General features: G+C 73.0%; 73 protein-coding genes and 1 tRNA gene. 49 read left to right on the top strand and 25 right to left on the bottom strand.

Annotated features, from left to right (window positions below; genetic code table 11):
• Positions 1–519 precede the first annotated feature (519 nt).
• The 12 genes from rpsP to dprA all read left to right on the top strand — a co-directional run bounded on the left by rpsP (position 520) and on the right by dprA (position 9,749).
• Complete coding sequence (rpsP, locus tag Sru01_RS27535) at positions 520–984, top strand: 30S ribosomal protein S16 (protein WP_203991434.1); 465 nt, start codon at positions 520–522, stop codon at positions 982–984.
• A 1-nt stretch (position 985) separates the two neighbouring features.
• A complete protein-coding gene (locus tag Sru01_RS27530; protein ID WP_203991432.1) occupies positions 986–1,228 on the top strand; it encodes an RNA-binding protein in 243 nt (80 codons plus the stop codon).
• 118 nt (positions 1,229–1,346) lie between these two features.
• Positions 1,347–1,862, top strand: coding sequence for a ribosome maturation factor RimM (gene rimM / locus Sru01_RS27525; protein ID WP_203991429.1), 516 nt, complete (start codon positions 1,347–1,349; stop codon positions 1,860–1,862).
• Positions 1,863–1,893: 31 nt separating this feature from the next.
• Positions 1,894–2,679, top strand: a complete 786-nt coding sequence (trmD, locus tag Sru01_RS27520) for a tRNA (guanosine(37)-N1)-methyltransferase TrmD (RefSeq protein ID WP_203991448.1) — start codon at positions 1,894–1,896, stop codon at positions 2,677–2,679.
• 163 nt (positions 2,680–2,842) lie between these two features.
• Entirely contained in the window at positions 2,843–3,208 is a 366-nt protein-coding gene (gene rplS / locus Sru01_RS27515; protein WP_203991427.1) for a 50S ribosomal protein L19, read from the top strand.
• A 293-nt stretch (positions 3,209–3,501) separates the two neighbouring features.
• Entirely contained in the window at positions 3,502–4,320 is an 819-nt protein-coding gene (lepB, locus tag Sru01_RS27510) for a signal peptidase I (RefSeq protein ID WP_203991424.1), read from the top strand.
• A gap of 182 nt (positions 4,321–4,502) precedes the next feature.
• The gene (gene lepB / locus Sru01_RS27505) at positions 4,503–5,285 is read left to right on the top strand and encodes a signal peptidase I (protein ID WP_203991421.1); all 783 of its coding nucleotides are present in this window, start codon (positions 4,503–4,505) and stop codon (positions 5,283–5,285) included.
• A 180-nt stretch (positions 5,286–5,465) separates the two neighbouring features.
• Complete coding sequence (locus tag Sru01_RS27500; protein WP_203991418.1) at positions 5,466–6,161, top strand: ribonuclease HII; 696 nt, start codon at positions 5,466–5,468, stop codon at positions 6,159–6,161.
• 39 nt (positions 6,162–6,200) lie between these two features.
• Positions 6,201–6,524 (top strand): DUF2469 domain-containing protein, encoded by a 324-nt coding sequence (locus Sru01_RS27495; protein ID WP_067184127.1) that lies wholly within the window; start codon positions 6,201–6,203, stop codon positions 6,522–6,524.
• 136 nt (positions 6,525–6,660) lie between these two features.
• A complete protein-coding gene (locus Sru01_RS27490; protein WP_203991416.1) occupies positions 6,661–7,014 on the top strand; it encodes a YraN family protein in 354 nt (117 codons plus the stop codon).
• Entirely contained in the window at positions 7,015–8,556 is a 1,542-nt protein-coding gene (locus Sru01_RS27485; RefSeq protein WP_203991414.1) for a YifB family Mg chelatase-like AAA ATPase, read from the top strand. It begins immediately after the preceding gene.
• Entirely contained in the window at positions 8,553–9,749 is a 1,197-nt protein-coding gene (dprA, locus tag Sru01_RS27480) for a DNA-processing protein DprA (protein WP_239137780.1), read from the top strand. The genes Sru01_RS27485 and dprA overlap by 4 nt, the downstream gene beginning before the upstream one ends.
• A gap of 49 nt (positions 9,750–9,798) precedes the next feature.
• Here the strand turns inward: dprA and Sru01_RS27475 are convergent, their stop codons facing one another.
• Entirely contained in the window at positions 9,799–10,428 is a 630-nt protein-coding gene (locus Sru01_RS27475) for a murein hydrolase activator EnvC family protein (protein ID WP_203991413.1), read from the bottom strand.
• Positions 10,429–10,600: 172 nt separating this feature from the next.
• Between Sru01_RS27475 and Sru01_RS27470 the strand changes: the two genes are divergently transcribed.
• Positions 10,601–12,013 (top strand): CoA transferase, encoded by a 1,413-nt coding sequence (locus Sru01_RS27470; RefSeq protein WP_203991411.1) that lies wholly within the window; start codon positions 10,601–10,603, stop codon positions 12,011–12,013.
• 183 nt (positions 12,014–12,196) lie between these two features.
• On the opposite strand, the gene Sru01_RS27465 is transcribed toward Sru01_RS27470, so the two are convergent.
• Positions 12,197–13,480 (bottom strand): MFS transporter, encoded by a 1,284-nt coding sequence (locus Sru01_RS27465; RefSeq protein WP_203991409.1) that lies wholly within the window; start codon positions 13,478–13,480, stop codon positions 12,197–12,199.
• Positions 13,481–13,583: 103 nt separating this feature from the next.
• On the opposite strand from Sru01_RS27465, the gene Sru01_RS27460 reads away from it, so the two are divergent.
• The 6 genes from Sru01_RS27460 to Sru01_RS27435 all read left to right on the top strand — a co-directional run bounded on the left by Sru01_RS27460 (position 13,584) and on the right by Sru01_RS27435 (position 18,808).
• Positions 13,584–14,210 (top strand): winged helix-turn-helix domain-containing protein, encoded by a 627-nt coding sequence (locus tag Sru01_RS27460; protein WP_203991407.1) that lies wholly within the window; start codon positions 13,584–13,586, stop codon positions 14,208–14,210.
• 200 nt (positions 14,211–14,410) lie between these two features.
• Complete coding sequence (gene rpsB / locus Sru01_RS27455; RefSeq protein WP_203991403.1) at positions 14,411–15,373, top strand: 30S ribosomal protein S2; 963 nt, start codon at positions 14,411–14,413, stop codon at positions 15,371–15,373.
• 107 nt (positions 15,374–15,480) lie between these two features.
• Positions 15,481–16,314 (top strand): translation elongation factor Ts, encoded by an 834-nt coding sequence (gene tsf, locus Sru01_RS27450; RefSeq protein WP_203991400.1) that lies wholly within the window; start codon positions 15,481–15,483, stop codon positions 16,312–16,314.
• Between the two features lie 61 nt (positions 16,315–16,375).
• Positions 16,376–17,146: a UMP kinase gene (gene pyrH, locus Sru01_RS27445; RefSeq protein WP_203991397.1), complete on the top strand. Its 771-nt coding sequence runs from the start codon at positions 16,376–16,378 to the stop codon at positions 17,144–17,146.
• 9 nt (positions 17,147–17,155) lie between these two features.
• On the top strand, positions 17,156–17,713 hold the full coding sequence (gene frr, locus Sru01_RS27440; protein WP_203991394.1) for a ribosome recycling factor: 558 nt from the start codon (positions 17,156–17,158) through the stop codon (positions 17,711–17,713).
• Between the two features lie 165 nt (positions 17,714–17,878).
• Positions 17,879–18,808, top strand: coding sequence for a phosphatidate cytidylyltransferase (locus Sru01_RS27435; RefSeq protein WP_239137778.1), 930 nt, complete (start codon positions 17,879–17,881; stop codon positions 18,806–18,808).
• A 72-nt stretch (positions 18,809–18,880) separates the two neighbouring features.
• On the opposite strand, the gene Sru01_RS27430 is transcribed toward Sru01_RS27435, so the two are convergent.
• Positions 18,881–19,906 carry a suppressor of fused domain protein gene (locus Sru01_RS27430; RefSeq protein ID WP_203991392.1) on the bottom strand — a complete coding sequence of 342 codons (1,026 nt, stop codon included), beginning with the start codon at positions 19,904–19,906 and terminating at the stop codon, positions 18,881–18,883.
• 104 nt (positions 19,907–20,010) lie between these two features.
• Here Sru01_RS27430 and rlmN point away from each other — a divergent pair, with 104 nt between their 5' ends.
• Positions 20,011–21,114, top strand: coding sequence for a dual-specificity RNA methyltransferase RlmN (rlmN, locus tag Sru01_RS27425; RefSeq protein WP_203991390.1), 1,104 nt, complete (start codon positions 20,011–20,013; stop codon positions 21,112–21,114).
• Positions 21,115–21,162: 48 nt separating this feature from the next.
• On the opposite strand, the gene Sru01_RS27420 is transcribed toward rlmN, so the two are convergent.
• Together Sru01_RS27420 and Sru01_RS27415 are read right to left on the bottom strand one after the other, a co-directional pair.
• Positions 21,163–21,417 carry a hypothetical protein gene (locus Sru01_RS27420; RefSeq protein WP_203991388.1) on the bottom strand — a complete coding sequence of 85 codons (255 nt, stop codon included), beginning with the start codon at positions 21,415–21,417 and terminating at the stop codon, positions 21,163–21,165.
• A 42-nt stretch (positions 21,418–21,459) separates the two neighbouring features.
• The gene (locus Sru01_RS27415) at positions 21,460–22,320 is read right to left on the bottom strand and encodes a MerR family transcriptional regulator (protein WP_203991386.1); all 861 of its coding nucleotides are present in this window, start codon (positions 22,318–22,320) and stop codon (positions 21,460–21,462) included.
• A 54-nt stretch (positions 22,321–22,374) separates the two neighbouring features.
• Here Sru01_RS27415 and Sru01_RS27410 point away from each other — a divergent pair, with 54 nt between their 5' ends.
• Positions 22,375–24,018 (top strand): amidohydrolase family protein, encoded by a 1,644-nt coding sequence (locus Sru01_RS27410; protein WP_203991384.1) that lies wholly within the window; start codon positions 22,375–22,377, stop codon positions 24,016–24,018.
• 156 nt (positions 24,019–24,174) lie between these two features.
• On the opposite strand, the gene Sru01_RS27405 is transcribed toward Sru01_RS27410, so the two are convergent.
• The 3 genes from Sru01_RS27405 to Sru01_RS27395 all read right to left on the bottom strand — a co-directional run bounded on the left by Sru01_RS27405 (position 24,175) and on the right by Sru01_RS27395 (position 26,082).
• The gene (locus tag Sru01_RS27405) at positions 24,175–24,978 is read right to left on the bottom strand and encodes a methyltransferase domain-containing protein (protein ID WP_203991382.1); all 804 of its coding nucleotides are present in this window, start codon (positions 24,976–24,978) and stop codon (positions 24,175–24,177) included.
• A gap of 163 nt (positions 24,979–25,141) precedes the next feature.
• The gene (locus tag Sru01_RS27400; protein ID WP_203991379.1) at positions 25,142–25,315 is read right to left on the bottom strand and encodes a hypothetical protein; all 174 of its coding nucleotides are present in this window, start codon (positions 25,313–25,315) and stop codon (positions 25,142–25,144) included.
• Between the two features lie 191 nt (positions 25,316–25,506).
• A complete protein-coding gene (locus Sru01_RS27395; RefSeq protein WP_203991376.1) occupies positions 25,507–26,082 on the bottom strand; it encodes an ATP-binding protein in 576 nt (191 codons plus the stop codon).
• A gap of 275 nt (positions 26,083–26,357) precedes the next feature.
• Between Sru01_RS27395 and rnhA the strand changes: the two genes are divergently transcribed.
• From rnhA to Sru01_RS27380, 3 genes are all read left to right on the top strand, one after another.
• A complete protein-coding gene (gene rnhA / locus Sru01_RS27390) occupies positions 26,358–26,843 on the top strand; it encodes a ribonuclease HI (protein ID WP_203991372.1) in 486 nt (161 codons plus the stop codon).
• A gap of 347 nt (positions 26,844–27,190) precedes the next feature.
• A complete protein-coding gene (locus Sru01_RS27385) occupies positions 27,191–27,688 on the top strand; it encodes a hypothetical protein (RefSeq protein WP_203991369.1) in 498 nt (165 codons plus the stop codon).
• Positions 27,689–27,806: 118 nt separating this feature from the next.
• Complete coding sequence (locus tag Sru01_RS27380) at positions 27,807–29,408, top strand: NsdA family TPR-like regulatory protein (RefSeq protein ID WP_203991366.1); 1,602 nt, start codon at positions 27,807–27,809, stop codon at positions 29,406–29,408.
• A gap of 884 nt (positions 29,409–30,292) precedes the next feature.
• On the opposite strand, the gene Sru01_RS27375 is transcribed toward Sru01_RS27380, so the two are convergent.
• Positions 30,293–32,095, bottom strand: a complete 1,803-nt coding sequence (locus Sru01_RS27375; RefSeq protein WP_203991363.1) for a hypothetical protein — start codon at positions 32,093–32,095, stop codon at positions 30,293–30,295.
• 743 nt (positions 32,096–32,838) lie between these two features.
• Here Sru01_RS27375 and Sru01_RS27370 point away from each other — a divergent pair.
• Entirely contained in the window at positions 32,839–37,500 is a 4,662-nt protein-coding gene (locus tag Sru01_RS27370) for a WXG100-like domain-containing protein (RefSeq protein ID WP_203991360.1), read from the top strand.
• Positions 37,501–37,575: 75 nt separating this feature from the next.
• On the opposite strand, the gene Sru01_RS27365 is transcribed toward Sru01_RS27370, so the two are convergent.
• Positions 37,576–39,777 (bottom strand): WD40 repeat domain-containing protein, encoded by a 2,202-nt coding sequence (locus Sru01_RS27365; protein WP_203991357.1) that lies wholly within the window; start codon positions 39,775–39,777, stop codon positions 37,576–37,578.
• A gap of 475 nt (positions 39,778–40,252) precedes the next feature.
• Here Sru01_RS27365 and Sru01_RS27360 point away from each other — a divergent pair, with 475 nt between their 5' ends.
• Both Sru01_RS27360 and Sru01_RS27355 read left to right on the top strand, forming a co-directional pair.
• Positions 40,253–44,629, top strand: coding sequence for a hypothetical protein (locus tag Sru01_RS27360; RefSeq protein WP_203991354.1), 4,377 nt, complete (start codon positions 40,253–40,255; stop codon positions 44,627–44,629).
• 68 nt (positions 44,630–44,697) lie between these two features.
• Positions 44,698–45,015, top strand: a complete 318-nt coding sequence (locus tag Sru01_RS27355) for a hypothetical protein (protein ID WP_203991351.1) — start codon at positions 44,698–44,700, stop codon at positions 45,013–45,015.
• Between the two features lie 6 nt (positions 45,016–45,021).
• Here Sru01_RS27355 and Sru01_RS27350 read toward each other — a convergent pair whose 3' ends face one another.
• Both Sru01_RS27350 and Sru01_RS27345 read right to left on the bottom strand, forming a co-directional pair.
• Entirely contained in the window at positions 45,022–45,741 is a 720-nt protein-coding gene (locus Sru01_RS27350) for a hypothetical protein (RefSeq protein WP_203991348.1), read from the bottom strand.
• On the bottom strand, positions 45,738–46,601 hold the full coding sequence (locus Sru01_RS27345; RefSeq protein ID WP_203991346.1) for an ABC transporter ATP-binding protein: 864 nt from the start codon (positions 46,599–46,601) through the stop codon (positions 45,738–45,740). The genes Sru01_RS27350 and Sru01_RS27345 overlap by 4 nt, the downstream gene beginning before the upstream one ends.
• A gap of 110 nt (positions 46,602–46,711) precedes the next feature.
• Between Sru01_RS27345 and Sru01_RS27340 the strand changes: the two genes are divergently transcribed.
• The 3 genes from Sru01_RS27340 (at position 46,712) to Sru01_RS27330 (ending at position 49,702) form a co-directional block, all read left to right on the top strand.
• Positions 46,712–47,833, top strand: a complete 1,122-nt coding sequence (locus tag Sru01_RS27340; RefSeq protein ID WP_203991344.1) for a DivIVA domain-containing protein — start codon at positions 46,712–46,714, stop codon at positions 47,831–47,833.
• Positions 47,834–47,976: 143 nt separating this feature from the next.
• Positions 47,977–48,456 carry a hypothetical protein gene (locus Sru01_RS27335; RefSeq protein WP_203991342.1) on the top strand — a complete coding sequence of 160 codons (480 nt, stop codon included), beginning with the start codon at positions 47,977–47,979 and terminating at the stop codon, positions 48,454–48,456.
• A 196-nt stretch (positions 48,457–48,652) separates the two neighbouring features.
• Complete coding sequence (locus Sru01_RS27330; RefSeq protein WP_203991340.1) at positions 48,653–49,702, top strand: aldo/keto reductase; 1,050 nt, start codon at positions 48,653–48,655, stop codon at positions 49,700–49,702.
• A 49-nt stretch (positions 49,703–49,751) separates the two neighbouring features.
• Here Sru01_RS27330 and Sru01_RS27325 read toward each other — a convergent pair whose 3' ends face one another.
• Positions 49,752–50,255: an Lrp/AsnC family transcriptional regulator gene (locus Sru01_RS27325; protein WP_203991338.1), complete on the bottom strand. Its 504-nt coding sequence runs from the start codon at positions 50,253–50,255 to the stop codon at positions 49,752–49,754.
• Between the two features lie 211 nt (positions 50,256–50,466).
• On the opposite strand from Sru01_RS27325, the gene Sru01_RS27320 reads away from it, so the two are divergent.
• From Sru01_RS27320 to Sru01_RS27280, 9 genes are all read left to right on the top strand, one after another.
• The gene (locus tag Sru01_RS27320; protein ID WP_239137777.1) at positions 50,467–51,903 is read left to right on the top strand and encodes a gamma-aminobutyraldehyde dehydrogenase; all 1,437 of its coding nucleotides are present in this window, start codon (positions 50,467–50,469) and stop codon (positions 51,901–51,903) included.
• Between the two features lie 93 nt (positions 51,904–51,996).
• Positions 51,997–53,160, top strand: a complete 1,164-nt coding sequence (locus Sru01_RS27315) for an ABC transporter ATP-binding protein (RefSeq protein WP_203991336.1) — start codon at positions 51,997–51,999, stop codon at positions 53,158–53,160.
• On the top strand, positions 53,157–54,413 hold the full coding sequence (locus Sru01_RS27310) for an ABC transporter substrate-binding protein (protein ID WP_203991333.1): 1,257 nt from the start codon (positions 53,157–53,159) through the stop codon (positions 54,411–54,413). Before Sru01_RS27315 ends, Sru01_RS27310 begins: the two co-directional genes overlap by 4 nt.
• Positions 54,414–54,419: 6 nt before the next feature.
• Complete coding sequence (locus tag Sru01_RS27305; RefSeq protein ID WP_203991331.1) at positions 54,420–55,274, top strand: ABC transporter permease; 855 nt, start codon at positions 54,420–54,422, stop codon at positions 55,272–55,274.
• A complete protein-coding gene (locus Sru01_RS27300; RefSeq protein ID WP_203991328.1) occupies positions 55,271–56,110 on the top strand; it encodes an ABC transporter permease in 840 nt (279 codons plus the stop codon). The genes Sru01_RS27305 and Sru01_RS27300 overlap by 4 nt, the downstream gene beginning before the upstream one ends.
• 153 nt (positions 56,111–56,263) lie before the next feature.
• Positions 56,264–58,792, top strand: coding sequence for a carboxylate--amine ligase/circularly permuted type 2 ATP-grasp protein (locus Sru01_RS27295; protein WP_203991325.1), 2,529 nt, complete (start codon positions 56,264–56,266; stop codon positions 58,790–58,792).
• Positions 58,792–60,567 (top strand): N-acetylglutaminylglutamine amidotransferase, encoded by a 1,776-nt coding sequence (locus tag Sru01_RS27290; protein WP_203991322.1) that lies wholly within the window; start codon positions 58,792–58,794, stop codon positions 60,565–60,567. The genes Sru01_RS27295 and Sru01_RS27290 overlap by 1 nt, the downstream gene beginning before the upstream one ends.
• On the top strand, positions 60,543–62,432 hold the full coding sequence (locus Sru01_RS27285; protein ID WP_203991319.1) for a S9 family peptidase: 1,890 nt from the start codon (positions 60,543–60,545) through the stop codon (positions 62,430–62,432). Before Sru01_RS27290 ends, Sru01_RS27285 begins: the two co-directional genes overlap by 25 nt.
• Before the next feature lie 28 nt (positions 62,433–62,460).
• Entirely contained in the window at positions 62,461–63,348 is an 888-nt protein-coding gene (locus Sru01_RS27280) for an alpha/beta hydrolase (RefSeq protein ID WP_203991316.1), read from the top strand.
• Positions 63,349–63,382: 34 nt separating this feature from the next.
• Here Sru01_RS27280 and Sru01_RS27275 read toward each other — a convergent pair whose 3' ends face one another.
• A complete protein-coding gene (locus tag Sru01_RS27275; protein ID WP_203991313.1) occupies positions 63,383–63,847 on the bottom strand; it encodes a winged helix-turn-helix transcriptional regulator in 465 nt (154 codons plus the stop codon).
• Positions 63,848–64,027: 180 nt separating this feature from the next.
• On the opposite strand from Sru01_RS27275, the gene Sru01_RS27270 reads away from it, so the two are divergent.
• The 3 genes from Sru01_RS27270 to Sru01_RS27260 all read left to right on the top strand — a co-directional run bounded on the left by Sru01_RS27270 (position 64,028) and on the right by Sru01_RS27260 (position 68,063).
• On the top strand, positions 64,028–65,131 hold the full coding sequence (locus Sru01_RS27270; protein WP_203991311.1) for an SGNH/GDSL hydrolase family protein: 1,104 nt from the start codon (positions 64,028–64,030) through the stop codon (positions 65,129–65,131).
• An 88-nt stretch (positions 65,132–65,219) separates the two neighbouring features.
• On the top strand, positions 65,220–66,149 hold the full coding sequence (locus tag Sru01_RS27265; protein ID WP_203991309.1) for a ribonuclease Z: 930 nt from the start codon (positions 65,220–65,222) through the stop codon (positions 66,147–66,149).
• A 258-nt stretch (positions 66,150–66,407) separates the two neighbouring features.
• Complete coding sequence (locus Sru01_RS27260) at positions 66,408–68,063, top strand: LamG domain-containing protein (protein WP_203991307.1); 1,656 nt, start codon at positions 66,408–66,410, stop codon at positions 68,061–68,063.
• Between the two features lie 257 nt (positions 68,064–68,320).
• Here Sru01_RS27260 and Sru01_RS27255 read toward each other — a convergent pair.
• Positions 68,321–68,397: transfer RNA gene (locus Sru01_RS27255), tRNA-Met, on the bottom strand.
• Positions 68,398–68,574: 177 nt separating this feature from the next.
• Here Sru01_RS27255 and Sru01_RS27250 point away from each other — a divergent pair.
• The 3 genes from Sru01_RS27250 to Sru01_RS27240 are packed head-to-tail and all read left to right on the top strand — an operon-like array spanning position 68,575 to position 71,850.
• Positions 68,575–69,726, top strand: coding sequence for a Gfo/Idh/MocA family protein (locus tag Sru01_RS27250; RefSeq protein ID WP_203991306.1), 1,152 nt, complete (start codon positions 68,575–68,577; stop codon positions 69,724–69,726).
• Positions 69,727–69,751: 25 nt separating this feature from the next.
• Entirely contained in the window at positions 69,752–70,900 is a 1,149-nt protein-coding gene (locus tag Sru01_RS27245) for a dihydrodipicolinate synthase family protein (protein ID WP_203991305.1), read from the top strand.
• A gap of 38 nt (positions 70,901–70,938) precedes the next feature.
• Positions 70,939–71,850, top strand: coding sequence for a sugar phosphate isomerase/epimerase family protein (locus tag Sru01_RS27240; RefSeq protein ID WP_203991440.1), 912 nt, complete (start codon positions 70,939–70,941; stop codon positions 71,848–71,850).
• A 4-nt stretch (positions 71,851–71,854) separates the two neighbouring features.
• Here the strand turns inward: Sru01_RS27240 and Sru01_RS27235 are convergent, their stop codons facing one another.
• Positions 71,855–72,295, bottom strand: a complete 441-nt coding sequence (locus Sru01_RS27235) for a hypothetical protein (protein ID WP_203991303.1) — start codon at positions 72,293–72,295, stop codon at positions 71,855–71,857.
• 225 nt (positions 72,296–72,520) lie between these two features.
• On the opposite strand from Sru01_RS27235, the gene Sru01_RS27230 reads away from it, so the two are divergent.
• A complete protein-coding gene (locus Sru01_RS27230; protein WP_203991301.1) occupies positions 72,521–73,306 on the top strand; it encodes a cellulose binding domain-containing protein in 786 nt (261 codons plus the stop codon).
• Positions 73,307–73,312: 6 nt separating this feature from the next.
• Here Sru01_RS27230 and Sru01_RS27225 read toward each other — a convergent pair whose 3' ends face one another.
• The 4 genes from Sru01_RS27225 to Sru01_RS27210 form a co-directional block, all read right to left on the bottom strand.
• Positions 73,313–75,538: a hypothetical protein gene (locus tag Sru01_RS27225; RefSeq protein WP_203991299.1), complete on the bottom strand. Its 2,226-nt coding sequence runs from the start codon at positions 75,536–75,538 to the stop codon at positions 73,313–73,315.
• Between the two features lie 105 nt (positions 75,539–75,643).
• Positions 75,644–78,304: a PEP/pyruvate-binding domain-containing protein gene (locus tag Sru01_RS27220; protein ID WP_239137776.1), complete on the bottom strand. Its 2,661-nt coding sequence runs from the start codon at positions 78,302–78,304 to the stop codon at positions 75,644–75,646.
• A 123-nt stretch (positions 78,305–78,427) separates the two neighbouring features.
• Positions 78,428–79,147 carry an SDR family oxidoreductase gene (locus Sru01_RS27215; RefSeq protein WP_203991297.1) on the bottom strand — a complete coding sequence of 240 codons (720 nt, stop codon included), beginning with the start codon at positions 79,145–79,147 and terminating at the stop codon, positions 78,428–78,430.
• Positions 79,148–79,204: 57 nt separating this feature from the next.
• The gene (locus tag Sru01_RS27210; protein WP_203991294.1) at positions 79,205–79,855 is read right to left on the bottom strand and encodes a DedA family protein; all 651 of its coding nucleotides are present in this window, start codon (positions 79,853–79,855) and stop codon (positions 79,205–79,207) included.
• Between the two features lie 132 nt (positions 79,856–79,987).
• Between Sru01_RS27210 and Sru01_RS27205 the strand changes: the two genes are divergently transcribed.
• Together Sru01_RS27205 and Sru01_RS27200 are read left to right on the top strand one after the other, a co-directional pair.
• Positions 79,988–81,220 (top strand): sensor histidine kinase, encoded by a 1,233-nt coding sequence (locus Sru01_RS27205; RefSeq protein ID WP_203991291.1) that lies wholly within the window; start codon positions 79,988–79,990, stop codon positions 81,218–81,220.
• Complete coding sequence (locus Sru01_RS27200; protein ID WP_203991288.1) at positions 81,217–81,915, top strand: response regulator; 699 nt, start codon at positions 81,217–81,219, stop codon at positions 81,913–81,915. Before Sru01_RS27205 ends, Sru01_RS27200 begins: the two co-directional genes overlap by 4 nt.
• 6 nt (positions 81,916–81,921) lie before the next feature.
• Here the strand turns inward: Sru01_RS27200 and Sru01_RS27195 are convergent, their stop codons facing one another.
• From Sru01_RS27195 to Sru01_RS27180, 4 genes are all read right to left on the bottom strand, one after another.
• Positions 81,922–82,575 carry a VC0807 family protein gene (locus tag Sru01_RS27195; RefSeq protein WP_203991285.1) on the bottom strand — a complete coding sequence of 218 codons (654 nt, stop codon included), beginning with the start codon at positions 82,573–82,575 and terminating at the stop codon, positions 81,922–81,924.
• 252 nt (positions 82,576–82,827) lie between these two features.
• Complete coding sequence (gene leuE / locus Sru01_RS27190) at positions 82,828–83,484, bottom strand: leucine efflux protein LeuE (protein WP_203991282.1); 657 nt, start codon at positions 83,482–83,484, stop codon at positions 82,828–82,830.
• A 248-nt stretch (positions 83,485–83,732) separates the two neighbouring features.
• On the bottom strand, positions 83,733–84,854 hold the full coding sequence (locus tag Sru01_RS27185; protein WP_203991280.1) for a CU044_5270 family protein: 1,122 nt from the start codon (positions 84,852–84,854) through the stop codon (positions 83,733–83,735).
• On the bottom strand, positions 84,854–85,441 hold the full coding sequence (locus Sru01_RS27180; protein WP_203991278.1) for an RNA polymerase sigma factor: 588 nt from the start codon (positions 85,439–85,441) through the stop codon (positions 84,854–84,856). The genes Sru01_RS27185 and Sru01_RS27180 overlap by 1 nt, the downstream gene beginning before the upstream one ends.
• 255 nt (positions 85,442–85,696) lie before the next feature.
• Here Sru01_RS27180 and Sru01_RS27175 point away from each other — a divergent pair, with 255 nt between their 5' ends.
• The gene (locus tag Sru01_RS27175; protein ID WP_203991275.1) at positions 85,697–86,944 is read left to right on the top strand and encodes a putative hexosyltransferase; all 1,248 of its coding nucleotides are present in this window, start codon (positions 85,697–85,699) and stop codon (positions 86,942–86,944) included.
• 12 nt (positions 86,945–86,956) lie between these two features.
• Here Sru01_RS27175 and Sru01_RS27170 read toward each other — a convergent pair whose 3' ends face one another.
• Positions 86,957–88,009: an AI-2E family transporter gene (locus Sru01_RS27170; RefSeq protein ID WP_239137775.1), complete on the bottom strand. Its 1,053-nt coding sequence runs from the start codon at positions 88,007–88,009 to the stop codon at positions 86,957–86,959.
• Positions 88,010–88,289: the final 280 nt, after the last annotated feature.

Raw genomic sequence — 88,289 nt, 5'->3', positions numbered from 1 at the left:
CCGGATCCGCGCGCGCGAAGCGCGCGCCAAAAAACACCGCGCGCCCGAGCCGTAACCCCACCGCCCACCCCTCCCGGTGGAGCAGCAGGTGACCCAGCCACGTCACCCACCCCGCGCGCAGCATGCCGTTCTCCCGTAGCCGGCCCCTCCCGGGCGGTTCGGGCGCGCCGGTGTTGTGAGGAGGAGGGAGTAAGCCTGAGGAACGAAGGCTTGCGAGCGACGAACGAACAACACCGGCTAAAGGGCGCCCGAACCCGCGAGCGGAGCGAGCCAAGCGAGCACAGCCCGGACCCGCGCGCGGAGCGCGCCAGGCAAACACGGAGCGCGCTAAGCAAGCACAGCGAGCCAAATAACACAACGGTCGGAACGTCTGGCAGAATGTCATGCTGGAACACCGTGAGTGTGGGTGCCCTCTCACCCCCGCGCGTCACGCTTGTCCCTCGGGCGGTCATCCCGTCGTGCCCCACTCGGCGAGACGCCCGCTCATTCGCGCTCGAAAGTCCAGGAGAGACCACACCCGTGGCAGTCAAGATCAAGCTCAAGCGGCTCGGCATGATCCGCAATCCGCAGTACCGCATCGTGGTGGCGGACAGCCGCACCAAGCGTGACGGCCGGGCGATCGAGGAGATCGGCCTGTACCACCCCAAGGAGCACCCTTCGGTCATCAAGGTGAACTCCGAGCGGGCGCAGTACTGGCTGGGGGTCGGCGCGCAGCCGACCGAGCCGGTCCTGAAGCTCCTGAAGCTCACCGGTGACTGGCAGAAGTTCAAGGGCGAGGCCGCCCCGGAGCCGCTGCAGGTCGCCGAGGCCCGTCCCGACCGGCACGCGATCTACGAGGCGGCGGCCAAGGAGGCCCTGTCCAGCGACTCCGCCGGCAGCACGGCCACCACGCCGCGCAAGGCACGCAAGACGGCGAAGGCCGACGACACCGCCGCGGCTCCGGCCGAGCAGGCCGCGGAGGAGAAGCCGGAAGGCGAGGCCTGAGGTGCTTGAGGAGGCCCTCGAGCACCTGGTCAAGGGCATCGTCGAGCATCCCGACGACGTTCTGGTGCGTGCCCGCCGCATCCGCAGCGGGCGCGTTCTTGAGGTCCGGGTTCACCCCGAGGACCTCGGCAAGGTCATCGGCCGTGGTGGCCGTACCGCCAAGGCGCTGCGCACCGTGATGAACGCGCTGGCCGACGGCAAGTACGTTCGGGTCGATCTGCTCGACCTGAACGAAGCCCGGTAACGACCGGGCGAGGAGTTCGACGGCAGGGGACCCCCGGCGACGGGTGGTCCCCTGTCACCGTTCCGGCCCCGGCCGGAAGTCAATTTCCGGCCCGGCCTGAAGACCAAGGAGAAGCGACGTGCAACTCGCCGTGGGCCGCATCGGCCGCCCGCACGGCATCCGGGGCGAGGTGACGGTCGAGGTGCGCACCGACGACCCGCAGGCGCGGTTCGCTCCGGGCAACGTGATCGCCACCGATCCGCCGCAGGCCGGCCCGCTCGTGGTGGAGAGCGGCCGCTGGCACAAGAGCGTGCTGCTGCTGCGCTTCGCCGGGGTGGCGAGCCGCGACCAGGCCGAGGCGCTGCGCGGCACCGTACTGGTGGTCGACTCCGCCGACGTCCCGCCCTCCGCCGATCCCGACGAGTTCCACGACCACGAGCTCATCGGCCTGACCATGGTGACCGGCGAGGGCGAGACCGTCGGCGAGGTCGTCGACGTGCTGCACCACGGGCAGGACCTGCTGGTCGTCCGCCGCCCGGCCGGCGAGGCGTACGTCCCGTTCGTCAAGGCGCTGGTGCCCGAGGTCGATCTGGCCGCCGGCCGCCTGGTCGTCACCGCGCCGCCGGGCCTGCTCGACCCAGAGGAGTCGGTGTGACCGCGGCGGGGCGCGCGGAGGCCCGATGAGCATGCGCGTCGACATCATCTCGATCTTCCCGGAGTACTTCGCCCCGCTTTCGGTGTCGCTGATCGGCAAGGCCCGCCAGAAGGGCCTGCTCGATGTGCGGGTGCACCAGCTGCGGGACTGGACGCACGACGTGCACCGCACCGTGGACGACACGCCGTACGGCGGTGGGCCGGGCATGGTGATGAAACCCGAGCCGTGGAGCGAGGCCATCGACGCGGTCGTCGGTGCCGCCGCCTCCCCGCCGCGCCTGGTCGTGCCCACGCCGAGCGGGCGCCCGTTCACCCAGCGGGTCGCGCTGGAATACGCCGGCGAGCCATGGCTGCTGTTCGCCCCGGCCCGCTACGAGGGCATCGACGCGCGCGTCATGGCCGAGTACGGTTCCCGGCTGCGGCTGGACGAGGTCAGTATCGGCGACTACGTGCTCGCCGGGGGAGAGGCCGCGGTGCTGGTCATGGTGGAGGCGGTGGGGCGCCTGCTGCCCGGGGTGCTGGGCAACGCCCGGTCGGTGGCCGACGACTCCTTCGCCCCCGGCGCGATGGCCGCCCTGCTGGAGGGCCCGGTGTACACCAAGCCTCCGGTGTGGCGAGGTCGCGAGGTGCCGCCCATCCTGCTGTCGGGCAATCATGGGGCCATCGCCCGCTGGCGCCGGGACGAGGCGCTGCGCCGGACCGCGGCCCACCGGCCGGAGTTGCTCGCCCTGCTGGACCCGGATCTGCTGGACAAGCGCGACCGTGCGGTGCTGGAGGAGGCTTCGTTTCGCTTCCCGCCGCGAGATATGGCAGACTGAATCGCTGCTGCCGACTGCCATCCGGTCGGCGAGGCGGGCCCGGCACCGACCGGCCCGGCCGCAGAGACGTAACCAGCCCAGCGCTCGTGTCTTCCTCGTCGCCGCGCCCTTCGCGCGGCCGGGCGGACCTCCGGGTGCTCGCTTCAAATGAGGGACCACCGTCATGCACACGCTGATCCAGGAGCTTGAGAAGGCTTCCGTCCGTAGCGACGTTCCGAGCTTCCGCCCGGGCGACACGCTGGAGGTGCACGTCCGCGTCGTGGAGGGCAACCGGTCCCGTATCCAGGTCTTCAAGGGCTTCGTGCTGCGCCGGCAGGGCGGCGGCGCCCGCGAGACGTTCACCGTCCGCAAGGTGAGCTACGGCGTCGGCGTCGAGCGCACCTTCCCGGTGCACAGCCCGGTCATCGAGAAGATCGAGGTCGTGACCCGCGGCGACGTCCGCCGCGCCAAGCTCTACTACATGCGCGAGCTGCGCGGCAAGGCGGCCCGTATCCGCGAGAAGCGCGACGCCCTGCCCGCCGGCAAGTAGCCGTCCGCGAGTGGCCCGCAGCTCCGACCGGGAGATGCGGGCCATTTTGCTGGGCACCGGAGCCGCCCGCCGGGTTTCCGACCGGATACCCGTTCCGTCGGCCCGCCGGATGCGTACTTCGTCCGATCAGCCCCATTGAGGGCGTTATCCTGTTTTGTCCGGCAAAGTGCGGGGTTTCTTTGGAAGGGTTGCCGAGTCCGCGACCCGCCGCAGAGGATGCATCATTTAGGCTCGACTCCGATGACAACCGATGGCCAGGGGCCGGCGGGCCGCGCCGCCCCGTCGAGGACGAGGTGGACGTGGTCGCGGAAGACACCAAGCCGGCTGCCAAGGACGGTAAGGACAAGAAGGGCTCGTTCTGGCGTGAACTGCCGGTTCTCGTAGTGGTCGCCCTGGTCCTGGCGCTCATCATCAAGAGCTTCGTGGTCCAGGCCTTCTACATCCCCTCCGAGTCCATGGAGAACACTCTCCTCGTCAACGACAGGGTGCTGGTCAACAAGCTCGTCTACCACACGCGGGACATCGAGCGCGGCGACATCGTGGTGTTCTCCGGTGTCGACTCCTGGGCCCAGGAGGTGGAGATCCCCGAGCCGAGCAACCCGGTCGCCGGGTTCTTCCGCTGGGTCGGCACCGCCTTCGGCGTGGTCCCGGGCGAGAAGGACTACATCAAACGGGTGATCGGTCTGCCCGGCGACACGGTCAAGTGCTGCGACGCCAAGGGCCGCATCACGGTCAACGGGGTGCCGCTGGAGGAGAAGGCCTACCTGTACCCCGACGACCAGCCGTCCCAGAAGTTCTTCGAGATCAAGGTCGAGAAGGATCGGCTCTGGGTGATGGGCGACCACCGCTCGGTCTCGCTGGACTCCCGGTCCCATCAGGGCGATCCCGGCGGTGGGGCCATTCCCAAGGACAAGGTCGTCGGCCGGGCGTTCGTCATCGTGTGGCCGTTCTCCCGGGCGGCGTCGCTCCCCATCCCGGACACGTTCGGCCAGAGCGCGCTCAAGGCCGCCGCGCTGGCCGGGGGCGCGTCCCCGCTGCTGCTCGGGTTCGCCGGCGCCGTTCCGCTCGTCGCGCTGCGCCGCCGCCTGTCCAGGCGGCGCGTGTCCCGCTGATCCGTCGGCCCGCGGCCCGGCGCGCAGCCGGCTCCGGGCCTCCCGCCGCGCCGGTCACCCGGCGCGGCGTTCCGGTCCCCTGACACGATCAAGGAGAGCAGGGCTCGCTACCTCCCGGCCGACCGCCCACCCCGCCAGGACCCCTGGTGTCCGGCGGCCGAGTTCTGTGCCCGTACCCCCCGATGAACCGCTCTGACGACGACACATCCGGTGTCACCTCCGGCCCGCCGCCCGCCACCGTGGCCCCGGCGGTGCCGGACACCCCCGACTCTCCGGACATCTCACCGGACCCGGATACCTCACCGCACCCGGACATCTCACCGGACCCGGCCGCCCGGCCGGAGCCGGAGCACGCCGCGGGCGACGACCCGCCGGGGGACGAGCCGCCGTCCGGGCCGGCCGGCGGCGGCCGAGCCTCCGTCCGCCGGTGGGAGTCGGTCCTGCTGGTCATCGGTGGTGTCGTGGCCGCGTTGCTGATCCGGACGTTCGTCCTCGACACCTTCTTCATTCCCTCCGAGTCGATGGAGCGGACGCTGATGATCGACGACCGGGTGGTCGTCAACCGGCTGTCCGGCGGCATCGACCGCGGCGAGGTGGTGGTCTTCGACGGCTGGGACGGGGAGACCACGATCAAGCGGGTGATCGGCGTGGGCGGGGACCGGGTGACCTGCTGTGACGAAGCCGGCCGGGTCGCGGTCAACGGCGTTCCGCTGCTTGAGGAGGCCTACCTCTACCGGGACGACGTCCCGTCCCAGGAGCGGTTCGACGTCGTCGTGCCCAAGGGCCGGCTGTGGCTCATGGGCGACCACCGGGCCGCCTCGCAGGACTCCCGCGCCTACCGGGACGACGAGTTCCACGGCACGGTGCCGGTGCGGGACGTGATCGGCCGGGCCGTCGTCCGCTACTGGCCGTTCTCGCGGGTCGGCACCCTGCCGGTGCCCGGCGCGTTCGACGGGCTCCGCTGACGCGTTGCCCGGCGAGATGGCGGCCGGAGCGCCGCCCGGGGAATCCGGTGGAGTATCGGCCCGGCCGCCGGAAGCGTAGGCTTGGACCATGGTCACGCTCGCGTCGCCGCCGACCGGCCCGAGGGCCCGCCTTCTCGGCGAGTCCGCTCCTGCCGGGCGAGGTGGCGGGCCGCGCACCTCATGACCGTCCTGTTCCGGCCGCGGCCGAGCGTCGTCCGGCGCGACTCCGGTCTCTACGGCTATGAGCGCGCGCTGGCCAGGCGCGGGCTGGCGCCGATCGCCGGGGTGGACGAGGCCGGCCGGGGTGCCTGCGCCGGGCCGCTGGTGGTGGCCGCGGTCGTGCTGCGCGCCGAGATCGACGGCCTGGCCGACTCCAAGCTGCTGACTCCCGCCCGCCGCGAGGCGCTGTACGATCGCATCCTCGCCACCGCGCGGGCGGTCAAGGTCGTGGTGATCACTCCCCAGGAGATCGACACGCGCGGTCTGCACAAGTGCAACATCGCCGGGATGCGGCGGGCCGTGGCCGGTCTGGGGTGCGATCTCGGGTACGTTCTGATCGACGGGTTCCGGGTGCCCGGCCTGCCCGCGCCGTCACTGGCGGTATGGAAGGGGGACCAGGTCTCGGCGTGTGTCGCGGCGGCCTCCGTCGTGGCCAAGGTGACCAGAGACCGCATGATGACCTCGCTGCACGATCGGCATCCTCAGTACGGCTTCGCCGAGCACAAGGGGTACGCCACCGCCTCGCACCGGCGGGCGCTCGCGGCGTACGGGCCGAGCCCGCATCATCGGTTCTCGTTCGTGACCGTGAACTCGGTGGTGCGGTCGGTACCTGAGGCCGAGATAGGCGAGAATGAACTGGGGGCCGGTGTGGTCTAGTCGGCCGCACCGGGGGAGGAAGGGAACTGGAGGACCGGGATGAGCGCAGAGGATCTCGAGAAATACGAGACCGAAATGGAGTTGCAGCTCTACCGGGAGTACCGCGATGTGGTCGGCCTGTTCACCTATGTCGTCGAGACCGAGCGGCGCTTCTACCTGACCAACTCCGTCGATCTCGACGTGCGAACCGCCGAGAACGGCGACGTGTTCTTCGACGTGAAGATGCAGGACGCCTGGGTGTGGGACATGTACCGCCCGGCGAGGTTCGTGAAGAATGTTCGGGTCGTCACGTTCAAGGACGTGAACGTGGAAGAACTGGCCAAGCCGGATCTGGAGATGCCCAAGGAGGGCTTCTCCGGCTGACGGCCGCACCGGCCGCCGGCCGGGCCGGGAGTTTTCCACAGGGGGCGGCGCCGAGCGCCCGGTCATCCACAGAATGACGCTCGGCGGCTCGCCGCACCGGTGACGTGCGCGAAGGTCGGGGCCGGAGGTGGTCCCCATGACCTCGGCACGAGAGCTGGGCAGGCAGGGTGAGCAACTCGCCGCCGACTATCTGCGGGCGGCGGGCCTGCGCATCATCGAGCGCAACTGGTCCTGCCCGGAAGGTGAGATCGACATCCTGGCGCGGGATGGGCCCGTCCTGGTGGTCGTCGAGGTGAAGACCAGGTCGGGCCGCAGTCACGGCACGGCCTTCGAGGCGGTCACCCCGGCCAAGCTCGCCCGGTTGCGGGGGCTGGCCGCGCGGTGGCTCAAGGGTCGGCCCGAGTGGTTCTCCGCGGTGCGCGTCGACGTGGTGGCGCTGGAGCGGTTCGCCGGCGATTTCGCCATCCGGCACGACCGGGGGGTGTGCTAGATGACCGTCGCGCGCACCCGCTGCGTCGCCCTGGTCGGGGTGACCGGGCACGTGATCGAGGTGGAGGCGGACGTCGGCCATGGCATCGCGGGCGTCAGCCTGATCGGCATGCTGGACACGGCGCTGAGCGAGGCCCGCGACCGGGTCCGGTCGGCGATCGTCAACAGCCGCCACGCCTGGCCGGACGCCCGAGTGACGATCAGTCTTTTCCCGGCCAGCCTCCCCAAGCGCGGCAGCGTGTTCGACCTCGGTATCGCGGTCGCCGTACTCGCGGCGGCCGGGCAGGTGCCCCGGGCACGAGTCGCCGGTCCGTTCTTCCTCGGCGAGCTGGGGCTGGACGGCACGGTGCGCCCGGTGCGCGGCGTGCTGCCCGCCGTGGTCGCCGCGGCGGCGGCCGGGGCCGGCCAGGTGGTGGTCCCGGTGGTCAACGCCGCGGAGGCGGAGCTGGTCCCCGGTGTCGAGGTGGTCGCGGTGCGCACCCTCGCCGAGTTGGTGGCCTGGCTGCGCGACGACGACCCGGCGGCCCCGCCGCCTGCCCGCCCGGCCGGCGAGCCCGGCGCCGAGGGCGACGCCGGCACCGGGCCGGCCCTCGATCTCGCCGATGTGGCCGGCCAGCCCGCGGCCCGGCGCGCGCTGGAGGTGTGCGCGGCGGGCGGCCACAACCTGTGGATGCTCGGCCAGCCCGGCACCGGCAAGACCATGCTGGCCGAGCGGCTGCCCGGCCTGCTGCCGCCGCTGGACCGCGGGCAGTCCCTGGAGGTCAGCTCGATCCACTCGGTGGCGGGCACCCTGCCGCCGGGCAGGCCGCTGCTCACCCGGCCGCCCTTCGTCGCTCCGCACCACACCGCGACGATCGCCGCCGTCGTCGGCGGCGGAAGCGGGGTGATCCGCCCCGGCGCGGTGTCCCTCGCGCACCGGGGCGTCTTCTTCATGGACGAGGCGCCGGAGTTCCCGGCGCGGGTGCTCGACGCGCTGCGCCAGCCGCTTGAGGCCGGCGCGGTGACGGTGGCCCGGGCGGCCGGCAGCGTGTCCTTCCCGGCCCGCTTCCTGCTGGTCCTGGCGGCCAATCCCTGCCCGTGCGCCCAGCCGGCCACGCCGGAGACGCCCTGCCGGTGCACGCCGCACCAGCGGCGCCGCTATCTCGCCCGGCTGTCCGGTCCGCTGCTCGACCGGGTCGACGTCAAGGTGACCTTGACCCGGTCCACCCGGCGGGAGCTGCTGGCCGACCGCCGGTTCATCGAGCCGAGCGCGGTAGTCGCCGAGCGGGTCGCCCGGGCCCGCGAGCGCGCCCTGCGCCGGTTGGCCGGCACGCCGTGGCGGTGCAACGCCGAGATCCCCACCGCCGTGCTGCACGGCGAGTTCCGGCCCCCAACATCCGCGATGTCACCGCTGTACCGCTGCCTGGACACCGGGGAGCTCAGCGCCCGCGGGCTGGACCGGGTGATCCGCGTCGCCTGGACGCTCGCCGATCTGCTCGGCAAGGACGGCCCCGAGACGGCTGAGACCACCGCCGCGCTCACCCTGTGGACCGGTGCCGGATGACCGGCCCCGGCCGCGCGGAACGGCCGGGCGACCCGGCACGCCTGGCTCGGGTGACGCTGATGCGGGTGGCCGAGCCGGGCGACGCGGTGATCGGGCGCCTGGTCGACGCCCTGGGCCCCGAGCAGGCTCTCGACCAGGTCTCCCGCGGCCTCCCCGATCGGTCGGTGCCGGCGGAGCCGGCGGGCGATGGGCCGGACGCGGGCCAGGCGCCCGCCCGGGAGCGCCGGGTGGCGGCCTGGCAGGCCCGGCTGGCGACGGCCGACGCCGGTCGCGACCTGGCCGCGGCCGGCGATCTCGGCGTGCGCCTCGTCGTGCCGGGTGATCCCGAATGGCCGACCCAGCTCGACGACCTGGGTCATCAACGCCCGCTCGGGCTCTGGCTGCACGGCGACACCGACCTGCGTTTCTCCTGCCTGCGGTCGGTGGCCGTCGTCGGCTCCCGGGCCGCCACGCCGTACGGTCACCACGTGGCGGCCGAGCTCGGCGCCGATCTCAGCGACGCGGGCTGGACGGTGATCTCCGGCGGCGCGTACGGCGTGGACGCGGCGGCGCATCGCGGCGCGCTGACCGGATCGGCACCGACCGTGGCGGTGCTCGCCTGCGGCACCGACGTGGCCTACCCGGCGGCCAACCACGACCTGTTCACCGCGATCCGCGGGCGCGGCCTGATCGTCAGCGAGTGCCCGCTCGGCGTCCGGCCCACCCGGCCGAGGTTCCTGATCCGCAACCGGGTGATCGCCGCGCTGTCCCGGGGCACCGTGGTGGTCGAGGCGGCGGTCCGCAGCGGCGCGCTGAACACCGCACGGCACGCGGTCGCGCTGCACCGCCGGCTGGGCGCGGTACCAGGTCCGGTCACCTCGGCCGGCTCGGCCGGGTGTCACCGGCTCATCCGCGACGCGGAGGCGGTCTGCGTGACCTCGGCCGCCGAGGTCATCGAGCTGGTCGGGGCGATCGGTGCCGACCTCGCCCCGCAGCCCGCGGTGCCGATCCTGCCGCGTGACGCCCTGGACGCCGATACCCGCGACGTGCTGGAAGCGGTGCCTGCCCGCGCCGCGGCCGGTCCGGCGACGATCGCGGTGGCCGCGGGCGTGGATCTCACCCGGACGCTTGGCTGCCTTGGCGGCCTGGCCGCCGCCGGATACGTCGAACGGGTGGACCGAGGCTGGCGGCTGCGCCGGGACGCCCCCCGCTGAAGGGACCCGGCGGCGAGGCACCGGGGCAGCCGGGGCAGCGGGGCATGGGTCAGCGGGTCGAGCGCCGGTGCGGGAGCAGGCGTACCTGGCCGAAGCCGACCAGCAGCAGGGCGTCGAGATAGCGGTACTCGTCGATCAGGCCCCAATGCAGGCAGCTGGTGGGGCAATGACCGGTGCCGGCCTCCAGTGTGCCGATCACCTGGCCGCGGGCCACCGGACGGCCGCGCCGCACCGTGGCGTGTACCGGCAGGTAGGTGGTGCGCAATCCATCCGGGTGGACGATCATGACGACGCCCCGGCCGGCGAGTGGACCGGCGTAACCCACGACCCCTGCCCCCGCGGCCCGCACGGCCCGCCCCGGCGTCCCGGCGAGATCGACGCCCCGATGACCCGGCAGCCACGGCTCCGCCGGCGGCGCGAACCGCCGCAGCACCCGCACCGGCCCGTCCAGCGGCAGGCACCACCGTGGCCCGCACCGCCGGGCCGGCTGTCCGGTGCCGCCGGGGGCGTCTCCGGAGGCAGGGACTCGGCCGGGCGGCCGGTGTGCGGCCTCAGTGGCCGCCGCCGGCTGCGTGCCGCCGAGAGCGGGCGCGGGGGAGGGTAGGGCCGGGAGAGGAAGGCCGAGGGCGGCCAGGGTGACGAGCGCCACCTTGGCCGGCCGGGCCGGCAACGCGAACATGGAAGGCAGCGTGGCCGGGCCGGGCCGCGTACCGGGCGGCCGAACGGCGTTCTGTGGATGAACCCCGGCCGGCGGGTTCCGGCCGCGACCGGGCCACGCCCTGACGGCGGGTGAGGGACCCGCCGCTCAGCTGTGCGCGACGACGGGCAACGGCCGACAGGAGGCGGTGCAGGTGATCGAGGACGTCATCCGGCGGCTCGGTGACGAGGTGGGGCTCACGCTGCCGGACGTACGGGTCACCGGCGAAGGTGATCCGATCCTGCCGACCGCTTTCAAGATCGGTACCGTGGCCGCCGCCACTACCGGCGCCGTGGCCGCCGCGGTGGCGCTGTACGGGGCCGGCCGGGCCGCGCCGGACGTCGCGATCGACGTGCGGGCGGCCGTCGCGCACTTCCTGGACGAGCGGTACTTCCGGGTCGACGGGGTGCCGGCCGCCCACTGGGCGCCGCTGTCCGGGGACTACCGGGCGGCCGACGGGTGGATCCGGGTGCACGCGAACTTCGACCACCACCTGGACGCCGCCCTGCGCGCGCTCGGACTGCCCCCCGGCGCGGACCGCGCGGCGGTCGAGGTCGCCTGCGCCGGCCGGGCGGCGCTGGAGATGGAGGAGATGATCGTCGCGGCCGGCGGGTGCGCGGCGGCGATGCGCACCCGCGAGCAGTGGCACGATCACCCCCAGAGCCGGGCGGTGGCAGCGGAGCCGCTGATCCGGCTGCGGCCGATGCGTCCCGCCGGCCGGCCGGACACCGGATCCGCTCCGGGGCGGCCGGCACCCGCCGTCACCCCCGGCTCACGCCGGAATGGCGGGGCGTGGACGGGCGGCGGGCCGCTGGGCGGGGTGCGCGTGCTGGACCTGACCCGGGTGATCGCGGGTCCGGTGGCCGGACGGGCGCTGGCCGCCTACGGCGCGGAGGTGCTCCGGGTCGGTGCGGCGCATCTTCCCGAGGTGCCCGGGCTGGTGTTGAGCACCGCCTTCGGTAAACGATCGTGCGAGCTGGACCTGCGTACCGAGGACGGCGCGGCAGCCTTACGGGAGCTGATCGCGGGCGCCGACGTGGTCCTGCAGGCTTACCGGCCCGGCGCGCTGGCCGCCCTCGGCTTCGGCCCGGGCGACCTGGCGGCCATCCGGCCGGGCATCGTCTGCGTGGAGATCTCCGCGTACGGTCCCTACGGCCCCTGGGCGGCCCGCCGGGGGTTCGACAGCCTGGTGCAGATGGCCTGTGGCATCGCCCATGAAGGTGGCGACGGCACCCGCCCGGTACCGCTGCCCGCGCAGGCCCTGGACCACGCGACCGGCTGGCTGGCCGCGCTCGCCGCCCTGGCCGGCCTGCTGCGCCGCGAGCCAGGCGGCCCGTCCTGGCACGTCCGGCTCTCGCTGGCCCGCACCGCGCTGTGGCTGGACCGGCTCGGCCGGGCCGGCCCCGCACCGGCGGGCGCCTTCCAAGCGGACGACCTGCTGGCGCGGCTGGACAGCCCGCACGGCGAGCTCACCTACCTGCCGGTGCCGGGCTCCATCGACGGATGGTCACCGGGCCCGCCTGCCACGCCGCCCAGCCGCGGGGAGCACCCGCCCCGCTGGCGCTGAGACGCCGGCCGCTGGGGACCGGACCGTCCCGGCCCGGCCGGCGACGACCGGCGACGGCGACGGGGCGACGCCGGTGCCGGCTGGACGGTCATGGGCGCCGTCGTGCGGCGAACGAGCCTCGGGCGGGGATCGGAGTGGGCGGGCAGGCCGGGCCGCCGCCGCGGGGGTGTGCACGGCATCCGGCTAGACCGTGCCGGGCCCGGCGGCGCCGGAGGCGGAGACATCGGTGGCCGGGCGGGCCGGCGCGGCGCGGTGGAGACCGCAGCGCAGGACCAGGAAGGTCGCGGCCGGCAGTAGCGCGGCGGCCACCCAGAGGGCGGGCCGCAGGCCCAGCGACTGGCCGAGCAGGCCGCCGGCGACGCCGCCGATGGCCATCACCCCCAGGGTGCCGACCGTCATGATCGAGTTGACTCTGCCCAGCATGTCGGCGGGGGTGTCGCGCAACTGCACGGTTCCGTAGCAGACGCTGAACAGCACCGTGATGACACCGCTGAAGACATAGGCGGCGACCAGGACCGGTACCAGGATCGCGGGTGAGCCGTGGGCGGAGGCGAGCGCGACGTACTCGAGGGGGAAGGCCGCGGTGACCGCGAGCAGCACGCGGCCCACCCCGAAGCGCCGGATGATCCGTGCGGCGAGCACCGACCCGAGCAGCCCGCCGGCGCCGAATCCGGCGGTGAACAGGCCGACGACGGCGGCGGGCAGGCCGAGCGTTCGCACCGCGAACAGCACGTAGAGCGCGCTCTGTGCGGCGGAGGCGAGGTTCACCACCATCCCGGCGCCGATCAGCGTCCACAGCACCCGGTGCGAGAGCACCGTCCGCAACCCGGCGCGGACCTCTGACAGGATGCCCGTCCGGGATGCCGCCGGGGTGGGGCGTTCCGGCGCCCGGATGGCGCGCAGGCACACCGCGGACACCAGGAAGGAGACTCCGTCGACCAGCAGGGCGATCGGCGCGGCGAAGGCCTGGACGAGCAGCCCGGCCAGGCCCGGGCCGCCGACGGCGGCGGCGGAGTAGACCGCTTGGAAGCCGGCGATGGCCGCGGTGCGCTGCTGCTCGGCGACGACGCTGGGCAGGTGTGGCAGCCAGGCGGCCCGGTAGAGCATGCCGCAGGCGCCGACCAGCAGGGCGACCCCGATCAGCCACTGGACGTTCAGCAGTCCGGCCGCCCAGCCCGCGGGCACGGTCAGCACGGCCAGCGCCGCGAGCACCTCGCAGCCGGCCAGCAGGGGGCGCCGCCGGGCCAGCCGGTCGGCGTACGCTCCGGCCGGCAGGCCGATGAACAGGTACGGAAGCCACGCGGCCGCGCTCAGCAGCCCCATCTGGAACGGGGTGGCGTCCAGTAGCGCGACGGCGGTGAGCGGCAAGGCCACCCGGGAGACCTCGGTCCCGGTCTCGGACACCGCGCGTGCGGTCCAGAGCAAGCGGTAGTCGCGCTGTCGGCGCAGCGGGGGAAGATCGGCCATATTGTGAAAATAATCCTTCATAACTATGAAGGCAACCCTTTATGTCTGCACCGGGCCGGCCGAGGCCCGCCCGGTGCGGCGGGAAGGGATTAGCGTTCGTCCCATGAGCGAGCAGAACCGGTTGATCGACGACCCGCGTGCCATGCGGGCGCTGGCCCACCCGGCCCGGGTGACGATCCTGCGGCGGCTGCAGATCGACGGCCCGGCGACGGCCACCGAGTGCGCGCGGGCCGCAGCGGTGTCGCCGAGCGCCTGCAGCTACCACCTGCGCATGCTCGCCAAGTACGGCTTCGTGGCGGAGGCCCCCGGCCGCGGGGACGCTCGCGAGCGCGTCTGGCAGGCCCGGCAGCGGGGCTGGATGCTCGCCGAGCCGGACGAGATCACCCCCGAGCTGGCCGAGGCGAAGAACGCCCTGGCCGGGACAGTGGTCGCCGAGATGGCCGACGAGGTGATGCGCTACCTCGCCGGCAGCCCGCGCGAGTCGAGGGAGTGGCGGCAGGCGGCGGTGTTCAACCACATGACCCTGCGGGTCAACGCCGACGAGCTGGCCGAACTGGGGCGGCGGGTGACCGAGGTCCTGGAGCCCTACCTGTCGCGCAACCGCCCGGGCGAGGCCGCGCCGCCGGACGCGCGGGTGGTCCAAGCCGTCGTCCACCTGTACCCCCGGCCGGCGGCGGGCCGAGCGCCGGCCGGCCGCCAGGATGCACCTAAGGGCGGGCGTCGCGGATGACCGGGTGTCGCCGCGTTCCGGGTACACTTTTGGTGGCCCGCCAGGCGGGCCGACTTCGCACGCCCATCGGCGAATCGTCCTCTCGGTCCGGGTCCTGACCCGGATGGGACGGCTCAGGGCGTCAGGGCGGGGGCTTCCACGCTCCCGCGGCCAACCGAGACACGCGCCGTAACGGCGCATTAACCAGGAGGACCATACTCATGGCCCCCGTCGTCACCATGCGGCAGATGCTGGAGAGCGGCGTCCACTTCGGGCACCAGACCCGTCGGTGGAACCCCAAGATGAAGCGCTTCATCCTCACCGAGCGCAACGGCATCTACATCATCGACCTGCAGAAGTCGCTGTCCTACATCGACCGCGCCTACGACTTCGTCAAGGAGACGGTCGCCCACGGCGGCACCATCCTGTTCATCGGCACCAAGAAGCAGGCCCAGGAGGCCATCGCCGAGCAGGCGGCCCGGGTCGGCATGCCGTACGTCAACCAGCGCTGGCTGGGCGGCATGCTCACCAACTTCTCCACGGTGCACAAGCGGCTCCAGCGCCTGAAGGAGCTCGAGGAGCTCGACTTCGACAACGTGGCCGGCTCCGGGCTCACCAAGAAGGAGCTCCTGATGCGCCGCCGCGAGAAGGACAAGTTGGAGCGCACCCTCGGCGGCATCCGGGACATGGCCCGCGTCCCGAGCGCGGTCTGGGTCGTCGACACCAAGAAGGAGCACATCGGGATCAGCGAGGCTCGCAAGCTGAACATCCCGGTGGTCGCGATCCTCGACACCAACTGTGACCCCGACGAGGTCGACTACCCGATCCCCGGCAACGACGACGCCATCCGCGCCGTCAGCCTGCTCACCCGGGTGATCGCGGACGCGGTCGCCGACGGCCTGATGTCGCGGGCCGGCGCCTCCCGCGGTGAGGACAAGCCGGCCGCCGCGGCCGAGCCGCTGGCCGAGTGGGAGCGCGAGCTGCTGGCCCGCTCCGAGGACGAGGCCGCCACCGAGGCTCCGGCCGCCGAGGCCCCCGCCGCCGAGACCGCCGAGGCTCCGGCCGCCGACTCCGCCGAGGCTCCGGTGGCGGAGACCGCCGAGGCTCCGGCCACCGAGGCGACCGAGTCCGCCGAGTCCGCTGAGGCCCCCGCGGCCGGCGAGGACGCCGACAAGCAGGCCTGAGACCTCCGCCGCGCGGCCCGGCCGCGCGAGCAGGGCTCCGCAACGGGTGGGTGCGCCGACGCCGGCGCACCCACCCGATCCACGACGACTTTCGACGAGGAAAAGACATGGCTTCCGTGAACATGGCCGACGTCAAGCGGCTTCGCGAGCTGACCGCCGCCGGCATGATGGACTGCAAGAAGGCCCTGGAAGAGGCGGAGGGCGACTTCGACAAGGCCGTCGACATCCTGCGCGTCAAGGGCGCCAAGGACGTCGGCAAGCGGGAGGCGCGCACCGCCTCCAACGGCCTGGTCGCCGTCAAGCACGAGGGTGAGGGCCTCGCCGCCCTGCTGGAGCTCAACTGCGAGACCGACTTCGTCGCCAAGGGCGAGCGGTTCCAGGAGCTGGCCGCCGCCGTGGTCGCGCACGTGCTGGCCACCCGCCCGGCCGACGTGCCGAGCCTGCTGGAGTCCGAGCTGGACGGCAAGACGATCAAGGAGCACCTGGACGAGGCCAACGCCGCGCTGGGTGAGAAGATCGAGGTGCGCCGGTTCACCGTGCTGGAGGGTGGCTACGTCGCCTCCTACATGCACAAGACCGATCCGCAGCTCCCGCCGGCCGTCGGCGTCCTGGTGCAGCTGGACACCGCCAACCCCGAGGTCGCCAAGGACATCGCCCAGCACACCGCCGCGATGGCCCCCAAGTACCTCAGCCCGAACTCCGTCCCGGCCGACGTGATCGAGAAGGAGCGCACGGTCTTCGAGCAGATGACCCGCGAGGAGGGCAAGCCCGAGGCCGCGATCGGCAAGATCGTCGACGGTCGGATCAACGGCTGGTACAAGGACTTCACCCTGCTGGAGCAGGCCTTCGTGAAGGACAACAAGAAGAGCATCGCCAAGGTCGCCGCCGAGGCGGGCGTGAAGGTCCAGGGCTTCGCCCGCTACAAGGTCGGTCAGGCATAGGGTTAGCCTTCAAAGAGGGATCTGACCAGCTTCGCAGGGCATCGTCGAGGAGGCCGCCGTCGTGCAGGAGAACCATCAACCCGCTGCGCCGGCGGCTTCGTCGTACAACTGGCCGCTCCGCTGGAAGCGGGTGATGCTGAAGCTCTCGGGCGAGGCCTTCGCGGGCGCCGAGCCCCTGGGCATCGACCCGGTGGTCGTCGCCAAGCTCGCCGACTCGATCGTCGAGGCGGTGCGCGAAGGGGTGCAGGTGGCCGTGGTGGTGGGCGGCGGGAACATGTTCCGCGGCGCCGCGCTGTCCGAGCGCGGCATGGACCGCGGGCGCGCCGACTACATGGGCATGCTGGGCACCGTGATCAACTGCCTCGCCCTGCAGGACTTCCTGGAGAAGCGGGGCGTCGAGACGCGGGTCCAGACCGCCATCACGATGCAGCAGGTGGCCGAGCCGTTCCTGCCCAGGCGGGCGATCCGCCACCTGGAGAAGGGGCGGGTGGTCATCTTCGGCGCCGGTCTCGGCTCGCCGTTCTTCTCCACCGACACCTGCGCCGCCCAGCGCGCGCTGGAGGTCGGGGCCGAGGCGCTGCTGAAGGGCACCCAGGTCGACGGGGTCTACGACTCCGACCCGCGGAAGAACCCCGACGCCGTCCGGTTCGACCAGCTCGACTACAGCGAGGTGCTCACCCGGGGCCTCGGGGTGATGGACGCCACCGCGATCAGCCTGTGCATGGACAACGGCCTGCCCATTGTGGTGTTCGACCTGATGGGCGACGGCAACATCCTGCGGGCGGTCCGCGGTGAAAAGATCGGCACGCTGGTGAGTCCGGCAGGGAAATAGGGAGTCGCTGTGATCGACGAAACCCTCCTCGAAGCCGAGGAGAAGATGGACAAGGCGGTCTCGGTCGCGAGGGAGGACTTCTCGGCGATCCGCACCGGCAGGGTGAGCCCCGCCATGTTCAACAAGATCAATGTTGACTACTACGGGTCGCCCACGCCGGTGCAGCAGCTGGCCTCCTTCCACGTACCCGAGGCTCGGATGATCATCATCCAGCCGTACGACAAGGGGTCGATGGCGGCCATCGAGAAGGCCATCCGCGACAGCGACCTCGGGGTCAACCCGGGCAACGACGGCGCGGTCATCCGGGTGGTGTTCCCCGAGCTGTCGGAGGAGCGCCGCCGCGAGTACATCAAAATCGCCAAGAACAAGGCGGAGAGCAGCAAGGTCTCGGTGCGCAACATCCGCCGGCACGCCAAGGAGATCCTCGACAAGCTGGTCAAGGACGGCGAGGCCGGCGAGGACGAGGTGCGCCGGGCGGAGAAGGAGCTCGACGACCTCACGCAGAAGCACGTCGCCAAGATCGACGAACTTCTGAAGCACAAGGAGACCGAGCTGCTCGAAGTCTGAGCGGCCGGCGGTTGACAGGTCAGGTCGGGCGCTTCCACTCCGGTCGGGAGGGGGAGCGCCCGCGCCGCGTCCCGGGCCCTTGGTGCTCCCTCCCCGCCACCACGGCGGCAACGGCACCAGCGGGCCCGCCCGGGCGGCGGCGGGCGGCATCGAGAGTGGGATCAGGTGGACGGTACGGCGGCCGAGTCGAACGCGGACGGCCGGGACGAGGGCGGCGGCCCACCCGGCGGGTCGTCGCCGGTGCCGGGCGGCACCGGGCGCCCGGCCGGCGACCCCGGCGAGCGCGGCCGCAGCCGCGCCGGGCGTAACCTGCCGGCGGCGATCGCCGTCGGCGTGGGCCTCGGCGCGCTGGTCATCGGTTCCCTCTACACGGTCAAGGCGCTCTTCCTGATCGTGCTGGTGGCCGCGGTCGGCCTCGGCGCGGTGGAGATGGCCCGGGCGCTGGCCGTCCGCGGCATCCAGGTGCCGGCGCCGATGGTGCTGGCCGGCCTGGTCGCCATGCAGGCCGGGGCGTTCTGGGGCGGGCCGGTCTGGCTGCTCGGCGCGTTCACCCTGACCGTCCTGGTGCTGCTGACCGCGCGCATGCTGCGCGGCCAGGAGGGTTATGTGCGGGACGTCGCGGGGAGCGTGCTGGTCGCGGTCTATCCGGCGCTGCTGGCCGGCTTCGTCCCGCTGATGCTGGCCCGGGACGACGGCGCGCACCGGGTGGTCATCTTCATCGCGGTCACGGTGTGCAGCGACACCGGCGGCTACATCGCCGGCGTCCTGTTCGGCCGGCACAAGATGTCTATCATCAGCCCGAAGAAGACCTGGGAGGGGTTCGCCGGGTCGGTGCTGGCTTGCGTCGTGTGCGGGGCGCTGCTGGTGCGCTACCTGCTCGACGGCCAGTACTGGCAGGGCGCGCTGGTGGGCGTGGTGGCCGCGATGTGCGCGACGCTCGGCGACCTGGTCGAGTCGGTGATGAAGCGTGATCTCGGCATCAAGGACATGGGCCACCTGCTCCCGGGGCACGGCGGCATGATGGACCGGCTGGACTCGCTGCTGGCGACGCTGGTGCCGATCTGGCTGCTGCTCAGCATCTTCGTCCCCCTCTGAGGTGCCCCTCTGAGGTGCCCCTGACGGGGTTCCCGGCCGAAGCTCCCGGCTGCCCGCACCGGCCCGCGGCGATCACGGGACGCGTCCGGCCAGGTCGAGACCGGCCGGCCCGCGCTCCGCGACCGCCTGGAGCTCCGGTTCGGTCAGCGGCACCAGCCACAGCCACCGCACCGGGTCCCCGCCGAAGGTGAAACCCGAAAGGTCCGGCATCCCGCCCGGCCGGTCGACCAGCAGCACCCCCTGGTAGCCGCCGCCGAGCGGGAACGAGGCGGCCTCCCGGTACCAGCGGGCGGTGTGCCCCTCGCCCAGCCAGGTCACCGAGTGCCACGGGTAACGCGCCAGCCACAGGAACAGCCGGGCGGCTTCGGCCCCCTCGCCGCGGGTGGCGACGGCCAGCTCGATCCGCGCCAGCAGCTCGGGGCGTTCGGCGTACTGCTCGACGGTCGGCATCCGCTGGCAGCTCATGCCGACCGTGGACAGCACGGTGTGGCCGTCGCGCGGCCGTTCGGTGATGCCCACCGCGGGCAGCCGCCGGCCGGCGATGTCCCAGTATCGCCCGGCCGGGCCGAGCCGGGCGTCCAGATGGCTCATCGCGAACTGCTGGAACGACGGCCACGCCCCCTCGCCGTCCCGCCACTCCCAGTACGACCGGGCGGTGGCGATCCGCGGCGCCAGCCCTTCCATGGCCTCGGCCAGCGGCCAGGCCAGCGGGGACTCCCCGACGGCGTCCCGTGCGTAGCCGGGCATGCCGCGCTCGGGGTGGGCCCAGCCGGGAATCACCGCGAGCAGCTCGCCGTTCTGGTACAGGGCGGCGCCGTCGCCCTCCTCGAACCACAGCACCGTAAGTTCCGCCGCGGTGAACGGCGGCGTGCCGCCGGGGAACCGGGTGCCGCCGGCCGGCATGAGCGGCGGCTCGCCGGGGGCGAGCCGCCCCAGGTCCATCGGGGCGGGAGCGTGGTTGGCGAGCCACACCGTCCCGTGGATGCCGTCCCTGGCGTCCCGAAGGTAAGCTACCGAGGCCACTCCATCGCTCTCGACGGTCACCGCGCGACTGCCGTAAGGGCTGGTGTCGCTGAGAATGACGTCGGTGCCGCCCAATTCGCCCGCCTTCCGGTGGCCCGTCCCCGTCCGGCCGAGGACCGCAACAGATCACACTGAATGGCTGTCCAGTGCAGCTTCCGGCAAACCGTTAAGAGAAGGACATGTCCGCCGAGCTAACCTTTGTCGCCCCCCGACGTGCGAAGCCGTCCCGGCATCTGGCCGACCTCTCGATGGACGAGCGGCGCAGCGCCGTCGTGGAGCTGGGGGAGAAGCCCTTCCGCGCCGACCAGCTGTCCCGGCACTACTTCGAGCGGCTCACCGCCGATCCGGCGCTGATGACCGACCTGCCGGCCGCGTCCCGCGAGCGGCTGGCCGGCGGGCTGCTGCCCGGCCTGCTGACCTCGGTCCGGGAGATCACCTGTGACGACGGCACGACGCGCAAGACCCTGTGGCGGCTGTTCGACGGCGCGATGGTCGAGTCGGTGCTGATGCGCTATCCGGACCGGGTGACCATGTGCGTGTCGTCCCAGGCAGGCTGCGGCATGAACTGTCCGTTCTGCGCCACCGGCCAGGCCGGGCTGACCCGCAACATGTCGACGGCCGAGATCGTCGAGCAGGTGGTGGCCGGAGCCCGCGCGCTGGCCGCCGGCGAGATCCCCGGCGGTCCCGGCCGGGTGAGCAACATCGTCTTCATGGGCATGGGCGAGCCGCTGGCCAACTACAAGGCCGTGATCGGCGCGGTGCGCCGCATCGTCGACCCGGCGCCGGCCGGCCTCGGCATCTCCGCCCGGGGCGTCACCGTCTCCACCGTCGGCCTGGTGCCGGCCATCGACAAGCTGGCCGTCGAAGGTCTCCCGGTGACCCTGGCCGTCTCGCTGCACGCCCCCGACGACGAGCTGCGCGACACGCTGGTGCCGGTCAACACCCGGTGGAAGGTCGGCGAGGTGCTGGACGCCGCCTGGCGGTACGCCGCCACCACCAAGCGTCGGGTGTCCATCGAGTACGCCCTGATCAAGGACATCAACGACCAGGAGTGGCGGGCCGACCTGCTGGGCCGGCTGCTCAAGGGGAAGCTCGCGCACGTCAACCTGATCCCGCTCAACCCCACCCCGGGCTCCAAGTGGACCGCCTCCCGGCCGGAGGACGAGCGGGCGTTCGTCCGCCGCCTCGCCTCGCACGGTGTCGCGGTCACCGTCCGCGACACCCGGGGCCGGGAGATCGACGGCGCCTGCGGCCAGCTCGCCGCCGCCACCCCCGACGCGTAAGCCCCGGCTGATCGGCGGCGGCAGGCGTAGGCCGGGGAGGGCGCGCTGTCAAAGGGCGCGGATGGTCTTGGCGAACAGGGCCAGCATCAGCAGGGTGGCCGCGATGACCACGATGATGTGCCGGAGGGCGGCCCAGGCGGCGTCCCGGGCGGGCGGCACCTTGGCGGCGGCGTCGGCCGCCGCCTTCTTGGCCTTGCCCCACCCGGCCCAGGTGTCCACCGCGCGCTGGAAGGCCCGCCCGACGCCGAACAGGATCATCGCCACCAGGATGACGATCAGTACGCGGCCTTCTGCCCGGTCCAAAGCGCGCTCCTGCGGTGCGGATTCCGAGGTGACGCGCCGAATCTACGGCCGGCGCCCCGGCGGCGGCGGCCGGATGTCCGGCTGGTGTCCCAACCCTGTGCCGCGGTCCTCCGGCCCGTCCCGGGCGCCCGGCCGGGGCCGGCCGTGGCCGAGCCGCTGGACGGCGTACGCCTGGACGGCCGGGCCGAGCCAGTCGGGCAGCCGCGGGTCGACGGCCGCGACGATGGCCCGCTGCTCGCGGTTCTGCCGGATGAGGTCACCGAGGGCGTGGTAGGCCGCCGGGTCGGCCGGCCACACGGCCCGGACGCCTCGATGATGTTCGGCCACCAGATCGAGAGCCTCCGGGGCGTCCGGCGCGACGCCGCGCTCGCGGGCCTGTGACATGCGGGTCAACAGCCGCCGCCCCTCCTCGGCGGCCCGCTCGTAGTCCTCGCGGGTCCACCCGCCCATGGCCTGTTCGGCGTGGGTCAGCTGCTCGGCGGCGGCCTGGCCGTACCGGGACCGCAGGTCCTCGCGCAGCCGCCGCCGGCCCTCGGCCAGGCCGGTGAAGAACTCCGCGTCGCCGATGGGCCGCTCGCCGGACAGATGGGCGATCGTCCGGTCGATGGTGCCGATCACCTGGTCCAGCCGGTCGCGCTCGCCGATCAGCCGCTCGCGGTGCCGGCGCAGCGCCATGATCTCATCGGTCTCGCCGTCCAGCGTCGCGGCGATGGCGTCCAGCGGCATCCCGAGCTCCCGCAGCAGCAGGACGCGTTGCAGGCGGAGCAGCTCCCCTCGGCCGTACCAGCGGTAACCGTTGGCCGACACGCGGGCCGGGCGCAGCAGCCCGATGTCGTCGTAGTGGCGCAGCGCCCGCGCGGAGATCCCGGCCATCCTGGCGACCTGGCTGATGGAGTGCTCCATGCCGCGAGGCTAGCGGTTGACCTTCTCGTTACGTCAACTTCTACCGTCGTCCGCATGAGCGCACCACGGCCCTTCACCATCACCGGCGTCCGGATCTTCGACGGCCACCGGGTCACGTCCGCGACGCACCTGCGCGTCGCGGACGGGCGCATCGCCGCGATGGGCGACGCCACGATCATCCAGGCCGGCGACGATCTGGTGGACGGGAACGGCGGCACCCTCATGCCGGGGCTCATCGACGCGCACGTCCACCTGATGCCCGGCTGCACCCTGCTCGCGGCGGCGTTCGGCGTGACGACGGTGATCGACCAGTTCAGCAAGCCGGAGGTGATCGACCCGGAGGTGGCGGCGATCGCCGCGTCCGCGCGGGGCGCCGGCCCTGCCCGCGCCGGCCTGCGCACCTCCGGCATCGGGGCCACCGCGCCGGGCGGCCACCCGACGGTGGCCTACGCCCCCTTTCCCTACGTCACCGGGCCGGCCGACGCCGAGCCGTTCGTCGCGGCCCGGCTGGCGGAGGGCGCCACCCACCTGAAGATCATCTATGACGACGGCTCGGGCGCCATGCTGGACATCCCGGCGCTGGACGTCCCGACGATCGAGGCCCTGGTCCGCGCGGCACACCGCGACGGCCTGCCGGTGGTCGCGCACGTCTCGACCGCCGCGGGGGCGGTCACCGTCGCCCGGTGCGGGGTCGACGTGCTGGCGCACACGCCGTTCGACCGGATGACCGACACCGAGATCCGCGACGTCGCCCGCAGCGGAGTCGCCGTGATCACCACGCTCGGGATCATCGACGGCTTCCCCGGCGCCGGCGGCATCATGCCGTTGCTGACCAGGCCCGCGCTCGCCGGTCGCCTGACGCCGCGGTGGCGCAAGGTCCTGTCCGCCCAGTCCCACCGGTGGATGCCGCCCGAGCCGCCGGACGGCGCGGCGGCCCGGTACAACACCGTCGCGCTGCTGGAGTCGGGGGTGAAGCTGCTGGCCGGCACGGACGCCCCGAACCCGGGCCTGGTGTTCGGCGCGGCCCTGCACCGCGAGCTGTGGCATCTGGCGAGCGCCGGGCTGCGTCCGGCCGAGGCGCTCACCGCGGCCACCGCCGCCCCCGCCGAGGTCTTCGGGCTGGCGGACCGGGGCCGGCTGGCGCCCGGCCTGCGCGCGGACCTGGTGCTCCTCGACGCCGACCCGGCGGCGGACATCACCGCCACCGAGTCGCTCCGGCACACCTGGGTGGGCGGGCGACCGGTGGACCCGGACGGCTACCGGGGGAGCGAGGAGGAACGGGCGGGCATCGCCTGGCTCCGGGAGTCGACCACCCGGATCATCGCGGCCATCGAGGAGAACTGGCCGGACATCCCGCGCCCTGAGGAGATCACCCGGGAGGACGGCGAGGTTCTGGGGCGCCTGGTCCCGACGTCCGGTGGCTGGCAGGCGCAGACGACGTTCGGCGCGCCGCTGGGCGCGATCGGCTCCCGGGAGGCGGCGCTCACGACCCTGCGGCGGACCGGGCTGTCCTGCCTGGCCGACCCGTGGTGGGTGCTGACGCCGGACGGTGGACCGTGGCGGGAGGCCATGCTGGTCGAGGTCGCGCCGGGGCGCGTCCGGCTGCGCTGGACCGACCCGATGGCCGACCAGAGCCCGGCCGGCCGGTGGTACGACACCGACGAGGTCGAACTGGCCCAGGAGCGGCCGGCCACCTGACGCGGTCCGCCGTACGCCGGCCGTAGGCCGCCCGATGGTCGACTGCAGGAGACCGGGCCGCTGGTGATCTCCTGTACCTGGCCGGCCGGACCTCAGGCGGGATGATCCCGCCGTCCGGAGTGGCGGGTCGACCCCGCCGGGCGTCCCGGCGCGAGGTCAGGCCCGGCAGATGATCTCGCCGTGCGGGATGGCGAACCAGCCGTCCTCGGCCGCGCCCCAGGCCCGCCAGCCGTCCGACATCCGCTCCAGGTCGCCGCGGGTGGCCAGGCCGGCCGAGACCGCGTGCCCGGCGATGGCCGAGTCGAGGATCCGGTCCGCCCACATGCCGCTCCACCACGCCCGATCGGCCGGATCGGCGAAGCACCACACCGACGCGCTCGCGACGACATCGGTGAACCCGGCCCGGCGGGCCCAGGACAGCAGCCGGCGCCCGGCGTCCGGCTCGCCGCCGTTGGCCCGCGCCACCCGCCGGTACAACGCCAGCCACTCGTCCAGGGCGGGCACCTCGGGGTACCAGGTGAACGCCGCATAGTCGGAGTCACGGGCGGCCACCACCCCGCCCGGCCGGCACACGCGCCGCATCGCGGCCAGCGCGCCGACCGGGTCGGCGAGGTGCTGCAGCACCTGGTGGGCGTGCACCACGTCGAACGATCCCGGCGGATACGGCAGGTCGTACACGTCGGCGGCCTGGCACGTCACGTTCGCGAGCCCGCGCGCACCGGTCGCCTCGCGAGCCTGCGCCACGATGCTCTCGGCCGGGTCGATGGCGGTCACCGGGCCCGGCGCCACCAGCTCGGCCAGGTCCGCGGTGATCGTGCCCGGCCCGCAGCCCACGTCCAGCAACGCCTGGCCCGGCCGCAGGTGTGGGAGCAGGTACGCGGCCGAGTTGGCCGCCGTCCGCCAGGCGTGCGAGCGCACCACCGACTCGTGGTGCCCATGGGTGTAGACGGCTTCCGGCATCGCGCTCAGCTCCTCGATCGGCGTACCCCGACGTTAGCCCAATGCTCACTATATGAGCAGATTCATTTCTCTATGTGAGACGCCTTGCCGGGCGGCTGCCGCGTTCCACCTGCTCGCGTGATCCGCCGCCGAGCCGGACGGTGCCGATCCGGCTCACCTCGACTCACCTCGACTCATGATGACGGGGGCCGCCTGCCGGCCGTCTCGGGGAGCGGTGCGCGAGCGCCCGCTGCAGTTCCTCCGGGCCGGAGGAGACGATGATCGTGCCCCGGCCGCGCAGCGCGTACCAGGCGTGCGCGATCACCAGGAACCCGTGGTCGGGAAACTCCGCCCGCAACCGGCGCAACCCCTCCCGTACCCACCTCTGGTACCCGTTCGACGCCGTCCGGGCGGATTCCGGCGCACGCCTTACCCCATCGTCAGAGGGTGCCGGCCGACGTGCTTCACTCGCGGGATCGGGCTCATCCGGGCCGCTGTCGCCCGTTGGCCGCCCGGCCGCGCTCGTTACTGGCACCTGCCCGCTCCCCGCTAGGCCGGCGTGTCCGGACGCTGGTGATCCGGCGTGCCCGGGATGGGGTCCGCCTGCCGGATCGGCAGGACGGCCCACACCAGGTGACCGCCGGCCGGATCACCGTCCCAGCCGACCCGGCGGGCGAGCGCGGCGACCACCGCCAGCCCTCGGCCGCCCTCGCGCGGCCACGGCTCGCCGGCCGCCGCCGTGTCGAGGTACCCAGCGGAGCGGGGGCCGGCCGGCTCGGCGTCCGGGACCCGGCCGGTACCGCCCGCCGGCCCGCCCAGGTCGTACACCCCCACCCGCACACCGTTCGGCCGGCGGATCACCTCGACCGCGAAGTGGCCGCCGGGCGCGCCGGACCGGGTGTGCAGCAGCGCGTTGCTCACCAGCTCGGCGGTGACCAGCTCGGCGTCGTCGGCGAGACCGGTGTCCGCCAATAGGGCCCGGACCAGGGCCCGGGCCTCGCGCGCCTGGTCCGGCCGCCCCGCGAAGTCGCGGCGCCACACCATCCGCCCGGCCAGCCGCCGGCGCAGCCCGGCCGCCGGATGTCCCGGCGCTGACAACCGGACGTCCGTGCTCTGGTCGGCCACGCGGGCCACCTCCTTCGTGCCGGGACGCGGGCTCGTCCCGCGCCGCCCAGCACTGTGACCCGGAACCCCCGCGCGTGCCGCCCCCACCGGCCTCGGCCCGATCACCCGGTCACCCGGCGTCCTGACCTGCGGATCCACCACGCACCGGTAAGGCGTATCGATCACCGTCCGTCGCCGGACCCACCGATCCGGCGAAACCGGCCCGTCCCTGGAACCGGCCGCGAGCTGGGATGCTGGGAGGGCGGCGCAGGCGAGCAGATCGAGGACGGGAGCGCATGCCGGCGGGACGAGACGAGGCGAAGGCGACCGGGCGGGTCGTGGAGATCTACACCGACGGCGCGTGCAGCGGCAACCCGGGGCCGGGCGGCTGGGGAGCGGTGCTCCGGTACGGCCGGGTGGAGAAGGAATTGCACGGTGGCGAGCCGCTGACCACCAACAACCGGATGGAACTGACCGCCGCGATCGTCGCGCTGGAGGCCCTTACCCGGCCGGTGACCGTCCGCCTGTACACCGACAGCACCTATGTCCGTGACGGCATCACCCGGTGGCTGGCCGGCTGGAAACGGAACGGCTGGCGGACGGCCGCGCGGCAACCGGTCAAGAACGCCGACCTCTGGCAGCGGCTGGACGCGGCGGCCCGCGTCCACCAGGTCGAATGGCTCTGGGTACGCGGCCACTCCGGCCACCCGGAGAACGAACGCGCCGACGCCCTGGCCCGCCGCGGCTCCGACGAGGCCCGCCAGGCCGGCACCCCCGGCTGATACGGCGCGAACGTCGGACACCCGGAGTGAGTGTCCGTATACTCTCCGGCGAGTGACATCTTGCCTGGCCGCCGGTCGTGCAACGACCGGCCGGTGACGGCACCGCCTCGGGCGGCGGCCAGGCGTTGGTCACGGCCACCGCATCGCGGACGGCGAGCGTCCATCTCCCCTCATCATCGGCGAGGTGTTCCGTCGTCATGCGGACAAGTGCGCAGCGCAGCGATCTCCGGCTCCGACTCTCCCGCCTCCGGCTGCGGCTGCCCGGCCGGGCGGCGACCGTTGGATCATCCCGGGCCGACCAGAGGGCCGGTAGGGTCGCCGGCGGTCGCCTGCACCGCCGCGTGTGGGTGGCACTGGCCCTATGGCTCGCCCTGACCCCGGCCGCGGCCTGCGACCGGGAGCACACTCTGGAAGAGGCGGCCCGCATCCTGGCCGAAGACGGGCGCGGTGTGATGACGTTCGATCCCCGGGAGAACCTGCGGATCACCGACGAGACCGGACCGGCCGGCACCGACCCGTCCCGCTGTCCCACCGGCACCGCGCGGCGCTCGTTCCGGGCCAGCGGCGACTTCCAGACGACCGACCCCGCCGGCGCCGCCACGATGGTGGACCATTCGCGCCTCATGTACGGCCTCGCGCTCATCGGCCGGGCCTACCAGGAGGACGACGCCGCCGGACTCACGCACCATGGCCGGAGCATTCGAGTGTTCCGCCGGCTGTTCCCGCCAGGCATCACCATCACGCTCGCCCTGGAGGCGGCCCGGCCCAACGTCGAACTGGCCGGTGTGACCGACTGCCTGCCATATCGCCCGCCCGCCGAGAGCCCGACCCCAAGTATCTACTGAGCACCATCGGCGCCGCTTTCACTTTCCGTGACTATTCGTGTACCATCAGCGACTAGATAGAACTGGCGTTCGAGTCGGCACATGTCGGTTCGACTCCGGCCCGCAGAAGGGGGTCCACATGACCGGCGAGGGGTATCGGGTGCTGCTGGCGGCGCGGCGGCGCAGTGACGTGCTGCGGGCCAAGGGCTTCACCTATGACCAGATCGCCGAGGTGCACGCGCTGGATCACGATGTGAGCCCGCTGCGCCTCTACCGCTTCGCGCACGGCCGGACCGTCGCCGACGTGGTGAACGCCTTCAACGACCTCGATCCGGCCGGCACCGCCACCCTCCGCGAGGCCCGGCTCTACGACTACGAGATCCATCCTCGCCCCGGCGGCCGCCGCCCGCCGGTCCGCGCCCTGACCACCCTCGCCCGCATCTACCAGACCCACGCCCGCAGCCTCGTCGCGCCCGCTGAGTTCAGCACCTACATCTCCATGGATAGACAGGCCCTCGATCTCGCTGACTATCGCCATCTGGACAGAAAGTTCATCCGGGTCTCTTCAGGGAAAATCGTCTGTGCAAACATGGAGAGCAAGGCAGCATGGCTGCCCGGGGTACCTGATGTTTCACTAGGGGTACAGGCGGAGCAATGCGCTGATCTGTTAAGTGCGCTCGGCGCTGAGGAGGGCGATGTGAAGCGTCGTGACCTGTTGCTCGAATTAGCGCTGAGCCTCGGTGGCCTGCCCGCGCTTGCTCTGCTTCGCCATCTGAGCTCCGCCGAGACCGCGCGCATGACGGCCATAACCCGCGCCGAGGGAAGACTGGACGAGTCTGCTGTCGCCGTCCTAGAAAAACTCACGGCTCAGTGCCGTCGCCTCGATGATGATCTGGGACCTAGGGGTGTCGTTCCGGTGGTCGACGCGAAGCGGCGGCTTGCTGCTCGGCTGCTGCACCGCGAATCGCTCTCTCCAGCCTTGCGTGAGCGATTGGTCTCCGTATATGCGGAGCTTTCACAGCTCTCGGGCTATTTGCACTACGATCTAGCGGAATATGAGTTGGCGACGCTACGATTCAAAGATGCTCTTGAAGCCGCACTCGAGAGTGGTAACGCAACGCTGCTCGCATACATTCATCACTGGCTGAGTGATATGGCCAGCTTTCGTGGCGAATCCACTAAAGCCCTGGACCACGCGTATGCAGCCCAAGGTTGGGCTAAGCGGAGCCCCAGCCGCCTATTGCGTGCCCGCACTCAGTTTGTGGAGGCGTGGGCGCTAGCCCTTGAAGGGGAGCAAACGGCCAGCCTGCGGCTACTGGAAACTGCTCGAAGTGTCGCGAAGCCAACGGACGCCGACCCTTCTTATCTCTATTGGGTTGCGGAGTCCAGTGCGCTCGGCGGAACGGCCGCTGGCTTCTGTCTGAACGCATTGCGGCTGCCAGATGCCGCAATCAGCACCGTGAATGCCCAGCTCAACGGCATCGGAGGCAGTGGTTATAGCAGGACGCGCGCATTTGCTCTGATTCAGTATGCTACTGCACTCGTCCAGAAAAAGGAGATTCCGCAGGCCGCCGCTGTGCTCACAGAAGCGGCTCAAATATCAGCGTCTCACTCTTCGGCCCGCCTCCTGCACAGCTTGCGAATCTCTCGTGGCCACCTTCAACCGTGGGCCGGCTACACCTATGTCAATACTCTCGATCGCAAACTCGCGGCTCTGGGAATCGGTGTGGGTACTCAGTAACGCTGACCTGTGCGCTGCAATGGCAGGTGCAGGCGACTGATGCGGGGTGATCCTTACTTGTAGGGAGCTCCAGTGTAGTGCTGCCGAAGGATGTGGAGGTTCTGTACTATTGGCAGAATGCGAAGTGTCGGAGTGTGCATCCTGGCGTTACTCTTTCTCTCCTCGTGCAGTGATGGTCCCGATCTAGACCAAGTAGCCGAAACCATGCGCCGAGACGGCGCAGAGGTCGCTGCGACTCAGTACATGGCTAACCAGCGGATAGCCGACCGAACAGGCGCTCAGGGCGACGATGCGACCGGATGTCCAGCGGGGACAGTGCATCGCATCTACCGGGTCACGGGTGACTTCGGGAAGAGTGAAAAGTACACGGTCGCGGAGTTGGCGGATTTGGCCGGACCGCCGCTTCGTACTGCATTCCGCGGTCTGGGCTACGAGTCGGACAAAAAGGCATCGAGCGGTGATGCCGCTGCTCGCAGCTTTGCCGTTCTCCGCAAAGAGAATCTTGGAATCACCTTCACTGTTACCGTTCGATTGAGAAGTCCCAATATCGAGATAGCTGGCAGAACCGATTGCTTGTCGCCGGGTTAATAATCGCCGCTGGGGATCATTATTTGTCGATTGATGTCAGCTGTTATGCGGAACGACGCAAATTCTGTGCGGCCGTTCTGCATTGCTCGGCCAAGCGACTCACCTCGGATTCATATGTCTTCAGGCCTCCTGTGAAGCGTTGCGCGGCATGGCCGGTCCAAATAGGTCCGGTGGAACCCGTGCCCGTTCTGACGGGGTCAAGCAGTGTCGCCAGCTGTCTAGCGTGCTCTTCTAAACGGTCGGCTAGTAATGAGTTTTCCTGTGATTGACGTGAGTTCGCGTCAGTCAACACCAGCTCACCCTCCTCTCTCTTTAAGAGAATCGAGGACTACAGGCAGCAGAAGCCCACGGAACATGGTTCTCAGATATGCCACATCACTGGACGGCAAGGGACTCAGCCCGTGCTGTTGGCGCGACGCTTCCACTATGGCCATCTGGCGGTCCAGAAGCGAGTTGGTCAGATGCGTAGCCTCTTCCGGTGAGGCGCCATCCCAAAGATCTTTGAGGAAATCCTGTCCTGGATTCTTGAGGACAAAATCTGCCATCTTTCCGATGGCCGCATCACTGGCTAACCCTCCTCCTATCCCGCCGCCGAAAGCGCCTACCGCTATATCGACAGGGAAAAACATCAGTTGTATCTGTGCATCGCGAATCGCTTCGGCGTTAAGGTCCGCTAGGTGCGTTCCGCTGATCAGCAAGGACGCCACGCTGGCGGCGATGGTGGCTTTGGCATGGAAGGCGTTTCGCTCTGCAGTGCGATCCTGAGCGGTAGGACCATCACCGAAAGGATGGTCTCGGCCGAGGTCCAGGCCTTTGACGAAGCCTTCGTAGTCCTTAATCAACGCTGCCGCCATCTCGGGGCTGCTGAGCAAGGCCCCAAAGAAATTGGTGACCTCCTCCACGTTGAGATCACGCCAGCCTTGGCCAGGCGGCGGACCCTTCTCATCCACCTCTTTGATGGCCCAGACCGGGGCCAGGTCGGCGAAGTATTGGTGGATGTGTTTGGTGAGGACCTGGGCTATGGGGGAGGGCGTGGCGGTGGACATGGGACGGGTCGGGTCTCGGGCCACGGTGGGGGCGAGGGAGGGCCAGGCCGACCGGTCGCCGAAGACTTTGATGACGTTGATCCAGGCGGCCCGGCGGAGGGTGTCGTCGCCGGCGGCCGGGGCCAGGGCCTTGTCCAAGGCGGTGGCCAGGTGGCGCTCGAAGTCGGGGGTGCCGGTGCCCTTGACCACCTCCGGGCGGAGCAGGAGTTCGGCGTTGCCCTTGGTGGCAAGGAACTGCTGGGTGGCGTGTAAGTCCTTGCCGAGGGCCTGGACCAGCCAGTGGGTGTTCCAGTTCGGTGCCGGGTTCTTGTGGCTGCTGCCCTTGGCGAGCCGGGTGCCCGCCGCGGCGACGAAGCCGCTGGACTGCGGGGCGAGTGCCAGCAGGGCGGCCAGATCGTCCAGCGGCACATCGTCGAGGAGACGTTTCTTCAGGTCGGCCGGTGCCTTTCCGGCGCTGTCGGCGGCGCCGAGGGCGTCGGCCAGCGGGCCGAGGTCCTTGCGTACCCGGGCCAGGTCGGCGGGGCTGTAACCGCTGCGGCTGTTCTGGTGGCGCCGGCTCTCGGTGCGCATGATGCCGGCGAAGGCCCCCGCGCCGAGCTGGGCGAGCAGCCCGGCCGCGTACTCGGTGTCGGAGGTCTTGCCCTGCCGTCCGGCCAGCGCTGCCTGCACCGCCTGCCAGGTCTCCGGGCTCGGGTCGGCCTGGTAGGCCTGCCAGGCGGCCTTCACCTGGCCGCCCGCGACCGTGCCCGCCGCGCGGGCGGACTCGGCGCTGGGGAAGAGGAACTCCGCACCCTTGACACCGGCCCGTACCTCGGCGTCCTCGGTCCGTTCGATCGTCTGGACCCGCCAGGTCAGGTCCCGGTGCGCTTCCAGCAGGAACCGGCGGCAGCGGTCGAGCACCTCGGCTCCCGGCCCGGCCGGCCAGTCGGCGCCCGCCTCGGCGATGGACGCGGACAGGTTGGACCGCAGCGCGGCGGCCCGCTGGGCGGTGTCATCCATCGCCGCCAGCAGATTACGCGCGGCGTGCGGATTTATCCCGACAAACTCCCCCATTTGCCCGGTCTCCTCGCGGGTAGAGACGCCAGAGCAGAAACCACAGCATGCTAGCGGTCCCGGCGAGGGGGAGACAGTTTTAGATAAGCCGCGTATGGCGCCGGAGCATGACAGGAAGGACGCCTCCGCCCCGCATTCCCGCGAAAGTCCGCGATGGCGGAGGCGCCGGAAACAAGCATCCGGCCACCCCGGAATTCCGGCCATCCCCGGAACCCATCGGGGAATCCCCCGTTACATGTTCGCGTGGACCTGCGTGGATGTGATCGGCCCCGGCGGGTGTCCCGCGCCGGCGATCGGCCTGTTCACCGCGTGGTTCCGCTGCCGGCCGGGCATCGGAACGACTGCCTCCTGCCGCCGGCACCAGGCGCCACCTGTAGTGACCAGATCGGACCCTGTCGAGCCGTGTGATGGGTCACGGCCAGGTGATCAGCCCGCACCGGCGACTCCATGACCGGCGATGTCGGGGATGATCTAGATTCGAGGGCCGGACTCGGCCAATCGAATCTGGGGGGTTTGTCCGCCGTAGTGAGTCTTTCCGGCTAAAGTGATCTTGATTGAACATCTGCGCCGGGGAAGAACCATGGAAGCCCTCACCGTCCCCTCACTCCCCTCACTCTCCCCTCCACCCGACTTCTCTGCCGTCATGGCAGGTCTGAGCCGATGATCCGGCCGGTTCGCTCTGGCGGGCGATCCCGCCATCTCCTGGCGCGGGTGTGCCGGGCCGGCCGGGCAGGTGGCGGCGCTTGTCCGGCCTGAATCTCAACGATCTTCCGGAGCCGGTGCGGTCGCTGGTCCCGTATCTGGTGGGCGGTGTGTATCCCGAGGCGGAGCCGAGTCTGCTCGCCACGCTCTCCGATGAGCTGGTGGAGTGCGCGACTGCGGTGACCGCCCTCAACGCCGACGGTGTGAGCTCGGTGGCCCGGCTGCTGGCGTCGGACGCCTGGCAGGGCGCGGCGCACGCCCGGTTCGCCGCCATCTGGCAGGGACTTGGCGGTGAGAAGGGCGCGAATCCCTCGATCGAGCAGTTCGTGCAGCTGATCGCGGCGGCCGTGGCGGAGGAGTCGGCGGCACTGCGGGAGCATGCGGTGCGCATGCAGTACACGCGGTGGATGACGTGGGCGTCGTTGCTCGTGCTGGCGGTCACGCTGGTGGCGTTGATGTGGAATCCGGCGGGCTGGACGATGGTGCAGCCGCGCATCATGCTGACCCGGTTGTCGCTGCAGCAGTTGCAGCGGCAGGTGCTGCTCGCGATGGTGAAGTTCGGTGCGGTCTCAGGTGCGATGGACCTGGGAGTTCAGGCGGCGCAGATGACGCCATGGGGGTTGCGCCGGCCCGGCGAGTTCGACTGGGCGTCGATCGGGACGTCCACGGTGGCCGGTGCGGCGGGTGGCGCGCTGTTCGCCGGGCTGGGCCACGCCGCGGCGCGGCTACCGCAGCAAGGGCTGGCCGCGCTGTCGCAAGGGGTGGCGGGGCAGGCGGTCTTGGGCGGGGTGTCCAATGCGGCGGCGGCGGTACCGCTGCTGGCGCTGAGCGGTGATCTGGACGGCGCGCACCTGCTCCAGGCGTTGTCCTCTGGAGTGATCGGCGGCATCGGCCCGGTGGGGGAGCATAGGAGTACCGATCTCGCCGCCGCCGCGCCGGATGCGTTGCATCGGGTGGTACCGGACCTGGGAGATCTCCATCCGGAGGGAGCGAGCCCGCCGGGCCAGGCCGGACCCGGCGGGCCGGCCGTCCTCGGCGCCGGTCGGCCGGCGGCCGGTGCGGACTCGGCCCTCGGGCGGTCGGGTCCGCCAGGTGGCGGCATCGCCGAGGGGCCGACGGCGCGGTCGGTCCGGCCGGACGTCGGACGGCCGGACGGGGGAGGCGGGTCCAGCGCCGCCCGGCCGAGTGCTGAAGTCGCCGCCGCCGGCCGGCGACCGGGGGACGTCGCCGAGGACGGCGGGCGTCGGTGGAGCCAGAGCGGTGACGACGAGCGGACCGCAGCCGATTCCGCGTCCCGATCCGCTGCCCAGCCGGCTTCCGAGAGCCACCAGCCCGCGGCCCGGGACGCCGGGCCGGCCGGCCGGGACCCGGGGGCCGGCGCCTTCGATACGACACCATCGCGTTCCTTGACGGGCGATCGGCCGGACGGTGCCGGGGACCGGTTCACCGCCGCCCGGCAGACGCCGCCGGCGGGCGCCGGCCCGCCGGTCGCGGACCGGCTGGGCACGTCCGCAGATGTCCCGCCGCTCAGGTCCGGCGGACGGACCGGCGACGTCACGCCGGCCACCAGCCCGGCCGGTCACCCGGGGCATGGGCCGTCGCCCGCGGACAGCGGCGCTCCGGGCGTCCGGCCGGAGCGGCCGGCCACCCATCCCGTCGCCGGCGGCGGACCGCCCCCGGTCCTCGTGCGGGAGACGCCGGTGCCATCCGCCGGGCAGTCGCCACCGCTCCATGCCGGGCAGCCGGCACCGCATGCCGGACAGCCGGCATCGCTCCATGCCGGAGAGGCGGGCAGCCGGCTCGGCGACCGGCCGCCGGCCGTGCCCGCGGGCCGTGCGGCCGGTCCCGGGCCCGCCGGCCGCGCCGATCATGCCGGCCCGGCGGTCAACCGCATCGAAGCGCTCATCAACCAGCCGGCCACCACGCCCGCGCCATGGGCCGGTGGGACGGACACGGCGCCGCCGGCCACGCCCACGCAGGCGGATCACCGCGGCGGATACCACGTCCCGGCGGCGCCGGCCGGCGACACCGGCTCGTCATCGGTGCTCCGCTGGATGAAGAAGGTGTTCACCGGTCCCGGCGAGGGGTCCGAGGCGGCCGAGCGGTCCCCGTACCGGGGGGACGTCGACGGCTCCGCGCCGGCGGTCACCCGGCCGGACGGATCCGACGGCCGGGTGCCGGTCCGCCGCATCCTCGACGACGAGCAGGCGGCCAGGCTGCGCGGGCGCTACGCCAATGTCATCACGGCCCGCGAGACGCCCGTCTACCCCTCGGCCTGGGCGGACCTGCCGCACTGGGCCGTGCGGTCGTCCGACGTCCCCTCCATGATGGCCAGCTCCGACCTCACCGTCCGCCGGTTCGACGTCCGGGGCAACGACGGGGTGATCCGTTCGGTCACCGAATTCACCCTGACGGTGACCTTCGCCGACGACTTTCCCCCGCCGCGGGTGATGGAGCGGGCCCGCGAGGCCGTCGACCGGTACTTCAACTTCCAGCACCGGCTGCCGGACGGTTCCCAGCTCCACGTCCGGCTCGAAGCGGCGGCCGGGAGCGGCCGGCCGGACGCGCTCGTCGAGGTCCGGCCCGGCCGCGGGGACCGCCCGGACGAGCGGGCGAACGCGAACCTGTGGTTCGTCGACATGCCGCGGAGCGTCTACGCGCACGAGATCGCGCACCATCTGGGTTTCCCCGACGAGTACGTCGAGGCGGGCCGGCACGGTCATGGGTCGCTCACCGCCACGAGGGTCAGGCCGGACGACTCGCTCATGGGAAGCACCCGGCAGTGGCTCCAATCGGGCTACCTGTGCGATCCGCTGGGCAGGCCGGTTCCGGCGCTGGTCTCGCTGCGCGATCGCCACATCGAGGACCTTTTCGCCCGCGCCGAGGAAGGCGGACTCGGCAGCGGCCCGCGACCCGCGCCACATGAATCCACCCGGCCCGCCATCGAGCCGAAGGACTGGCGGCAACCGTCCCGGTCAGGTGACTTCGCCCCCTGGCAATATGCCGACCTGAGGATCCGGTTCCCCGCCGGCGACCGCTCGCCGCTCGAACACATCCTGCTTCTGGATCAGATGACCGCGGTTTTCGACGAGGTCCCCCGGCTGCGGCTCAAGCCCGGACACCTGGCGTACACCGAAAGCCTTCTCCAGGCCGCCGGGGAGATCTACGACAGCCCGCGCCTGGATCTCTACCATGATGGCGAGCTGCGCCGGCTGCGGCGGCTCGCCGAACTGTGGAGGATGAGCGCGGGGGGCCTCGCACCTGACGCGGAGACACTGCGCCTCAGGACGGGGCAGGTGCTCGGACTGCCGCCGGGAGCGGTTCCCGAGACGGCGCAGATCGACGCGCTGGCACGCCTGCTGAGCCTGCCTTCGGGCCGCGGCACGCCGGCGGCCGGGCCGGTGCCCGGCGGTGACATGGTGCTGCACCGGCGCGCCGCCGAGTATCTCGGTGCGCCCCCGTCCATCGAGACCACCAGGGCGGCCGTGCGGATCATCGCCGAGGCCGCGGCCGCCGACCCGGGTCTGCTGGCGGTCGGCGGTGAGCCGCTGGGCCGGACGATGACGAGGATGGGGGACGACTACCTGGTCGAGGCGGGGCATCCGCCGAAGGTGTTCGAGCGGCTCATTCCGGACGCGGCGGACGCCGCGGCGATCCGGGTGGTGGCGGACGGAGCCGGTCGGCACGTCCTTCAGCTGCTCCACAAGAACCGCTACATGTCCGACGACTTCGCGCTCGGCGCCGACCCGAGCCGGCTGAGTCCCAGCATGAACGAGTCCGAGTTGCTGGCTGCCGCCGACCTGCCCCTGCTCCGGCAACTGCCGGCGGCCGGGTTCACGCGCGTGCTCGTGGGCGTGTTCTCCACGGCTCAGGACGCACCGCTGATCGAGCTGTGGCGCCACCATGAGGGAGGGCAGCAGGTGATCGCCGAGGTGCACGACGGCCGGCTGGCGGAACTCTACGTGGAAAGATACCGGGATTCGGCGGATGGCCTGCTGGCCGGCTCCCGCCCGCTCGGGGCGGTGCCCGTGATGGATTCGAGGGACGGGTCCTGGGCGAAAGGCGTCAGCGGGCTGCGGCTGGCCACGCCGTGGATGTCGTATACGCTCGCCCGGATCTCGATCGGCGAGCCGGTCCACGACGTACTGATCTTCGATGACATCCGTCCCGAGGATCTCGGGGTCGACTCGGGCCGGCCGCGGACCGAGCGCACCGGCTTCGTCGTCGGCGGGGTGAACGAGACCGGACTGGTCCGGTCACTGGACGAGATCTCCGGCCGGCGGCTCCTGCCAGAGGACCGCGAGCTGCTGGCCCGGGACAACGAGGTCGTCCGCGCGGCCGGACTGTCCCACTCTGACGTGGCGGCTCCGGCCCGCGCGCTCGCCCGCCTGTACGAGATCGGCGCGCTGGAGGCGTCCCGGACGCACGAGATACCGTTCGGCGGGCGCCGCTACCTGGTGAGCGCCGAGATGGTGCTCAGGCTGCCGTCCGCCTTCGACGGTGAGCTGCGCGACTTCGCGCACATCACGGTGGAGGACCCGGTCACCGGGCAGCGGCTCACCATCTCCAGCCGCACCGCCGAGGAGATCGCGCGCTACGGCCACTACGGCGACCCGGAGCCCGGGGGAGAGCCGCCGACGGCGGCCCGGGTACCTCCCGAGGACCTCATCCGGCTGTTCCGGCTCGCGCCGGCCGGCGGCTGAAGGTGGCCGGCCGGCGCGCGTTCGGACATTCCTGGAGCCGCACCGTCTCCGCCTGATCGGCCGCCCCGGTGGCTCTCATCGGCTGACGAGGCGGCAGGCGGCGAGGCCGCCGGGGTGGGCGACGTGGACCGTCCCGCCGGCGAGCGCGGACAGGGCCAGCGGGACGCCGGGCGCCGCCGCCTGCCCGATAAGTTCGCCGTCCGGCAGGCGCCAGGCGTGCACCGTGCCGTCGTCGCAGCCGGCCAGCAGCGTGGTGGTGCCGTCCGGGCCCGGGTCCAGGCGCAGCGCGGTGACGAAGCCGTGATGGCCGGGCAGCGCGGTGAGCTGTTCACCGGAGGTGGCGTCCACGACCCGGATCAGCCCGTCATAGCCGCCGGACGCGAGCACCGGCCGCCCGTGCAGGGAGCCGAACGCCAGCCGGTAGATCGGCAGGGGCTGGCCGGGCATGGCCAGCAGCGGTGCCCCGGTGACCGCGTCCCAGGTGCGCACCTCGTGGTCATAGCCCGCCGAGGCGACCACGGCCCGCCCGCCGACCTGCCCGGTCGCGACCGTGGTGACGCCGGCCGAATGCCCGAGCAGCCGTAGCAGCGGCCGTCCGGTGTCGGCATCCCAGGTGCGCACGGTGCCGTCGGCGCTACCGGAGACCACGATGCCGGCGGGCCCGGCGAGTGCCAGGGAATGGACCGGGCCGGTGTGCGGGGTGAGCACGCCGGTCACCCGGCCGCCGGTGATCTCCCGCACCGCCACCGTGCCGTCGTCGGTGCCGCAAAGGAGGGTGAGGGCGTCCCCGGCCATGCTGAAGGCCACCGAGGTGATCGCGCCGTCCCGGCCGGTCGCGGCGAAGGCCGGCACGCCGGTTGCGGCGTCCCACAACCGCAGGGTGCCATCCTTGTGACCGGCGGCCACCAGGGTCCGGTCTCCGGCGGTCCAGGCCGCCATCGCCGCGACGACCGAGGGAGCGGAACCGGCCGCCAGCACGCGGGGCGCCGTGGAACCGGCGAGGTTCCAGAGCAGCACCGTCCCGTCGTCACAGCCGGCCACCACCGCCGGCCGGCCGGCGATGTCCGCCACCGCGACGCAGGCCGGCCGGGCACCGCCGGCGTGCCAGGTGCGCTCCAGGTGGCCGGACGCGGCGTCGAAGGCGCGCACCGTGCCGTCGAATGCCGCCGCGGCCACCACCGGCCGGCCGTCCACCAGGGCGAGCGCGACCGCCATGACGCTGTCGCGGTGTCCCGCGCACTCGGCGACGGCGGCGCCGGTGGTCGCGTCCCAGACCCGGACCGTCGCGTCGGCGCCGCCGGACGCGATCAGCGCTCCGCGCCCGTACGGCAGGATCGCCACGGCGTTCACCCAGCCGCCGTGCGCCCGCACCGCCCGCACCGGCCGTCCGGTGGCGATGTCCCAGACATGGACCGTGCCGTCCTCGCAGCCGGCGACGAGCAGGCTCGTCTCACCGGCCCGGCCCGCGCACAGCGCATTGACCGCGCCGGTCTTCCCCGCCGGCCGGCCGAGATCCGCACCCGAGCCGAGGTCCCAGGCCAGGACCCCGTCGCCGCCGGCCGAGAACGCGAGCGCCGACCCGCGCGCGGTGATGGCGGCCACCGAACGGACCGAACCGTCGTGCCCCTCCCGGGCGGCCAGGGCCGCCCCGGTGCGGGCGTCCCACATTCGGATCACCCGATCCTCGCCGGCCAGCGCCAGCAGATCCCGCTCGCCCGCGCGGCCGAGGAGCACCGCGTGGGCCGGCCGCTCCAGCGGCTGCCGCTCGCGCACCCGTCCGTCCGGCACCTCCAGCAGGGTGAGATCCAGATCCGGGCCGGCCAGCGCCAGCACCGGCGCACCGGCGACCGATCCGAACGCGGCCGCGCCGGGGCCGGCCGCCGGCTCCTCGCCGCCGTCCCGGCGAACGTCGTGCACGACGCTGGGCAGCTCGTCCACGGTCGCCCGCACGCCGCCGTCCCCGCACTGGCGCACCAGCGCGTCCAGGATGCGGAACACCTCCCGCACCTGCGGGTCGCCGAGGTCCTGCCAGTCGAGCACGGCCGTGCCCTCGGGGTCGACGCCCACCACCTCCAGCTCGCGCAAGGTGGCGCCGGGTACGTGCGGGGCCGTCGGCAGATCAGGGAAGACCGCGTCGCGCAGGGCCTCGATCAGCCGCGGCCAGACGGCCGCTTCCAGCCGAGCCGACCACACGCGGGTCCGGCCGGCCCGGTCGTGCCGTAGCCGCGCCTGCCCGGAGGAGGTGACGGTCAGCTCGAACCGCCCATGCGGATGCACTGGTGAGTGAGTGGCGCCGGACCGGTAAACGACATGTGGCGGCTCGGGATCCGGGCGGGCGGCGGAGTTGTCGACGGGCACGTCCGCCATGCTGCCCTGTTCCGCGAAGGTCCGCATGCGCGACGGCCGGCGGGCTTTCGGATTCGCCGGCGGGATGGCCGGGGCGCTGAGCAGGCCGCGTCCTCCGCTGGATCGAGTTTCACTCCCTATCCGGTATTCGCCGTAATAGGGTGATCTTCTGGGCGTGATATGCGGGGTGGGCAGGGCTTGCGGCACGTCCGCCTCCAGCCCGGGGATGTCGGCCGGGTGGATCGGGTGGCGGTGCTCCGATGGCCGAGGCCTGTGGTGGCCTCGGCCGGTTCGGAGCCGGGAGCCAGGGGCGGCTCCCGGGGTGCGCGAGGCCTCCAGCGGGCCGGGCGGCCGGATGGGGGGGTGACGCGTGTCGGGGTTGAACCTCAATGATCTTCCGGAGCCCGTGCGGTCCCTCGTGCCGTGGCTGGTGGGGGGTGTGTACCCGGAGGCGGAGCCGGAGGGGCTGGCCGGGTGTGCGGACGAGCTGGCGGAGTGTTCGAGGTCGGTATCGGAGCTGCAGGTCGATGGTGCGGCCCGGGTGGACCGGTTGCTGGAGTCGGATGCCTGGGATGGGACGGCTCGCGATCGGTTCGCGGCGGTGTGGCAGGGGCTTGGTGGTGAGCGGGGTGCTGCTCCGACGGTCGGGGAGTTCGTCGAGTTGATCGCCGCGGCGGCGGCGGATGAGGCGGCGGCGCTGCGCGAGCATGCGGTGCGGATGCAGTACACGCGGTGGATGACATGGGTGTCGTTGTTCGCGCTGGCGGTGTCGTTGGTGGCGCTGGCATGGAATCCGGCGGGCTGGACGATGGTGCAGCCGCGGATCGTGTTGACCCGGTTGGCGCTGGAGCGGTTGCGGCGGCAGGTGCTGATGGCGATGGTGAAGTTCGGTGTGGTGTCGGGGGGGATGGATCTCGGGGTGCAGGCGGCGCAGATGACGCCGTGGGGGTTGCGCCGGCCGGGAGAATTCGATTGGGCGTCGGTCGGGACGTCGACGGCGGCGGGTGCGGCGGGTGGGGCATTGTTCGCCGGTCTCGGGCGGGCGGCGGCGCGGCTGCCGCATCAGGGGCTGGCGGGGTTCTCGCAGGGGGTGGCGGGGCAGGCCGTCATCGGTGGGGTGTCGAACGCGGCGGCGGCGGTGCCGTTGCTGGCGTTGAGCGGTGATCTGGACAGGGCCCACCTGTTGCAGGCGTTGTCCTCCGGCGTGATCGGCGGCATCGGCCCGGTCGGCGGGCACGAGAACACCGACCTGGCCGGCGGGACACCATTGCACGGCATCGACGGCGACAAGCCGCCGGTGATCAAGGCTCCGGACCTGGGTCAGCGGGCGGACCCGGCCGGTCCGTCCGCCGGGCGGCCGCCCGGAGGGTCGGATACCCCGCCCGGTACCTCCGCCCTCGCCGGATACGAAGGTCCGGTCGTGCGGGAAGGTCCGGTCGTGCGGGAAGGTCCGGTCGTGCGGGAAGGTCCGGTCCTGCGGGAAGGTCCGGTCCTGCGCGACGACCCTGCCGGGCGGGTGGGCTCCGTCGTGGGGGTAAGCCACGGCGAACCTGACGGCCCGGCCCGGCCGTCCGCAGCCGGAGACCCGGACCAGGGCCGGAATGGTGGGCCGGCCGCCGCGCGGACCGCCGGAACCGAACCGTCCGGCCGCCCGGCCGCGGCACCTCGCGATTCCGCCGTACCCGAGGCCGAGCCACCGGCAAGGTCCGGCTCCGGGGACACCCCGGCGCCGGCGGTGCAGCACGCGCCGCCGGATCAGCACGGGCCGGTCTCGGACGGCCGGCCGCCGGCTGCCGGTTCACCGCCCGCCCGGCCGCACCTCCCCGAGGACGGATCCGGCGCGCCGCCGGAAAGCCGCCGCCCGGCGGCCGGCCCGGGCACGCATCCGGCCGCCCTGACCGGTGCGGACGCCGCACAGGCGTCCACCGCGGGCCGGCCGCCGCCCCTGAACGGGGAGCCCGCGCCGTCGGGGCACGGCGCCGGCCTGACATGGGCGGATGCCGCCGGGGCGCAGGGCCGGGCATCCGGGCCGGCGCCGCACCTGGCCGATCCGGTGCTGGCGGGGACGGTACCCGCCGGCCTGTCCGGCGCACCCGCACCGCACCGCACCGCGACGGATCCGGCCACCGGCGCGGGACACCGGATCGACGAGCTGATCAACGGGGGCCGCCCGGTGCCGGGTGGAGGTGAGGCGGCGCCCTCACCGGCTTCCATGGCTCCCGCTCCACCGGGTGATCACCACTGGGACGGCGCGGCGGCGAGCTCGGAGCGTGCCCACGGGCGCCCGGCCGGCGACGTCCCGCCATCATGGCTGGGACGCATCAAGAAGATCTTCACCGGCGTGGCCGGGACGCCGGACGGTCCCGGCGCCCCGAACCGGCCTCGGGGGGACGTCGGCGGGATCGCCGCCCGGCCGGACGGTGCCGCGCCGGCCCCGACGCGTGAGATCGACGGCCGGGTGCCGGTGAGATGGATTCTCGACGACGATCAGACCGCCGTGCTACGCGGGCGCCATGCCCATGTGATCGAGGCAGAGGAGAGACCCGCCTATCCCAGTGAGTGGGCCGGGCTGCCGAAGGACGTGGCACCGTGGCACCGGATCGACACGCGGACGGGAAGCTCTGAGATCTCCGTCCGGCGGTTCGACCTCCAGGGGGCCGATGGGTCGGTGCGCCCGGTCACCGAGTTCAAGGTGCGGCTACGCCTGTCGGACATCGGTGTGCTGGAGAAGGCCCGGCAGGCGGTGGACCGCTATTTCAACTTCCAGCACCGGCTCCCGGACGGCTCCCAGCTGCACGTCCGGGTCGAGGCGGTGCAGGCGAGGCTGAAGCCCCTGGTCGAGGTCAGCCCGGGCAGGGGCAACGGTGCAGGCGAGCGCGCGCACATGGACCTCTGGTACGCGGACATGCCGCTGAGCGTCTACGCCCACGAGATCGCCCACCATCTGTGGCTGCCGGACGAATACGCCGAGGCGGGTATCCGGGGTCGCGGATCCCTCACCGCCCCCGGTGTCCGGGCCGACGCCACGCTGATGGGAGTCACCAGGCAGTCCTTCGGACGGATAGGCACCCAGGACCCGCTCGGCAACGAGGTGCCGCCGGTGGCCTCGTTGCGGGATCGCCACATCGAAGACCTCGCCGCACGCGCCCGGACGTCGGGGATCGGCGATGAGGAGCACCGGGTGCCCTACCCGGCGGCCGCCGCCATCGAGCCGACCCCCTGGCGGATCGATCACAGTCGGGAGGCTCTTCAGGTCCCAGCGTTGATCGACTCCCTCATGGCGGATCTCAAGCCGGCGACGGGGACACTGCTCGACCGGATCATGCTGGTCGACCACCTGGACCGCCTGTTCCCCGCGGTGCCCAGGGAGAAGTTGACCGTCGAGCACCTGCGATACACCGAGAAACTGATCGAGGCCGCCAGCCAGATCTACGAAACCCGGCGCAACCACACTTACCGGGGGGGATACCTTTCCCGGCTGCGTGACCTCGGCGAGATGTGGGACATGGGCCTGGGCGGCACCGCTCCGGATGCCACCCGGTTCCGCGAGCGGACGGCGCAGGTGCTCGGTCTGCCCGATGGCGGCGGGCCGACGGCGGCGATGGTCGACCGGCTGGCCCGCCTGGTCTCGCTGACCGGTGGTGCGCCGGAGCACGGATCGCCACGAGGGGACGCGGCCCTGCACCAGCGCGCCGCGCGGTACCTTGGCGCGCCGCCGTCCGCCGAGACCACCGCCGCCGCCACCCGGATCATCGGCGAGGTCACCGATATCGACCCGCGCCTGCTGGACTCCGCCGACGAACGGTTCGGCGGGCCGATGACCAGGATGGGCGACGTCCTGGTCGACACCGGCCATCCGCCACGGCTGTACGCCCCGCTGCGACAACCGGACGAGGAGATCGTCGGGTTCCGCATGACGCGTCACCGGGACGACCATGCCATCCAGCTGGACGTGGCGGAGCAGGGGACCGGCGGCAGGCGGGTCGCCCGGTCGTTCCTGTACCGGCTGGGACCGATCGCTTCGCCGGACGGTCCGGGCGGGATCGGGTCCGCTCTGATGAGCGGGACCATCGAGTCGTCGCGGATGAGGGCGGCGGGCTTCGTCCGCGCGGATCCACACGGCGCCGGCCTGCGCAGATCCGAGCTGTGGCGGCACGAGGGGGGAGGGCGGCCGGTGTTCGTTCACCTCGCCGAAGGAAAGCCGGTGGCAGTCTATGCCCCCGCGCCGCCGGCGCCCGCGGACGACCTGGTCGCGCACTCGCGGGTCGTGCGGACCATTCCGGTGCTGGAGGAGGGTGGCGCCGCGCATCACGGGCTCAGGATGGCCACATCCTGGATGTCCTATACGTTGCGTGGGCCCGGATACCTCGATCCGGTACGCGACGCGATCATCTTCGGCGATGTCCGTCCGGAGGATCTCGGTGTCGGGGCAGGGGACGGACCCGGGCCCGGCCTCGGTGATCAGGCGGTCGCGGCGCCACTGCGCGCGCTCGCCCGGCTGTACGAGCTCGGCGCGCTCCAGGCCGGCCGCCGGTACCGGATCCCGTTCGCGGGGCATGGTTACCAGGTTTCCGCCGAGCCGGCGACGCCGTCCTCCGCCCTGTTCGGCGGGCGGCGCGAGGGCGGGATGCGCATCACGGTCGAGCAGCCGGAGTCCGGGGCGCGGCTCGCGTTCTCCGGCCAGGCGGCCGAGGAGATCGCGCGAGGACGTCACCCCGACTCGGACTCCGGTGAACGGATCCGGCCCGAGGACGTGATCAGGCTGTTCCGCCTCGCGGGATGACGAGGCCGGCGCCTGGATGAGTAGGCTGGCATGGGAGATCGGCTTGGTCGAAGGGCACGGGGGCCGGGATGACGTCCGACGAACGCCTGGTGGTGGAGGTGGAGCACCTGCGGGTGCTCGAACGCGAGGTGGAGGAGCTCGGCCGGTCGGCGGGCGCGGCGCGGGAGCGGTTCGCCGACGTGGCCGCGCGGGTGCGGGTGGCGGTGGGCGACGACGAGTACGGGCGCGCGTACCGCGAGCAGCACGGGCCGCGGCTGGCGGCCATCGAGTCGGCGCTGGCGTTCCTGGAGGCGTTGCTGAAGGAGCGCCACGGCCCGGCGCTGCGGAAGGCGGGCGAGAACTACCGGGAGGCCGAGCGGCGGTCGACGATGGGCTTCCCGGACTGACACCGGTCAGGGGCGGGTGCGGCGCAGCCGGGTGTAGGCCAGCAGGGCGAGGGCGCACCACACCACGGTGATCGCGGCCGGCCCGGGCAGCCCGGCGGTCAGGAAGTCCGGACGTCCGGCCGCCCGGATCCAGCCGAGCACCGGGACGGTGAGCCAGGGCACCGGGACCAGGCCGAGCAGCAGGACGCCTGCGTACCCACCGAGCAGGGCCAGCGCCGAAGTGGCCGGGTCGCGCAGGATCGGCCGGCTGGTCAGCGCGCCGAGCGCCACCCCGGCCACCAACGAGAGCAGATGGAGCGCCAGCCCGCCCACGATCGTCGCCGGGCCGGGGAACGCGGCGAATCCGATGCCGAGCGGGACCGCGACCGCCAGGGCGGCCAGCGTGCCGGCGACCGCGCCGGCGGCCAGCAGCCCGGCCGCGACCTCCCGGCCCGGCCGGCCGGCGGCCGTCATGGAGATGAGCCGCTGCACGTCGGGTTCGGCGTCCAGCAGGCCGCGGGCCGCCCAGGCGAGCACCGGCACGAGCATCGCGGCCGAGTCCGCGTAGGCGGGCAGTTCCTGGCCGGCGGGTGCCCGGGTCGAGTACAGGACGATGATCACGACCAGCAGTCCGAGGAACGGCTGGACCACCCGGTGCGACCGCAGGTATGCCGCGATCTTGAACGCCGCCAGCCGCGGCACCGCCCGTGTCAGGGCCGGCTCGCCGGTCAGGGTCGCGGTGGTCATGACGCTCCTTCGGACGGGGTGTGCGCGCGCAGCCGGGCCTGGTAGCCGTCGGCGCGGAGCTTGCCGACCACGGCCTCGGCGTCGGCGGCGTCGACCAGCACCTCCACCACCGCCTGGCGCGGATGGGGGACGGGCTCGCCATCGGGTTCGCCGGCCGGCGCGGCCCGGCCGGCGCCGAGTCCGGCTGCGGCGGCCGCCTCCGTGCGGGGCTCGGTTGTGCGGGCTTCGAGCGTGCGGGCTTCCACGAGGCCGGTCTCGAACGTGGTGACGGTGACCGTGCCGGCCGCGACGGTGAGGCGTAACAGGCCGGGGTGGCCGGCCAGGCCGTGCTGGTGGTCGCTGACCACGACGATGCCGCCCGCCGCCGCCACCTCCGCGGCGATCAGCGGCAGTTCGGCCCGGGTGCGCTCGTCCAGGCCGGAGAACGGCTCGTCCAGGACGAGCAGGCCGGGCGGCGCCAGCAGCGCCTGCACCAGGCCCACCTTGTGCGCGCTGCCCTTGGACAGGTCGCGCAGCGGCGTGTCCAGCAGGTCGGTCAGGCCGAGCCGCTCGGCCCACAGGTCCATCGCGGCGGCCGGCCGGTCCCGGACGGCGGCCAGGTGGCCGAGGTAGGCCCGGGCGGTGAACGCCTGCTCCACCGGGAAGATCTCCGGCGCGTACCCGACGACCGGGGGTCGTCCGGTGATCGAGCCGCGGCCCGGCGGCACCGCGCCGGCCAGCAGCCGCAGCAGGGTCGACTTGCCGGCCCCGTTGCCGCCGGTCACCTCGGCGACCGTGCCGGGGGGCAGCTCGAAGGACACGTCGGTCAGCACCCAGGGCGCCCGGCGGCCGTAGCGGAAGGAGAGGTCGGTGATCCGCATAGGAGGAGCACATTACCCGCCTGGATTAACAATCTGGATTTCGCCTCGTCAGCCCTCCAGAATGGGAAGGAAGGGATTCCTGGCGGGGCAGTGAAACGGGAGGAATGGGTGTGAACCGTTTTCCGCGCGTGCTCGCGGTGCGGACCGGATACGACCCCGATCAGGTGGACGCCCTGATCCAGCGGATCGAGGCCACCCTCGGCCGTGGCGTGCAGACCGGCGAGCCGATCACCGCCGACGAGATCAGGGGGGCCAGGTTCGCCACCAGGCTGGGCGGATACAACGAGCTGGCGGTCGACTACGCGCTGGACGCCTTCGTGGTGGCGGTTGAGATCCACGCGGCCCGCCGCACCCCGGATCCGGCGGCCCCGGCGGTCCCCGAGCCCCGGCGATCGTCCTCGGCCGCGCCGCAGGCCATGCCGCCGCAGGTCACTGCGCCAAAGGCCATGCCGCCACAGGCGGCGTCCACACAGGTCACGCCGCCGCAGGCCGCGCCGGTGCCGGCCGTGGCGGAGGACGACGAGGCGCCCACCTGGCCGGGAGCGGCCGGCGCGCCGGACGTCGCGGAGATCGAGGGGTACGGCGGTTCCGCGGGGTCCGGGCCGGCCGCGGGGACGGGGACCACCGTCCCGGGGGAGCCTGGCAGGCACGTCCGGGCGGCCGGGCCCGCCGCCGGCGGCCCGCCCGCCGCGCATGACGTCCAGCCTGGTGACGACGTCCGGCTCGGTGGGGGCGCCCGGCCGGGTGAAGGCGCTCGGGCCGTTGACGGTGCCTGGCCGGGTGAAGAGCGGGCCGGTGAAGGTGCCTGGCCGGGTGAAGAGCGGGCCGGTGAATCCGTGGGGTCCGGTGGGGAAGTCTCCCGCCCCGCGGAGTTCGCGGCGGAGGACGGGCCGGTGGCCGGTGCGCTGCGGGAGGCCTGGCTGGAGAGCCAGGCGGTCCGGGTGGAGCGGGTGGCGTTCCGCCCCGGCCGGCTCGGCGCCGGCTACGACGAGGACCAGGTGGACGACTTCCTGGACCGCATCGTGGCGACGCTGCGCGGCACCACCGACCGCCCGGTGACCGCCGAGCAGGTCCGCCGGGCGACGTTCTCCACCGTCGTCTTCAAGACCGGGTACGCGGTCGCGCAGGTGGACGCGTTCCTGGCCGAGATCGCCGACGTCCTGGACGGCGGCCGCGGCGCGGACCCGGCGGACGGCCACGACTCCCCGGTGACCAGTACCGCGCGCTCCTGAGCCCGCGACCCGCCGGCTACCGCCTCCCGCTCGACGACCGGTGGCATCTTTTGCGCTGACCGACGCCGATTCCGGCCACTCCCAACTTTCCTGCTCCGGGGAGCGTCGAAGCCTGTGTCTCCGATGAAAGGAAGAGAGCAGAGATGACTACTTGGGCACGCCGGGTCCCGGCCGCCGCGGTGGCGGCGGTCACCATGACCGCCTTCTTCACGGCGACCTTCCCGGAGACGGCGATGGGCGCCGTACGGTCCTCGGCGGCCTCCCAGGCGCCGGGGACGGCCGTCAATCTCAAGGTCACCGACAAGGTCCGCCACGCGCTCGCCGACGCCTTCTGGAACCAGTACTACGGCAAGCCTGGCGGGCACCGTCCGGTGACCAGCCGCAAGAAGGTGGACGGGCCGAAGAAGGTCTACTACGGCAAGGTCAGGAGCGGCGGCAAGACCGTGTACTGGGCGGTGGGCTCCATCGGCGTGCGGGGGGACCTGGTCAGCTACCAGGACGGGCCGCACGTGTGGCGCAGGAGCGCGCACGGCGCCTGGTCGTACCGCGGTGACACGGGCGGCTGCCTGGAGAAGGCGCCGAAGTCGCTGCTGAAGCTCTGGCGCCTGCGCTCGTACTGCTGAGCCGGACGGGGCCCTGGTCCGCGACCTCCTGGCGCCGCCCAAGGGGTGCGCGGAATCTCGTCCTCGGCGTCGATGGTGCCGTGCGCTCCCCCGGCCGGCGCGCCCGCGGCGTGCCGCCGGGAGGACCGGCGGGGCTTGCGGTGGAGTGCGCTCCAGGTCGTACGGTACGCCCTGGGACGGCGACCGAAAGGCGAGCATGCGTTATCGAGTTCTCGGCGGCACCGGCATCGAGGTCAGCGTGCACTGCCTGGGCGCCATGATGTTCGGCGCGGTGGGCAACCCCGACCACGACGACTGCGTGCGGATCATCCACGCGGCGCTGGACGGGGGGATCAACTTCCTCGACACCGCGGACATGTACTCCGCGGGCGAGTCGGAGGAGATCGTGGGCAAGGCCCTGCGCGGCCGGCGGGACGACGTGGTGCTCGCCACCAAGGTGCACTTCCCGATGGGGGAGGGTCCGAACCGGGGCGGCAACTCCCGGCGCTGGATCATCAAGGAGGTCGAGGAGAGCCTGCGGCGGCTCGGCACGGACTGGATCGACCTATACCAGGTCCATCGTCCCGACCCGGCCACCGACATCGAGGAGACCCTCTCCGCGCTGACCGACCTGGTGCACCAGGGCAAGGTGCGGGCGTTCGGCTGCTCGACCTTCCCGGCCGAGGAGATCGTCGAGGCGCACCAGGTGGCCGAGCGCCGCGGCCTGCTGCGGTTCCGCACCGAGCAGCCGCCCTACTCGCTGCTGGCGCGCGGGGTCGAGCGGTCGGTGCTGCCGGTGTGCGACCGCTACGGGATGGGCGTGCTGACCTGGAGCCCGCTCGCCTCGGGCTTCCTGACCGGCCGGTACCGCAAGGGACGCGCCATCGACCTGACCTCCGGCCGCGCCGCGCTGACCCCGGCCCGGTTCGACCCGGCGATCCCGCAGAACGTCGCCAAGCTGGACGTGGTGGAGAAGCTCGTCGAGGTGGCCGACGACCTGGGCCGCACGCTGCCGGAGCTGGCGGTGGCCTTCCCGGTGACGCACCCGGCCGTCACCTCGGTGATCACCGGGCCGCGGACCATGGAGCAGCTGGAGTCGCTGCTGAAGGGCGCCTCGCTGGTCCTGGAGGACGACGTGCTCGACCGGATCGACGAGATCGTCCCGCCGGGCACCGACCTCTACCAGGCGGACGGCGCCTGGCGCCCGGTGTCGCTGACCGACCCGGCGCGCCGCCGCCGCCCGCTCGCCGGCCGGGCCGCCGCCTGAGCCGCCCGTCCAGGGTCGCCCTGCAAGGCTCGCCGGGTGCCCCGCAGGCTCAGCGGGTGCCCCAGGTGTAGGTCTGCTTGTGCAGCTTGAGGTAGACGAAGGTCTCGGTGGCGCGCACCGCGGGGATGGCGCGGATCTTGCCGAGGATCTCCAGCAGGTGGCCGTCGCCCTCGCAGACCACCTCGACCATGATGTCCAGCGAGCCGGCGGTCAGCACGACGTAGTCGATCTCGGGGATCGCCCCCAGCTCGCCGGCGACGGTCTCCAGGTCGCCCTCGCACTTGATGCCGATCATCGCCTGGCGGGGGAAGCCGAGGGTGAGCGGGTCGGTGACCGCGACGATCTGCATGACTCCGGTGTCGAGCAGGCGCTGTACCCGCTGGCGCACCGCCGCCTCCGACAGGCCGACGGCCTTGCCGATCGCGGCGTAGGGGCGGCGCCCGTCCGCCTGCAGCTCCTCGACGATCCGCTTGGAGATGTCGTCCAGCACGACGGCGGCGCGGGGCTCGCCGTTCTCCCGGTTCTCCCGGCGGGCCTTCGGCGGCATCGTCATCTCCGGCGTCCTTTCCTGGCCGTCAGGTGGCCGAGGCGGGGCGGCCGCGCGGCCGCACGGCAAGGCTGCCGTCCTGGTGCGACATGGTGTCAGCTCGGCGTGGCCTGTCAAGCGAATTCGTAGCAATTTGATATATTCGCGACGAAATCCCTTGTCGCGGTGATAACGCTCTGCCAGAGTCGCGACGATCCAGCCACCTACGAGGAGGTCAATGGTGACCACCCGTCTGCAGAACTACATCAACGGCGAGCTCGCGGACGCGCGCGGCGGCCGTTTCTCCGACGTGATCGACCCGTGCACGGGGGAGGCCTACCTCCAGGCGCCGGTGTCCGGCCAGGAGGATGTGGACGCGGCCTACGCCGCGGCGCGCGCCGCGTTCGAGTCGTGGGGGCAGACGACTCCGGGTGATCGGGCCGGGTACCTGTTGAAGATCGCCGACGCGATCGAGGCGCGGGCCGAGGAGCTGGTGGCGGCGGAGTGCCGCAACACCGGCAAGCCGCGGGCCCGGATGGCCGAGGACGAGATCCCGCCGGCCGCCGACCATTTCCGGTTCTTCGCCGGGGCGGCGCGCACCCTGGAGGGGCCGACCTCGGGCGAGTTCCTGGCCGACCACACCTCGATGATCCGGCACGAGCCGATCGGCGTCGTCGGGCAGGTCACCCCGTGGAACTACCCGGTGATGATGGCGGTCTGGAAGATCGCGCCGGCGCTGGCGGCGGGTAACACCGTGGTGCTCAAGCCGTCCGACACCACGCCGGTGTCCACGGTGAAGCTGGCCGAGATCATGGGCGAGATCCTGCCCGCGGGCGTGTTCAACGTGGTGACCGGCGACCGGGACACCGGCGCGCTGGTGGTCTCGCACCCGGCCGCCTCCATGGTGGCGATCACCGGGTCGGTCGGCGCGGGCGTGCAGGTGGCGCACTCGGCGGCCGACGACCTCAAGCGCGTGCACCTGGAGCTCGGCGGCAAGGCACCCGTCATCGTCTTCGACGACGTGAAGGACATCGGCGCGGTGGCCGAGGCGATCGCCGGCGCCGGGCTGTACAACGCCGGGCAGGACTGCACCGCGGCCTGCCGGGTGCTGGTGCACGAGAGCATCCACGAGCCGTTCGTGGCCGCGCTGGCCGAGGCGGCCGCCGCGACGAAGACCGGCGGGCCGGACGTCGAGGACGCCTACTACGGCCCGCTGAACAACGCCGACCAGCTGGCCAAGGTGGAGGGCTTCCTGGCCCGGCTGCCCGGCCACGCCAAGGTCGTCACCGGCGGCCGGCGGATCGGCGACAAGGGTTTCCTGTTCGAGCCGACCGTGGTCGACGGCCTGCGCCAGGACGACGAGATGGTGCAGGACGAGGTGTTCGGCCCGGTGATGACCGTGCAGACCTTCACCGACGAGGCCGACGCGCTGTGCAAGGCCAACGACGTGCGGTACGGGCTGTCGGCGTCGGTGTGGACCGCCGACCACGGCCGGGCCATGCGGGCGTCGCGCCGGCTGGACTTCGGCGTGGTCTGGGTGAACACCCACATCCCGTTCGTCTCGGAGATGCCGCACGGCGGGTTCAAGCACTCCGGCTACGGCAAGGACCTGTCGGTGTTCGGTTTGCATGACTACACCCGGGTCAAGCACGTCATGCACTACATCGGAGAATGATCCAGGCCGGAGATCCCGGCGGCCGGCCCTCGGGTCCCGGCCGGCGCCCCCGGCCGTGAGGGACGTCGGCACGTGGAAGAGAGATCGCCGGGAATGACGGACATCCAGCAGGACATGGCGGCGGCCGAGGCGGGCGACCCGGCCGCCGCGCCGGTCCCCGCGATCGAGCTCGCCGGGGTCGTCAAGGAGTACCACGCGCGGGGCGAGGTCGTGCCGGCCGTGCGCGGGGTGGACCTGTCGATCGCCGAGGGCGAGTTCTTCGCCCTCCTCGGGCCGTCCGGCTGCGGGAAGACCACCACCATGCGGATGGTCGCCGGCTTCGAGGACCCCACCCGGGGCACGGTGCGCCTGCACGGCCGGGACGTGACCGCCGTGCCGCCGAACCGGCGGGACGTCAACATGGTCTTCCAGTCCTACGCCCTGTTCCCGCACATGAACGTGTGGGACAACGTCGCCTTCGGCCTGCGCCGCCGCGGCCTGCCGCGCGAGGAGGTCCGCCGCCGGGTGGCCGAGACGCTGGAGATCGTCGACCTGGCCGGCCGGGAACGGCGGCGGCCCCGCGAGCTGTCCGGCGGGCAGCAGCAACGGGTCGCGCTGGCCCGCGCGCTGGCCAACCGGCCGCGGGCGCTGCTGCTGGACGAGCCGCTCGGCGCGCTGGACCTCAAGCTGCGCCAGGCGATGCAGGGCGAGCTCAAGCGCATCCAGCGCGAGGTCGGCATCACCTTCGTCCACGTCACGCACGACCAGGGCGAGGCGCTGGCCATGAGCGACCGGATCGCGGTGATGAACGACGGCCGCATCGAGCAGCTGGGCCCGCCCCGCGAGGTCTACGAGCGGCCGGCCACCCGGTTCGTCGCCGGGTTCATCGGCACCTCCAACCTGCTGGCGGGCACCGTGGCCGAGGTCGTCGGAGACCTGGCGGTGCTGCGCGCCGGCGAGGACGGACGGGTGCTGCTGCCCGCGGGGGACCACCTCCGGCCGGGCGGCCCGGTCGAGATCACCGTGCGGCCGGAGAAGATCTCGATCGAGACGGTGGAGCCGGTCCCGGGGGTCAGCGCGGTGCGGGGCACGGTCACCGACGCCTCCTACCTCGGTACCGCCAACAGCTACCTGGTGCGCCTGCCGGAGGGCACCGAGTTCACGGTCTTCGAGCAGAATGTCCACGACAGTGGGCTGACGGCACGCCGCGGCGACACCGTCTGGCTGTCCTGGCAGCCACAGCACTCGTACGCGATCGGAAGTCGGACCCCCTCATGAGCACCCCTGCGCACGACGCCGCGCTGCTGCGCGGCCTCACCCGCCCCCGGGCCCGCGGGCCGCTGACCCGCCGCGACGCCCTGCGCGCGGCCGGCCTGTCCGCCGCCGGCCTGGGCCTGGCCGCCTGCGGCGTGCAGGGCCGCACGACCGCCCCGCCCGAGAAGGACGCCGTCGCCGAATACTGGACCGGAAAGCAGCAGAACGGCACCCTGCGGTTCGCCAACTGGCCGCTGTACATCGACAAGGCCGGCAAGCGGTACCCGACGCTGGAGAGGTTCACCAGGGACACCGGCATCCGGGTCACCTACCGGGAGGCGATCCAGGACAACCCCTCCTGGTTCGGCAAGATCCAGCCACAGCTCGCCGCGAACCAGGACATCGGCTACGACCTGATGGTGATGACCAACGGCATCCACCTCGGCCGGGCGATGGCGCTCGGCTACCTGGTGCCGCTGGACCACTCCCGGCTGCCCACCTTCGCGGCCAACGCCGGGCCGCGGTTCAAGGACCCCGCCTACGACCCCGGCAACGTCTACACCGTCCCCTGGCAGTCCGGGATCACCGGCATCGCCTACAACCCCAAGTACGTGGACGAGGAGATCACCCGGATCGCCGACCTGTGGAACCCTAGGTACAAGGGGAAGGTCGGCATGATGGTCGACACCCAGGACATCGCCAACTTCGCGCTCCTGTCGCTCGGCGTGGACCCCGAGTACGCCACCGAGGCCGACTGGCGCCGGGCGGCGGCCCGGCTGCAGGAGCAGCGCGACGCCGGCATCGTGCGCAAGTACTACGAGAACGACTACGTGGACGCGCTGGTCCGCGGGGACGTCTGGGTGTGCATGGCCTGGTCGGGGGACATCTTCCAGCAGGTCGCCGAGGGGCAGGACCTGAGGTTCACCGTCCCGCTGGAGGGCGGCACCATCTGGACCGACAACATGTGCGTCCCGAAGACGGCGCGCAACCCGGTGGACGCGCTGACCTTCATGGACTACGTCTACCGGCCGCCGGTCGCCACCGCCCTGGCCGAGTACATCAACTACATCCCGCCGGTGCCCGCCACCCAGGACCTCATCCGCAAGGACGCCGCCGGGGCCGACGGCGAGGACCGCGAGTCGCTGAAGCTGCTGGCCGGCAGCCCGCTGATCTTCCCGGCCGCGGCGGACCTCGCCCGGCTGCGCACCTACCAGACGCTGAGCGGCACCAGCGAGAAGGTGTTCGAGCGGATCTTCCAGCCGGTCACCCAGGGCTAGCCGCCGATGAGACGGAGGATCACCCCCTACCTGCTGGTGCTGCCGGGCGGGCTGTGGCTGCTGGCCTTCCTGGTGGTGCCGCTGGTGTTCATGGCGTCGGTCTCCACCCAGCAGGGCGACGTGGTGACCGGCTTCACCCAGGCCTTCCGGCTGGCCAACTACACCGACGCGCTGGTGGCGTACCGCACCCAGTTCCTGCGCTCGGCCGGGTACGGGCTGGCCGGCACCGGCCTGGCCCTGCTGCTCGGCTACCCGGTGGCGTACTGGATCGCCTTCCGGGGCGGGGCCCACAAGTCCACCTACCTGCTGCTGGTGCTGCTGCCGTTCTTCGTGTCGTTCGTGCTGCGCACGGTGGCCTGGCGGTTCCTGCTCGCCGACGACGGCATCCTGCTGCGGCCGCTGAAGGACGCCGGCCTGCTGCCGGAGGGCTTCCACGTGCTGCAGACGGCCGCGGCGGTGATCGGCGGGCTCACCTACAACTACCTGCCTTTCATGATCCTGCCGATCTACGTGGCGCTGGAGCGGATCGACCCGCGGGTCGTCGAGGCCGCCCGCGACCTGTACGCCACCGGGCGCGCGGCCTTCACCCGGGTGGTGCTGCCGCTCTCGCTGCCCGGGGTGTTCGCCGGGGTGCTGATGACCTGCGTCCCGATGACCTCCGACTACGTGAACGCCTCGATCCTCGGCGGGCCGGCGAACACGATGATCGGCAACATCATCCAGACCCAGTACCTGGTCAACAACGACTACCCGGCCGGTGCGGCGCTGTCGTTCATCCTGATGGCGGCTATGCTGGCCGGCATCTTCGCCTACGCCCGGGCGCTCGGCACCGAGAACGTCCTGCGGGTGGTGGCCCGATGACCTCGGCGGCCGCCGGCCCGGACGCCGCCGCGCCACCCCACCGGGGCCGCCGCCGGCCCCGGTGGGGTGACCGGCTGCTGCGCGCCTACACCTGGCTGGTGCTGGCCTGGCTGCTGGCACCGGTCGCGGTGATGATCGCCTTCGGCTTCAACGACACGCGCAGCAAGTCCAACGTCAGCTGGCAGGGGTTCACCACCCGGTGGTGGGGCCGGCTGGGCGACTACCCCGACCTCACCGCCGCGGTGGTGAACTCGCTGGAGATCGCGGCCATCGCCACCGTGGTGGCCACCGCGCTCGGCACCGGGATGGGCGTCGCGCTCGGCCGTTACCGGTTCCGCGGCCAGGGCGGCACCGATCTGATGATGTTCGCCGCGATCTCCGCACCGGAGATCGTGATGGGCGCGTCGCTGCTGTCGCTGTTCGTCAGCCTCGGCGTGCCCACCGGCTTCGGCACGATCGTGCTCGCCCACGTGCTGTTCTCGGTGTCGTTCGTCGCGGTCACCGTGCGCGCCCGGGTGGCCGGCATGGACCCGGCGGTGGAGGAGGCGGCCCGCGACCTGGGTGCCTCCGCCTGGGCCGCCTTCTGGCGGGTCACCTTCCCGATGATCCTGCCCGGCGTGCTGGCCGGCGCGCTGCTGGCGTTCGCGCTGTCCATCGACGACTTCGTCATCACCCAGTTCACCGGCGGGGCGACCGTCACCTTCCCGCTGTGGATCTACGGTGCGGTCCGGATCGGGGTGCCGCCGCAGGTCAACGTGCTCGGCACCATCATCTTCGGCATCGGGGTCCTGGTCGCGGTGCTCAACGCGGTGGCCGGCCGGCGCCGCCGCGGCTGACCCGCCGGCGTCCGGAGAACGCGTCGCACGCCGCCGGGCGCGTACCACCCCTCCACCGGGCATTTCACCATGGGGTCATGGTCATTGTGACGTGCAACAGCGCCGTTTCGGGGCAGAGGCCGGGAAACAACGCCTTTGGACAAGGATGGTGCGATGACGGGTCTCGCGGAATCGGTCGCCGTCGGCGTCGAGGAGGAGTTCCACGTCGTGGATCTCCAGACGCGCCGGCTGGTGCCCCGCGCCGGGAAGCTGCTGGAGGCGTTGCCGGACGACCGTTTCACCCAGGAGTTGCAGCGTTCGGTGGTGGAGGCGAACAGCCGGCCCTACGTGCGGCTGGAGGACCTCGGGCACGACCTGACCGCGCTGCGCCGGGCGGTGGTGTCGGCCGCCGACGCCCAGGGCGTCGGCATCGTGGCCGCCGGGACCGTCCCGCTGGTCGACCCGGCGGCGCTGGAGATCTCACCGGACGCGCGCTACGAGCAGATGCTGGAGGACTACCAGCTGCTGACCCGCGAGCAGCTGATCTGCGGCGCGCAGATGCACGTCGACGTCGCCGACCGCGACCTGGCCGTGCAGGTGGCGCACCGGGTCGCCCCCTGGCTGCCGCCGCTGCTCGCGATCAGCGCCAGTTCCCCCTACTGGTCGGGCGCCGACACCGGGTACGCCAGCTCGCGCACCCTGGTCTGGCAGCGCTGGCCGACCACCGGCCCGGTGGGCCCCTTCGCCACCGCCGCCGACTACGACCGGATGGTCGACGGCCTGATCGCCGCCGGGGTGATCAGCGACCCCGGCATGATCTACTTCGATGTCCGGCCGTCCGCGCACGTGCCCACGGTGGAGCTGCGCATGTGCGACGCCTGCCCGCGGGTCGAGGACGTCGTGCTGCTGGCCGGGCTGTTCCGCGCCATCGTGCTGCGCGAGCTGCACGCGATCGAGGAGGACCGCCCGGCGCCGGTGGTGTCGATGGAGCTGGTACGGGCCGCGACCTGGCGCGCCGCCCGGTCCGGGCTGGAGGGCACGCTGGTCGACCCGGTGGCCGGCACCGCGATGCCCGCGGCCGACGTCCTGCACCGGCTGATCGACGGCCTGCGCCCGGAGCTGACGGCGACCGGCGACCTGGAGCTGGTCGAGGACCTGACCGCCGACGCGTTGCGCCGCGGCAGCTCGGCCGCCGCGCAGCGGCGGATCGTCGAGGCCGGCGGCAGCCTGGCCGACGTGGTGGACGCGCTGGTCACCGCCACCCGGGCCGACGGGCCGCGGGCCATGTTCGGCGGGCCGGAGGCCGGGCTGCTGCGCGACTACGAGGCGGTGCAGGACGAGGTGGTCATCGAGCGGATCGTCCGCGAGCCCTACCGCCCGGTGTTCAAGGTGCTCGACCGGCTCGGCCCGGCCGAGCTGCGCCGGCGCGGCGAGCTGCGCGACGCCTACATGCGCGACACCGGCATGACGTTCGACCTGCCCGGCACCGAGCAGCCCGAGGGCACCGAGGAGGGCACTCGCAAGCTGCCGGTGGACCTGGTACCCCGGATCATCGCCGCCGACGACTGGGCCAAGATCCGGGAGGGCATGCCGCAGCGGGTGCGCGCCCTGGAGGCGTTCCTGCGCGACGTCTACGGCCGGCGCGAAGCGATCAAGGAGCGGGTGCTGCCCGCCTGGGTGGTGGACGAGGCCCCCGGCTACCGGCCGGCCGGCTGGCGGGTGCACGGCGGCGCGGTCCGGTGCTCGGTCGCCGGCCTGGACGTGGCCCGGGACGGCGCCGGCCGCTGGGTCGTCCTGGAGGACAACGCCCGGGTGCCGTCCGGAATCGCCTACGCGGTGGCCAACCGGCGGATGGCCGAGCAGGTGCTCCCCGAGCTGGACCGCTCCGCGGTCGCGGCGCCGGACGGGGTGGCCGAGGCGCTGCGCGAGGCGCTGCTGGCCGCGTCCCCGGTCGCCGATCCGGCGCTGGCCGTGCTCACCTCCGGGTCCGCCGACCCCGCGCACTACGAGCACCGCACGCTGGCCGAGCAGATGGGCGTGCCGTTGGTCGAACCCGGAGACCTGACGGTGCGCGACGGTGTGGTCAGCGCGGGCGGCCGACGGCTGGACGTGCTGTACCGGCGGATCGACGAGGACGACCTGCTGGCCGCCCCGGTGGGCCCCGGCCTGCTGAACGCGGTCGAGCGCGGCACGCTGACCCTGGCCAACGCGCCCGGCAACGGCGTCGCCGACGACAAGAGCGTCTACCGCTACGTGCCCCGGCTGATCGAGTACTACCTGGGGGAGCGGCCGTTGCTGGCCAACGTCCCCACCTACCTGTGCCGGGAGGCGGAGGACCGCGAGGAGGTGCTGGACCGGCTGGCCGAGCTGGTCGTCAAGCCGGTCGACGGCTTCGGCGGCGCCGGTGTCACCATCGGGCAGGACGCCTCGCCCCGCGACCTGGAGCAGGTGCGCCGGGACATCCTGGCCGCGCCGGAGCGGTGGGTCGCCCAGGAGACCGTCGCGCTGTCCACCCACCCGACCTTCGACGGCGAGCGGATGCGCCCGCACATGCTGGACCTGCGGGCCTTCGTCTTCATGAGCGGCCGCCCGGTCGTCCCGCCCGCCGCCCTGAGCCGGGTGGCCCCCTACGGAAGCATGATCGTCAACTCGTCGCAGGGCGGCGGGGCGAAAGATACCTGGCTGATGAAGGAGACGGCCTGATGTGCGGGTTCAGCGGGGAGATCCGCTTCGACGGACGGGCGGCGGACGCCGGCGCGGTGGAGCGCATGACGGCGGCGATGGCCGCCCGCGGCCCGGACGGCACCGGCCTGTGGTCGCTCGGCCCGGTCGCGCTCGGGCACCGCCGCCTGAAGATCATCGACCTGTCCGAGCGCGGTGCCCAGCCCATGGTCGATCCGGACGCCGGGCTGGCCGGCGTGTTCAACGGCTGCCTGTACAACTACCGCGAGCTGCGCGCCGAACTGGCCGGGGAGGGCCACCGGTTCTTCTCCACCTCCGACACCGAGGTGCTGCTCAAGGCCTACCGGCACTGGGGGCCGCGCTGCGTCGACCGCTTCCACGGCATGTTCGCCTTCGCGATCGCCGAGCGCGACACCGGCCGGCTCGTCCTGGGCCGCGACCGGCTCGGCATCAAACCCCTCTATCTCACCCGGGACGGCGACCGGCTGCGGTTCGCCTCCACGCTGCCCGCGCTGCTGGCCGGCGGCGGGGTGCGCACCGACATCGACCGGGTCGCCCTGCACCACTACATGACCTTCCACTCGGTGGTGCCCTCCCCGCGCACCATCCTGACCGGGGTGACGAAGCTGCCGCCCGCCACCGTGCGGACCGTCGAGCCGGACGGCACCACCCACGACGACCGCTACTGGAACCCCCCGTTCGCCCGCACCGGCGACCCGATGGCGGCGGGGGAGTGGCGCGACGCCGTGCTGGCCGCGCTGCGCACCGCCGTCCGGCGGCGCACCGTGGCCGACGTGCCGGTCGGCGTGCTGCTGTCCGGCGGCCTGGACTCCAGCATGATCGTCGCGCTGCTCGCCGAGGAGGGGCAGCGCGACCTGGCCACCTTCAGCGTCGGCTTCTCCGCCGCCGGCGGCGAGTCCGGCGACGAGTTCGCCTACTCCGACCTGGTGGCCCGGCGGTTCGGCACCCGCCACCACCGCATCATGGTGGACGACCGGCGCCTGCTGCCCGCCCTCGGCGACGCGGTCGCCGCGATGAGCGAGCCGATGGTCAGCCACGACTGCGTCGCCTTCCACCTGCTGTCCCAGGAGGTGTCCCGGCACGTCAAGGTGGTGCAGTCCGGGCAGGGCGCCGACGAGGTGTTCGCCGGCTACGACTGGTATCCGCCGCTGGAGCACGTCGCCCTGGCCGACGCGCCGGACGCCTACGCCAAGGTCTTCTTCGACCGCCCGCACGCCGACCTGGCCGGCGTCCTCGGGCCGGAGTACCTGGTGGACTCCGACGTCAGCGCGGCCTTCGTCCGCGAGCACCTGGCCGCGCCGGGCGCGGACACCGCCCTGGACGCGGTGCTGCGGCTGGACACCACCGTCATGCTGGTCGACGACCCGGTCAAGCGGGTGGACAACATGACCATGGGGTTCGGCCTGGAGGCCCGTACTCCGTTCCTGGACCACGAGCTGGTCGAGCTGGCCGCCCGGTGCCCGCCGGAGCTCAAGCTCGCCTCCGGCGGCAAGGGCGTGCTCAAGGCCGCCGCGCGCGGCCTGGTGCCGGACGAGGTCATCGACCGGCCCAAGGGGTACTTCCCGGTCCCGGCGATCCGCCACATCCACGGGCCGTTCCTGGAGATGGTCCGCGACGCGCTCACCGGGCGGGCGGCCCGCGAGCGCGGCCTGTTCCGCCCGGAGGCGGTCGACCGGCTGCTGGCCGCGCCCGACGACCACCGCACCACCCTGGGCGCGAACGCCTTGTGGCAGGTTGGACTCCTGGAACTGTGGCTGCAAGCGCAAGGAGTCTGACCGTCGACCTCGCCTGGACCTGCCGGTCCCCCGCCCTCTCACCCGACAACGCCGCCGTCGCCTACATCAGCGACCGCGACGGCTCGCCCCGCGTGTGGGTCCAGCCGCTGCCGCCGCCCGGCGCGGCCGGCCCGCCCCCCGGGCCGCCCGGCGCCGCCCGGGTGGTCGACACCGGCCCCGAACCGGCCCGCGACGTGCTGTGGTCGCCGGACGGCCACTGGCTGGCGGTGCTCGTCGCCCCCGGCGGCGGCGAGCGCACCCAGGTGTGGGCCGTCCGCCCGGACGGCACCGACCGGCGGCTGCTCGCCGGCCCGGAAGGCGCCGGCTCGGGAGGGTCGGCGGCCTTCGTCCGCTGGACCGGCCAGGGCTCGACCCTGCTGCTGGCCGAGCTGAGCCCGTCCGGGCAGGCCGAGGCGGTGCTGGTCGACGCCGGGCTCGGCCACCGCTCGGTCATCGCCGCCGGCCCGCTGATGTGGCCGACCGCGGTCAGCCGGGACCACCGCCGGGCGCTGCTGCGCCACGGGCCGCGCGGCCAGCGGGAGATGGCCCTGGCCGACCTGCCCTCCGGCGAGGAACGGCCGCTGCTGCCGCCCAGCACCGACCTCGGGGCGCTCTCCCCGGACGGCGAGATCGCCTACGTCCGCTCCAACGCCGGACGGGACCGCACCGCGCTGCTCGCGCTGCCCGCGGGCGGGCCGCCCCGGGTGGTCGCCGAACGCGGCGACGCCGAGCTGGACCGGTTCTCGGTCAGCCTGGACGGCCGGGTGGCGGTGCTGGCCTGGAACGTGGCCGGCCGCTCCGAGCTGGAGATCGTCGACCTGCCCGCCGGGACGCCGCGGCCGCTGCCGCCGCCCCCGCTGGACGTGGTCGGCTCGCTGCGGATGTCCTACGACGGCACGCTCGCGGTGCTCTCCGGCGAGCGGCCGGACGTGCCGTCGTCGATCCTGGTCTGCGACCTGTCGACCGGGGTCTACCGTCCGGTGGCCGGCGACGAGCCGCTGCCCGGGAAGATCGACGCCGAGCTGGTCCGGTTCCCGGCCCGCGACGGGCTGGAACTGACCGGCTGGCTCTACCGGGCCGGCCCGCGGCCCGGCCCGGCCGCCATCTGGCTGCACGGCGGTCCCGAGAGCCAGGAGCGGCCCACGTTCAACCCGCTGTTCCAGCGGCTGCTCGCCGACGGGGTGAGCGTGCTGGCGCCGAACGTCCGGGGCTCCTCGGGGTTCGGGCGGGCCTTCCAGGACGCCGACAACCACGCGCTGCGCTTCCACGCCATCGACGACGTGGCCGACTGCGCCGCCCACCTGGTCGAGACCGGGGTGGCCGACCCCGGCCGGCTGGCCTGCATGGGCCGCTCCTACGGCGGATACCTCACCCTGGCCGCGCTGGTCACCCACCCCGAACTGTTCCGCGCCGGCGTCGACGTGTGCGGCATGGCGGACTTCGCGACCTTCTACCGGGACACCGAGCCGTGGATCGCCGCCGCGGCCGTCGGCGAGTACGGCGACCCGGCGGCCGACCGTGACCTGCTGCGGGCGCTGTCGCCCGTCCACGCGTTCGACCGGCTGGCGGCGCCGCTACTGGTCGTGCACGGAGCGCAGGACACCAACGTCCCGGTGCACGAGGCCGAGCAGGTGGTGGCCGCGGCGACCGCGCGCGGCGTGCCGTGCCGCTACCTGCTGTTCCACGACGAGGGGCACGAGACGCTGCGCAAGGCCAACAAGGCGGAGTTCGTGACCGCGGTGTCGGCCTGGCTCGGCCGCTGGCTGGCCGCACCGCCCGGCCTCGCCGCACCGCCCGGCCCGCTCGGGGCCACCGGCCCGGCCGCCGTGCCCGATCCGCCCGATCCGCCCGGCCCGGCGGAATAGCCGGGCGGGCGGCGAGGGTTCTTCGGGCATGGCCGATGACGTGCAGTTCACCGCCGACGGGATCACCCTGGCCGGCGACCTCCGGACGCCGCCCGGGGCCGGGCCGCATCCCGCGCTGGTGCTGACCGGCCCGTTCACCGGGGTGAAGGAGCAGGTCACCGGCCGGTACGCCGCCCGGCTCACCGAGGCGGGGTATGTCACGCTGGCCTTCGACCACCGCAACTTCGGCGCCTCCGGCGGCGCGCCCCGCCGGCACGAGGACCCGCAGGGCAAGCTGGCCGACCTGCGGGCCGCGGTGTCGTTCCTGCGCGGGCGCCCCGAGGTCGACGGGACGCGGATCGGCGCGGTCGGCGTCTGCCTCGGCGCCGGGTACGCCCTGCGGTTCGCCGCCTTCGACCCGCGGGTGAAGGTCTTCGCCGGCATCGCCGGCGCGTACAACAGCCCGTACGCCATGCGGTCCGGCATGACCGACCAGGGCTACCAGGGCGCGCTGACCGAGTTCACCGAGATCCTCGAACGCCAGGACCAGGGTGGCGCGCCCGAATACCTTCCCGCGGTGGCCGCCGACGGCCCGGCGGCGATGCCCGGCGACGAGCCGCGCGCCTACTACGGCACCGAGCGCTCGGCCGCGCCGTCGTGGGCGAACGAGGTGACGGTCGCCTCGCTGCGCGAGCTGGTCACCATGGACAACATGCTCGGCGCCGACTTCCTCGGCCCCAAGCCCGGGCTCATCGTGCACGGCGTGGTGGACCGCTTCTGCTCTCCGGAGGGCGCCGAGGAGGCCTACAAGCGGATGGACGGCCCCAAGAAGATCGTCTGGCTGGACGCCCACCGGCACATCGACCTGTACGACGCCGAGCCCTACGTCAGCCAGGCCGTCACCGCCACCGTCGAGTTCCTCGCCGAACACCTCTGATCCGCCGCGCCGGCCGCCGGGCCGGCTCGGCGCCTCAGGGCCGGCGGTCCGGGGCGCCGGCCTGCCGGGAGTCGTACTCCTCGCGATGGGCGGCCACCTCGTCCATGTGCGCCTCGGCCCACACCTTCAGGCCGCGGATCACCTGCTGGAGCGAGCGGCCGAGCTCGGTGAGCTCGTAGGTGACGGTGACCGGCACGGTCGGTGTCACGGTGCGGGACACCAGGCCGTCCCGTTCCAGCGAGCGCAGTGTCTGGGTGAGCATCTTCTGGCTGACCCCGGCCAGCTTGCGGGCCAGCTCCGAGTAGCGCATCGGCCGCGGTTCACCGGCGGCGTGGTCCCCGGGGCCGAGCGGGCCGGAGCCGCCGAGCGCGGCCAGGATCAGCGCGACCCACTTGTCGGAGATCCGGTCCAGCAGCCGGTGGCTCGGGCACCGCGCGATGAACGCGTCGTACTCCGCCTTCGCCTGGTTGCGCCGCTGGGCCGCGGTGGTCGTGGGCATCGGCCGCTCCTTGCCGGACAGGGGAGGGAGTTACGCACCTTGAAGTGCGTACTTCCCACTGGAGAGTTACCCCCCGATAGTGGGGCAAGGGCCCGGCGAGTACAAGCCGCGCCCGGCCGGCGGGACGACCGTCCGCTCCCGCCGGAGCGACGATGCCTCATGCGATGGAACGGAACGACAATGATCTGGACAGCCGCTTTCCGCACCGCGGTGATCAGCCCCGACGAGCCGATCCGCTTCAGCGAACCACGCGCGTTCGCCGGGCAGACGGTGCGGCAGACCCTCCACCTGGCCGGCGGCGGCGACCTGCTGCGGGTGCTCCTGACCAACCGCTACGGCCGCACCCCGCTGGCCGTGGCCGCGGCGCGGGTCGCCACCGGGCACGGGCAGGCCGCCCTCACCTTCGACGGCGCGGCGGCGGTCACCGTCCCGCCCGGCACGGAGATCGCGAGCGACCCGGTGGAACTGCCGGTCTCCCCGGGCACCGACCTGTCCCTCAGCCTCTACCTCCCCGAGGAGACCGGCCCGGCCACCGGTTCCCACATGGCCATGGAGACCGCCGAGGTGGCCGCCGGGAACCAGGTCGCCGCCGCCGCGCTCCCGGAGGCCGAGCGGGTCGAGGGCCGCTTCTTCGTCTCCGGCGTGGACGTGCGCGCTCCCGAAGGCACCGCCGTCGCGGTGGCGTTCGGCGACTCGTGGTTCGAGGGCGTCGGCACCACGACCGGGGCGAACAACCGCTCGGTCGACTTCCTCAACCGGCGCCTCACCCGGGGCTGGGTCGTCAACCAGGGCATCGCCGGCAACCGGCTGCTGCGCGACGGGGTCGGCGAGCACGCGGGGGCGCGCTTCGACCGCGATGTGCTGTCGGTCCCCGGGGCGACCCACGTACTGGTGCACTTCGGCATCAACGACCTCGGCCTGCCGGGCATGACCGGCGAGCCGCCGGTCACCGCCGGCGCCCTCATCGAGGGCTTCCAGGCCCTGGCCGGCCGCGCCCGCCAGGCCGGCCTGAAGATCCTCGCCGCCACCGTCGGTCCGTTCGGCGGCGCGGCCTACCCCGGGATCAGCACGCCGGAGGGGCTGGCCGTCCGGCGCGAGGTGAACGACTGGCTGCGGACCGCCGGTACCTTCGACGCGGTCTTCGACGTCGCGCGGGCGGTCGAGAACCCCGAGGACCCGGACCGCATCCACCCCGCCCTGGACGGCGGCGACGGCATGCACCTCAACGACAAGGGCGCCGAGGCCATGGCCGGCGCCGTCGACCTGGCGACCCTCGACCTCTAGCCGACCGCGCCGGCCCTTCCCCGCGCCGCCCTCCCGGAGATCGCGCCGGTGCGGTGGCGGGACCGGGCGGTGGCCTATCGTGGCGCGGGTGTCATCGCGCGAGCTCGTCGTCCTGGGCACCGGCAGCCAGGCGCCCACCCGGACCCGCAACCACAACGGCTACCTGCTGCGCTGGGACGGACTCGGCCTGCTTTTCGACCCGGGTGAGGGCACCCAGCGGCAGATGATCCGGGCCGGGGTCGCGGCGACCGACGTCCACCGCGTCCTGGTCAGCCACTTCCACGGCGACCACTGCCTGGGCCTGCCCGGCGTGATCCAGCGGATGTCGCTGGACCGGGTGCCGCACCCGGTGCACGCCCACTACCCGGCGTCCGGCGAGGAGTACTTCCGGCGGCTGCGGCACGCCAGCTCCTTCCACGAGACGGCGACCCTCGTCCCGGAGCCGGTCCGCGCGCCCGGCGTGATCGCCGAGGGGGACTTCGGGCGGATCGAGGCCCGGCCGCTGGACCACCCGGTGCCCGCCTTCGGCTACCGGCTGGTCGAGCCGGACGGCGTGCGGATGCTCCCCGACCGGCTGCGGGCCCTCGGGGTGCGCGGGCCGGCGGTCGGCGAGCTGCTGCGGGCGGGCACCATCGTGGCCGGCGGGCGCGCGGTCACGCTGGCCGAGGCGAGCGTGCCCCGGCGCGGCCAGCGGTTCGCCTTCGTCATGGACACCCGGCTGTGCGACGGGGTGTTCGCGCTGGCCGAGGGCGCCGACCTGCTGGTGATCGAGTCCACCTTCCTGGACGAGGACGTCCGGCTGGCCCGCGACTTCGGCCACCTGACCGCCGGCCAGGCCGGCCGGGTGGCGGCCGAGTGCGGGGTGGGCCGGCTGGTGCTCACCCACTTCTCCCAGCGCTATCCGGACCCGGCCGCCTTCGGCGCGCAGGCCCGCCGGCACTTCGCCGGCGACCTGGTGGTCGCCGAGGACCTCACCCGCGTCCCGGTCCCGCCGCGCCGCCCCCACCCCGCGCGCTGACCGCACACCATCGCCTGGCATCTGCGAACCCACCACCGGCGCACCGTGTCCTGAGCTGTTCCGCTTTGGTGGGGGGCGGGACGTCCCGGCGCCGGGCGGAGCGAGCACGCAGCCGTCCTGGCCGGTGGATTGAGATCGCGCACGTCAAGATCCCGCGACATACGATCGGGGCATCGACGTTTCGGGGCCGGACGAGGGGTATCGGGCATGATCGCACGGGGTCACGGTCGCCTTCGGCGTCTGTTATTCACACTCTCCATGATCTTCGCGCTCGCGCCGCCCGTGACGGGGTTCGCCGCGACCGCCTCCGCCGACGAGCCGAGCGAATCCGTCCCGGTCCTGGCCTACGGCATGGAGGAGGGCCAGGGGACCACCGTGCTGGACTCCGCGGGCGGTGGCGCTCATGGAACCCTGGAGTCGGCCACCTGGTCGCCGGACGGCAGGTACGGCAAGGCTCTCTCCTTCAGCGGTGGCCAAGGACGACTGCTGCTCCCCGCCTCCGTGTCGTCGCGCCTGTCCGGCGGCATGACCTTCGAGGCGTGGGTGCGGCCCGCGGATGTCCGGAGCTCTGGCATCTTGCTGAGCAACCGGGACGACGAGGACGAGGAGGCGTGGAACGAGTACGTGCTCCGGGTCCGCGGCGACGGGAGTGTCTACGTCTCCTTCTATACCCCGGACACCTCTTACGTGGTCGCCGGCCCGCCGCTTCCGCGGAATGTCTGGAGCCATCTGGCCGTGACCCACGATGGGTTCTCGATGCGCCTGTTCATCAACGGGAACCAGATCGACGCGGTCGAGCCGGTCAATGAGCTGCCCATCTTCACCAATCCTTGGAGCGTCGCAGGGTATCCCTTATCCGGTGGGAACCCGAGCTTCCAGGGGTTGGTCGACGAGGTCCGCCTGTACGACGCCGCGCTGTCCGAGGAGCGGATCCGCGCCGACATGGCCACCCGGGTCAACGATGTCGTCGACGCGCCGCCGTCGGCCACCGGACCGCTCACCGCCATCGGCGGGCCCGGCGAGGCGCGGCTGTCCTGGGGGCCGGCGACGGACGATCTGGGCGTGACGGGCTACCAGGTCCACCGGTCGACCACATCGGGGTTCGAGCCGTCGGCGGACACGCTCGTCGCCACCGTCGCCACCCCCGGTTACGCCGATCTCAACCTGGAGCCGCCGGGGATGTACTACTACCGGGTCCGAGCGGTCGACTTCATGCGGCAGCACGGTCCGCTGTCGGGCGAGGCGCCGGCGGCGGTGGGGCCCGTGACCCGGCCGCTGACGGCGCTCGTCGCCGCGTACGGGCTGAACGAGGGGACGGGGGTGTCGGTCGACGACTCCTCCACCAGGAACAATGACGGCCTCGTCCGGGGGGCGGTGTGGGCCGACGGCAAGAACGGCAAGGGGCTCTTCTTCCCCGAGGTGTTCAAGCGGGTGACCATCCCCGACTCGCCGAGCCTTCGGGTGACCACCGGCCTCACCATGGAGATGTGGATCAAGCCGCAGGCGCCCCCGACGGGCTACAGCCGGTACTTCCTGAATAAGGAGGTGGCCGGCGTCACCCGCACCTCCACCTACCGGATCGGCACCTGGGGCGGCACGTACTTGGGGGCGGAGGTGAGACTGGTGAACCTAGGGTCGATCCAGGCCAATGCTCCCGCGCCCCCGGTGCACGTCTGGACGCACATCGCGGTGACCTACGACGGCCAGGTCCTGCGGCTCTACTACAACGGCGTCCAGCAGTCGCAGAGCAAGTGGGCGGGCACCATCGCCGCCCAGCCCGGACCGCTGTACCTGGGGGAGGAGAACATCACCCCGGAAGAGTTCATGGCCTGCTCGCTGGACGACGTGCGCATCTACTCGACCGCTCTCACCGCCGCGCAGATCAGAGCGGACATGAACGAAGCGGTCATCTGATCTGCGAAGGGCCACGGGATGACCGTGGCCCTTCATTCTTATGTGCCTCAGCTAGGCGAATGGCGTGATTTCCTTCAGCGTATATCCCGCAAGCGCCCGGTGGGGTGCACGTCCGCATCGTCCACGCCATCACCGGCGAACTCCTCCGCGAACTCACCATCGACCCCACCCGCGACCACCAGCCCCAGGCAAACCCTGAAAACAAGAAACCCCCGAACCCGTAGGTTCGAGGGTTTCCGATGTCTCGAGACATCACATGGTAGCGGGGGCAGGATTTGAACCTGCGGCCTCTGGGTTATGAGCCCAGCGAGCTACCGAACTGCTCCACCCCGCGTCGACACCTCAACGATACCGCTGATCTCCGCACGCGCAAATCGAGACGGCCGCGGGCCCGCCGGGCCGCGCGGCCGTCCTATTGACCGGCAGCGCGGGCCGAACCTAAGGTACGCCTGGAAAGCGCTTTCCCAAGCGGCCGCCCGACCTCCGGGGCGTCTCCCGGCGAAGGAGCCCGATGAAGAGCCGAACCCTGGGCGTCGTGATGAACGGTGTCACCGGCCGGATGGGCCACCGCCAGCACCTGGTCCGCTCGGTGCTGGCCATCAACGAGCAGGGCGGTGTTCCGGTGGCCGGCGGGGAGCGGGTGCTGCTGGAACCGGTGCTCGCCGGCCGCAACGAAGCCCGGCTGCGCGAGCTGTGCGAGCGGTACGGGCTGGAGAGGTGGACCACCGACCTGTCCGGCGCGCTGCGCGACCCGGACAACACCATCTACTTCGACGCCCAGGTGACCTCGGCGCGGGTCGGCGCCATCACCGCCGCCATCGAGGCCGGTAAGCACGTCTACACCGAGAAGCCGCTGGCCGGGACGCTGGACGAGGCCGTCGCGCTGGCCCGCCTGGCCGCCCGGGCCGGGGTGCGGGCCGGGGTCGTGCAGGACAAGCTCTTCCTGCCCGGCCTGCTGAAGCTGCGCCGGCTGCTGGACGGCGGCTTCTTCGGCCGGGTCCTGTCGGTGCGCGGCGAGTTCGGCTACTGGGTGTTCGAGGGCGACTGGCAGGACGCGCAGCGGCCCTCGTGGAACTACCGCGCCGAGGACGGCGGCGGCATCACCCTGGACATGTTCTGCCACTGGTCCTACGTTTTGGAGAACCTGTTCGGCCGGGTGGAGGCGGTCACCGCCCGGGCGGTCACCCACATCCCCGAGCGGGTGGACGAGGCCGGCCACACCTATCCGGCGACGGCCGACGACGCCGCCTACGGCATCTTCGAGCTGGCGGGCGGCGCCATCGCCCAGATCAACTCCTCCTGGTGCGTCCGGGTGGACCGGGAGGAACTGGTGGAGTTCCAGGTCGACGGCACGCACGGCAGCGCGGTGGCCGGGTTGCGCGGCTGCCGGGTCCAGCACCGCGCGGCCACCCCCAAGCCGGTCTGGAATCCCGACCTGCCGGTCACCCACTCCTTCCGGGACGACTGGCACCAGATCCCGGACAACGCCGAGTTCGACAACGGGTTCAAGGCCCAGTGGGAGATGTTCGTCCGGTCCGTCGTGGCGGGCACCCCGTTCCCCTACGACTTCCTGGCCGGGGCGCGCGGCGTTCAACTGGCCGAGGCGGGTCTGCGCTCGTCGGCCGAGGGCCGCCGGATCGAGCTGCCGGAGATCACGCTGTGACGGCCGTCCCGGCGGAGGCCCGCCGATGATCACGCTGCCCACTGCCGAGGGGACCCTGGAGCCGTACCGGACCGGCCGGCCCGGCGCCTGGCCCCGCCCGTCCGGGCCGCCGCGCGCCCGGGTGGCCTACGCCGCGGCGCACGTGGTGGCCGACCCGCTCGGCGGCAACGCCCCCGGCGCGCCGGCCGCGGTCGACTGGCCGGCCACCATCGCCTTCCGCCGCCATCTGTGGTCGCTCGGCCTGCGGGTCGCCGACGCCATGGACACCGCCCAGCGCAACATGGGCCTGGACTGGCCGGCCACCCGCGAGCTGATCCGCCGCAGCGCCGCCGCGGCGGCCGACTTCGGCGACCCGGCCGACCTGGTCGCCTGCGGTGCCGGCACCGATCACGCGCCGGGCGCCGCCACCCGGGCCGAGGTGCTCGCCGCCTACGCCGAGCAGGTCGAGGCCGTCCAGGCCGCCGGGGCCCGGGTGATCCTGATGGCCAGCCGGCAGCTCGCCGCGATCGCCGCCGGCCCGCAGGACTACCGCGCCGTCTACGGAAAGCTGCTGGCCGGGGTGGACCGGCCGGTCATCCTGCACTGGCTGGGGGAGATGTTCGACCCGGCGCTGGCCGGCTACTGGGGCTCGCCCGAGGTCGGCGCGGCCACCGAGTCGCTGCTCGCGCTGATCCACGACCATCCCGGCCGCGTCGACGGGGTGAAGGTGTCGCTGCTGGACGCCGAGCACGAGGTGGCGCTGCGCGCGGCCCTGCCGGACGGCGTGCGGCTGTACACCGGGGACGACTTCAACTACGTGCCGCTCATCGAGTCCGGCAGCGACGCGCTGCTCGGCGTCTTCGACCCGATCGCCCCGGCCGCCGCCGCGGCGCTGGCCGCGCTGGACGTCGGCGACCCCGCCCGCTACCAGGAGATCCTCGCGCCGACCGTGCCGCTGGCCCGCAAGATCTTCGAGGCGCCGACCTTCCACTACAAGACCGGCATCGTGTTCCTCGCCTGGCTGGCCGGCCACCAGGACGCGTTCTGCATGGTCGCCGGGGCGCAGTCCGCCCGGTCCCTGCCGCACCTGGCCGAGGTGTTCCGGCTGGCCGACCGGGCCGGGCTGTTGCCCGACCCCGAACTGGCCGAGTCCCGGATGCGCGCACTGCTCGCGACGCACGGGATCGCCGGATGAGCGCCCCTGACCCGGCGGCCGGCCCGATGGCCGGGCCGATGGACGGGGCGGCGGACGGCCGGGCGGATGGCGTGGTGGACGTGCCGAGCGGGCGCCCGGCGGCCGTGCCGACTCCGCCGCCGGGCGACCCGCGGCTGGCCCGGCTGTCGCTGAACCAGTGGACCACCCGCCGGCTCGGGGTCGCCGAGGCGGTGGACGCGTGCGCCCGGTTCGGCATCCCGGCGATCGGGCTGTGGCGTCAGCAGGTGGCCGAGCAGGGCCTGGCACGCAGCGCCGAACTCGTCCGCGCGGCCGGCCTGCGGGTGTCCTCGCTGTGCCGGGGCGGATTCCTGACCGCCGCCGGCCCGGCGGAGGCCGCCGCCGCGCTGGACGACAACCGGCGGGCGATCGACGAGGCGGCCGCCCTGGCGGCCGGCTGCCTGGTACTGGTCGTCGGCGGCCTGCCGGACGGCTCGCGCGACCTGCCCGGCGCCCGGGCCAGGGTGAGCGACGCGCTCGCCGAGCTGGCGCCGTACGCGCGGGCGGCGGGCGTGCGGCTGGCGCTGGAGCCGCTGCACCCGATGTACTGCGCCGACCGGGCCGTGCTGTCCACTCTCGGCCAGGCGCTGGATCTGGCCTCCCGCTGGCCGGCCGCGACGGTGGGCGTGGTGGTGGACACCTTCCACCTGTGGTGGGATCCCGCACTGCCCGAGCTGATCGCACGGGCCGGCGAGCGCATCGCGGCCTTCCAGGTCTGCGACTTCCTGGTGCCGCTGCCGGCCGACCTGCTGCTCGGCCGCGGCATGCTGGGCGACGGCGTCATCGACTTCCGGCCGGTGCGCGCCGCGGTGGACGCGGCCGGCTATCGCGGCGACATCGAGGTGGAGATCTTCAACGCCGACGTGTGGGCCGCCGATCCCGACCAGGTGATCGGCACCATGCTGCGCCGCTACGTCACCGAGGTGCTGTGAGCGCTCAGCCGGCCGGCAGGCAGCCGGTCCGGCCGGAGACCTGCACCTCCGGGGCGCGGTCGCGGATGGCGATGGTGAAGACGATGCCCAGGGAGCGCTTCTCCACCACGCTGACGTTCACCCCGAACCGCGGCTCGGGATTGTCGCCCTCCTGGTAGCCCATGCGGTGGAGCTCCGCGGCCAGCGCCGAGGCGACCGCGGCGGTGGCCGCGGCCCGGTCTCCGGTGGCCGGCAGCGCGCCGGTGAGGGCGTAGACGCTGCGGCGGGTGCCGGGCTCGCACCCGGCGCGGTCGTCCGACAGCGCCGCCGACTTGCCGTCGAGGGCGACCCGGCTCAGCGCGGCCCCGTCCTCGCGCAGGATGCCGGTCACCTGTGACAGGGTGGGCCGGTCGCCGCAGCCCGCCGTCACCGCCAGCAGCAGGGTGAAGATCGCGAGACGTCGCACTCCTGCCACTCTAGCGAGCGGCGGCCCTGCCGCGGCGGGGCCGGTGGTGAAACGTTCAGCGGCCCGGGCGGCCCCGGGGCGCGCCGCCCGGTCCGGGCCTGCGGATTCGGCCGGGCGCCGTTCACCAGGAGCCCGGCCGGTCATCGCACGTTGACAGCCGGCGACGCCCGGCCGACGATCACCGTGAGCATCCCGGAGTTCTCCCGCGCCCCGAGAAGGTGAACCATGCGCTCGATCCAGCGTCTGGCGGCCGTCGCCGCCGCGGCCCTCGCGCTCGCCGCCGTCCCGGTCGGCTCCGCCCAGGCCATGTCCCTGACGCCGGCCGGCGCCGCCATGAGCGCGGACGTGCAGCCGCCGTCCCCGCCCACCGGCCTGTGGGTGTGCGGGGCGGACTTCGCCGGCGCGGTGCCGTTCTGCTGGACCGCCTCCACCGACGACGTCGGGGTGGTCGCCTACGACGTGTACCGCAAGGACGGCGACACCTTCGTCAAGATCGGCACGAACCAGGCCACCGACGGCCGGCCGCCGCAGACGCTGTACGTGGCGAGCGGGCTGGTGCCCGGCCAGTGGTACACCTTCCAGGTGGTGGCCCGGGACGCCGCGGGCAACGCCAGCGCCCCGTCCGCGCCGCTCACCGCGCAGGCGGAGTACGGCCTGCCGGTGCCCACGCCGACGCCGACTCCCACGGCCGGGCCGAGCTGCAAGGTCGGCTACCGCACGCAGGACTGGAGCACCGGCTTCACCGGCTACGTCGACATCACCAACACCGGGAAGCAGAACATCGACGGCTGGCGGCTGAATCTGCGGTTCCCCGGCGAGCAGAAGGTCGCCTACTCGTGGGGCGCCACCTTCGTGCAGACCGCGTCGGACGTCACCTTCACCGGACAGAGCTGGAACTCCGTCATCGGTGCTGGCAAGACGGTGTCCTTCGGCTTCACCGCCACCAACCGGGGCGTCAACGCGCCGCCGGAGTCGTTCAGCGTCAACGGCTCGCGCTGCACGACCGCCTGACGCGCTTCATCCACCCTCGCGGCACCGGCGGCGCAGCGCCGGGGACAGCTCCAGCCCCGAGGCGGCCACCAGCGCCCGGATCCGGTCCCGGCCCACCCGGCTCTCCCGCATCCAGGGGAACTGCCCCAGGAAGTGCTCGGTGAGGATCGGCGGATCGCCCGGCATCGGCCAGCGGTCGACGTCCTGCCCGGCGGACTGGATGACCCACACCGGGGTGGCGGGACGCATCGCGAGCAGGCCGCGATGTAACGACAGCCGCGGGTCGCCCGGCCAGCGGGTGCGGGTCAGGCCGCGGCAGTCCACCGCCGGTGACCGTTCCCGCCGGTCACCGGGTAGCGCCGGCCACACCGTGCGCAGGAATTCGAAGGCGGTGAGCGCGTCGCCGAGCCGTGCGCCGCCAGGGCCGAGTTCCGGCAGCCGTCGCAGCATCTCCAGATCAAGCGCGGCCTGCGTGGCGGGGTACCCCGCGGGCAGCCGCAGCGCGGGCTCGGCGGAACCGCCGCCGCACCACGACTGCAGGTCGCGGAACACCGAACGGTAGTCGCGCCACCCGCCCGCGTTGCCGGTCGGGGCCGGGCCGGGGAACTCGGTGCCGCCCAGCAGGAACTCCGCCACCAGGCTGTTGGTCAGCTCGGCATCGGCGAGCATGGTGTTGATCACGCGCAGCGCGCCCCCCGCCCGCAGCATCGCCGTCTCCCAGGCGGCCGGCGGGGCCGGCACCCAGACCCGGTGACCGGCCGGGACCTCGGCGGGCGAATGATCGCCGGCCGTCCACGGCGCCGGCGGCGCCGAGGGGGCGAGGGGCATCAGGGACACGACCCGCGCCGCCGCGAGCACCCGGGCCGGCGGCGCCGCCGCGCGGGCCGGTGCTCCGCCGGGCATGGGCATCCGGCTCGCCTCCTCCCAGTCGGCGAAGGCGGTCGCCAACCGGCCCAGGTCACTGGTGGCCAGGTCGGCCACCCACCGCCCGGCCAGGAAATCACCGCGCTCGACCAGGTGGCGGGTCAGCTCCGCCTCGCGCCGGCACCACGGCGAGTCGAGGTAGCCGGGGGAGTGCACCCGGACGATCCCGGGGGTGGCGGCGAACAGGCTCCACACCATGCCGGTGTTGGTCTCCCACCCCGGAACGGAGGTCGCGTCGATCCCGCACCGGCCGGACGCCCACAGGCCGGTCCGGCGCAGCGCCGGTTTCACCTCCGGCGACCGGTGGCTGACCGCCACGGCCGGACGAGGCCAGGCGGGGCGGATCGCGCCGAACGCGAAACAGGCCAGGTCGGCCGGCCGCACGTCGGCCCACTCCTCGCGCGCCGCGTCCTCCAACCATGCCATCGCGCGCAGGGCGAGCAACCAGCGCCGGGCGACGCCCACCGCGAGCAGGCCGGTCACCGGATCGGCGGACCCGGCCGCCCGGCGCAGCGCGCCGGCGAGCGGGGCGTGGCGCATCAGCCGGGCCGCCAGCCGGGCCGCCGCCGCTACCTCGGCGAAGCTCCCGGCGGCGCCCAGCCGTGCCCAGTGCTCGCGCCAGACTTCGCCCTGCCCGGCCCGGACCGTGGCGGTGTCCAGCGGGGCGAGCCGCCCGCCCGGCCCGATTTGCAGGTTGTAGAGCAGGTCCAGCCGCCGCCCGGCGAACGCGTCGGCCGGCCGCCAGGGCGGCGGCAGCTCGATGTGGCTCGGCAGGGCGAGCCGCTCGGCGGCCGCGGCCTGCAACTCGCCACCGGGGGCGTCCGGGGTCAGCAGCACGCCGCGCAGCAGCGGGCCGACCGCGCCGCCGAGCCAGGCCTCGGCCTGCTCGCGGACCGCGCGGGCGGGTTCGCCGGCCGGGACCGGGGCCGGCGCGGCGGCGCTGGGGGAGGTGCCGCGGGCCGCCGGCGCGCGGTGCCGGGTACGGCGGACCGCCGGGGCGAGCGCGGCCGCGAACCCGCCCGTGGCGGGAGGCGGCCAGGCGTCGATCAGGTCCGGCGGGCTCCAGAGCCCGCCGGACCGGCCGTCTCTGGCCAGCCAGGGGTCGGAGTCCGTCCAGCCGTCCGTCCAGCCGTCCGTCCAGCCGTCCGTGCTGGCGCCTGTGCCGGCGCTGGTGCCGGACCCCGCCCGCATCGCGGCCCGCACCTGCGCCCACCGCCCGGCCACCGGCGCGCCGAGCGCCTCGACCAGCCAGGCCAGGGTGGCCACGGACTCGTTCCCCGCCGCCGGGTCCGCGCCCGCCGGCCGGCCGGGCATCTCGTTCGCCGTCACGACCGGCGCTCGCCTCCACGTTGCGGACCGGCAGCCGGTCGACCGGACAGAATCCCCCAAAAATACTCGGTACATCCGGTCCGTGTTCGCCGCGCGCCCGGCCGGTCAGCCCGCGGGTGGTGCGATCAGGACCCCGCCGCCGGTCCCGTCCACGGTGATCGTCTGACCGTCGGTCACCGCCGAGGTGGCGCCGGGCACGCCGACCACGGCCGGGATGCCGTACTCCCGCGCCACCACCGCGCCGTGCGAGTTCGGGCCGCCCATCTCCATGACCAGGCCGCCGGCGGTCAGGAACAGCGGCGTCCATCCCGGGTCGGTGGACGGGGCGACGAGGATCTCGCCGGGCGCCAGGCGGGCACCGACCGGGTCCAGGACGACGCGCGCGATCCCGGTCACGGTGCCCGGGGAGGCGGGCGTGCCGGTCAGCGCGCCCTCGGCCGGCGGCGCCGTGGCGGTGGCCTCCGGTTCGGTGCCGTCGGACAGCAACACCCGGGGGACGTGCCTGCGGCGCATCTCCCGCGCGTAGGTCGCCCGCCGCCGCTCGACCAGCTCGCGCCGGTCGGCGCCGGCGACCGCCTCGCGCGCCTCGGCCAGGCTCAGCATGAACACGTCCTCCGGAGCCGCCAGCAACCCCCGGCCGGCCAGCTCGGCGCCCACCGCGGCGAGCTGCTCGCGCATCGCGCCGAGCGCCCCGACCACGAGGAACTTCGGCGTCTCGCGCGCTCCGGCCAGCGCGCGGGCGCGGCGCAGCGCGAAGCGGACCAGCGGTCCGCGCACCGGCCCGGCCCGGCGGGCCAGCGTGGCCACCATCGCCTCCGCCTCGCGGGCACCCCGGGAGAACTGCGCGTCCGGCGCCGCGGCCGGGTCGTCCACCCGCAGGTAGTTGGCCAGCACGCCGAGCACGTGCGCGGGATCGTCCGACCAGCGCGGCACCCCGAGATCGATCTCGGCGACCGCCCGGTGCCCGTAGCGGTCAAGGAAGGCGGCCAGCTCGGCGCGCAGCACCGGCGGCAGCTCGCCGTCCGGCGGCCCGTCGCCGGACAGGGCGCACACCGACGCCTCGTCGGCACGGACCCGGGTCGCGGCGTCCCACAGGGCCAGGTCCATCTCGGTGGTGACGTTGTGCGGCAACCCGCGCAGCACGGTCAGCAGCTCGCCGGGCCGGGTGCGGCCGCGCAGCAGCCGCGCGGCCAGCGCGAACATCAGCAGCCCGGCCAGCGGCCCGGGCGCGATCAGCGGCAGCAGCGGCATGACCTGGGAACCCAGGCAGCGCTCGACGTGGTCCAGGCGCTGCCCGGCCGTCGGGTTCCCCGGCGGGGGCGCCAGGCGGCGCCCCAGCAGTTCGGCCACCTGATCGATGCGCCGTCGCGAGGTGCGCGGGTCGGCCAGCGCGGCGGCCATCCGCGCCGGGAGGCGGTAGGTGAGCGCCAGCCGCGCCGCGAAGCGCAGCGCCGCGAGCGGCCGGCCGCGGCCGGGGGTGAACCGCGGGTCGTCGAGCAGCGAGCGCAGCACGACCGCCGAGCGCGCCTCCATGATGTCCAGGACCCGCGGCAGCACGGCGCGGCCGATCCGTCCCCGCAGCGGGCCGGTCATGTCGAAGAAGAGCCGCATGGCCGGGTCGTCCGGCAGGACGTCCTCGGCGCGCCGGCGGGGGTCGTACAGCCCCAGCACCGAGGAGGCGATCAGGGTCATCGCCGAGCGGCCCATCGGGGTGATCGGCCGGTGCAGGCCCTGGGCCAGGCTGAAGCAGAAGTACACCCGCCCGGTGCGGCCGGCGCCGAGCAGCGGGTACAGGGTGGTGATCGGCCGGGCCTGGGTGAGCCACAGGGTGCCGGCCGCGTCGATGGCCCACTCGGTGTCCTGCGGCGCGCCGTAGTGGTCCTCGACCCGGGTGCCGAGCCGCGCCAGCGCCAGCACCTGCTCGTCGGTCAGGCAGGCCGCCCCGGCCGCCGGCCCGTCCCGGCCGACCCGCTCCACCCCGCCGCCCTCGGCCGGTCGGACGGCGACCAGCTTGTCGCCGAGCCGCCGGGTGACGATCTCGCCGGACGGTGTCACCACGAAGTGGTCGGGGTTGACCGCGCCGGACACGACCGCCTCGCCGAGTCCGGGGCTCGCGTCGATGACCGTCTGGTGGCGGCGGCCGGTCACCGGGTCGGCGGTGAACATCACGCCGGCGACCTCGGCCGCCACCATCCGCTGGATCACCACCGCCAGCCGGACGCCGGCGTGGTCGACGCCGTTGGCGGCCCGGTAGGCGACGGCGCGGTCGGTCCACAGCGAGGCCCAGCAGCGGCGGACCGCGTCCAGCACCGCGTCCGGGCCGGTGACGTTGAGGAAGGTGTCCTGCTGGCCGGCGAAGCTGGCGTCCGGCAGGTCCTCGGCCGTGGCCGAGGACCGGACCGCCACCGGCTCGCGGGCCGCCTCCCGCACGGCGGCGGCGATGTCGTCGGGTACCGGCGCGGCCAGCACCAGCTCGCGGGCGCGGGCCGCGAGGGCGGCCAGCCCGGCGGTGTCCTGCGCGGGGGTGCCGGCCAGCGCGTCCAGCACCTCCGCCAGGCCCGCGCCGCGGGTGACCCGGCGGTAGGCCTCGGTGGTGAGGCAGTGGCCGGGCGGCACCGGGAAGCCGGCCCGGGTGAGCTCGCCGAGGTTGGCGGCCTTGCCGCCGGCCAGGCCGGTCATCTCCCTGGTGATCTCGGTGAACGGGAGGATCAGCGGCCTGGCGCCGGCCCGTGACCCGGCGGCGGGGTCGCCCTGAGTGGTGAACATGGAGTGGTCTCCCTCCGGCACGCCGAAGCGTGATGCGTGCCCTCACCATAAACTCATCACATGATGAAATCAACGAGTGATGAGATTCCGGCTCGCCGCCGCAGGGGAATGGACCGGCCGTAACTAGCTCATCGTCTTGCCGCCGTTCACCGCGAGCCGCTGGCCGGTGATGAACCGCGCGCGCGGGGAGGCCAGGAACGCGACCGCCTCGGCGACGTCCTGCGGCACGCCCATGTGCCCGAGCGGCAGGCTGTCGCGGTACTCGCTCACGTCGTCGCCCTCGTGCCGCTCCACCGGGATCCATCCCGGCTCGACGGTGTTGACCGTGATGCCGTGCGGCCCGAGTTCGCGCGCCCACGACCGGGTGAGGCCGTGCATGGCGGCCTTGGCGGACACGTAGTGCCCGAACTCGGCGTTCCCCAGATCGGCCACCTCACTGCCGATGTTGATCACCCGGCCGCCGCCGGCGGCCCGCAGATCGGGTAGCGCCGCGTGCAGCAGCAGCAGTGGCGCCTTGACGAAGAAGCGCAGCTGGTCGAGATGGTCCTGCCAGGTCTGCTTCTCGACGGGCATCATCGGCTGTGGCCCGGTGGCGTTGTTGACCAGCACGGTCACCGGGCCCACGGCCTCCCGGATCTCCGTGATGCCCTGGCGCACCGCCTCCTCGTCGGTGACGTCGAACCGGCGGACGTGGGCCCGTTCACCGATGCGGGCGGCGACGGCGGTCGCTCCCGCCGTGTCGTGCGCGTAGTTGAGCACGACCGTCCAGCCGTCCTCCGCGAGCCGCTCGGCGATCACCGCGCCGAGCCCGCGTGATGCTCCGGTGACCAGTGCGCATCCCATGACCATGTCCTTTCTTGGCCCCTTATTGGGGGAAATGCTGCCATCCTTCCTGATCGGTCAGCGGACGGCGCCCTGCACCTCGCCCGCCGGGATCCGGTCACCCCCGCCGTCCACGGCCGGCGCGGATCGGCGGCGGCGCAGGTGGCGGACCACCTCGGTCACCGCGGTGATCGTCAGCGCCAGGCCCAGGCCGAGCAGCAGGCCCTTCAGCGGGTCGTTCTCGAACGCCAGCCCGCCGAAGTAGCCGATCATCGTGCTGTACAGCGCCCACGACACGGCGGCGAGCGCGTCGTAGGCCGCGAACGACCGCCGCGGGTGGCGGACCGCGCCCATCGTCATGGTGACCGCCGTCCGCCCGCCCGGGATGTAGCGGGCGACCACCAGGGCCATCCCGCCCCGCTCGGCCAGCACGCGCCGGGCCGCCGCGAACGCCGCCCGGCGGCGCCGTCCCCGCTCCAAGCGCCCGACCGCCGACCGGCCGATCAGGTAGGAGACGTGGTCCCCGGCGAAGGCGCCGAGCGCCGCCACCACGACGACCGGCACGAGGTCCGGCCGCCCGGACGCCGCGAAGACGCCCGCGGTGATCACGGCCGTCTCGCTGGGCACCGCGGGGAAGAAGCCGTCCACCGCGGCCAGCGCGAACAGCGCGAGATACACCCACGGCGAGTTCATCGCCTGGTTCAGCAGGTCGAGCAGAGCATGCGTCATGGCTCGAACGCTAGGAACCGGGACGCCCCGCCGCCTCCTCCCAAGGTGGCCACCGGCCCCTGACTTTCGTCAGGGGCGGACCCCTACCTCCGGCGGAGCCGGCCGCCCGGCCCGGCCGGTAGCGTCGCTGCCGTGACGGGACGGAACGGGACGACCGGCGGGGTCTGGCGGGAGCGGGGGCGCGACCTCGCCCTGGCCGGTGCGCTCTGCCTGCCGGTCATCATCGACGGCGACCCCACCGGTCGCCTCGCCGCCGGCCTGCGGGTGCCGGTGACCCTGGCCGGCCTGCTCCTGGTCTGCCTGGCCGTCGCCCTGTCCCGGTCCCGCCCGATGGCCGCGCTGCTGCTGGTCATGGTCGCCGGCCCCTGGTTCGTGCCGGACGGGGTGGCGACCATCTCGATGAGCCCGATGCGCACCCCGGTGAAGATCTGGCCGCTCAACGGCTACTCCGCCGCCGTCGCCGCGCTGGCCTTCCTCGCCGGCCGGCGGATGTCGAACGCCCGCCCGGCCACGCTCATGTTCGGTGCGATCATGACGGCCGGCGTGGTGGCCGCGCTGGCGGTGACCTGCGGGCCGACACCGCCGATGCAGGACGCCGTCGAGGTGGGCTTCTGGATCACCCTGCTGAGCGGCGTGCTGTTCACCGCCGTGCTGCCCTGGCTGTACGGCCGCCACCGCGCCGGGCGGGCCAGGCGGCTCACCAAGGAACGCGCGATGGCCGTCGACCGGGCCCGGCTGCGCGAGCGGGCCGGCATCGCCCGGGAGATGCACGACTCGCTGGGCCACGACCTGGCCCTGATCGCGCTGCGTGCCGGCGCCCTCGAGGTGTCGCCCACGCTGGACGAGGAGCACCGGCGGGCCGCCGGCGAGTTGCGCGCCGCGGCCGGCGCCACCACCGAGCGGCTGCGGCGGATCGTCGGCGTGCTGCGCGACGAGTCCGGGCCGGCGCCGCTCGTCCCGGCGGGCGAGAGCGTGACCGGCCTGGTGGACCGGGCCCGCGAGTCGGGCATGCGCGTGGAGGTGGAGGAGCGCGGCGCGGGCGTCCCGGTGCCGGAGATCGTCGCACGCACCGCCTACCGGGTGGTCCAGGAGTCACTCACCAACGCCGCGCGGCACGCCCCCGGCGCCCGGGTCACCGTACGTCTCGCCCACCGGGCGGCCGGCGAGGTGGACGAAGGCCTCACGCTGGTCACCGTCGCCAACGGCCCGCCCGCCACCGGTGCCGCGCGGGACGGGGCCGGTGGCGGCTTCGGGCTGGCCGGCCTGGCGGAGCGGGCGCTGCTGGCCGGTGGCACGCTGACCGCGGGCCCCCGGGACGGCGGATTCCAGGTGACCGCCCGGCTGCCGCACGGCGGTGCGCGATGACGGCCGCCGGGAACGGCGGGCCGGCGGCGATCCGCGTGCTGCTGGCCGACGACGAGGCCATGATCCGCGCCGGGGTACGGGCCATCCTCGCGGTCGATCCGGGCGTCGAGGTGGTGGCGGAGGCGGGCGACGGGCGGGAGGCCGTCGAGCTGGCCCGCGCTCACCGGCCGGATGTCGCGTTGCTGGACATCAGGATGCCGCGGCTGGACGGGCTGGCCGCCGCGGACGAGATCCGGCGGCTGGTCCCGGAGACCACGGTGGTCATGCTCACCACCTTCGGCGAGGACGAGTACGTGGCGCGGGCCCTCGGCGCGGGGGCGGGCGGGTTCCTGCTGAAGGCCGGCGATCCGCGCGAGCTGCTGGCCGGGGTCCGCGCGGTGGCGGGCGGCGGGGCGTACTTCTCCCCGCTGATCGCGCGGCGGATCATCGCCGAGCTCGGTGGCGCGCGGCTGACGCGGATCACCGAGGCCCGCGCCAGGATCGCCGGGCTGACCGCCCGCGAGCGGGAGGTGCTCGCGCTGGTCGGCGCGGGGCTGTCGAACGCGCAGATCGCCCGGCGCCTGCACCTGGTGGAAGGGACGGTGAAATCGCACGTCAGTGCGATCCTGCTCCGGCTGGAGGTGCCCAACCGGGTGCTGGCCGCGATCGTGGCGCACGATGCCGGCCTGGTCGGCCCGGACGTGGTGCCCGGCTGAGCCGGCTCAGGCCGCGGTGATCGCCGCCGGCCCCGGCGGGTCGGCGTGCAGCCGGCGGAGCATCCGGCGGAAGGCGTAGATCGACACCGCGATGGCCGCGCCGCTGATGGCGGCCACCACCGAGGTGCGCACCAGCAGATAGGTGCTGATCGACTGGTGCAGCAGCAGCCAGATGCTGACGGTGGAGTTGGCCAGCAGCACGAACGCCCACAGCAGGGTGATCCGGGCGAAGAACCGGCGGACCCGCTCGTGCCGGAGCACGGCGGCGGGCAGGTGGATGTAGTCGAGGGTGAGCCGCTGGACCAGCGGCCGGTTCAGCCGCACCGACGCCAGGAACGCTACGCTGATGCAGATGGTGCCGAGTTCGGGTTGCAGGAAGTAGACGACCGCGCTGCCCGTCCACCAGCCGAGGGCGGCCCGCGCGGTGATGGCGATGGCGGCCAGGATCATCGTGCCGGGCACCGGCCGGCGCAGGACCAGCCGCCACAGCACGCCGGCGTAGACCCAGGCGACCGCGGCGATCAGCGCGCCGTCCAGGCCGAGCAGGGCGAGCGCGGCGTAGAAGACCGCCAGCGGGGCGACGACCCCTTCCAGCAGCCGGGGGACGGCCTGCCGCAGCAACGCGGTGATCCTCGGGAAGGTGAAGGGCGGATGGTCCATGCTTCCCCCACGTACGACGGCGGAAGACCGACGCTAGAGCCTGTGCGGCTACCCGAGGACCGGATCGTCGAAACGTGGAGGAAAAGCATTATTGACATCATTTGTGGTCGGTCGCCCGCAATGTCCGGCCAACCTGCCCATAGAACACTATTCCGACGGAATGCCGGACCGGCCGGGTCGCCGGTCGTAGTGCGATCGTAACGTTGCGCACACGCGTCCCGGTGGAGGCCCGCCGTCCCCGCGCGGCGCCGATCATCCCAGGCCGGCGCTCGCCAGCCGGGCACCGAAACCGACGAAGAGCACACCCACCCCGGAGGTCAGCCCGGCCGCGAGCCGGCGCCGCCGCCGGAACTGCCCGGCCAGGTAGACCCCGGCGAAGATCAACGTGGACAGGTACACGACGCTGAAGAACTGGCAGATGGCGCCGAGGATGAGGAACGAGATCACCGGTGCCCCGTAACCCGGGTCCACGAACTGCACGAAGAACGAGATGAAGAACAGGATGGCCTTGGGGTTCAGCAGGCTGACGGTGAACGCCCGCCGGAACGGGTCGCGCGTCTCGGCCGGGGGCGGTGTCCCCTCGGTGGCCCCGGCCGGGTCCGGTCTCCGCCAGGACGCCACCGCCGACCGGATCATGCCGAGGCCGATCCAGGCGAGGTAGCCGGCGCCCGCGTATTTGACCACGGCGAACAGCGCGGGTGTCGACCTCAGCAACGAGGCGGCTCCGGCCGCCGACAACACCATGAGCACCGTGTCGCCGGCGAACACCCCGGCCGCCGCCCGGTAACCGGCCCGCACCCCGCGCCGCGCGCCGGTGGACAGCACGTACAGCGAGTTGGGGCCGGGGAGCAGGATGATCAGGAACGCGCCGATCACATAGGCCCAGATGTTGGTGATGCCAAAGAACATGCCGCCAGCTCCGCATATCGAAGGACGCATCACCTTATAGCGCGACAGGCGGCGGCCGGCATCCCGAACCGGCGTGACCGGCCGCCAGGGCCCGGCCCGCCGCGCCGGCCGGACCGCGCCGGCCGGACCGCGCCGGCCGGACCGCGCCGGCCGGACCGCGCCGGCCGCACCGCCCGGCCGGGCGGTGCGGCCGGGCGGTGCGGTCCGCCGCGGCCGGCACCGGGACGGTTCACCATGGTCACCGGCCGCTAGCAGTACGTCGGCGCCTCGTTCTCCGGGGGAATGGCCGGCATGGAGTCGACGATCTTGACGGCCATCATCGCCGTGCCGCCGCGCATGACCTCCCGGCTGCGTCCGTCCTCCTGCTCCATTTCCCCCCAGCTCCGCCAGCCGAGGAACCGGTACGTCCCGGGCTCGAAGATGAGCTCCTCCCGCTCCGGGCCGTCCGGGCCCTGATAGCGGATCGAGGCGCCGACCCCGTGCCGGCCCGCCGGATCGGCCAGTCCCGGAACCAGCGTCGTGCCGGGGAGTTTCGCCAGGGCGCCGAAGACCGCGGCGCGCGTCCGGGCGGAGCCGAAGGGATTCTCGGCCAGCGAGACGAGTTCCGACGCCACGGTCCGCTGGATCCTCCGGTCGATCTGCTCGCCGCCCGGCGGAGTCTCTCCGAGCGCGGGCTCCTCAGTACGGACGAGCGCCTCCGCGTTCTGCCGAACCCGATCGAGAAGCCGGTCGGGGTCGGTAGGGAGGTTCCCGATATCCCGCGACGGCACGTGCAGAACGTCCATGTGGCACTGACCGGCGCGCTGGTACTCCACCGTTCCGGCGGGCAGGCCCGGCAGGTCGCCCCGGCCGCTGATCAGCCGCTTCTCACCGTAGGTGGAGCGCGCCACGGCCTTGCCGGGGTCGGCGGGGAACCACACCTCCCGGCGAACATCCTGCTCGTATTGCGACATTCCACGGCGCGAGACGCTGAAGCTGTAATCGACGTCCTTACGATCGACGTAGACGAACTGATCCGCGCCCGGCCGAGGGTGCTCGCCGGCCGCCGCCACGGCCGCCTGCCGGAGCAGGTCCGCGGCGTCGGCCGGTGGCGTGCCCAGCAGCGGAGAGCCATCGTCGCCGCCCACCACGATCACTCCCGCGGTCGCCGCCGCCGCGAGCCCGGCCACGACGCCGGCCCGTAGCGCGACGCGGCCACGACCGGCCGGGCGCCCGGGACGCGGCACCCGCCGCGGAGCAGGAACGCCACCGGCCCGCCCGGCCTCGGCCACCGCCTCGGCCGCCAGCCGCTCCCGCGCTCGCGCGGCGACCTCGGGAGCGGGCCCCGGAAGGCCGTCGTGGAAGTTCTTGAACGTCTGCAGGTCGTTCATCACAGGGCCTCCTGGTAGGGACCGATGATCGTGCGGAGCTTCTTCCGGGCGCGGCTGAGCCGCGATGCGACCGTGCCCCGGGGTATGCCAAGGGCGTCGGCCACCTCCTCGTAGCCGAGCTGGGCGCACGCGACCAGCAGCAGAACGTCCCGGTCGGCGGCAGAGAGCCGGGCCAGACCGGCGGCCAGCCGCGGCTGCATGGCCGCCGCGGACACGCGCTGGATCACGCGGTCACCGTGATCGGCGACGTCGGAGGGCTCGGCGCTGCGGGCGAGGGCCCGGTACCTCCGCGCCTCGTTGCGCCGGTGATCGGCGACCAGGTTGGAGGTGATGCCGTACAGCCAGGCGCGGGCGCTGGGACGTCCGACGTCATAGCGATGCCGGCAGCGGAAGGCACGCAGGAAGGTCTCCGCGGCGATGTCGTCCGCGGCCGGCTCGCCCAAGCGCATGTGCACATAGCGATGAACGGCCGCGAAATATCGATCGAACAGGACGCCGAACCGCTCGGGGTGACGCCATGATTGCTCGATCAGGTCGGCGTCGGTGATCTCGATCGGAGGTGCCGGGCCTTGCAGGGGAACGGACATGCACGCTGTTCCTTCGGAGGAGGGCGTCGGACACGAGTAGTTCGGCGCACCCCCGGTCCGCGTTCACGGTCGGCGCTTAACCAGCGGTTCCCCAGCGCTCCGGCGAGCCCGGCACCCGCGCCGGCGGCGGCGGCGGCCGGATCTCACCCACAGTTGCCACAAAACTTCTTTACGTGAACAATTCTGGGCGAAAGGTGCCAATTTTCGCCCCCGAGTGGTGGGGTTGGGGCGACGTCCGGCAGGCTAGTGCGCGTCATGGACTACGCAATTCTCACGGGGATCGTCCTCGTCTCAGGTGTCGTACTGGCGATCCTCGCGCAGTGGAAGGGCTGGCGGCCCACGCTGCTCGTCGCGCTGGCGGTGGGCATCGGCGTCCGCGTGCTCATCATGTCCTTGTCCGTGGTCGACACCTGGCAGCCGGTCGACTTCGTGAACAGCTTCCAACCGGCGGGCCAGGCCATCCTCGAACGCAAGGACCCGGTCCTGGAGAGCAACGGGGGCTGGCATTTCCTGCCCACCATCCCGTACGTCTACGGACTGCTGCTCTGGCTGAACATCCCCTGGGAGATCGCCGGCCGGCTGGTGACCGTGGTCGCCGACATCATCCTGATCCCGCTGGTCGGCAGGCTGGCCGGCGGCAAGGACGCCGGCCTCCGAGCGTTCCAGTACGCCTGTAACCCGCTCGCGATCCTGGTCGCCTCGGTGCACGGGCAGGTGGAGCCGGTCTCCCTGGTCTTCGGCGTGGCGGCGTTCATCGTCGCCCGCAACGCCAGGACGTCCCGGCCGGTGCGCAACGCCATCGTGGCCGGCCTGCTGATGGGTCTGGCGCTGTGCGCCAAGAGCTGGCCGATCTGGCTGGTGCCCGGCATGCTGCTCTTCCTGCCCGATCTGCGGGCCCGCGCCTACGCGTTCTTCGCCACCGGAGTACCGCCCATCTTCTTCCTGGTCACCCTGCCCATCGGTGCGGGAACCTCGCTGGACCAGCTGCCCGAGGTGATCAGGACCATCGGCGACGTCCGGCCGATCATCGGCGAGTGGGGCTGGACCGCCATCGCCGTCGGTGGCGACTGGACCCTGGACGCGGAACTGGCCCGCTACGGCCAGTGGATGATCTATAGCACGCTGCTCGTCGTCGGCCTGCTGTGGCGCCGGGCCGATCCGGTGGACCTCACCACGGCACTGTTGCTGGCCTTCATGGTCGTCACCCCGCGCCTCGGCGCCCAGTACCTCCTGTGGTTCATGCCCTTCCTGGTCGCCCGTCCCACCCGGTTCGCCTGGCCCGCCATCATCGGCACCTCGACCTGGGCGGCGGTCGGCTATCTGTACCTGACCCAGTTCAACGACGCCCGGTGGTGGATCTACCACTCGCCCTGGGCCATGAGCTCGGTGATACTGCTCCCGGTCCTGGTCGCCGCGATGCCGTGGGGTGCGCGGCGCACCGGCGAGGTGACGGCCCCGCCCAGCCCGCAACGGCCGCGGTCGCCGATGAGCACGCCCGCCTGACGTCTCGGCCGGTCAACCCGGCCGCGACGAGCCCGCCGGCGGCTCCCCGGAGACCAGCGCGCCGGACCACTTGGCCCGTGGGTCGCTGTCGATGAGCAACGCGCGGGCCAGCAGGGTGAGCGGAATGGCCAGCAGCGCGCCGAGCGGTCCGAGCACGGTCGCCCAGAGGATGAGCGACAGGAAGGTCACCGTGGTCGTCAGTCCGACCGCGTCCCCGAGGAACTTCGGCTGGATGAAGGACTGCACCACGATATTGATCACCATGTAGGCCACGATGACGAAGATCATCGTCTTCGGGCCGCCGGTGAGCAGGCCCAGGATCGCCGGCGGCACCAGGCCGATCACGAAACCGATGTTCGGGATGTAGTTCGTGATCAGCGCCAGCACTCCCCAGAGCAGCGGGAGGGGTACGCGCAGGAAGTACAGGGCCACCACGTCGAGTGCCGCGCACACCAGCCCGAAGATGGTGGAGACCAGGATGTAGCGCCGGGTCCTCCGGGCGAACGTCGTCAGGGCCGAAGTGAGCGCGGGCCGCTCGGCCTCGGCCGCCGCGATCACCCGCGTCATGATGGGTGCGTCCAGGCTCATCGCGAGCAGCAGTACGACGATCAGGAACAGGCTCGAGACGACCCCCAGCACGCTGGACAGCAGGCCTTGCGCCAGCGTGAAGATCTTTCCGGGATCGATGGACTGCAATGCCTTGTTGACCTGCGGTTCGATGCCCCGCTCGGCCGCCCACTTCTGCGCGTCCGCGGTGAGCTGGTTGAACTGGGGCGCGTAACCGGGCAGCAGCACCGCCATCTGCACCACTGCAGTCGTGAGGATGGCCACCATGCCGAGCAGCATGGTGATCACCGTCGCCAGCGGGACGGCGACCACCAGCCAGTGCGGCGCGTTCCGGCGCCGCAGCAGGTCGCGGATCGGCGAGACCGCGATCGTCAGGACGAGCGCCAGCACCACCGGACCGACGATGGAGTCCACCGCCTTGATGCCGGCCAGGGCCACCACCGCCGCCGCCACCGTCAGCAGCGAGAGCAGGGCCCGGGGTATCGCTCGATCTGTCACGGCCGGCCTCTATCCATTCGGGAATCCACTAGGTGCATGGCCTGTTGTAGTGGTGCTGCCCCGATCAGCGGAAGCTTCTCGCCCGCATCGTCGCCGGATTGTGGATCGAGCGCGGGTCGAGGGCTGCTAATCTTGTGACGTCGGCATCGCCCGGCCATCTCCCTCGCATCACCACCCCTGGTGGTCGAGTCGTGTGCTGGCCGTAAGCCTGCCGATCCCTGCAACCAAAAGATCTTCCTGCTGGCGCTTGCGCCGGCGAGCGAGATTGAGTATGTTAGCA

This window comes from Sphaerisporangium rufum (assembly GCF_016863395.1).
Lineage (GTDB): Bacteria > Actinomycetota > Actinomycetes > Streptosporangiales > Streptosporangiaceae > Sphaerisporangium > Sphaerisporangium rufum.
The sequence above is the reverse complement of the archived record's forward strand: the minus strand, read 5'-3'. Positions and strand labels throughout refer to the sequence as shown.

Excerpts from the sequence above, each read along its gene's own strand:
- Sru01_RS27290 (WP_203991322.1), top strand. The coding sequence starts at position 58,792 with ATGTGCGGGTTCAGCGGGGAGATCCGCTTCGACGGACGGGCGGCGGAC.
- Sru01_RS27345 (WP_203991346.1), bottom strand. The coding sequence starts at position 46,601 with ATGCGGATCACCGACCTCTCCTTCCGCTACGGCCGCCGGGCGCCCTGG.
- Sru01_RS27280 (WP_203991316.1), top strand. The coding sequence starts at position 62,461 with ATGGCCGATGACGTGCAGTTCACCGCCGACGGGATCACCCTGGCCGGC.
- rnhA (WP_203991372.1), top strand. The coding sequence starts at position 26,358 with ATGCCGGCGGGACGAGACGAGGCGAAGGCGACCGGGCGGGTCGTGGAG.
- Sru01_RS27350 (WP_203991348.1), bottom strand. The coding sequence starts at position 45,741 with ATGACCACCGCGACCCTGACCGGCGAGCCGGCCCTGACACGGGCGGTG.
- Sru01_RS27210 (WP_203991294.1), bottom strand. The coding sequence starts at position 79,855 with ATGACGCATGCTCTGCTCGACCTGCTGAACCAGGCGATGAACTCGCCG.
- Sru01_RS27355 (WP_203991351.1), top strand. The coding sequence starts at position 44,698 with ATGACGTCCGACGAACGCCTGGTGGTGGAGGTGGAGCACCTGCGGGTG.
- Sru01_RS27375 (WP_203991363.1), bottom strand. The coding sequence starts at position 32,095 with ATGGGGGAGTTTGTCGGGATAAATCCGCACGCCGCGCGTAATCTGCTG.
- Sru01_RS27335 (WP_203991342.1), top strand. The coding sequence starts at position 47,977 with ATGACTACTTGGGCACGCCGGGTCCCGGCCGCCGCGGTGGCGGCGGTC.
- Sru01_RS27230 (WP_203991301.1), top strand. The coding sequence starts at position 72,521 with ATGCGCTCGATCCAGCGTCTGGCGGCCGTCGCCGCCGCGGCCCTCGCG.
- Sru01_RS27270 (WP_203991311.1), top strand. The coding sequence starts at position 64,028 with ATGATCTGGACAGCCGCTTTCCGCACCGCGGTGATCAGCCCCGACGAG.
- Sru01_RS27415 (WP_203991386.1), bottom strand. The coding sequence starts at position 22,320 with ATGGAGCACTCCATCAGCCAGGTCGCCAGGATGGCCGGGATCTCCGCG.
- Sru01_RS27175 (WP_203991275.1), top strand. The coding sequence starts at position 85,697 with ATGGACTACGCAATTCTCACGGGGATCGTCCTCGTCTCAGGTGTCGTA.
- rpsB (WP_203991403.1), top strand. The coding sequence starts at position 14,411 with ATGGCCCCCGTCGTCACCATGCGGCAGATGCTGGAGAGCGGCGTCCAC.
- Sru01_RS27500 (WP_203991418.1), top strand. The coding sequence starts at position 5,466 with ATGACCGTCCTGTTCCGGCCGCGGCCGAGCGTCGTCCGGCGCGACTCC.
- Sru01_RS27215 (WP_203991297.1), bottom strand. The coding sequence starts at position 79,147 with ATGGGATGCGCACTGGTCACCGGAGCATCACGCGGGCTCGGCGCGGTG.
- Sru01_RS27245 (WP_203991305.1), top strand. The coding sequence starts at position 69,752 with ATGATCACGCTGCCCACTGCCGAGGGGACCCTGGAGCCGTACCGGACC.
- Sru01_RS27240 (WP_203991440.1), top strand. The coding sequence starts at position 70,939 with ATGGACGGGGCGGCGGACGGCCGGGCGGATGGCGTGGTGGACGTGCCG.
- Sru01_RS27325 (WP_203991338.1), bottom strand. The coding sequence starts at position 50,255 with ATGACGATGCCGCCGAAGGCCCGCCGGGAGAACCGGGAGAACGGCGAG.
- Sru01_RS27380 (WP_203991366.1), top strand. The coding sequence starts at position 27,807 with ATGACCGGCGAGGGGTATCGGGTGCTGCTGGCGGCGCGGCGGCGCAGT.
- Sru01_RS27465 (WP_203991409.1), bottom strand. The coding sequence starts at position 13,480 with ATGGCCGATCTTCCCCCGCTGCGCCGACAGCGCGACTACCGCTTGCTC.
- Sru01_RS27200 (WP_203991288.1), top strand. The coding sequence starts at position 81,217 with ATGACGGCCGCCGGGAACGGCGGGCCGGCGGCGATCCGCGTGCTGCTG.
- Sru01_RS27410 (WP_203991384.1), top strand. The coding sequence starts at position 22,375 with ATGAGCGCACCACGGCCCTTCACCATCACCGGCGTCCGGATCTTCGAC.
- lepB (WP_203991421.1), top strand. The coding sequence starts at position 4,503 with ATGAACCGCTCTGACGACGACACATCCGGTGTCACCTCCGGCCCGCCG.
- Sru01_RS27275 (WP_203991313.1), bottom strand. The coding sequence starts at position 63,847 with ATGCCCACGACCACCGCGGCCCAGCGGCGCAACCAGGCGAAGGCGGAG.
- Sru01_RS27260 (WP_203991307.1), top strand. The coding sequence starts at position 66,408 with ATGATCTTCGCGCTCGCGCCGCCCGTGACGGGGTTCGCCGCGACCGCC.
- Sru01_RS27485 (WP_203991414.1), top strand. The coding sequence starts at position 7,015 with ATGACCGTCGCGCGCACCCGCTGCGTCGCCCTGGTCGGGGTGACCGGG.
- Sru01_RS27295 (WP_203991325.1), top strand. The coding sequence starts at position 56,264 with ATGACGGGTCTCGCGGAATCGGTCGCCGTCGGCGTCGAGGAGGAGTTC.
- Sru01_RS27250 (WP_203991306.1), top strand. The coding sequence starts at position 68,575 with ATGAAGAGCCGAACCCTGGGCGTCGTGATGAACGGTGTCACCGGCCGG.
- Sru01_RS27460 (WP_203991407.1), top strand. The coding sequence starts at position 13,584 with ATGAGCGAGCAGAACCGGTTGATCGACGACCCGCGTGCCATGCGGGCG.
- Sru01_RS27330 (WP_203991340.1), top strand. The coding sequence starts at position 48,653 with ATGCGTTATCGAGTTCTCGGCGGCACCGGCATCGAGGTCAGCGTGCAC.
- tsf (WP_203991400.1), top strand. The coding sequence starts at position 15,481 with ATGGCTTCCGTGAACATGGCCGACGTCAAGCGGCTTCGCGAGCTGACC.
- trmD (WP_203991448.1), top strand. The coding sequence starts at position 1,894 with ATGCGCGTCGACATCATCTCGATCTTCCCGGAGTACTTCGCCCCGCTT.
- Sru01_RS27300 (WP_203991328.1), top strand. The coding sequence starts at position 55,271 with ATGACCTCGGCGGCCGCCGGCCCGGACGCCGCCGCGCCACCCCACCGG.
- Sru01_RS27220 (WP_239137776.1), bottom strand. The coding sequence starts at position 78,304 with ATGTTCACCACTCAGGGCGACCCCGCCGCCGGGTCACGGGCCGGCGCC.
- Sru01_RS27185 (WP_203991280.1), bottom strand. The coding sequence starts at position 84,854 with ATGAACGACCTGCAGACGTTCAAGAACTTCCACGACGGCCTTCCGGGG.
- rlmN (WP_203991390.1), top strand. The coding sequence starts at position 20,011 with ATGTCCGCCGAGCTAACCTTTGTCGCCCCCCGACGTGCGAAGCCGTCC.
- Sru01_RS27180 (WP_203991278.1), bottom strand. The coding sequence starts at position 85,441 with ATGTCCGTTCCCCTGCAAGGCCCGGCACCTCCGATCGAGATCACCGAC.
- rplS (WP_203991427.1), top strand. The coding sequence starts at position 2,843 with ATGCACACGCTGATCCAGGAGCTTGAGAAGGCTTCCGTCCGTAGCGAC.
- Sru01_RS27475 (WP_203991413.1), bottom strand. The coding sequence starts at position 10,428 with ATGTTCGCGTTGCCGGCCCGGCCGGCCAAGGTGGCGCTCGTCACCCTG.
- Sru01_RS27305 (WP_203991331.1), top strand. The coding sequence starts at position 54,420 with ATGAGACGGAGGATCACCCCCTACCTGCTGGTGCTGCCGGGCGGGCTG.
- leuE (WP_203991282.1), bottom strand. The coding sequence starts at position 83,484 with ATGTTCTTTGGCATCACCAACATCTGGGCCTATGTGATCGGCGCGTTC.
- Sru01_RS27405 (WP_203991382.1), bottom strand. The coding sequence starts at position 24,978 with ATGCCGGAAGCCGTCTACACCCATGGGCACCACGAGTCGGTGGTGCGC.
- Sru01_RS27320 (WP_239137777.1), top strand. The coding sequence starts at position 50,467 with ATGGTGACCACCCGTCTGCAGAACTACATCAACGGCGAGCTCGCGGAC.
- Sru01_RS27490 (WP_203991416.1), top strand. The coding sequence starts at position 6,661 with ATGACCTCGGCACGAGAGCTGGGCAGGCAGGGTGAGCAACTCGCCGCC.
- Sru01_RS27195 (WP_203991285.1), bottom strand. The coding sequence starts at position 82,575 with ATGGACCATCCGCCCTTCACCTTCCCGAGGATCACCGCGTTGCTGCGG.
- Sru01_RS27310 (WP_203991333.1), top strand. The coding sequence starts at position 53,157 with ATGAGCACCCCTGCGCACGACGCCGCGCTGCTGCGCGGCCTCACCCGC.
- dprA (WP_239137780.1), top strand. The coding sequence starts at position 8,553 with ATGACCGGCCCCGGCCGCGCGGAACGGCCGGGCGACCCGGCACGCCTG.
- Sru01_RS27315 (WP_203991336.1), top strand. The coding sequence starts at position 51,997 with ATGACGGACATCCAGCAGGACATGGCGGCGGCCGAGGCGGGCGACCCG.
- Sru01_RS27495 (WP_067184127.1), top strand. The coding sequence starts at position 6,201 with ATGAGCGCAGAGGATCTCGAGAAATACGAGACCGAAATGGAGTTGCAG.